Origin of the sequence: Noviherbaspirillum aerium (assembly GCF_008929045.1) — a bacterium.
GTDB lineage: Bacteria > Pseudomonadota > Gammaproteobacteria > Burkholderiales > Burkholderiaceae_D > Noviherbaspirillum > Noviherbaspirillum aerium.
Window position 1 is genome coordinate 173,015 of the sequence record NZ_VFAH01000003.1, and the last position, 114,812, is coordinate 287,826.

At 61.9% G+C, this 114,812-nt stretch carries 102 protein-coding genes, 3 tRNA genes and 3 riboswitches (2 of these 108 running past the window's edge); of the genes, 42 read left to right on the forward strand and 63 right to left on the reverse strand.

What is annotated here, in order from left to right:
* Both ppk1 and FH061_RS06625 read left to right on the forward strand, forming a co-directional pair.
* On the forward strand, positions 1–127 hold the 3' end of the coding sequence (gene ppk1 / locus FH061_RS06620; RefSeq protein ID WP_151634627.1) for a polyphosphate kinase 1. 1,967 nt of this gene lie to the left of the window's left edge; 127 of the gene's 2,094 nt are visible here — the last part of the coding sequence; its start codon lies off the left edge, out of view; its stop codon occupies positions 125–127.
* Between the two features lie 13 nt (positions 128–140).
* Positions 141–608 (forward strand): SixA phosphatase family protein, encoded by a 468-nt coding sequence (locus FH061_RS06625; RefSeq protein WP_151634250.1) that lies wholly within the window; start codon positions 141–143, stop codon positions 606–608.
* 51 nt (positions 609–659) lie between these two features.
* Here the strand turns inward: FH061_RS06625 and FH061_RS06630 are convergent, their stop codons facing one another.
* The 3 genes from FH061_RS06630 to FH061_RS06640 form a co-directional block, all read right to left on the reverse strand.
* Positions 660–1,907 carry a DUF445 domain-containing protein gene (locus FH061_RS06630; RefSeq protein ID WP_151634252.1) on the reverse strand — a complete coding sequence of 416 codons (1,248 nt, stop codon included), beginning with the start codon at positions 1,905–1,907 and terminating at the stop codon, positions 660–662.
* 223 nt (positions 1,908–2,130) lie between these two features.
* Positions 2,131–2,580 (reverse strand): hypothetical protein, encoded by a 450-nt coding sequence (locus FH061_RS06635; RefSeq protein ID WP_151634254.1) that lies wholly within the window; start codon positions 2,578–2,580, stop codon positions 2,131–2,133.
* Positions 2,581–2,775: 195 nt separating this feature from the next.
* Positions 2,776–4,230 carry a Ppx/GppA phosphatase family protein gene (locus FH061_RS06640; RefSeq protein ID WP_151634256.1) on the reverse strand — a complete coding sequence of 485 codons (1,455 nt, stop codon included), beginning with the start codon at positions 4,228–4,230 and terminating at the stop codon, positions 2,776–2,778.
* Positions 4,231–4,535: 305 nt separating this feature from the next.
* On the opposite strand from FH061_RS06640, the gene FH061_RS06645 reads away from it, so the two are divergent.
* Complete coding sequence (locus FH061_RS06645; RefSeq protein WP_151634258.1) at positions 4,536–5,048, forward strand: polyhydroxyalkanoate granule-associated phasin; 513 nt, start codon at positions 4,536–4,538, stop codon at positions 5,046–5,048.
* A gap of 109 nt (positions 5,049–5,157) precedes the next feature.
* Here FH061_RS06645 and FH061_RS06650 read toward each other — a convergent pair.
* Positions 5,158–5,248, reverse strand: a tRNA-Ser gene (locus FH061_RS06650).
* A gap of 288 nt (positions 5,249–5,536) precedes the next feature.
* Here FH061_RS06650 and FH061_RS06655 point away from each other — a divergent pair.
* Positions 5,537–7,438 carry a GGDEF domain-containing protein gene (locus FH061_RS06655; RefSeq protein WP_404822428.1) on the forward strand — a complete coding sequence of 634 codons (1,902 nt, stop codon included), beginning with the start codon at positions 5,537–5,539 and terminating at the stop codon, positions 7,436–7,438.
* A 69-nt stretch (positions 7,439–7,507) separates the two neighbouring features.
* On the opposite strand, the gene serS is transcribed toward FH061_RS06655, so the two are convergent.
* From serS to FH061_RS06675, 4 genes are all read right to left on the reverse strand, one after another.
* Positions 7,508–8,803, reverse strand: coding sequence for a serine--tRNA ligase (serS, locus tag FH061_RS06660; protein ID WP_151634260.1), 1,296 nt, complete (start codon positions 8,801–8,803; stop codon positions 7,508–7,510).
* A gap of 176 nt (positions 8,804–8,979) precedes the next feature.
* Positions 8,980–10,275 carry a replication-associated recombination protein A gene (locus FH061_RS06665; RefSeq protein WP_151634262.1) on the reverse strand — a complete coding sequence of 432 codons (1,296 nt, stop codon included), beginning with the start codon at positions 10,273–10,275 and terminating at the stop codon, positions 8,980–8,982.
* 136 nt (positions 10,276–10,411) lie between these two features.
* Positions 10,412–11,071 (reverse strand): outer membrane lipoprotein chaperone LolA, encoded by a 660-nt coding sequence (gene lolA, locus FH061_RS06670; protein ID WP_192804956.1) that lies wholly within the window; start codon positions 11,069–11,071, stop codon positions 10,412–10,414.
* A 19-nt stretch (positions 11,072–11,090) separates the two neighbouring features.
* Complete coding sequence (locus tag FH061_RS06675; RefSeq protein ID WP_151634266.1) at positions 11,091–13,433, reverse strand: DNA translocase FtsK; 2,343 nt, start codon at positions 13,431–13,433, stop codon at positions 11,091–11,093.
* A 265-nt stretch (positions 13,434–13,698) separates the two neighbouring features.
* On the opposite strand from FH061_RS06675, the gene trxB reads away from it, so the two are divergent.
* The 3 genes from trxB (at position 13,699) to FH061_RS06690 (ending at position 16,270) form a co-directional block, all read left to right on the forward strand.
* Positions 13,699–14,655 (forward strand): thioredoxin-disulfide reductase, encoded by a 957-nt coding sequence (gene trxB, locus FH061_RS06680; RefSeq protein WP_151634268.1) that lies wholly within the window; start codon positions 13,699–13,701, stop codon positions 14,653–14,655.
* A gap of 111 nt (positions 14,656–14,766) precedes the next feature.
* A complete protein-coding gene (locus FH061_RS06685; RefSeq protein ID WP_192804945.1) occupies positions 14,767–15,405 on the forward strand; it encodes a Smr/MutS family protein in 639 nt (212 codons plus the stop codon).
* 262 nt (positions 15,406–15,667) lie between these two features.
* Positions 15,668–16,270 carry a trimeric intracellular cation channel family protein gene (locus FH061_RS06690; RefSeq protein ID WP_151634270.1) on the forward strand — a complete coding sequence of 201 codons (603 nt, stop codon included), beginning with the start codon at positions 15,668–15,670 and terminating at the stop codon, positions 16,268–16,270.
* A gap of 186 nt (positions 16,271–16,456) precedes the next feature.
* On the opposite strand, the gene FH061_RS06695 is transcribed toward FH061_RS06690, so the two are convergent.
* Positions 16,457–16,795, reverse strand: coding sequence for a P-II family nitrogen regulator (locus tag FH061_RS06695; RefSeq protein ID WP_151634272.1), 339 nt, complete (start codon positions 16,793–16,795; stop codon positions 16,457–16,459).
* Entirely contained in the window at positions 16,792–16,923 is a 132-nt protein-coding gene (locus FH061_RS31460; RefSeq protein WP_264158729.1) for a hypothetical protein, read from the reverse strand. The genes FH061_RS06695 and FH061_RS31460 overlap by 4 nt, the downstream gene beginning before the upstream one ends.
* Before the next feature lie 354 nt (positions 16,924–17,277).
* Between FH061_RS31460 and FH061_RS06700 the strand changes: the two genes are divergently transcribed.
* Positions 17,278–18,414 carry a GNAT family N-acetyltransferase gene (locus tag FH061_RS06700; protein WP_151634274.1) on the forward strand — a complete coding sequence of 379 codons (1,137 nt, stop codon included), beginning with the start codon at positions 17,278–17,280 and terminating at the stop codon, positions 18,412–18,414.
* A 49-nt stretch (positions 18,415–18,463) separates the two neighbouring features.
* The gene (locus FH061_RS06705; RefSeq protein ID WP_151634276.1) at positions 18,464–19,516 is read left to right on the forward strand and encodes a serine/threonine-protein kinase; all 1,053 of its coding nucleotides are present in this window, start codon (positions 18,464–18,466) and stop codon (positions 19,514–19,516) included.
* Between the two features lie 7 nt (positions 19,517–19,523).
* Here FH061_RS06705 and FH061_RS06710 read toward each other — a convergent pair whose 3' ends face one another.
* Both FH061_RS06710 and FH061_RS06715 read right to left on the reverse strand, forming a co-directional pair.
* Positions 19,524–21,131, reverse strand: coding sequence for an HDOD domain-containing protein (locus FH061_RS06710; RefSeq protein ID WP_151634278.1), 1,608 nt, complete (start codon positions 21,129–21,131; stop codon positions 19,524–19,526).
* Positions 21,132–21,332: 201 nt separating this feature from the next.
* Positions 21,333–22,223, reverse strand: coding sequence for a LysR family transcriptional regulator (locus FH061_RS06715; protein ID WP_151634280.1), 891 nt, complete (start codon positions 22,221–22,223; stop codon positions 21,333–21,335).
* A 94-nt stretch (positions 22,224–22,317) separates the two neighbouring features.
* On the opposite strand from FH061_RS06715, the gene FH061_RS06720 reads away from it, so the two are divergent.
* The gene (locus FH061_RS06720; RefSeq protein WP_151634282.1) at positions 22,318–23,199 is read left to right on the forward strand and encodes an EamA family transporter; all 882 of its coding nucleotides are present in this window, start codon (positions 22,318–22,320) and stop codon (positions 23,197–23,199) included.
* 60 nt (positions 23,200–23,259) lie between these two features.
* Here FH061_RS06720 and ppa read toward each other — a convergent pair whose 3' ends face one another.
* From ppa to hemC, 5 genes are all read right to left on the reverse strand, one after another.
* Positions 23,260–23,802, reverse strand: a complete 543-nt coding sequence (gene ppa, locus FH061_RS06725) for an inorganic diphosphatase (RefSeq protein WP_151634284.1) — start codon at positions 23,800–23,802, stop codon at positions 23,260–23,262.
* Positions 23,803–24,003: 201 nt separating this feature from the next.
* Positions 24,004–25,197, reverse strand: a complete 1,194-nt coding sequence (locus FH061_RS06730) for a heme biosynthesis protein HemY (RefSeq protein WP_151634286.1) — start codon at positions 25,195–25,197, stop codon at positions 24,004–24,006.
* A gap of 2 nt (positions 25,198–25,199) precedes the next feature.
* On the reverse strand, positions 25,200–26,348 hold the full coding sequence (locus FH061_RS06735) for a uroporphyrinogen-III C-methyltransferase (protein ID WP_192804946.1): 1,149 nt from the start codon (positions 26,346–26,348) through the stop codon (positions 25,200–25,202).
* Positions 26,345–27,127 carry a uroporphyrinogen-III synthase gene (locus tag FH061_RS06740; protein ID WP_151634288.1) on the reverse strand — a complete coding sequence of 261 codons (783 nt, stop codon included), beginning with the start codon at positions 27,125–27,127 and terminating at the stop codon, positions 26,345–26,347. Before FH061_RS06740 ends, FH061_RS06735 begins: the two co-directional genes overlap by 4 nt.
* A gap of 81 nt (positions 27,128–27,208) precedes the next feature.
* Positions 27,209–28,159, reverse strand: a complete 951-nt coding sequence (hemC, locus tag FH061_RS06745) for a hydroxymethylbilane synthase (RefSeq protein WP_151634290.1) — start codon at positions 28,157–28,159, stop codon at positions 27,209–27,211.
* Between the two features lie 115 nt (positions 28,160–28,274).
* Between hemC and ppc the strand changes: the two genes are divergently transcribed.
* The 4 genes from ppc to FH061_RS06765 all read left to right on the forward strand — a co-directional run bounded on the left by ppc (position 28,275) and on the right by FH061_RS06765 (position 35,545).
* Positions 28,275–31,133 carry a phosphoenolpyruvate carboxylase gene (gene ppc, locus FH061_RS06750; protein WP_151634292.1) on the forward strand — a complete coding sequence of 953 codons (2,859 nt, stop codon included), beginning with the start codon at positions 28,275–28,277 and terminating at the stop codon, positions 31,131–31,133.
* A gap of 144 nt (positions 31,134–31,277) precedes the next feature.
* Positions 31,278–32,672 carry an argininosuccinate lyase gene (gene argH, locus FH061_RS06755; RefSeq protein WP_151634294.1) on the forward strand — a complete coding sequence of 465 codons (1,395 nt, stop codon included), beginning with the start codon at positions 31,278–31,280 and terminating at the stop codon, positions 32,670–32,672.
* A gap of 555 nt (positions 32,673–33,227) precedes the next feature.
* Positions 33,228–33,812 carry a TRAP transporter small permease subunit gene (locus FH061_RS06760; protein WP_151634296.1) on the forward strand — a complete coding sequence of 195 codons (585 nt, stop codon included), beginning with the start codon at positions 33,228–33,230 and terminating at the stop codon, positions 33,810–33,812.
* A 17-nt stretch (positions 33,813–33,829) separates the two neighbouring features.
* Positions 33,830–35,545: a TRAP transporter large permease gene (locus tag FH061_RS06765; protein ID WP_151634298.1), complete on the forward strand. Its 1,716-nt coding sequence runs from the start codon at positions 33,830–33,832 to the stop codon at positions 35,543–35,545.
* Between the two features lie 275 nt (positions 35,546–35,820).
* Here FH061_RS06765 and FH061_RS30330 read toward each other — a convergent pair whose 3' ends face one another.
* From FH061_RS30330 to FH061_RS06775, 3 genes are all read right to left on the reverse strand, one after another.
* Complete coding sequence (locus FH061_RS30330; RefSeq protein ID WP_192804947.1) at positions 35,821–35,979, reverse strand: hypothetical protein; 159 nt, start codon at positions 35,977–35,979, stop codon at positions 35,821–35,823.
* 48 nt (positions 35,980–36,027) lie between these two features.
* Positions 36,028–37,107 carry a TRAP transporter substrate-binding protein gene (locus FH061_RS06770; RefSeq protein ID WP_151634300.1) on the reverse strand — a complete coding sequence of 360 codons (1,080 nt, stop codon included), beginning with the start codon at positions 37,105–37,107 and terminating at the stop codon, positions 36,028–36,030.
* Positions 37,108–37,338: 231 nt separating this feature from the next.
* Positions 37,339–38,418, reverse strand: a complete 1,080-nt coding sequence (locus FH061_RS06775; RefSeq protein ID WP_151634302.1) for a TRAP transporter substrate-binding protein — start codon at positions 38,416–38,418, stop codon at positions 37,339–37,341.
* Between the two features lie 514 nt (positions 38,419–38,932).
* Here FH061_RS06775 and FH061_RS06780 point away from each other — a divergent pair.
* Positions 38,933–40,273: a dicarboxylate/amino acid:cation symporter gene (locus FH061_RS06780; protein WP_151634304.1), complete on the forward strand. Its 1,341-nt coding sequence runs from the start codon at positions 38,933–38,935 to the stop codon at positions 40,271–40,273.
* 151 nt (positions 40,274–40,424) lie between these two features.
* On the opposite strand, the gene pmbA is transcribed toward FH061_RS06780, so the two are convergent.
* Positions 40,425–41,789 (reverse strand): metalloprotease PmbA, encoded by a 1,365-nt coding sequence (gene pmbA / locus FH061_RS06785; RefSeq protein WP_151634306.1) that lies wholly within the window; start codon positions 41,787–41,789, stop codon positions 40,425–40,427.
* A 71-nt stretch (positions 41,790–41,860) separates the two neighbouring features.
* On the opposite strand from pmbA, the gene yjgA reads away from it, so the two are divergent.
* From yjgA to FH061_RS06800, 3 genes are read left to right on the forward strand one after another with little or no spacing between them, the layout of a single operon-like run.
* Positions 41,861–42,460 carry a ribosome biogenesis factor YjgA gene (yjgA, locus tag FH061_RS06790; RefSeq protein ID WP_151634308.1) on the forward strand — a complete coding sequence of 200 codons (600 nt, stop codon included), beginning with the start codon at positions 41,861–41,863 and terminating at the stop codon, positions 42,458–42,460.
* Entirely contained in the window at positions 42,438–43,055 is a 618-nt protein-coding gene (gene mog / locus FH061_RS06795; protein ID WP_151634310.1) for a molybdopterin adenylyltransferase, read from the forward strand. Before yjgA ends, mog begins: the two co-directional genes overlap by 23 nt.
* A gap of 41 nt (positions 43,056–43,096) precedes the next feature.
* Entirely contained in the window at positions 43,097–43,768 is a 672-nt protein-coding gene (locus FH061_RS06800; protein ID WP_151634312.1) for an alpha/beta hydrolase, read from the forward strand.
* Positions 43,769–43,906: 138 nt separating this feature from the next.
* On the opposite strand, the gene purU is transcribed toward FH061_RS06800, so the two are convergent.
* Together purU and FH061_RS06810 are read right to left on the reverse strand one after the other, a co-directional pair.
* Entirely contained in the window at positions 43,907–44,776 is an 870-nt protein-coding gene (gene purU / locus FH061_RS06805) for a formyltetrahydrofolate deformylase (protein WP_151634314.1), read from the reverse strand.
* 456 nt (positions 44,777–45,232) lie between these two features.
* A complete protein-coding gene (locus tag FH061_RS06810; RefSeq protein ID WP_151634316.1) occupies positions 45,233–45,778 on the reverse strand; it encodes a bactofilin family protein in 546 nt (181 codons plus the stop codon).
* A 298-nt stretch (positions 45,779–46,076) separates the two neighbouring features.
* Between FH061_RS06810 and FH061_RS06815 the strand changes: the two genes are divergently transcribed.
* Positions 46,077–47,111 carry an NADP-dependent oxidoreductase gene (locus FH061_RS06815; protein WP_151634318.1) on the forward strand — a complete coding sequence of 345 codons (1,035 nt, stop codon included), beginning with the start codon at positions 46,077–46,079 and terminating at the stop codon, positions 47,109–47,111.
* Between the two features lie 83 nt (positions 47,112–47,194).
* Here FH061_RS06815 and FH061_RS30335 read toward each other — a convergent pair whose 3' ends face one another.
* The 6 genes from FH061_RS30335 to gltX form a co-directional block, all read right to left on the reverse strand.
* A complete protein-coding gene (locus tag FH061_RS30335; protein WP_192804948.1) occupies positions 47,195–47,581 on the reverse strand; it encodes a hypothetical protein in 387 nt (128 codons plus the stop codon).
* A 154-nt stretch (positions 47,582–47,735) separates the two neighbouring features.
* Positions 47,736–48,311, reverse strand: coding sequence for an elongation factor P (locus FH061_RS06825; RefSeq protein ID WP_151634320.1), 576 nt, complete (start codon positions 48,309–48,311; stop codon positions 47,736–47,738).
* Positions 48,312–48,440: 129 nt separating this feature from the next.
* Entirely contained in the window at positions 48,441–49,637 is a 1,197-nt protein-coding gene (gene earP / locus FH061_RS06830) for an elongation factor P maturation arginine rhamnosyltransferase EarP (protein ID WP_151634322.1), read from the reverse strand.
* Positions 49,638–49,860: 223 nt separating this feature from the next.
* A tRNA-Glu gene (locus FH061_RS06835) sits at positions 49,861–49,936 on the reverse strand.
* Positions 49,937–50,007: 71 nt separating this feature from the next.
* Positions 50,008–50,083 (reverse strand) — tRNA-Ala (locus FH061_RS06840).
* Positions 50,084–50,151: 68 nt separating this feature from the next.
* Positions 50,152–51,546, reverse strand: coding sequence for a glutamate--tRNA ligase (gene gltX / locus FH061_RS06845; RefSeq protein WP_151634324.1), 1,395 nt, complete (start codon positions 51,544–51,546; stop codon positions 50,152–50,154).
* 207 nt (positions 51,547–51,753) lie between these two features.
* On the opposite strand from gltX, the gene metG reads away from it, so the two are divergent.
* The 6 genes from metG (at position 51,754) to FH061_RS06875 (ending at position 57,434) form a co-directional block, all read left to right on the forward strand.
* On the forward strand, positions 51,754–53,811 hold the full coding sequence (gene metG, locus FH061_RS06850) for a methionine--tRNA ligase (protein WP_151634326.1): 2,058 nt from the start codon (positions 51,754–51,756) through the stop codon (positions 53,809–53,811).
* A gap of 46 nt (positions 53,812–53,857) precedes the next feature.
* Positions 53,858–54,337 carry a GNAT family N-acetyltransferase gene (locus FH061_RS06855; protein WP_151634328.1) on the forward strand — a complete coding sequence of 160 codons (480 nt, stop codon included), beginning with the start codon at positions 53,858–53,860 and terminating at the stop codon, positions 54,335–54,337.
* Between the two features lie 175 nt (positions 54,338–54,512).
* The gene (locus tag FH061_RS06860; RefSeq protein ID WP_151634329.1) at positions 54,513–54,710 is read left to right on the forward strand and encodes a DUF3460 family protein; all 198 of its coding nucleotides are present in this window, start codon (positions 54,513–54,515) and stop codon (positions 54,708–54,710) included.
* Positions 54,710–55,588 (forward strand): segregation and condensation protein A, encoded by an 879-nt coding sequence (locus FH061_RS06865; protein ID WP_151634331.1) that lies wholly within the window; start codon positions 54,710–54,712, stop codon positions 55,586–55,588. The genes FH061_RS06860 and FH061_RS06865 overlap by 1 nt, the downstream gene beginning before the upstream one ends.
* A 99-nt stretch (positions 55,589–55,687) precedes the next feature.
* Complete coding sequence (gene panC, locus FH061_RS06870) at positions 55,688–56,527, forward strand: pantoate--beta-alanine ligase (protein WP_151634333.1); 840 nt, start codon at positions 55,688–55,690, stop codon at positions 56,525–56,527.
* A 19-nt stretch (positions 56,528–56,546) separates the two neighbouring features.
* Complete coding sequence (locus tag FH061_RS06875; protein WP_151634335.1) at positions 56,547–57,434, forward strand: cobalamin-binding protein; 888 nt, start codon at positions 56,547–56,549, stop codon at positions 57,432–57,434.
* A gap of 350 nt (positions 57,435–57,784) precedes the next feature.
* Here the strand turns inward: FH061_RS06875 and FH061_RS06880 are convergent, their stop codons facing one another.
* Positions 57,785–58,309: a DinB family protein gene (locus FH061_RS06880; protein ID WP_151634336.1), complete on the reverse strand. Its 525-nt coding sequence runs from the start codon at positions 58,307–58,309 to the stop codon at positions 57,785–57,787.
* A gap of 36 nt (positions 58,310–58,345) precedes the next feature.
* A complete protein-coding gene (locus FH061_RS06885; RefSeq protein ID WP_151634338.1) occupies positions 58,346–58,951 on the reverse strand; it encodes a ParA family protein in 606 nt (201 codons plus the stop codon).
* A 149-nt stretch (positions 58,952–59,100) separates the two neighbouring features.
* Between FH061_RS06885 and FH061_RS06890 the strand changes: the two genes are divergently transcribed.
* Genes FH061_RS06890 through FH061_RS06900 form a run of 3 tightly spaced genes read left to right on the forward strand, consistent with a single transcriptional unit; the run spans position 59,101 to position 64,023 of the window.
* Positions 59,101–60,456, forward strand: coding sequence for a hypothetical protein (locus FH061_RS06890; RefSeq protein WP_151634340.1), 1,356 nt, complete (start codon positions 59,101–59,103; stop codon positions 60,454–60,456).
* Positions 60,449–61,189 (forward strand): hypothetical protein, encoded by a 741-nt coding sequence (locus tag FH061_RS06895; RefSeq protein WP_225984515.1) that lies wholly within the window; start codon positions 60,449–60,451, stop codon positions 61,187–61,189. Before FH061_RS06890 ends, FH061_RS06895 begins: the two co-directional genes overlap by 8 nt.
* Before the next feature lie 14 nt (positions 61,190–61,203).
* On the forward strand, positions 61,204–64,023 hold the full coding sequence (locus FH061_RS06900; protein WP_151634342.1) for an ATP-binding protein: 2,820 nt from the start codon (positions 61,204–61,206) through the stop codon (positions 64,021–64,023).
* Between the two features lie 446 nt (positions 64,024–64,469).
* Here the strand turns inward: FH061_RS06900 and FH061_RS06905 are convergent, their stop codons facing one another.
* From FH061_RS06905 to cobT, 17 genes are all read right to left on the reverse strand, one after another.
* A complete protein-coding gene (locus tag FH061_RS06905) occupies positions 64,470–65,096 on the reverse strand; it encodes a glutathione S-transferase family protein (RefSeq protein WP_151634344.1) in 627 nt (208 codons plus the stop codon).
* Positions 65,097–65,270: 174 nt separating this feature from the next.
* Complete coding sequence (locus FH061_RS06910) at positions 65,271–65,738, reverse strand: SRPBCC family protein (protein ID WP_151634346.1); 468 nt, start codon at positions 65,736–65,738, stop codon at positions 65,271–65,273.
* The gene (locus FH061_RS06915) at positions 65,735–66,370 is read right to left on the reverse strand and encodes a TetR/AcrR family transcriptional regulator (protein WP_151634348.1); all 636 of its coding nucleotides are present in this window, start codon (positions 66,368–66,370) and stop codon (positions 65,735–65,737) included. The genes FH061_RS06910 and FH061_RS06915 overlap by 4 nt, the downstream gene beginning before the upstream one ends.
* 124 nt (positions 66,371–66,494) lie before the next feature.
* Positions 66,495–67,946 (reverse strand): cobyric acid synthase, encoded by a 1,452-nt coding sequence (locus FH061_RS06920; RefSeq protein WP_225984530.1) that lies wholly within the window; start codon positions 67,944–67,946, stop codon positions 66,495–66,497.
* A gap of 7 nt (positions 67,947–67,953) precedes the next feature.
* Positions 67,954–68,757, reverse strand: coding sequence for a cobalamin-binding protein (locus FH061_RS06925; protein WP_151634350.1), 804 nt, complete (start codon positions 68,755–68,757; stop codon positions 67,954–67,956).
* Positions 68,754–69,662, reverse strand: a complete 909-nt coding sequence (locus FH061_RS06930; RefSeq protein WP_151634352.1) for a cobalamin-binding protein — start codon at positions 69,660–69,662, stop codon at positions 68,754–68,756. The genes FH061_RS06925 and FH061_RS06930 overlap by 4 nt, the downstream gene beginning before the upstream one ends.
* Positions 69,659–70,654, reverse strand: a complete 996-nt coding sequence (gene cobD, locus FH061_RS06935) for a threonine-phosphate decarboxylase CobD (RefSeq protein WP_151634354.1) — start codon at positions 70,652–70,654, stop codon at positions 69,659–69,661. Before cobD ends, FH061_RS06930 begins: the two co-directional genes overlap by 4 nt.
* Positions 70,647–71,612 (reverse strand): adenosylcobinamide-phosphate synthase CbiB, encoded by a 966-nt coding sequence (cbiB, locus tag FH061_RS06940; RefSeq protein ID WP_151634356.1) that lies wholly within the window; start codon positions 71,610–71,612, stop codon positions 70,647–70,649. Before cbiB ends, cobD begins: the two co-directional genes overlap by 8 nt.
* Positions 71,606–72,163, reverse strand: coding sequence for a bifunctional adenosylcobinamide kinase/adenosylcobinamide-phosphate guanylyltransferase (gene cobU, locus FH061_RS06945; protein ID WP_151634358.1), 558 nt, complete (start codon positions 72,161–72,163; stop codon positions 71,606–71,608). The genes cbiB and cobU overlap by 7 nt, the downstream gene beginning before the upstream one ends.
* Positions 72,160–73,488, reverse strand: a complete 1,329-nt coding sequence (locus FH061_RS06950; protein WP_151634360.1) for a cobyrinate a,c-diamide synthase — start codon at positions 73,486–73,488, stop codon at positions 72,160–72,162. The genes cobU and FH061_RS06950 overlap by 4 nt, the downstream gene beginning before the upstream one ends.
* A 4-nt stretch (positions 73,489–73,492) precedes the next feature.
* Positions 73,493–74,122: a cob(I)yrinic acid a,c-diamide adenosyltransferase gene (gene cobO / locus FH061_RS06955; RefSeq protein WP_151634362.1), complete on the reverse strand. Its 630-nt coding sequence runs from the start codon at positions 74,120–74,122 to the stop codon at positions 73,493–73,495.
* Entirely contained in the window at positions 74,115–74,891 is a 777-nt protein-coding gene (locus FH061_RS06960) for an ABC transporter ATP-binding protein (RefSeq protein ID WP_151634364.1), read from the reverse strand. Before FH061_RS06960 ends, cobO begins: the two co-directional genes overlap by 8 nt.
* Positions 74,892–74,977: 86 nt before the next feature.
* Entirely contained in the window at positions 74,978–75,949 is a 972-nt protein-coding gene (locus FH061_RS06965; RefSeq protein ID WP_151634637.1) for a FecCD family ABC transporter permease, read from the reverse strand.
* A gap of 86 nt (positions 75,950–76,035) precedes the next feature.
* Entirely contained in the window at positions 76,036–77,910 is a 1,875-nt protein-coding gene (locus tag FH061_RS06970; protein ID WP_151634366.1) for a TonB-dependent receptor domain-containing protein, read from the reverse strand.
* Between the two features lie 86 nt (positions 77,911–77,996).
* Positions 77,997–78,221, reverse strand: a riboswitch (cobalamin riboswitch).
* Positions 78,222–78,423: 202 nt separating this feature from the next.
* Positions 78,424–79,008, reverse strand: coding sequence for a histidine phosphatase family protein (locus tag FH061_RS06975; RefSeq protein ID WP_318840960.1), 585 nt, complete (start codon positions 79,006–79,008; stop codon positions 78,424–78,426).
* On the reverse strand, positions 79,005–79,814 hold the full coding sequence (locus tag FH061_RS06980) for an adenosylcobinamide-GDP ribazoletransferase (protein ID WP_225984531.1): 810 nt from the start codon (positions 79,812–79,814) through the stop codon (positions 79,005–79,007). The genes FH061_RS06975 and FH061_RS06980 overlap by 4 nt, the downstream gene beginning before the upstream one ends.
* 2 nt (positions 79,815–79,816) lie before the next feature.
* On the reverse strand, positions 79,817–80,851 hold the full coding sequence (cobT, locus tag FH061_RS06985; RefSeq protein WP_151634643.1) for a nicotinate-nucleotide--dimethylbenzimidazole phosphoribosyltransferase: 1,035 nt from the start codon (positions 80,849–80,851) through the stop codon (positions 79,817–79,819).
* 112 nt (positions 80,852–80,963) lie between these two features.
* Positions 80,964–81,189: riboswitch (cobalamin riboswitch) on the reverse strand.
* Positions 81,190–81,288: 99 nt separating this feature from the next.
* On the opposite strand from cobT, the gene FH061_RS06990 reads away from it, so the two are divergent.
* The 3 genes from FH061_RS06990 (at position 81,289) to FH061_RS07000 (ending at position 85,090) form a co-directional block, all read left to right on the forward strand.
* Positions 81,289–82,140 carry an alpha/beta hydrolase gene (locus tag FH061_RS06990; protein WP_225984516.1) on the forward strand — a complete coding sequence of 284 codons (852 nt, stop codon included), beginning with the start codon at positions 81,289–81,291 and terminating at the stop codon, positions 82,138–82,140.
* A gap of 281 nt (positions 82,141–82,421) precedes the next feature.
* Positions 82,422–83,198 (forward strand): protein phosphatase CheZ, encoded by a 777-nt coding sequence (locus tag FH061_RS06995; protein ID WP_151634370.1) that lies wholly within the window; start codon positions 82,422–82,424, stop codon positions 83,196–83,198.
* The gene (locus FH061_RS07000) at positions 83,198–85,090 is read left to right on the forward strand and encodes a chemotaxis protein CheA (protein WP_151634372.1); all 1,893 of its coding nucleotides are present in this window, start codon (positions 83,198–83,200) and stop codon (positions 85,088–85,090) included. The genes FH061_RS06995 and FH061_RS07000 overlap by 1 nt, the downstream gene beginning before the upstream one ends.
* Positions 85,091–85,154: 64 nt before the next feature.
* Here FH061_RS07000 and FH061_RS07005 read toward each other — a convergent pair whose 3' ends face one another.
* The 5 genes from FH061_RS07005 to FH061_RS07025 all read right to left on the reverse strand — a co-directional run bounded on the left by FH061_RS07005 (position 85,155) and on the right by FH061_RS07025 (position 89,485).
* A complete protein-coding gene (locus FH061_RS07005) occupies positions 85,155–85,802 on the reverse strand; it encodes a LysE family translocator (protein ID WP_151634374.1) in 648 nt (215 codons plus the stop codon).
* Between the two features lie 81 nt (positions 85,803–85,883).
* Positions 85,884–86,885 (reverse strand): fumarylacetoacetate hydrolase family protein, encoded by a 1,002-nt coding sequence (locus FH061_RS07010; RefSeq protein ID WP_151634376.1) that lies wholly within the window; start codon positions 86,883–86,885, stop codon positions 85,884–85,886.
* Between the two features lie 51 nt (positions 86,886–86,936).
* Entirely contained in the window at positions 86,937–87,506 is a 570-nt protein-coding gene (locus FH061_RS07015; protein WP_151634378.1) for a TMEM165/GDT1 family protein, read from the reverse strand.
* Position 87,507: 1 nt separating this feature from the next.
* A riboswitch (yybP-ykoY riboswitch) is annotated at positions 87,508–87,691 on the reverse strand.
* Positions 87,692–87,755: 64 nt separating this feature from the next.
* Positions 87,756–88,547, reverse strand: a complete 792-nt coding sequence (locus FH061_RS07020; protein WP_151634380.1) for an HAD family hydrolase — start codon at positions 88,545–88,547, stop codon at positions 87,756–87,758.
* Positions 88,544–89,485 carry a CysB family HTH-type transcriptional regulator gene (locus tag FH061_RS07025; protein WP_151634382.1) on the reverse strand — a complete coding sequence of 314 codons (942 nt, stop codon included), beginning with the start codon at positions 89,483–89,485 and terminating at the stop codon, positions 88,544–88,546. The genes FH061_RS07020 and FH061_RS07025 overlap by 4 nt, the downstream gene beginning before the upstream one ends.
* A 147-nt stretch (positions 89,486–89,632) precedes the next feature.
* Here FH061_RS07025 and FH061_RS07030 point away from each other — a divergent pair, with 147 nt between their 5' ends.
* The 7 genes from FH061_RS07030 (at position 89,633) to cobA (ending at position 96,503) form a co-directional block, all read left to right on the forward strand.
* Positions 89,633–90,406, forward strand: coding sequence for a sulfite exporter TauE/SafE family protein (locus tag FH061_RS07030; RefSeq protein ID WP_151634384.1), 774 nt, complete (start codon positions 89,633–89,635; stop codon positions 90,404–90,406).
* Positions 90,407–90,421: 15 nt separating this feature from the next.
* Positions 90,422–92,116 carry a nitrite/sulfite reductase gene (locus FH061_RS07035; RefSeq protein WP_151634386.1) on the forward strand — a complete coding sequence of 565 codons (1,695 nt, stop codon included), beginning with the start codon at positions 90,422–90,424 and terminating at the stop codon, positions 92,114–92,116.
* Positions 92,109–92,639, forward strand: a complete 531-nt coding sequence (locus tag FH061_RS07040) for a DUF934 domain-containing protein (protein ID WP_151634388.1) — start codon at positions 92,109–92,111, stop codon at positions 92,637–92,639. Before FH061_RS07035 ends, FH061_RS07040 begins: the two co-directional genes overlap by 8 nt.
* Positions 92,636–93,355 (forward strand): phosphoadenylyl-sulfate reductase, encoded by a 720-nt coding sequence (locus tag FH061_RS07045; protein ID WP_151634390.1) that lies wholly within the window; start codon positions 92,636–92,638, stop codon positions 93,353–93,355. The genes FH061_RS07040 and FH061_RS07045 overlap by 4 nt, the downstream gene beginning before the upstream one ends.
* A gap of 137 nt (positions 93,356–93,492) precedes the next feature.
* On the forward strand, positions 93,493–94,428 hold the full coding sequence (cysD, locus tag FH061_RS07050; protein ID WP_151634392.1) for a sulfate adenylyltransferase subunit CysD: 936 nt from the start codon (positions 93,493–93,495) through the stop codon (positions 94,426–94,428).
* Complete coding sequence (locus tag FH061_RS07055) at positions 94,428–95,753, forward strand: sulfate adenylyltransferase subunit 1 (RefSeq protein WP_151634394.1); 1,326 nt, start codon at positions 94,428–94,430, stop codon at positions 95,751–95,753. The genes cysD and FH061_RS07055 overlap by 1 nt, the downstream gene beginning before the upstream one ends.
* Before the next feature lie 12 nt (positions 95,754–95,765).
* Positions 95,766–96,503, forward strand: coding sequence for a uroporphyrinogen-III C-methyltransferase (gene cobA / locus FH061_RS07060; protein ID WP_151634396.1), 738 nt, complete (start codon positions 95,766–95,768; stop codon positions 96,501–96,503).
* Between the two features lie 185 nt (positions 96,504–96,688).
* Here the strand turns inward: cobA and FH061_RS07065 are convergent, their stop codons facing one another.
* From FH061_RS07065 to lptF, 3 genes are all read right to left on the reverse strand, one after another.
* On the reverse strand, positions 96,689–97,066 hold the full coding sequence (locus FH061_RS07065) for a sirohydrochlorin chelatase (RefSeq protein WP_151634398.1): 378 nt from the start codon (positions 97,064–97,066) through the stop codon (positions 96,689–96,691).
* A 202-nt stretch (positions 97,067–97,268) separates the two neighbouring features.
* Positions 97,269–98,396 (reverse strand): LPS export ABC transporter permease LptG, encoded by a 1,128-nt coding sequence (lptG, locus tag FH061_RS07070; protein WP_151634400.1) that lies wholly within the window; start codon positions 98,394–98,396, stop codon positions 97,269–97,271.
* Positions 98,393–99,523, reverse strand: a complete 1,131-nt coding sequence (gene lptF / locus FH061_RS07075; protein ID WP_151634402.1) for an LPS export ABC transporter permease LptF — start codon at positions 99,521–99,523, stop codon at positions 98,393–98,395. The genes lptG and lptF overlap by 4 nt, the downstream gene beginning before the upstream one ends.
* 39 nt (positions 99,524–99,562) lie before the next feature.
* Here lptF and FH061_RS07080 point away from each other — a divergent pair, with 39 nt between their 5' ends.
* Together FH061_RS07080 and xth are read left to right on the forward strand one after the other, a co-directional pair.
* Positions 99,563–101,071 carry a leucyl aminopeptidase gene (locus FH061_RS07080; protein ID WP_151634404.1) on the forward strand — a complete coding sequence of 503 codons (1,509 nt, stop codon included), beginning with the start codon at positions 99,563–99,565 and terminating at the stop codon, positions 101,069–101,071.
* Positions 101,072–101,186: 115 nt separating this feature from the next.
* Positions 101,187–101,951, forward strand: a complete 765-nt coding sequence (xth, locus tag FH061_RS07085) for an exodeoxyribonuclease III (RefSeq protein ID WP_151634406.1) — start codon at positions 101,187–101,189, stop codon at positions 101,949–101,951.
* 142 nt (positions 101,952–102,093) lie between these two features.
* Here the strand turns inward: xth and FH061_RS07090 are convergent, their stop codons facing one another.
* The 6 genes from FH061_RS07090 to prpB form a co-directional block, all read right to left on the reverse strand.
* Positions 102,094–104,007 carry a propionate--CoA ligase gene (locus tag FH061_RS07090; RefSeq protein ID WP_264158731.1) on the reverse strand — a complete coding sequence of 638 codons (1,914 nt, stop codon included), beginning with the start codon at positions 104,005–104,007 and terminating at the stop codon, positions 102,094–102,096.
* A 286-nt stretch (positions 104,008–104,293) separates the two neighbouring features.
* Entirely contained in the window at positions 104,294–105,175 is an 882-nt protein-coding gene (locus FH061_RS07095) for a hypothetical protein (RefSeq protein ID WP_151634410.1), read from the reverse strand.
* A gap of 229 nt (positions 105,176–105,404) precedes the next feature.
* Positions 105,405–106,595 (reverse strand): 2-methylaconitate cis-trans isomerase PrpF, encoded by a 1,191-nt coding sequence (gene prpF / locus FH061_RS07100; RefSeq protein ID WP_151634412.1) that lies wholly within the window; start codon positions 106,593–106,595, stop codon positions 105,405–105,407.
* Between the two features lie 105 nt (positions 106,596–106,700).
* Positions 106,701–109,316 (reverse strand): Fe/S-dependent 2-methylisocitrate dehydratase AcnD, encoded by a 2,616-nt coding sequence (acnD, locus tag FH061_RS07105; protein ID WP_151634414.1) that lies wholly within the window; start codon positions 109,314–109,316, stop codon positions 106,701–106,703.
* Between the two features lie 77 nt (positions 109,317–109,393).
* Complete coding sequence (gene prpC / locus FH061_RS07110) at positions 109,394–110,548, reverse strand: bifunctional 2-methylcitrate synthase/citrate synthase (protein WP_151634416.1); 1,155 nt, start codon at positions 110,546–110,548, stop codon at positions 109,394–109,396.
* A gap of 41 nt (positions 110,549–110,589) precedes the next feature.
* A complete protein-coding gene (prpB, locus tag FH061_RS07115) occupies positions 110,590–111,480 on the reverse strand; it encodes a methylisocitrate lyase (protein ID WP_151634418.1) in 891 nt (296 codons plus the stop codon).
* A 205-nt stretch (positions 111,481–111,685) separates the two neighbouring features.
* On the opposite strand from prpB, the gene prpR reads away from it, so the two are divergent.
* Together prpR and FH061_RS07125 are read left to right on the forward strand one after the other, a co-directional pair.
* Positions 111,686–113,308: a propionate catabolism operon regulatory protein PrpR gene (gene prpR, locus FH061_RS07120; protein ID WP_151634420.1), complete on the forward strand. Its 1,623-nt coding sequence runs from the start codon at positions 111,686–111,688 to the stop codon at positions 113,306–113,308.
* A gap of 123 nt (positions 113,309–113,431) precedes the next feature.
* Entirely contained in the window at positions 113,432–113,617 is a 186-nt protein-coding gene (locus tag FH061_RS07125) for a DUF1289 domain-containing protein (protein ID WP_225984517.1), read from the forward strand.
* A 38-nt stretch (positions 113,618–113,655) separates the two neighbouring features.
* Here FH061_RS07125 and cls read toward each other — a convergent pair whose 3' ends face one another.
* Positions 113,656–114,812 carry the 3' portion of a cardiolipin synthase gene (gene cls, locus FH061_RS07130; RefSeq protein ID WP_151634645.1) on the reverse strand. The gene runs 106 nt beyond the window's last position, so the window shows 1,157 of its 1,263 coding nt (coding positions 107–1,263); the start codon falls outside the window, past its right edge; the stop codon is at positions 113,656–113,658.

A 114,812-nucleotide genomic window follows, 5' to 3' on the forward strand; every position in this document is an offset into this window, starting at 1 on the left:
TATGAATGCCTGGGAACTGGCCGCCGACGGCAAATATCACAGGCGCAAGCCGCGCGGAAAGCAGCATGCTTTCTGCGCCCAGCAATACCTGGCGCAGCTGCTCGGCAACCCGGAGCTTCGCCATTGACCAAGGAGCGAACATGGAACTCATTCTATGGCGGCATGCCGAAGCCGAGCCGCACGAAACGCCCAAGCCGGATGCCGAACGCGCATTGACGCCAAAGGGAAGGAAGCAGGCGACCAGAATGGGCGAATGGCTCGATCGCCACCTGCCGGATAACTGCAGGATATTGTCCAGCCCGGCGGTGCGCACGGTACAAACCGCCGAGGCGCTGGACCGCAAGTTCAAGACCCATCCCGCACTCGCGACCGACTCCACCGCCGAAGCCATCCTAGAAGCCGCCAACTGGCCGAACAGCAAGGAGCCGGTTCTCATCGTCGGGCATCAGCCGACCCTGGGACATGTCGTCACCCTGCTGCTGAACGGCGCCGCTCAGGACTGGAGCATGCGCAAGGGCAGCATCTGCTGGATCGCCCAGAAGGCGGATGACGAAATCGAAGCCACTTACATCAAGGCCATCCTCGGCGCGGATCTGGCGGGAAAATGACATAGCTGAAATGGCGGCCGGCGATTGCCGGGAAGCCGGGTGAAGCAGGGTTCACGCTCCGCTTTGCCATAGCAGCAGCGTGATCGCATGCAGCACCAGTCCGACCAGGCCGCCAACAATGGTGCCGTTGATGCGGATATATTGCAGGTCGCGGCCGACATGCAGCTCCAATTTGCGCGACATGGTTTCCGCATCCCATTTGCGGATGACCCGCGCCACGAGATCGGCAATGTCTTCGCGCCTTCCGACGATGGTTTCGGTGGCGAAGATGCGTATCCACTGATTGAGTTTCTTCTGCACGTTCTGATCGCCCAGCAGTTCTTTTCCGAAGGCTCCGACTGCCTGCTCCAGTTTCGCGGCGAGGGCGGAATCAGGTGACGCCGCATCGGCAACCAGCTTCGCCTTGATGTCGTGCCAGATCTGTACCGCATAGTCGCGTACCAGCGGATGTCCAAGGATGTCGCCCAGCACCGCATCGATTTTCTGCTCGTACTCCGGCGATGTACGCAGCTTGGTAATGAAATCATTCGCGACATGCTGAAAACGGGTCTGCCATTCGCTGTCTTCATCACGCATTTCGTCCAGCGTGCTCTGTATGGCCTCAAGCAGACGTTCATACACCTTTTCATCGACCGCCTTTGGCATCCAGCGCGGACTGCTCTCGTGAATTTTCCAGCGGATATAGGGCTTGTTGTTTTCCATCGCCGAACTGGCCATGCCAATCAGATGATGAAACAGCGTCTGATGGTGTCCGCTGGCAACCAGCGACGACAGCAATTCGGCGAGCAAGGGTGCGATCTTGGTGCTTTCGAGCGCGGATGCAAGCCGGTTCTGCATGAACTGGCGCACATCATCATCCTCGATCACGCGCAGCAATGACGGCACGCTGCGCACGACCTGCCTTGCAACAGCCTGGCTATTTTCGGGACGGGACAGCCAGCTTGCGGCGGCACCCGCGAAATCCATCGGCCGCAACTCTTCCCGGATGATTTCCTGCGTAATGAAATTATGCTCAAGGAAATTGGACAGGCTGTCGCCTATTCTGTCCTTGTTGCGCGGAATGATTGCGGTATGGGGAATCGGCAGGTTGAGCGGTGAACGGAACAAGGCCGTGACGGCAAACCAATCGGCCAGAGCGCCGACCATCGCCGCTTCGGCGAATGCGGAAACAAAGGAGAGAAAGGGATATCGCGGCTGGAACAATCGCGAGAGGACGAACAGCGCAGCCATCGCAAAAAGCAAACCGGTCGCGAACCGTCGCGTTCTGGATAACTGTTGCGCCTGTTCTTTTTCTGTCATTGATGCAATGCCTGTGCCAAACTATCCGGTTCGAGCGTCCACAGGGCGGATTGGTTCATCTTTGACAACAAGAGGGCTCGATATTCCTTGGAGGACATCGACAAACATTGACCCTGCGGAGCGCCGCACTGTCAATGAGTGTCAATGCCTTTCAATACCCGTCATTGCGCTGGCGACCGGCCATAGAGCACAGGCCGGTCGGGCTGAAATCACCCATTCGCCGTCACTTTGATTTTTTCGGACGACCTGTCTTCAGCGCCGGCAGCGTCTCCAGGACTTCCTTCAGCCTGGTCGTATCCAGCTGGCGGATCAGCGCCACGCCGACACGCAGCAATTCGCTCTTCTTGACTTCGAAACCGGCTTTCAGACAGTCTTTCTTGACCTGGCCGAGCACCGCATATTCAGCTTCGGGCATGGTGAAACTGTCCCTCACCAGTTTCGGTTTTTTCGGCTTTTCCTTTTCTTCATGCTTGGCCGCCGGCTCCTTGGCAGGCGGCTTCACGGCCGCCTTGGCTGCTTTGGCCGGCTTGGATGCGGGTGCATCGCCGGTAGTGGCCGGTACTGCCAGCAATGCTCCCGCCGGTTTCTTCGCGAGCTCCGTCTTGTTTTTTGCCGCCGCGCTTGAAAGCGGCTTGACGGTCGGTGCGGATGAGGAGGCTGCCTTTTTTGTCATTGTCTTCCCTTATTTCACTTAACGGTGTAAATAATTTATACCGTTTATACCCTTTGTGCAACTATGCACGCGAAGTTTCCGGCGGATCGGGCATGGGCGGGCCGCCGGACCGCCAGGCAAAGGGTGACTGGCAGATGACCGAGCGATGGCCGGCCAATGGCTGGGCGAAATCAGCCGCCCGGCAAAGGGCGTCCCTCAGCCACTGACCTTGACATTGAAATCCATCCCGACTTCGCCCCAGGCACCGCGCTCCTTGTCGAGCCAGTAGGAAAGCGTCCTGTGTTCCGCAAGCCATGCATTATCCAGTTCGAGTTCGATCCGGTTCTTCATTCTCACGCGCAGATGGCTTACATCGGCATCGATGCGGGAATGCATCAGCATCGCGGCCAGTCTCAGAGCCAGTACGGCTTTCGCGAAATCGCCGTCCTGCAAGGCATCGCTGACTTTTTTCAGGTTGCCCTTCTGCGCCAGGATCAGCATGCTCATGAAGTGCTGTTCGCGCGTGGTGAAACCGGGAAGATCAGCGTTTTCCACCATGTACGCGGAGTGCTTGTGGAAGCCGGTGTGCGATACCGTAAGTCCGATTTCATGCAGCAGCGAACTCCAGTACAGATAGCGCGCATACACATCCGACTCGGGTTTGAGCTGCTGGAACAGCGTGGCGGCGGTATTGGCCACCCGCACGGCGCGGCCCTCGTCGGCCTGGAAACGCCGCATGAATTCATGTGCGGACTGGTCGCGCCGGTCGCGGCGCGTCGCCCGCAGTTCGAGGTCCCACAGCACGCCCATGCGCAGTCCCGCGTCGACTGCCGTCATGGAGGGAACGCCGATTTCCTGCATGACGCCGATGAGCACCGAGAGGCCGCCCACCATCACGATGACGCGTTCCGGCTTGATTCCAAGGAGGCCGATCCTGCTGACATGGCCGTAACCGATCAGCAGGTTCTTGAGCCTCTCCAGATTGTTCAGGGACATTGTCCCGTCGCCGATGCCGTTCTTGGCGATCACGTCCGAAATGGCGCGCATGGTGCCGGAAGAGCCATAGGCGGCGCGCCAATGCTTCGGATGATACGGCGTGGCCGCATCCTCGAAATAAGTGCGCGCCGCGAGAATCGCGGCATCATAGGCGGCGGCATCAATGCGGCCTTCCGGGAAAAAGGTTTCACTCTGTCGCACCGTTCCTATGCCATAGGAATCGACATGCACGATCTCGGCGCCATGACCGAGGATGAGTTCGGTCGAGCCGCCGCCGATATCGATGACGAGACGCCGCTCCTTGCTGGCCAGCATACTGGCCACGCCCATATAGATCAGCCGCCCCTCCTCCTCGCCGGAAATGATTTCGATCGGATAGCCGATGGCTTCCTCGGCATGAGGAAGAAACTCCGCCGCATTTCTGGCGATGCGCAGGGTATTGGTTGCGACGACCCGCACGGCATCGAGCGAGAATTCCCCGAGAATAGTCCGGAAATTGCGCAGGCAGGCAAGCGCCGTCTGCATGGCTTGCGGCGTCAGGTTGCCGTCCTTGTCCAGGCCGGCGCCCAGGCGGATCGGATCGCGCGCGGTTTTCAGGATGCGAATGGATTCACCGTCGTGCTTGCCGATATGCAGCCGGAAGCTGTTGGAGCCAAGATCTACCGCAGCAAACATTTTTTATTCCTTTTCTAAACTGCGCTCTGGAACCGCATGGCGTGCAATGCAGGAAAGCCGGAAACGATATAAACCATATTCGTGGAATGTGACGCCGCCATGACATTGACGCTCCGCCGCTGATATGCCGGATATCGATCCGACAACGGAATGACATTATCTGTTCCGGGGTCCGGCTGCATGACAGAATTTTAACGAACTTCCCTTGCCTATTCTGCCTCAAAAGCAGAATTCCGCCGGACTTGGCGTCATGGCATTGCCCGTCCGGAAATCCCGTCAGACCTCTGCACTGAAAAGGTATGCTCATGTCCGTACGCCGATTGCACTACCCCGCCGCCAATCCCCTCCTGGTCTGGTCTCAGGTTGCCTTGAAAACCGGCGAGATGCTGTTTGCATCGGCGCAGGTCATCAGCCATCGGACAGGACGGATGGCCATGGCCGGACCGATGCCCAATGCGAGGGACCGAAAGGAGTTCACCTTGATGGGGCAGGAAAAACTGGAAGCGGCGCAGGAATCTGCCGCGGCGATGGCAATGCGTCTCTTTGCAATGCAATCCCGGATGGGAAGTGCGATGCTGGAACAGTGGGCTGCAAGTGCAGGCTTGTTCTGGCGGCTGGCATTGAATCCGGCGATGGCCGCGTCTCTTGGCGGCCAGGCAAAATCCTGGCAGGCGGTGGCTGCCGCTCCTTTGGCGGCATGGTCGCGCACCTTCGGGTCGGTGGCTGAACTTGCCCAGCATGGCCTCAAGCCGGTACATTCACGGGCCACGGCGAATGCCAGACGACTGGCGAAAGTTAAACTGACGCCGCCTCGCTAACCGGCCTTCGGACCGCACAGGTTCAGGACAGCAAGGAACCAGGCCTGAAAAAAATAAAGCCGCTTATCGCGGCTTTATGTACATCTAACGTTTTTTATTATTGTGAGTTTGGCGGAAAGGGAGGGATTCGAACCCTCGGTACGGGGATACCGTACGCCTGATTTCGAGTCAGGTACATTCGACCACTCTGCCACCTTTCCGTTTTGGGTCGTCTTGCTGCGGTTGGAGCCGCAGAGCACGAAATTATAGCAGACACCTTTTGCGAACGGTATAGATTTTATGTGCGGCCTGGAAATTCCTAGGCGCGATCCCACCCGCCATTCGTTTTCCCTCTTATCTTTCTCTTAATCATCGTCCTGTCATAAACAGTCACTATTATTTGCCCAGCAAGAAAATCTCTTCACGACCAAAGAAAAAGAAAGACTGTTTTGAGCATGCTTTCAAACTCCATCGCGGCATGTGACGCAATGGGACAGGGATATCCGACCATGACAGCTCTCGCATCCGGGATGATCGGTGCCGCCCCGCTCATCAATGACGCCGCACCGTTGCGCCTCCAGCGCCATGCCGTCAACGGCCGGGGTGAAGAAGCAGGCCAACAGTTGGAAAACAGGGACGCCATGCTGTTATCACGCTTGAACGAAATCCTCAGCCAGCGCCAGTTGACGGCGCTTTTCCAGCCCATCATCGATATGCGAAGAGGCATGATCGCCGGTTATGAGGGCCTGATCCGCGGCCCCTCTGACAGCCCCCTGCACTCGCCGATGAATCTGTTCAAGGTGGCGCGCGCCAATAACCTGAGCGTGGAAGTCGAACACATGTGCCGCCGCATCGTGCTGGAACGATTCGCGGAGCTGGGCCTGCCGGGAAAACTTTTCCTTAACGTCAGCCCGGAAATGCTGCTGCTGCCGCACGCGCGTCATGGCGAGACGCTGAGCTACATCGATGAACTCGGCATCAACCCGGCCAAGGTCATCATCGAGCTGACCGAGAACCAGCCGACGTATGATTACGATCTCCTGCGCGAAGCCGTGATGCACTATCGCGGCATGGGATTCGAGATTGCCATCGACGATCTGGGAGAAGGTTTCTCCAGCCTGCGGCTGTGGTCGGAATTGCGCCCGGAGTACGTGAAGATCGACATGCATTTCGTGCAGGGCATCAATCAGGATCCAGTCAAGCTCCAGTTCGTGCGCTCGATCCTGGAAATCGCGCTGGAATCCGGCAGCGTCACGATCGCCGAGGGGATCGAGACACAGGCGGAGCTGCTGCTGCTGCGCGATCTCGGCATTGCCTATGGCCAGGGATACCACATCGCCCGGCCCAATCCGCATCCCGGCGCGGAAATCCCGAATGAAGTCGCCTCGGCCCTGCAACGCAACGGCGTCGCCGTCTATCCGCACAAGGGCGCGTTCGAATACAACGTCGTTACCGCCACAAAGCTGCTGCGACCGGTGCCCACCGCGAATCCGGTGATGACCAATACCGAGGTCTACGACATGTTCATCGCCGCGCCGGATCTGCAAACGGTGCCTGTCGTGCAGGACGGCATTCCGGTCGGACTCATCATTCGCGCCAACCTGATCGACCGCTTCGCGCGCCTGTTCTCGCGCGACGTGTACGGCAAGAAGCCCTGCACCACCTTCATGGACCCCTACCCGCTGATCATCGACAAGGGCACCAGCCTGCAGGAACTGAGCCGGATGATGGTGGAGGCAGATCATCATCATCTATCCAATGGTTTCATCATTACCGATGAAGGCCGCTATATCGGCATGGGCACGGGGCAGGACCTCATGCGCGAGATTACGCAGATGCAGATCAATGCCGCGCGCTATGCCAATCCATTGACGCTATTGCCCGGCAATGTGCCGATCAACGAGCACATCGACAGATTGCTGCAGAGCGGTGCCCGCTTCTATGCCTGCTATGCGGATCTGGATCACTTCAAGCCTTTCAATGATGTCTACAGCTATCGCAAGGGCGACGACGTGATTCAGCTGACCGGAAGAACCCTGGCCGAACATTGCGATCCGAACCGGGACTTCATCGGCCACATCGGCGGTGACGATTTCATCATCCTGTTCCAGAGCGAGGATTGGGAAGACCGCTGCCGCCGCATACTCGATTCCTTCAGCATCGCCGTCAGGGAGCACTACAGCCGGACCGACAGGGAAAACGGCGGCTATGTCAGCGAGGACAGGCGCGGGCGCAGGGTCTTCCATCCGCTGATCAGCCTGTCGCTGGGACTGGTGAAAGTCGAGCCGGGGAATTTCCTGTCGCATCACCAGATTGCCGCCGCGGCAGCGGATGCAAAGAAGCAGGCGAAAAAAATCCCCGGCAACGCCTTGTTCGTGGAGCGTCGCCAGGGACTGGCATTGGAAAGCTGAGCCTTGCTGTGTTCTTACCCGTATTCCGCTGCATGAATGCAGCGGAATACGGCGTGGCCGACGGCTTGCTCAGGCGGCGGGGCTGATGCGCTTGATGCCGCCCATGTAAGCCTGCAGCGCTTCGGGAATCTCGATGCTGCCGTCGGCTTGCTGGTAGTTTTCGAGGATGGCTACCAAGGTACGGCCGACAGCAAGCCCTGAGCCGTTGAGCGTATGCACCAGTTCCGGCTTGCCCTGCGCATTGCGGAAGCGCGCCTGCATGCGCCGCGCCTGGAAGGCTTCGCAATTCGATACCGAGGAAATTTCGCGATAGGTGTTCTGCGCGGGCAGCCATACCTCGAGATCATAAGTCTTGGCCGCGCCGAAACCCATGTCGCCGGTGCACAGCGTGATCACGCGGTATGGCAGGCCGAGCTTCTTCAGAATATTCTCCGCATGCCCCACCATTTCCTCGAGCGCCTCATAGGACTTCTCGGGATGCACGACCTGCACCATCTCGACCTTGTCGAACTGATGCTGGCGGATCATGCCGCGCGTGTCGCGGCCATAGCTGCCCGCTTCGGAACGGAAGCAAGGCGTATGCGCGGTCATCTTGAGCGGCAGCGCATCGGCGGCGACGATTTCGTCGCGCACCATGTTTGTCAGCGGCACTTCGGAGGTGGGAATCAGGTAGAGCGATTCGCCCTCGCCTTCCTGGCCTCCCTTTTTCACGGCAAACAGGTCGGCCTCGAATTTCGGCAGCTGACCGGTGCCGCGCAGAGAATCGGCATTGACGATATACGGCGTGTAGCATTCGGTATAGCCATGCTCGCCGGTGTGGGTGTCAAGCATGAACTGGGCGAGCGCCCGGTGCAGGCGGGCAATGCCGCCCCGCATCACGGCGAATCGCGAGCCGGTGAGCTTGGCGGCGACATCGAAGTCCAGGCCGAGGCCTGCGCCGACATCGACATGGTCCCTGACTTCGAAGTCGAAGCTGCGCGGCGTCCCGACCTTTCGCACTTCCACATTGCCGCTTTCATCCTGGCCCACAGGAACCGACTCATGCGGCAGGTTGGGCACGGCGAGGATGAATTCGCCCATTCTTGCCTGGATGGCGTCGAGGCGCTCGGCGGACGCTTTCAATTCATCCCCGATGCCAGCCACCTCCGCCATCACCGCGGAGGCATCCTCCCCCTTTCCCTTCAACATGCCGATCTGCTTGGACAGGGTATTGCGCTTGCCCTGCAGTTCTTCGGTACGGGTCTGTATCTGCTTGCGCTCGGCTTCCATCGCGTTGAAGGCGGCCGTATCGAGCTGGAATTTGCGCGCGGCAAGACGGGCGGCGACATTGTCGATGTCTTTGCGGAGGAGTTGGATGTCGATCATGGGAAATGCCGAAGTCTGAATGCGAAAAACGCCATTGTACCAAGCGCGCAGGGTTTTCCCGCCGGATCGGCAAGCCGATGGACTTGAGCCTCGCCAATCAAAGCCGACTCTTCCATCCGGCACCCAGCGTCCCCTCGCCAGTACTCCGCCGCAATAGCGATGGCGGCTTGCCTCGCTTATTTCTTTTCGTTCTTCCTGGCTTCCCGGTCGAGGGCCCGCAAATGGTTGAGCTTTTCACCGATCTTGCCCTCCAGTCCGCGCGGCGTCGGCTGATACCAGCCAGGCTCGCGCATGCCATCCGGCAGGTAGGTTTCTCCGGCCGCGTATGCATCCGGTTCATCATGCGCATAACGGTAAAGCTTGCCATAGCCGAGTTCCTTCATCAGCTTGGTCGGCGCATTGCGCAAATGCTCGGGCACCGGGCGCGACTTGTCCTTGGCGACGAAAGCACGGGCCGCATTGTAGGCGTTGTAGACGGCGTTCGACTTGGCGGCGCAGGCCAGATACACGACGGCTTCGGCAAGCGCCAGTTCTCCTTCCGGCGAACCGAGGCGTTCATAGGTCTCAGCGGCATCGAGCGACAGGCGCAGGGCGCGCGGATCGGCAAGACCGATATCCTCCACCGCCATGCGGATGACGCGCCGCGCCAGGTAACGCGGGTCGGCGCCGCCGTCGAGCATGCGCACGAACCAGTACAGCGAGGCGTCCGGATTCGATCCGCGCACGGATTTGTGCAATGCCGAGATCTGGTCATAGAAGGCATCGCCGCCCTTGTCGAAGCGGCGCAGGTTCTCCGCCAGCGCGGTCGCCAGCAGCGCTTCATCGACCTCCTGCTGCCCGCCGGCGGCGGCGGCGCGGGACACGATTTCGAGATTGTTCAGCAGTTTGCGCCCGTCGCCGTCGGCACTGGCGATCAGCGTCGACTTGGCCTCGGGCGTGAAGTCGAGCCCATCCAGCTCCTGGATGCAGGCGCGGTCCACCAGCGCGTCGAGATCGTCGTCGCTCAGCGACTTCAGGACATACACCGCCGCACGCGACAGCAGCGCGCCGTTGACCTCGAAGGAGGGATTCTCGGTGGTTGCGCCGATGAAGGTAAAGAGGCCGCTCTCCACGTGGGGCAGGAAGGCATCCTGCTGGCTCTTGTTGAAGCGATGCACCTCGTCGACGAAGAGAATGGTGCGCCGGCCCGAGTTCGCGCGGACAACCTGGGCGCGCTCGACCGCTTCGCGAATATCCTTGACGCCGGACAGGACAGCGGACAGGGCAATGAATTCGGCATTGAAGCTGTCGGCCATCAGCCGGGCAAGCGTGGTCTTGCCCACGCCCGGCGGACCCCACAGGATCATGGAATGCGGTTCGCCGGATTCGAATGCGACGCGCAGGGGCTTGCCCGGGCCGAGCAGGTGCTGCTGGCCGATCACATCGTCAAGCGACTGGGGACGGAGCCGTTCGGCGAGAGGAATGTTGTTCATTTGTCTGGACGGGTTGAGCCCGCCTTTCTTCTTGTCAAAGGCGGCCGCTGGTATTTGCAGGTGTTCGCAGCTGTTTGCTAAAGCATTCAGGTCTTGCGATCTCTGCCACTGTCATCGGCCGCCGGCGTTGAGCAATCTACTGCTGGAAGACGTCGGCTCCCTTGGGCACGGTGAAGCGGAACTGGTCGGCGGCCATCGGCGGGTTCTTTTCAAACTTCCTGAATGAGAGCAGTGATACCTGGCCGAAGCTGTCGCGCAGTTCCATTGCCACCGGCACGCCATCCTTCAGGCCGATGCCGATGCGCTCGAAGGTGGTGTCCTTGGATTTCGGCGTGGCTTCCAGCCATTCCAGGCCGTCCTTGGTGCCGGCCTCCTTCAGGGTGAAATTCTTCTCGAGGTCATTGCTGCCGAACAGGATGGCTGCAGGAGAAGAGCCGAGCGCGTTGCCCAGCGCCCTGACCGTCACCTGGTTCAGGTCCTTGTCATAGATATAGAGTTTTTCACCGTCGGCCTGCAGCTGCTGCTCGTACGGCTTCTGATAAGTCCAGATGAAGCGGCCTGGCCGCGCAAACAGGAAGGTGCCGCTGGATTCGTTCGACACCTTTGCGCTGCCGTCCGCCATCTTGACCTGGCGCTGGGTGAATTCGCCCTTCGCCGACTTGGTCGTGCCGACAAAGGACTTGAACTGTTCGAGTGCAGCGGCATGGGCCAAGGCAGGAACCGCAAAAGCAAAAGCCGCCAGCAGGCGGGCAGCCTTTGTTACCGTTTTGAATGGCGATGTATCGGATCGGGTCAATCTGTTCAATGTCGTTGTCCTATTCCTGAGTCGTTCCCGCCGGCACAAGGATCTCGCGGTTGCCGTTGGATTGCATTGTGGAAACCAGACCGCTCTGTTCCATCTGTTCCAGCAGGCGGGCAGCGCGATTGTAGCCGATGCGCAGGTGGCGCTGGACCAGGGAGATCGATGCCCTGCGGTTCTTCAGCACGACGGCGACGGCCTGATCATAGAGATTATCGGATTCGCCGCCGCCCGCGCCGGCGCCTTCACCGCCAGGCACGGCATCTCCGCCCTCCTCGGCAATGCCTCCTTCTAGGATTCCCTCTATGTAATTCGGTTCCCCCTGGGCCTTGAGGTGTTCGACAACGCGATGCACCTCGTCATCCGAGACGAAGGCGCCGTGCACGCGCACCGGCAGGCCCGTACCCGGCGGCATGTAGAGCATGTCGCCCATGCCGAGCAGTGTTTCGGCGCCCATCTGGTCAAGGATGGTACGCGAGTCGATCTTGCTGCTGACCTGGAATGCAATGCGCGTCGGGATGTTGGCCTTGATGAGGCCGGTGATGACGTCGACCGATGGCCGCTGGGTCGCGAGGATCAGGTGAATGCCGGCCGCCCGCGCCTTCTGGGCGATACGGGCGATCAGTTCCTCCACCTTCTTGCCCACCACCATCATCAGGTCCGCCAGCTCGTCGATGATGATGACGATGGTCGGCAGCTTTTCCAGCGGTTCGGGCGCATCCGGCGTCAGGCTGAAGGGATTGGGGATCTTCTGTTCGGCCTTCTCCGCTTCAGCGATCTTGTTGTTGTAGCCGGCGAGGTTGCGCACGCCCAGCTTGGACATCAGCTTGTAGCGGCGCTCCATCTCGGCCACCGCCCAGTTCAGCGCATGGCCGGCCTGTCGCATGTCGGTGACCACCGGCGCCAGCAGGTGCGGAATGCCTTCGTACACCGACATCTCCAGCATCTTCGGATCGATCAGGATCATGCGCACATTGTTCGGATCCGACTTGTACAGCAGTGACAGGATGGTGGCATTGATACCCACCGACTTGCCGGAACCGGTCGTGCCCGCGACCAGCAGGTGCGGCATCTTCGCCAGGTCGGCAACAATGGGATGGCCGGCGATGTCCTTGCCGAGCGCCACCGTCAGGCTGGAGGCGCTGTCGTTATAGACCTTGGAACCCAGGATTTCCGTCAGGCGCACGATCTGGCGCTTGGGATTGGGCAGTTCCAGGCCCATGTAATTCTTGCCCGGAATGGTTTCGACCACGCGGATCGAAGTCAGCGACAGCGAGCGCGCCAGGTCGCGCGCCAGATTGACGATCTGACTGCCCTTGACGCCGGTCGCGGGTTCGATTTCGTAGCGGGTGATCACAGGGCCGGGATAGGCCGCGACAACCTTCGCTTCCACGCCGAAGTCCGACAGTTTCTTCTCGATCAGGCGGCTGGTGAATTCCAGCGTTTCGACGCTGACGGTCTCCTGCGCCGCAGGCGGCTCATCCAGCAAGGACAGCGGCGGCAGATTGGTGTCCGGCAGGTCGGCGAAGAGGGATACCTGCTTTTCCTTTTCCACCCGTTCCGACTTCGGCACGGCCACCACCTGCGGCTCGATGCGGATCGGCGGCGCCTCGACGATCTTGGCCCGTTCCTGCACCACCACTTCTTCCCGCTTTTCGGCGGCAACCTGGCCGGCCTTGCGGTCTTCCCTTGCCCAATACAGGGTCTGGATGCGGGTGGCGGCAATCTCGATGACCGCGCCGATACGCTCGGCGACATTCAGCCAGGACACCTGGAAGAACAGGCTGAACCCGACGCCGAACAGCAGCAGCAGGAACAGCGTCGCGCCAGTGAAACCGAAGGCCGCCTGAGCGGCGGCGCCGATCAGTTCGCCCAGCACGCCGCCGGGCGCGCGCGGCAGCTGCGCCTTCAGCGAATACATGCGCAAGTGCTCGATCGCGACACTGCCCAGCAGCATCAGGACAAAGCCGACCGCACGCACCCACACTTCATGATGATGCTCGGGCTCGGGCTCGATCTGGAGAAGAAAACGCTGCGACAGCCGGCGATAGCCCTTCCAGACCGAGCGCAGCAGGAACACGCAGCACCACCATGCCGAGATGCCGAATATGAAAAGCATCAGGTCCGCCAGCCAGGCGCCGATGCGTCCGCCCCAGTTGCTGAGGTGCGAAACGACGTTGGCTTGCGACCAACCGGGATCGGTTTTCGAATATGTCAGAAAGATAATGATCAGGTAGACGGTGACGACGGTCAGCAGGAACCAGCGCGCTTCGGACAGCAGCCGCACCAGCCGGTTGGGCATGGGATTGGTTTCCGTCGGTTTGGTGTTGCGGGTATAGGCTTGGCTTGTTCGGGTCATAACACGGGACAATTCTGGAATGCCGTCTGGGCGGGGAGGCGCGGAATCGGGCGACGCTCGGACCCGCAAGGCAGGTTCGTCTATAATCTTAACCAGTTTTTCGGGTGCAATACTGATACGCCATTGAAATTTTGCCTTTTGGCGACATATCCGTGCTGTGAGCAGCGCGGCGATGCCTTCTGGCCGGCGCCGGCCGCTCAAAACTCGCAACTCAAGACTTGAAATCTCGAAGCCTGTCTGTCAATTCCTTACTCTGCACACTGCTATGGCAACCACCAAACACGCCCATGTACTGATTATCGGCTCCGGGCCCGCCGGTTACAGCGCCGCCGTCTATGCCGCACGCGCCAACCTGAAACCGGTGCTCATCACCGGCGTTGAACAAGGCGGCCAGCTGATGACCACGACCGACGTCGAGAACTGGCCGGGCGACCCCATGGGCGTGCAGGGTCCCGAACTGATGCAGCGCCTGCTGCAGCATGCGGAGCGCTTCAATACCGAAATCATTTTCGATTATGTCCACACCGCCAAACTGAACGAGAAGCCGATGCGGCTGATCGGCGATTCCGGTGAATACACCTGCGACGCGCTGATCATTGCAACGGGCGCCTCGGCCCAGTATCTCGGCCTGCCGTCGGAAGAGCTCTTCATGGGCAAGGGTGTGTCCGCCTGCGCCACCTGCGACGGCTTTTTCTACAAGGGCCAGGAAGTGGCCGTGGTCGGCGGCGGGAACACCGCGGTCGAGGAAGCGCTCTATCTGTCTAATATTGCAACCAAGGTAACGGTCATTCATCGCCGCAACAAGTTCCGCGCGGAGCCGATCCTGATCGACCGCCTGATGGCCAAGGTTGCGGAAGGCAAGATCGAGGTCAAATGGGACCACACGCTCGAGGAAGTGCTCGGCGACGACAGCGGCGTGACAGGCATCAGCATCAAGTCGACCAAGGACGGCGGCATCAGCAAGGTCAATGTGCACGGCCTGTTCATTGCGATCGGCCACAAGCCGAACACCGGCATCTTCGAGGGCCAGCTTGATATGCATAATGGCTACATCAAGACGAAGACCGGCCTGGAAGGCATGGCAACCGCGACCAACATTCCCGGCGTGTTCGCAGCCGGCGACGTGCAGGACCATGTGTACCGGCAAGCCATCACCAGCGCCGGCACCGGTTGCATGGCGGCACTGGATGCCCAGCGTTACCTGGAAAGCCTGGAAGCGTAATTCCGTGGCACGCTCGGGCGTGCCGGACGTTGGCATCAAGCTGCAGAATCCGTGTCCGTCGGATGCCTTTTACGCTTTACACCGATGAACACGGACAAGGATATACCCATCATGGCTGGCCCCATCAAGGATTTCGCGGCGCTGAAAACGCTGCGCACACAAATCAAGGCCCAGGAAGAAGCCCGCAAGGCGGCGGAAGAAGAGCGCCTGCGCCGGGAGAAGGAAAGCCGCCGCGATGCCGATCTGTTCCGGCGCGCCATCGGTGACGTTGCTCCCCTCCCCCGCTCGGACAAAGCCGAGCTTGCCCCGCCGCGGCCCTTGCCGATCGCCAACCAGCATCTCGCCGACGAACAGGCGGCGCTGGAAGAATCCTGGTCGGATGAATTCAATGTGGATACCCTGCTCGACACCGACGAAGCCCTCAGCTACGCGCGCAGCAACATAGGGCGCGATACCTTGAGCAAGCTGCGCCGCGGCCACTGGGTGATCCAGGCACAGCTCGACCTGCACGGCATGCGCCGCGAGGAAGCCCGGGAAGCGCTGGCGGAATTCCTGCGCCAGGCCGTCAAGCGCGGCACGCGCTGCGTGCGCATCATCCATGGCAAGGGCCTCGGTTCGGTGAACCGGGAACCGGTGCTGAAGAATAAGGTACGCAACTGGCTGATCCAAAAGGAGGAAGTGATCGCCTTTTGCCAGGCGCGCGCCGCCGACGGCGGCGCCGGCGCCCTGGTGGTGCTGCTCAAGGCATGACGCCTGGCTTGCACCGATTCCATTCGGTCACATGAAACCGCGTCTTTTCCGGCTGGCTGCCTTGCGCTCGCCATTCAATATTCCGAGAGCAGTTTCCACCTGAGCTGCCCTACCTTGCCGGGCAGAAAACCATCGATCTCATTTGGGAGTGCAATGACTTGAGATCGGCATGACTGCAGCCGGCAGCGTATCCGCTTTTTCCTGTTTGCATTCCCCCGCCGCGCCATTATCATGCCGACACCTCTTATTTCGGATTGCGCGCATGTCACTGATCAAGGCACTTGAAATCATCGCCATCCTGGTAGGCGCGTTTTCCGGCTTCATTGAAGCACGCAGGAAGCGCATGGATGTGGTGGGAATCTTCACCATTGCCTTCATCACCGCGTTTGGCGGAGGCACCCTGCGCGACATCCTGCTCGACAAGCGGCCGCTGTTCTGGGTGACCCACCAGGAGTACGCGGTTCTGATTTTCGTGCTCGCCTTGATTTCGGCACCGGCGATACGGACCCTGCGCCGGGTCATCTCCGAGCGTCTTATCATCATCGCCGACGCACTTGGCCTCGGCCTGTTCTCGATAGTCGGAGTATCGGAGGCACTGGCGGCCGGCATGCCGCTCTTCATTGCATCCATGATGGGAGTCATCACGGGCATATTCGGCGGAATTCTGCGCGACATCGTCTGCAATGAAGTGCCGATGGTGCTGCGGGACGGCAGGCCTTATGCCATCTGTTCGTTTGCGGGTTGCTGGATGTACCTGCTGATGCAAAAGGTGGGCATTCCGCCGGATTTTGCACTGTGGACCAGCGCCATGTCGATTTCACTCGCGCGTATTCTTACCTGGCACAGGGGTGTGCGGCTGGACTGATCCGCCGCAGCGAGGGGAATAGCTCGACCCGGGAATTTTTTGTCAATGCCCGCCTGCTCCTGTCAAACAGCAGGAGCGGCAAGCACTGCGTAAAAAATCGACGAGGCCTATGCGGTGTTTGATAAGCTGCCGTGTGGCCCGGAATGCCGACCCGCTCGCGACGCTTATCCAACACGGCTTGATACCTTATACGGCGTCCGGACCGGTTTCACCGGTGCGGATACGGATGACCTGTTCAACGTCTCGCACGAAGATCTTGCCGTCGCCGATCTTGCCCGTACGCGCCGCCTTGATAATCGCATCCACTGCCTGATCCACTTGCTTGTCGTCGATGACAGCCTCGATTTTCACCTTCGGCAAGAAGTCAACGACATACTCGGCGCCACGATACAGCTCAGTGTGCCCTTTCTGCCTTCCGAAGCCCTTGACTTCGGTAACCGTCAGGCCCGTGACGCCAATTTCGCCCAGAGCCTCGCGCACTTCATCCAGCTTGAAAGGTTTGATGACTGCAGTAACCAGCTTCATAACAGCTCCTTCATGTATAAATCGTTCAGATTGATTTGATATTGTGCGCAATCGCCCCCTGCCTTTGCAATGCCGCGGCTGTCGGCAGCATTCCGGTACGGCAGCGGCTCGGTTGATCCTGCAATCATTGCGTTTGCTCTGATATCTGCTACCACGACATCACAACACAACTAGCCGTACCACGTTCTTCCAGCGAAGATACACGAGAGACGTTCCGGTGTCCTTGATTCCCGCAAACCTGCCGTGTCCTGTTCGAGGTCCTCCCGCAAGGCCGCGGCGAAAGCCGGCCCCCTTGAACTCGAAGGGCTCGTCAGGCTCTTAAAACTGCCTGATGTTTTTTGCGTACAATGAACCGAAGTCAATCTTGCTGTTGTCATGGAAGCAAATCTTGCAACACATCATGCGCTAGCACTACATGAGCCGACTTCCAAAGTGCTTGATGAAAAGCTGCCGCCGGTGGACGAAATATTGAAATTCTCATAGTGAATTATCGCACGCAAATTGTTTCTTCTCTCTCGGAAATAGGACGAGACGCCTGGGATGATCTGGTGAAAAGCCAGGAAGATTCCAATCCCTTTCTCTCCTTCGCTTTTCTTGACGCCTTGCATGAATCAGGCTCGGCTTCGGCAAAATCCGGATGGCAGCCGCAATTCCTTCTGCTGCAGTCTGAACACCGGCTTGAAGCGGCAATGCCGCTCTATGTGAAAGCCCATTCGTACGGGGAATATGTATTCGACTGGGCATGGGTGGATGCTTACCGCCGCAACGGCCTGGCCTATTATCCGAAACTGCTGTCGGCCATTCCGTTTACACCCGTATCCGGCAACCGGCTTCTGGCGCGCTCCGCTGAAGCCGGCGCCGCGCTGGTGCAGGCGCTGCTTGAAGTGCAGCAGACGAATGAATTCTCTTCCACCCATATCCTGTTCCCGCCCGAACAGCAGGCACATGTCCTGCAGGAGGCAGGCTTCATGCTGCGTTCCGGCGTACAGTTCCACTGGCTGAACCAGGGATACCGCGACTTTGAAGAGTTCCTGTCGACGCTGGACCGCAAGAAGCGCAAGAATATCCGCGCCGAACGCCGCAAGGTCGAGGAAGCCGGAGTGCGCTTTCGCCAGATTCGAGGCCTGGATGCAAGTGAAGCTGACTGGCGATTCTTCAAACGCTGCTACGACCATACCTATGCGGAGCATTATTCGACTCCTTATCTGAATCTCGACTTTTTCCGCCGCATCGGCGCCGACATGCCGCGCAACATCTTGCTGGTACAGGCTGAACGCGATGGCAGGCCGATCGCCTCGTCCCTGCTGATCCATGACGACAAGACGCTTTACGGCCGTTACTGGGGATGCATCGAGCATCTGCCCTGCCTGCACTTCGAAACCGCGTACTACCAGCCGCTCGAGTTCTGCATCGCCAACCGGATCGAATGCTTTGAAGGAGGCGCTCAGGGGGAGCACAAGATGGCGCGCGGATTCCTTCCTCAGAAAACCTGGTCCGCGCACTGGCTCGCGCATCCGGCCTTCGCGGATGCGATCGAGCGCTTCCTGGCCCAGGAGGCGGACGGCATCGATGCCTATATCGACGAGTTGAACGAACATAATCCGTTCAGGCGGTCATAGGCGCCTCCGCCCTTGCGCAAAACCGCACTTCACGGCATGCTTTCCCCTCATGCCGACGCCCTCTTCCTCTGCCTTCGCACCGAGCCAGCCCGCCAACAGCCGCATCGGCCGGTTCAGCGTGATTCGCGAGCTCGGCCGCGGCACCGCCGGCTGCGTCTATCTTGCGCATGATCCGGTCATCGACCGGGATGTGGCAATCAAGACCTTCAATCCACGCCTGAGCCTGTCGGAAAAGGCGCGCTTCGAGCAGCATTTCATCAACGAGGCGCGCGCTGCCGGGCGCCTGTCGCATCCGCATATCGTCACGATCTACGAAGCGTCCAGCGAAGCAGGAACGACTTACGTCGCGATGGAATACCTCGAAGGCAAGGAATTGCATCGCGTGCTTGAACAGGGGCGCCGCTTCAGCGCCGATGACACTGCCGCCATTGCATGGAAAGTCGCCGCGGCCCTTCACCATGCGCATCAGCGCAGCGTGATACACCGCGACATCAAGCCGTCCAACATCTTTCTCGCCGACGACGACCAGCCGAAGCTGATCGACTTCGGCATCGCCAGGGCGCCGAACCGGATTGCCGATCGCCTGGCATCACAGTACGAACCCTACACGATGGTGCGCGACAATGAGCTGCTGGGTACGCCGCAATACATGTCGCCGGAGCAGGCGGCGGGAAAGCCGGTGGACCATCGTACCGACATTTATTCGCTGGGCGCGGTGATGCATGAAATGCTGACCGGCCGGACGCCGTTCCATGCCGACCGCACAGACAGACTGCTGCAGCAGATCATTCACAAGGCCGCTCCATCGCCACGCGACATCAATCCGCGCGTGCCGGAGAAGCTGGCCGACATCGTCTCGAAAGCAATGCACAAGCGCCCAGAGAAACGCTATCAGGATGCCGACCAGATGGCGGTGGATATCAAGCGTTATCTTCTGAAGGAAAAGCGCGCACGCCAACGCATGCGGGAGCCTCTCGCCTCCGTCGAGGCACCATCGGCAAACCGGGTTGGCACGAATATCTCCCGCATGAGCGGCAGGAGCATCGCCGCCGCTGCAGCGTGCATGACGGCGGCCGCGGCGGCCTTCCTGCTGCTGCGTTGACCCCGCGTCATCTCTGCTGCAAGGCGGTAAGGATCTGCCCCTTGAGAGTCTTGATCAATGCCGTTTCATCGGTCGGCACGCCTTCGGGCGCGATCTGTTCGCGATCCGCATAGAACAGTCCGATCTGCTTCTTGTTCACCACCAGCGGCAGCACAATGAAACTGCGCGCATCCGGCAGCAGGCGCCGGTGCCAGTCGGGAAGCAGATTGCGGATCTTCGGCGCGCTCGCATCCGAAATCATCAGGTCTGCGTCATTTTCCATGGCGAGATGAAAAAGATCACGCGTCGATGCGCAGGGAAAAACAAAGCCGGCCTGGCGTTCCGCGTAGTTGTCGCCCATGGAGATCCGTGCCCGGAATTGGCCTGCCTGGGTATCCCGCAGGCAGATCGTCGCGAAACGGAAGCCCATGCTGCCGTACAGTGTCTCCAGTACGAGCAGCATCAGGTCATTGACCTTGCACCTGCCTGAAGCCATCATCTGCGTCACATCCTGGACGCCGGCCAGCAAGAGATCTCGCGCATTGAAAGGCTTGCCGCTGGCATGGCGCTGAACGGCCCGCAAGGAGGCAGCGTCGCCCGGCGCCGCCATCAACAGCTCGTCCGGCAGGCCGCCATCATCATCTTCTGCAGCGCCATCCATTTCCACCCCCACCGTGCCGGACTCTTCCTCGGACTGCATGGGCAGCTCCGCATTGCTGGCAAGCAGTCGTGTGTGTTCCGCGACGCTGGCGAACAACTGGATCAGCTTGGCATGATCGAGACCGAGGGCCTGACCGAATCGCGTGAGCACGGCCTTGCCGGCGGCCTCCTGCCCCGGATCATTCATTGCGGGAATCAGACGGGCCGAGGCGGAGCTGAACGCGGCCACCTGCTGCAGCCATTCCTGCCTGGCCTTGGCCGGCTTCAGCACGCCCGCCGGAGGAGATGCCAGCGCATGCACGATGGATTCAGGGATATTCCATTCACGCAGCACGGATTCGCCAAGCAGATCGAAGCTGCAGCCGAGCACCTGCATCGATGCCTGTGCCGGCGTGAATTTGCCGCTTTCCACCAGTTTCGCGATATCGCCGTAGAGCCGGTGATCGTGGGCAGCGACCAGCAGGCGGCCAATGTTCTTGAACAGCGATGCGATCGCCGCTTCCTCCGGATCCTTGTATTGACTGCGCTTGGCCATCTCGCGGCCGACAATGCTGGCGCACAAGGCATGATTGAGTTCGGTGCGGACATCCTTCGCATGCTTCGACGACATGCGGTCCACCAGCACCATGGCAAGCGCACTGGTCTTGACGACATCGAACCCGAGCAGGAAGATGGCCTTGGAGACCGTGGTGACGGTGGCGCCGGACGCTGTCCGGTAGGACACCGTGTTGGCGATCCTTAAGATCTTTTGGGTGAGAGCCGCGTCGGAAAGAATGAAGTGGGCAAGGTTCCGCACCGCCTCGTCATCCGACGATGTCATCTGCACAACCTTTGACACGGAGCTGCCTAGTGCCGGCAGATCCGCCTCGTCGCTGATTTTCTTCAGCAGACGGTCACGTGCCAGCAGCGCTGTGTCTTCCTGATTGCCGCCTGCGGCAAGGTCGGACCGGCCCTGGACCGTATTTTGGAAAACCACTTGAGGCTCCTGAGTATGCGTACGCCGATAAACCTATGATGACCCATAGCCTTGGAAATGTCGATGCCGGGTTGCATGGCGGCACGATGGTTCTGCAATCGTTATCGGCGCAGTCGGGGCGAAGTTGAGAGTTGGCGCACAGGCTTCCGCGCATTGATCCGCGCAGTCATCCATCCTGTGCCGAGTCCGGCAAGCGCATGCTCACGCAGCCTGCTGCAAGCCGTGTTCGACCGCATCGAGAAACAGCCTTACCTTGGAGGCGAGATAGCGGTTGGGGAGATAGATGCCGTACAGCCATTTTTGCGGCATGGCTTGATAATCGGGAAGCACCCTGACCAGCCGCTTCGTCGAGAGATCGTCTTCGATCATGAAGTCCGGAAGGAGCGCCACGCCCATCCGACGCAACGCGCATTGCCGTAGCCATTCGCTATTGCCGCAGCGCACCCGTGGACTGACCTGGATTTCCCGCACCTGCCCGTTGCGCCTGAAGATCCACATGTCGCGCGGCGACATTGCGGTATCGAAAAGACAATCCAGATTCGACAGGTCGCCGATATCCCGCAGCTTGCGCCGCTTCAGATAGTCCGGGCTGCCGACGAGACTCCAGCCGACGCGGCACAAGCGTCTTGCATAGACGTTCATCGGGATATCGTCGACAACTCGCAACGCGATATCGATCGACTCTTCGGCAAGGTCGAAAAACCGGTTGGACAGGATGAGGTCAAGCTCGATGTCGGGATATTTAGACATGAAGGACTCGACGATGTCGCCCAGACGCGCATTGGCGAGATTGGGAGGCGCGGTCACGCGCAGCATGCCCTGCGGCGATTCGTGACGCCGCAGCACCTCCTGTTCGGCGGCAGCAATATCCGAGAGGATCGCCTTGCAGCGCTGGTGGAAAATGTGCCCTGCCTCGGTCAGGCTGATGCTGCGGGTGGTTCGATGCAGCAGGCGCGAATGAAGCTCTTCCTCGAGCGCGCTGATCTGCTTACTAACATGGGAGGTCGACACATCAAGCCGCGCCGCAGCGAGCGAAAAGCTCATGGTGTCGGCTACCGCTGCGAATACGGCAAGGCGCTGGAGGTCGAACATTTTTTCCCAGTAAAAATAATCTGTTTCCAGATCCTACTTTAATCAATATCTGGAAACAATAGAATGCAAGACCGCCTCTCTCAAATGCGCTTCCATGAAGACTTTCGACATCTTCCTTGCTCTGCTGGTCGTTGTGATCTGGGGTTTCAATTTCGTCGTCATAAAGCTGGGCCTGCAAGGATTGCCGCCAATCCTGTTCACGGCGCTGCGCTTTCTCTTCGCGGCGCTGCCCCTGGTGCTCTTCATCAGACGGCCCGCCGTATCCTGGCGGCTGCTCGCCAGCTATGCCGCCTTCCAGTTCGCCATCCAGTTCAGTCTGCTGTTCTGCGGCATGAAACTCGGTTTCCCGCCGGGTCTGGCTTCGCTGGTGATCCAGTTGCAGGCCTTCTTCACGATCGGCCTGGCGGTCACGGTGCTAGGTGAGCGTCCATTGAAAATGCAGCTGGCGGGCGCGGCGGTCGCCTTTTCCGGCATGGCGCTGGTGGCATCGCAACTGGATGCGCGCGCCACCGTGCTCGGCTTTTTTCTGGTGATCGCGGCCGCCTTTTCCTGGGGCATCGGCAACATCTTCACCAAGCGCATGGGCAAGGTCGATGCGCTTGCCCTGGTCGCCTGGGGATCCTTGCTGGCCGCGCCGCCGCTGCTGGGCGTATCGCTGCTGGTCGAGGGGCCGGCGGCCATGGCGGCGGCCGTCGCTCAGCTGAACTGGCTGTCAGCCGGAGCGGTCTTGTACCAGGCCTATCCGACCACGGTTCTGGGTTTCGGCATCTGGTCGGTATTGATGCGCAGGTATCCAACTGCCACCATCGCGCCCTTCACCCTGCTGGTGCCCGTGATCGGCATGTTCAGTGCGGCGCTGGTGCTGGGTGAAGCACTGCAGTGGTGGAAAATTCTTGCCGGCGCATTGGTGATCTGCGGGCTCGCGCTGAACCAGTTCGGTCATCGTTTCGCGGCGAGGCTGGGCTTCGCAAAATAAAAAAGCGCACCTGCGGGTGCGCTTTTGCCAGAACGAATCTGATTTGCCAGACCGGGGCGATTACTCGTCTTTCTGGAGCTTTTCGTAAGCCGCGGCGGAACTCAGGATTTCCTTCCTGGCTTCTTCCGGACCATACCAGCCGTCGACCTTGACCCACTTGCCCTTTTCCAGATCCTTGTAGTGCTCGAAGAAATGCTGGATCTGCTGCAGGCGCAGGTCATTGATGTCTTCCGGCTTCTGCCAGTGCGTATAGATGGGAAGCACCTTGTCGACCGGAACGGCGAGAACCTTGGCATCGCCGCCGCCTTCGTCTTCCATCTTCAGCACGCCGACCGGACGGCAGCGTACGACAACGCCGGGAATCAGCGGGAAAGGCGTGACGACCAGAACATCGACCGGATCGCCGTCATCGGAAATGGTCTGCGGAATGTAACCGTAGTTGCAGGGATAATGCATCGCCGTGCCCATGAAACGGTCGACGAAAATGGCGCCGGTTTCCTTGTCCACTTCGTACTTGATCGGATCGGCGTTCATGGGGATTTCGATGACGACATTGAAGTCGTCCGGCAGACTGCGGCCGGCAGGCACTTGCTTCAGGCTCATGTTGCACTCTCAAAAGGTAAAAAAATCCGGAATCCGCGAATTATAGCGATATTCATCGCCTGCCTGCGGATGGCGACAGGGAGTTCCTGTGCAGCATCAAATGGCGGCAAGCATACCTGCCCTGGCTTACACCGGGCTGAACAGGGAATCGGAGCTTTGGTGTTCGTTATCTGGGGCCATCCCATGAGACGGCCAGCGAATTTAGAGAATTGTTGCGAGCGCGCATTGCCGGTAATGCGATGCGGCCTGATCCGTCTGATTCAATGCCTCATGCAGCTGCGCCAGCTTGAGATGTGCCTGGCGCACGGTATCCATATCGATGGCTTGTGAAAGCGACTGCTCCAGGTGCCGCTGTGCCTTGCCCCAGAGCTTCTGGCGCAGGCAAAGCGTGCCGAGCGTCAGTGCGAGTTCGGGATCGGTCGGATGCGCCTTCGACCATTGCTCGCAATGTTCAATCTGCGCCAGCAATGCTGCCGACCCTTCCGCCGCGGCCGAGTCGCCGTAGACGCGCACCAGCCGTTCGTCCCAGTCGATGGCGAGCGCCTTCTCCACCACGCTGCGCGCTTCATCATGCAAGCCCTTGGCATTGAATGCCTTGGCGGCTCGGACAGCGACATATGGCTGCAAGCGATCCTCCGCCGGTATTGCCGACCATACGCGGCGAATCGATTCCGCATCATGCGCCTGGGTCGACAGCAGATCCTCGTAGGCCAGTTCGCGCAAGCGACGCGACAGCGCAGGATGCAAGGCATTGCGCTTGTCGAGCAGGCGTACGAGACGGAGCACTTCCGGCCAGTCCTTGGCACGCTGGTTGGCTTTCAAGGCCAGTCGCAGCGCATGAATATGGCGCGTGCCGCTCGAGTTGAGCTCGCGCACCGCTTCCAGCGCGGAAGCAGGATCGTGCTCATCGGTCGACAATTCGATCGCGGTCATGAGGCGAGCGGTTTTCAGCGCCGGATCCTGAACCCGTGACAGCCAGGCATCGCGCCGTTCGGTCTGGTTCATGCGATGGGTGGCGCGCGCTGCGATCAATGCCGACAGACCGGCGTTTTCCTCGGACTCGGAAGCGCGAGAGGCAGCTTTCTCCGCATGCCCGAAGCGGCCCTCAAACAGCGCCTTGAGAGAGTCGCGCAGCGCACGGTTTCCCTCGCGTTCCCGCTTCTCCCGCCGATAGGCGGCAACCCGCTGCGGCATCTGCTGGGTGCTGCGTATCGCGTTCATGATCGTATACAGCACCATGAACAATGCCAGCGCCAGCGCCAGGAACAGGTTGAGCGACATGTCAATCCGGTATGGCGGGTAAAAGAACACCACGTTACCGGGGTTGAAACGCGCGCCCACCGCCAGCCCGATGGCGACCGCGAACAGGATGACGATCGTGATGAAGACGCGCATTGTTATGGTTTGGCCTTGTAGTTGCGCACCGCGTTCAGGCTATCCGCCAGCGTCGGCATTTCGATTGAGAGGTTGCTTGCCTGGACCTGGCGCAGCAGCGCCTGGGTGGTCTGGGTCTGCTTCGCGCGGGTATCGAAGAATCTGGCAATGGAATCCTGCGCGCCGATCAGGTCGCTGCGGAATGCGGCCTCATTGCGCGTCAGCAGGGCGAGACGGGCATTGAGCAGGCGCAGCTTCAGGTTTTCGCGAGCGTAGTAAGACTGGCTCGGCGACAGCAGCAGCGCGTCGGGGCTGTCGACGTGGCGCACCTGAATCAGCTGGCGGACTTCGCTCCACATTTCGCTGGTCCAGCTGTTCCAGACGTTTTCCAGGGAGGCGATCCAGTCCGTGCCGCCATTCCCGCCCGCGGATGTACCGGAGGCCTGCTGCGTGCGGCGCGAAGTCCTCGGCTGGCTTGCGCTGACCACCGGCTTCTCGTCGGACAGGAGCGGCATCGAGTCGATCTGTCCGATGATGCTGTCGAGGCGCAAAGCGATGCCCGTCAGGTCGACGGCCGGCAGGGCCTTGAGTCGCTCCAGGTCCTTCGCGATGGCGCGCCGTATCACGATGAACTGCGGCTTGTCGGAACGCGACAGGCGATTATCCGCATTCTGCAAGGCGATCACGGCGCCCTGCACGTTCCCCGCCAGCTGCAATTGCTGGCTGGCGGTCGACAATACCTGTTCGATCTCGGCCAGCGCCCAGTCGTCGCGGTTGCGGTTCAGTTCCTGGTAGAGCTGTTCGAGCGCAAGCTGCTGGCTCTGCGATTCGGTCTGCCTGCTTTCCAGGACATTGACCTTGGCCTGCAGCTCCCTGATCGTATCCTGCGAGGATTTGGCCATCACGCGGGTTTCGGTGGCGAGGCTGTCGCCGGTCTTCAGGCGCAGCGCCAATTCTTCGCGCAGGCCGCTGATCTCGCGCTGGCTGGCCCACCACTGGGCAAGCAGCAGCAAGGCCAAACCGCCGAGACCGGCGAAGACCAGCTTGCGGACCTGCTCCACCCTGGCAGCACTGTCGCCGCGCACGGGCGCAGGCTGCATGACCACGTCGGGTCTGGCAGTTGAATTCGTCGATGCGGAGGCCCCGCTGTCGGAGGATGGCAATTCGTTCATGCTCGGAATTGTAACGCGGCTATAAGCTGATCGTCGCCGGAACCTGTCTCGACGACATGGAGAAAACCGAGCGCATGCGCGGTTTCGGCGATGCGGACATGCGGCACGTAGATATTTTGCTGTTGCATTTTAACCACTCCTTCTTCGCCCATTGATTCGCCGACAAGCTTCAGAAGAATGCGCAGGGCTTCGGAGCTGGTGATCAGCCAGTCGGCCGCATGCATCACGAGAGACCGCAGCTGCTGCCTTGCCGCCTCGTCAAGGCGCGGCGCGGTGCGCCGGTAGGCGGCAAGCTGTTCGACCTCGACTCCTTGCGCGCGCAGGGCATCGGCAAGCAGTTCGCGGCCGCTCTCGCCGCGTACGATCAGCACGCGCCTGCCGCGCAAGGCCTCGATATCAAGGACTTCCAGCAGGGTCTGCGAATCGGTGCGGCGAGCGTCTCTTGGACTGAGGATGCTGCGGTTGGCGGATGTAATGCCATGTTCGGCAAGCGCGGCCTTGCTGCCTTCGCCCATCACGGCGATGGGCACCTGCGGCGGCCATTCTGCGATATGCCGCATGGCCGCGTTGATGGCGTTCGGGCTGACGAAGGCCACCATCGCATAGCTGTCGAGCGCGCACAGCGTTTTCTTCAGCGCGGTCTCGTCGTCAAGCAGATGGATTTCCAGCAAGGGGAAAATGACCGCATTGCGTCCGGCCCCGGCAACGCGGTGCGCGAGCGGCCCTGCCTGTTCCAGAGGCCGCGTGATAACGACGGGATGGAGCCGCGGGTCGATCATGGCTGGTTCCTGGTGGGATTAACGCCGAAGTTGCGGAGCGCGGTCGGGCCGCAGGCAAGCCGCCGCTCCGGCAATCTTCGTTCAGCCGGCGTCCATGGCCCTGCAGGCGGCAAGAATGTCTTCCGCGCCCTTCGCGCCGAGCGCCGCGGCCACCTGCTGCCCGACGCTTTCCGGCAGCTTGCTGTCGCCGTTCACCTCGGCAGTCGCAATACGCTTGCCGTCCGGCGTGCCCACCATTGCGCGCAGATGCATCGCGCCCTGGCCGTCGACCGTGGCGAACGCGGCCAGCGGAATCTGGCAGCTGCCGCCGAAAACCCGGGATACCATGCGCTCGGCGCGCACCGCTTGTGCCGTCGCCTCATGGTTGAGCGGCGCCAGCAGTTCCATCAGGTCGTCGCGCCCTGCAAGCACTTCGATGGCCATGGCGCCCTGTCCGGGCGCCGGCAGGCTTTGCTCGGGCTCGATCAGGGCGCGGATGCGCTGCGGCAGTCCAAGGCGCTTCAGGCCGGCGGCGGCAAGGATGATTGCGGCATACTCGCCCCGGTCGAGCTTGCCGAGACGGGTATCGAGATTGCCGCGCAGCGGCCGGATGACCAGCCCTGGATAACGGGCCGCGATCAGTGCCTGGCGACGCAGGCTGCTGGTGCCGACCACGGCGCCGTCCGGCAGTTCGTCGAGGGAGGCATAATCGTTCGACACGAAGGCGTCGCGCGGGTCCTCGCGCTCAAGAATGGCGGCCAGGGAAAAGCCGTCGGGCAGTTCCATCGGCACGTCCTTGAGCGAGTGCACTGCCAGGTCCGCGCGGCGCTCCTCCATCGCCACTTCCAGTTCCTTGACGAACAAGCCTTTGCCGCCGACCTTGGACAGGGTGCGGTCCAGTATCTGGTCCCCCTTGGTGGTCATGCCCAGAATTTCGATGCTGCACTGCGGATATAATGCCGACAGCTTTGCTCTGACATATTCGGCCTGCCACATGGCGAGACGGCTCTCGCGGGAGGCGATCACTAACTTGGACGGAGGGGAAACTTTCACGACGGGCTCTTTCAATTCATAGGCGCTGGCCTGACCAGCGCGCAGATTTTAGCATGCACATGCAGGCAAACCCGCGGCGAACAGCCGGTATCCTTCTCTCAGACAAGTATTCAACATGGCAAGACAAGCGAATATCCCGGCGAGTCCGGCAAAGCAGGCAATCGACAAGGACGCGCCGTTGAAGGAAGACATCCGCCTGCTCGGACGTCTCCTCGGCAACGTGCTGCGCGAACAGGAAGGCGACGCCGTCTTCCAGGTCGTCGAGACGGTGCGGCAGACCGCGGTGCGCTTCCGGCGCGAATCGGATGCCCAATCCGGCACCGAACTCAACCGCATGCTGAAAAAGCTCACCCGCGACCAGACGGTATCGGTCGTGCGCGCCTTCTCCTATTTCTCCCATCTGGCCAACATTGCCGAGGACCAGCACCATAACCGCCGCCGCCGTGCCCATCTGCTGGCCGGCTCAGCCCCGCAGCGCGGCAGCATTGCCTGGGCCCTGGCCCGTCTCGACGATGCCGGCATTCCCGGATCTGCCGTGCGCGGCTTCTTCAAGGAAGCCCTGATTTCACCGGTCCTGACTGCCCATCCCACCGAAGTGCAGCGCAAGAGCATCCTGGATGCAGAACGTGAAATCGCCCGGCTGCTGGCCGAACGCGACCTGCCGCTGACCGCGCGGGAACTGGCGCGCAACACGCAGCTGCTGCATGCCTGCGTGGCAACGCTGTGGCAGACAAGGATGCTGCGCTATACCAAGCTCACCGTTGCGGACGAGATCGATAACGCGCTGTCTTATTACCGGATCACTTTCCTGCGCGAACTGCCCGGCCTGTACGACGATATCGAAGCCGAGATCGCGGCCCAGTTCCCGCAGCGGCATGTCGCGGAGCGCGAACTGCCGGCCTTCGTCCAGATGGGCAGCTGGATCGGCGGCGACCGCGACGGCAATCCGAACGTCAACGCCGGCACGATGAAGCATGCCCTGGTCCGCCAGTCGACGGCGATCTTCGATTTCTACCTCGATGAAGTGCATGCGCTTGGCGCCGAGCTGTCGGTGTCGACGCTCCTGGTCGGCGTCAGCGAGGAATTGCAGGCGCTGGCCGGCAAGTCGCCCGATCAGTCTTCGCACCGGATGGATGAACCCTACCGCCGCGCCCTGATCGGCCTGTATTCCCGCCTCGCAGCAACCGCGCGCTCGCTCGGCGCGGCGCATGTGCTGCGCCAGGAAGTCGGCGGCGCCGCGCCCTACTCGATGCCGGCCGAATTCACCGCGGACCTGCAGGTGATTGCGGATTCGCTCCGCAGCCATCACGGCGGCGCGCTCATCAAGCCCCGGCTGGCGGCGCTCAAGCGCGCCTCGGAGATTTTCGGTTTTCATCTTGCCACGCTCGACTTGCGGCAGAGTTCGGACGTGCATGAACGAGTGCTCGCGGAATTGTTCTCGCGCGCGCAAATGGCGCCGGACTATGCCGGCCTTTCGGAAGACGCCAAGGTCGAGCTGCTGCTGGAAGAACTGGGCAAGCCGCGCCTGCTCTATTCGCCCTATCTCGACTATACGGAAGAAACCGTCTCGGAACTCGCCGTCTTCCGCACCGCGCGCGAAGTGCGCGAACGTTACGGCCAGCGTGCCATCCGCAACTACATCATTTCCCATACCGAAACGGTGTCGGATCTGCTGGAAGTCCTGCTGCTGCAGAAGGAGACCGGCCTGCTGCACGGTGCCTGGCAAGGCGCATCGAAGGCGCCCGCGACTCCCTGGATGGAATTGATGGTGATTCCGCTGTTCGAGACCATCCCCGACCTGCGCTGCGCGGCCGACATCATGCAGCGCTTCATGGCGATTCCCCAGGTGCGCAGCCTGATTACGCAGCAGGGCGAACTGCAGGAAGTCATGCTGGGCTATTCCGACTCCAACAAGGATGGCGGCTTCCTCACCTCGAACTGGGAGCTTTACAAGGCGGAGACCCGCCTGATCGAGCTGTTCGACAATGCCGGCGTCAAGCTGCGCCTCTTCCATGGCCGCGGCGGCACCGTGGGCCGCGGCGGCGGACCAAGCTATGAAGCGATCCTGGCGCAGCCGGCCGGCACGGTCAACGGCCAGATCCGCCTGACCGAACAGGGCGAAATCATTGCCTCCAAGTTTTCCAATGCCGAGATCGGCAGGCGCAACCTGGAGCTGCTGGTCGCGGCGACGCTAGAGGCCAGCCTGATGCCGAGCGAATCCGCCGGCAGGCAGGCACGCAAGCAGGCGGTGTTCGAAGAGGTGATGGAGGAATTGTCGGACCGCGCCTATCGCGCCTACCGCAACCTCGTCTACGACACGCCCGGCTTCACCGACTACTTCTTCGCCGCCACGCCGATCGCCGAAATCGCCGAACTCAACATCGGATCGCGCCCGGCTTCGCGCAAGGCCAGCCGGCGCATCGAAGACCTGCGCGCCATTCCCTGGGGCTTCTCCTGGGGACAGTGCCGGCTGCTGCTGCCGGGCTGGTACGGCTTCGGCAGCGCGGTGGACGCCTGGCTCAACGACAGCGAAGACGGCAAGGAGCAGAAACGCCGCATCAACCTGCTGCGCACCATGGTCAAGGAATGGCCCTTCTTCGCCACCCTGCTGTCGAACATGGACATGGTGCTGGCGAAGACCGATCTCGCGGTCGCATCGCGCTATGCCGAACTGGTTGGCGACAAGCGCCTGCGCAACAGCATCTTCAAGCGCATCGTCGGCGAGCACGAGAGAACCGTTGCCAGCCTCGGCGCGATCACCGGCGCGAAGGATCGCCTGGCAGGCAACCCGCTGCTGGCGCGCTCGATCAAGAACCGCTTTGCCTATCTTGATCCGCTGAATCATTTGCAGGTGGAACTGATCAAGCGGCACCGTTCCGCCGCGGCGGACGGCCGTACTACCGATGAACGCGTGCGGCGCGGCATTCATCTGTCGATCAACGGGATCGCGGCCGGCCTGCGCAACACCGGCTGATCCCGACGCCTGCGTGGACGGCGGGTCTTGATGCGGCCCGCACGCCCCGCGCTCGGAGTCGCATCGGCGTCGCATCGGCGTCGCATTGAGCGGCATGGGCGCCGGCGCTTGTTTTATAATCACGGATTCTCCGGGACTCACATCATGACAGCACAACTTTCCAAAAAGGGCGAGGCCTGGTCGGCACGCTTTTCAGAACCGGTCTCCGACCTGGTCAAACGTTACACCGCATCGGTATTCTTCGACAAGCGCATGGCCGACGCCGACATCCAGGGCTCTCTCGCCCATGCGGAAATGCTGTCGCACCAGGGCATCATCAGCGCCGACGACTACGCCGCCATCCAGCGCGGCATGGCGCAGATCCAGTCCGAGATCGCTTCCGGCCAGTTCGAATGGCTGCTCGACCTGGAAGATGTCCACCTGAACATCGAGAAACGCCTGACCGAACTGGTCGGCGATGCCGGCAAGCGACTGCATACCGGCCGCTCGCGCAACGACCAGGTGGCGACCGACATCCGCCTCTACCTGCGTTCCGCGATCGACGACATCGCCGGACTGCTGCGCGACCTGCGCCTGGCGCTGCTCGATCTGGCCGAACAGCATGCCGACACCATCCTGCCGGGTTTCACCCACATGCAGGTGGCCCAGCCGATCACCTTCGGCCATCACATGCTGGCCTATGTGGAAATGTTCAATCGCGATGCCGAACGCATGGCGGACTGCCGCAAGAGGGTCAACCGCCTGCCGCTGGGCGCCGCCGCGCTGGCGGGAACCACCTTCCCGATCGACCGCGAACGCGTGGCCAGGACGCTGGGCTTCGATGACGTCTGCCGCAATTCGCTGGATGCGGTGTCGGACCGCGACTTCGCCATCGAATTCTGTGCCGCCGCCGCACTCGTGATGACGCATATCTCCCGCATGTCGGAAGAACTGGTGATCTGGATGAGCCCGCGCGTCGGCTTCATCGACATCGCCGACCGCTTCTGCACCGGCTCGTCGATCATGCCCCAGAAGAAGAATCCGGACGTGCCCGAACTCGCCCGCGGCAAGACCGGCCGCGTCAACGGCCATCTGATCGGCCTGCTGACGCTGATGAAGGGCCAGCCGCTGGCCTACAACAAGGACAACCAAGAAGACAAGGAGCCCTTGTTCGACACGGTCGACACCCTGACCGATACGCTGCGCATCTTCGCCGACATGGCGCGCGGCATCACCGTCAAGCCGGATGCCATGCGCGCCGCCGCACTGCAGGGTTATGCCACGGCAACCGATCTGGCGGACTATCTGGTGAAGAAGGGATTGCCTTTCCGCGATGCGCACGAAGCGGTCGCCCATGCGGTGCGGGCCTGCGAGCAGCGCGGCTGCGACCTGACCGACCTCAGCCTGGATGAGCTGCGCGCATTCTCCGGCCTGATCGATGCCGACGTATTCGGCGTGCTGACTCTCGAAGGTTCAGTCGCGGCCCGCAATCATATCGGCGGTACCGCGCCCGCGCAGGTCCGCGCTGCAATTGCGCATGTCCGCAATCTGCTCGGCTGACCGGACGCCGACGTCGTAAGCTGCCGGCCGTATCGGCGGTGCTTCGCAGTGGCTGCGACGCACCGCCCCTGCCACTACTGATGCCACCGTTGTCAACCAGCCGCAGTCGCAATGCTTGATGACGGCTTGGCATGTACCCTCATCGTAAAATCAATATAAGCTGGCAGTTGCGTTAGCAAAGTGCCAGGAAAGCGCTCCGAAACTGCTTTCACATGCCGTCAAGAGCGGCTCGCCGCAAATCAGGATCGAGTCCGCGCAAACGCTCCATCCCGTATTCCATGCCTTTCTCCCGCCTTGCCCTCCTCGGCTCAGTAATACCACGTAGGCACTTCTACTCGAAAAGTGAAAAAAACCTGCGGCTTTTGCCTGGCTGCATGAAAAGTATTGTGCAGGCCAGCGTGAGGTGTTCGTTTGCAAGTTGAAATGACATATACTGCCCGAGCCTAAAAAGCAGCCTTACTTTTCGCTACAAATTGCACATTCGCGCGACGCGGACCGTACCAATAAAAACTATGCGGCCGGCAGCAATGATTTTTCATTCACGGAGACAAAATCATGTCTTTTTTACTCTCGTTATCGAGATTCATTGATACCCTCAATGAAAAAATAGGGAGCGGCATCAGCTGGGCCCTTCTCGTTTCGGTACTGATCTGCACCGGCAATGCTCTTGTCCGTTACGCCTTCAATACCAGTTCGAACGCCTGGCTGGAAATCCAGTGGTATCTGTTTGCAGCGATCTTCCTGCTTGCCACCTCGTACACGCTGCGCCGTAACGAGCACGTCCGCATCGACGTGATCTCCGGCCTTTTTTCCAAGAGAACCCAGGTCTGGCTAGATGTCTTCGGCTTCCTGGTATTCCTGCTGCCGATGACGCTGATCATCTTGTACTATGCGATTCCCTACGCATGGCTCTCGATCCAGAACCAGGAAGTGTCGAGCAATGCCGGCGGCCTTATCATCTGGCCGGCCAAGCTCCTCATCCCTGTCGGATTCCTGCTGCTGACTCTTCAAGGCATCTCCGAACTGATCAAGCGCATCGGCTTCCTGCGCGGCGTGGTTGACGCTAGCGCCTTCGAGAAGCATGGAAGCACGCCCCAGGAAGAAATCGAGGCGATCAAAGCCGCAAACAAACTCAACTGATCGTCGGAGACACATAAATGGAGCAGTTTCTTATCGCAAACATGGCGCCGATCATGTTCGGCGCCTTGGTGGTATTTCTCCTATCGGGCTTCCCGGTAGCTTTCGCGCTGGCGGCCAACGGCCTCTTCTTCGGCTTGCTCGGGATCGAACTCGGCTTGCTGAAACCTGAACTGATGCAGGCTCTGCCTAACCGAATCTTCGGCATCATGGCCAACGACACATTGCTGGCGATCCCTTTCTTCACCTTCATGGGCCTCATTCTAGAACGTTCCGGGATGGCCGAAGATCTGCTCGACACCATAGGCCAGCTGTTCGGCCCGATTCGCGGCGGTGTCGCCTATGCGGTCATCTTTGTCGGTGCGCTGCTCGCGGCAACAACCGGCGTGGTCGCGGCTTCGGTAATTTCGATGGGCCTGATCTCATTGCCCGTGATGCTCCGCTACGGCTATGACAAGCGGATCGCCACAGGCGTCATTGCGGCCTCGGGCACCCTGGCACAGATTATTCCGCCTTCGCTGGTGCTGATCGTGATGGCCGACCAGCTCGGCCGCTCCGTCGGCGACATGTACAAAGCGGCTTTTGTCCCCGGCCTCTTGCTCACCGCAATGTATGCCGGCTATGTGGCAGCGGTATCGATCTTCAAGCCGCACTTCGTTCCCGCACTGCCGCCTGAAGCCCGCAACCTGCGCGAGCCGAACGGCAACAGCGGCGTGGTCTCCCTGCTGGCGCTTCTTGTCCTTGCCGTAGGCGCGTCGTTCGCGTTCGCCTCTTACTATGGCGCCAGGCATCCGAATGCGGCTGGCGACGAGGTCGGCATCTATTCGGCAGCTGTTGGCATCGCTATCGCCTTTGCTCTCGCACTGATCAATCGCACCCTCAAACTCGGCATGCTCTCGCGCATGGCCGAAAAAGTCGTGTTCGTGCTGATTCCTCCGCTGGCCCTCATCTTCCTGGTGCTGGGTACCATCTTCGTCGGTATCGCAACACCAACCGAAGGCGGCGGCATGGGCGCATTCGGCGCACTGGTTCTCGCCATGCTGAACCGTCGCCTGTCCTGGTCGCTGATGAAGCAAGCGATGGACTCCACTACACGACTGTCCTGCTTCGTGCTGTTCATCCTGATTGGATCCAGCGTGTTCGGCCTGACTTTCCGCGCAGTCAATGGTGACTTGTGGGTCGAGCACCTGCTGACATCGCTGCCAGGCGGAACAATGGGCTTCCTGATCGTAGTCAACCTGCTTTTCTTTGGCCTCGCGTTCTTCCTCGATTTCTTCGAACTGGCCTTCATCCTGGTACCGCTGGTCGGTCCGGTTGCGGAAAAGCTTGGCATTGACTTGATCTGGTTCGGCGTCCTGCTTGGCGTGAACATGCAGACATCGTTCATGCATCCCCCGTTTGGTTTTGCCCTCTTCTATCTGCGGTCGGTCGCGCCGAAAGAGGTCAAGACGTCCGATATTTATTGGGGCTCCGTGCCTTTCGTGCTAATTCAGATCATCATGGTGACCTTGATCATCGCCTTCCCGGACATCGTTTCGATTGCGGAAAAGACCGATATGAAAGAACAGATCGAACTGAGGATCGATATTCCTACGCAGGAATCGCCTGATAGCGGAACTGAAAGCAACGCCCCCAACCTGAACTTCTCGACCGAAGAAAACAAGGAAGGCGGCAGCGGCAGCAATAGCAGCGAAGAACCGCAACTGAACTTCTCGACCGATACGGAAAAGAAGTAAATATTCCGTACACAATCACTGCCCCGCATGGTTAGCCCAGCGGGGCTTTTTATTGAACTGCTCAAACCTCTGGCTTAAAGAACATTCTGCTCAAGTCATGCGCCGCCGCGAACCGTCAGGGCGTTTCAGGCTTGCCTCTATTACTGAGGCCGGAACATTTGCCCATGGTAGGGCGTTGTGCTGGCACGCAGAGTGTTCCTTGCCATGACCGGGGGTGCCGAGCCCGCCATGTCCCGTTACCACGCCTTGTCCTGGGGACAAATCTTTTGGGATCATCAGTCTGGTCGGGACGAATGCGCTCCAAGGTAAGGGATGACGCCCCCTTGCAGTTGCAATTCAATTTTTGAGCGGCTGGAGCAAGCCCGAACAAGGCAACGGAAGAAGAAGAAGAAGAAGAAGAAGAAGAAAGAAAAGCCGCTTTCACGCAGGGGCATGAAAGCGGCTGAAGATGAAGCTTGCGGTGCTGCAAGCTGAATACGGTTTTACTTGCGGCTGGTCATGAAATTCTGCAGCGGCACTTCCGCCACCGAGAACCACTGGTTCTGATCACGCTGGAAGCGCTTGTATGGCTCCCAGATCTTATTGAACTTGGCATTCTTCGATGCTTCTTCTTCCATCGTGGTCATAGCGGCCTTGTAGGAGGCTTCCATGATTTCCTTGGAGAAGAAACGCAGCTTGGCGCCGTTCTTGATCAAGCGGGCCAGTGCGGCCGGGTTCTTCGCATCGTATTCGGCCTGCATGGTGACATGCGCCTCGTAGGAAGCGGCCTCGATCGCATACTGGTATTCCTTCGGCAGCTTCTCCCACTCCTTGATGCCGATGTAGAAGGACAGCTGCGCGCCGGCTTCCCACCAGCCCGGAGCATAGTAGTAGGGTGCGACCTTGTAGAAGCCGAGCTTTTCATCGTCATAAGGCGTGGTCCATTCGACCGCGTCCAGCGTACCCTTTTCCAGTGCCGGATAGATGTCGGCACCGGCCAGCTGCTGCGGTACGAGACCCAGAGGCGCCATGACTTTGCCGGCGAAGGCGCTGATGCGCATCTTCAGGCCCTTGATGTCATTGAGGGTCTTGATCTCCTTGCGGAACCAGCCGCCCATCTGGGCACCGGTGTTACCGCCGAGGAAATTGATGACACCGTAGTCCTTGTAGAACTCGCGCAGCAGGTCGCGGCCGCCGCCCTGGTCGAACCATGCGGTCTGCTGGCGGGAGTTCATGCCGAACGGAACCGCGCAGTCGAAGGCGAATGTCGGGTCCTTGCCGAAATAGTAATACGGAGCAGTATGACCCATTTCCACGGTGCCGTTCTGTACCGCATCGACGACTTGCAGCGCCGGAACGATTTCGCCGCCGGCAAACACGCGGATATTCATCTTGCCGCCTGTCAGCTGCGCTACGCGCTTGCTGAAGACTTCGGCGGTGCCGAACAAAGTATCGAGAGATTTGGGAAAGCTGGAGGCCAGACGCCAGTTAATGGTCGGCTGAGTCTGGGCAAGTGCCGGGGCTGCCATCGCGCCGACGGTGGCGCCTACCGCTGCTTTTTTTAGAAAGGAACGACGTTCCATGTTGTCTCCTGTTGGATGATGCATCAAACATGACGTGGCCAAACAATGCACACTGTCGCTACGGAATTTCACGCTGGTACTGACCGTACCAAGCCACCCCGAAGCATGCCATAAAAACCTTGTTTAGGCTCCGGGCGCACTTACCGAAATGCAAGAATTTTAAATAAAAAAACCCGCAGCATGCCGGCTGCGGGTTTGCCATGGCATTTTTGCCACGACGAAAATGCCATGTTACTTCCGGGTGATCATGAAGTTCTGCAGCGGGACCTCGGCAACCGAGAACCACTGGTTCTGATCCTGGCGGAAACGCTTCCAGGGTTCATAGACCTTCTTGAACTTGGCGTTCTTGGCGGCTTCTTCTTCCATGACTTCATTGGTCGCCTTGTAGCAGGCTTCCATGATCTCCTTGGAGAACTGACGCAGCTTGACGCCGTTCTTCAGCAGGCGGGCGAGCGCGGCCGGATTGCGCGCGTCGTATTCGGCCTGCATGGTGACGTGTGACTCGTAGGACGCCGCCTCGACAGCCGCCTGGTATTCCTTCGGCAGCTTTTCCCATTCCTTGATGCCGACATAGAAGGAAACCTGCAGACCGGCTTCCCACCAGCCCGGAGTGTAGTAGAACGGAGCCACCTTGTTGAAGCCCAGCTTTTCATCATCGTACGGACCGATCCATTCGGCGGCGTCAATGGTGCCTTTTTCGAGAGCGGGATAGATGTCGCCGCCGGCGATCTGCTGCGGCACGAGGCCAAGCTTTTGCATCACGCGGCCGGCAAAGCCGCCGATACGCATTTTCAGGCCGTTCAGATCCTGCACCGTCTTGACTTCCTTGCGGAACCAGCCGCCCATCTGTGCGCCGGTGTTGCCGCCCATGAAGTTGATGATGCCGTAGTCCTTGAAGAACTCGCGAGTCAGGTCGCGACCGCCGCCCTGGTCCCACCATGCGGTCTGCTGGCGGGAGTTGAGGCCGAAAGGCACCACGCCGTCAAAGGCGAATGTCGGATCCTTGCCGAAGTAGTAGTAGGAAGCGCTATGGCCGATTTCCACTGTGCCAGCCTGCACCGCGTCCATGACTTGCAGCGCGGGGACGATCTCGCCGCCGGCAAATACGCGGATGTTGAACTTGCCGCCCGTGAGCTGCGATACGCGCTTGGAAAATGTCTCGGCTGCGCCGTAAATTGTGTCCAGCGACTTGGGGAAGCTGGATGCGAGACGCCAGTTGATGGTCGGCTGGGATTGTGCCAGCGCTGGCGCGGCTACCGCTCCGACGGATGCGCCGACAGCGGCTTTTTTTATAAACGAACGACGTTCCATTTAGTCTCCTGGTGGATGGAATATTCGGTTGATTCCTGATTGGGTTCCTTGCCTGGCGGATAGCCTGGCTGCGAGCCTAGCGATTCTAGGTGATCAAATACGCCGGGTGCAATACTAAACCGACATGGAAGTGTGTGCGCTTAAGTACTAATACTGAGAAGGACTTGCGGCTGTTGCAAAACCGGCGGGAAGCCGCATGCCGACATGAAAATCACCCATGCATTCCTGCTTTGGCATGCGATGAATAATTTCGAACAGCAGCCGCATTAATTTTCACGTCTGCAGGCGAGCGCCGAGGGCAGGCATGATGCCTGATGCCCATGCCGCACGAAGCGCCGCAGCGCTCGTCCTGTCCAGCATGCCGTGCGGGATATCCACAATTGTAAGACCCCTGTAAGAAACAGCACAATCGCGGCCTAGCTTTCGGCTCGCCTCATCTCCTCATGCCACAACGGACAACACTACCGTGTCATCTGCGAGCCGCTTCCGCACTCACCCTCCCGCGTGAATTCAAATGCAAAAAAAACCTTTCTATCATTCGCTGTATGTTCAAGTGCTGACCGCCATCGTTATCGGCGTCCTGCTCGGTCATTTCTATCCCGCGCTGGGCGCCGACATGAAGCCGCTCGGCGATGGCTTCATCAAGCTCATCAAGATGATCATTGCACCGATCATTTTCTGTACGGTGGTCGTCGGCATTGCGGGCATGGAGGACATGAAACAGGTCGGCAAGACCGGCGGCCTGGCACTGCTCTACTTCGAGATCGTCAGCACCATCGCCCTGGTGGTCGGCCTTGTCATCGTCAATCTCGTTCAACCGGGAAGCGGCATGCATGTCGATCCCAATTCGCTCGACACCAAGGGCATTGCTGCCTATACCGGTCCGGGCAAGATGCAGTCGACCACCGACTTCCTGCTCAACGTCATTCCCAACAGCGTAGTCGATGCCTTCGCCAAGGGCGACATTCTGCAGGTGCTGCTGTTCTCGGTATTGTTCGGCTTCGCATTGCACAAGTTCGGCGGCCGCGGGACGTTCGTGTTCGACTTCATCGAAAAGCTTTCCCATGTCTTGTTCGGCATTGTCGGCATCGTGATGAAGTTTGCGCCGATCGGCGCCTTCGGCGCGATGGCATTCACCATCGGCAAGTACGGTGTCGGATCCCTGCTGTCCCTCGGCAAGCTGATGGCGACCTTCTATCTGACTTGCGTGATCTTCGTCTTCCTGGTGCTCGGCCTGATTGCAAGGCTCCACGGCTTCTCGATCTGGAAATTCATCAAGTACATCAAGGAAGAACTGTTCATCGTTCTCGGCACATCCTCATCCGAATCCGTCCTGCCGCGCATGATGGCCAAGCTTGAAAACCTTGGCGTGCGCAAGTCGGTGGTTGGCCTCGTGATTCCGACCGGTTACTCGTTCAATCTCGACGGCACGTCTATCTATTTGACAATGGCCGCGGTCTTCATTGCGCAGGCCACCGACACGCCAATGACGCTGACGCAGCAGCTGACCCTGCTCGCCGTACTGCTGCTGACCTCGAAAGGAGCCGCGGGCATTACCGGAAGCGGATTCATCGTTCTCGCGGCGACCTTGTCGGCCGTGGGCGGCGTGCCTGTCGCGGGCTTGGCCCTGATTCTCGGCATCGATCGTTTCATGTCCGAAGCGCGTGCGCTGACCAACCTGATCGGCAATGGCGTGGCAACCGTCGTGGTGGGCAAGTGGACCGGCGACGTCGACATGGCCCAACTGCACAAGCATCTCAATCAGGAAACCGACGAGGAAGCCAACGCACCCGAACAGGTTCTTGATCAGCAGCCGGCCATGCAGTTGAATACCGCACACAAGCCGACTGCATGAGGTGACGCATGCGCCCCCGGAGGCATGATGCGCCGGGCGCCCGCGGACACCGCTAAAACGATTGAAACGACTCAAAAGAAGAGGCCATGGGCAGCGATCACTGCCCATGGCCTCTTTCATTTCTTTAATGTCGCGCGTTTCTTGAAACGTCTCAGCTTCCCGCCACAGTCATGTTGGCGATCAGGATGGAACCGGTCTCCCTGGTTCCGCGCACCAGGGTATCGGCACCCACCGCCACGATCTGCTGGAACATTTCCTTGAGGTTGCCCGCGATCGTGATCTCCTCGACCGGATACTGGATCACGCCGTTCTCTACCCAATAACCGGACGCGCCGCGAGAATAATCGCCTGTCACGTAATTCACTCCCTGCCCCATCAATTCCGTGACCAGCAGGCCGGTATCGAGCTTGCGCAGCATGGCATTGAAATCGTCGCCTGGCGTCGTGAGCGAGGAAGTGAAGTAGAGATTATGCGAACCGCCGGAATTGCCGGTGGTCTGCATTCCCAGCTTGCGCGCCGAATACGTGGACAGGAAGTATCCCTGCACGACGCCGTCCCTGACGACATCGCGCCGGACGGTCTTCACCCCTTCCTCATCGAACGGCGACGATCCGACGGCGCCGAGGACGTGCGGATCCTCCAGCACCTGGATATGCGGAGCGAAGACCCGCTGGCCCATCGAATCGATCAGGAAGCTGGACTTGCGGTACAGCGCGCCGCCGGAAATCGCCTGGACGAATGCGCCGACCAGTCCGGCCGCGAGCGGCGCCTCGAACAGGACCGGGCATTTGCGCGTATCAAGCTTGCGGGCATTCAGGCGCGCCAGCGCGCGTTCTGCCGCATACCGTCCGATATCCTCGGGACGGGCCAGTTTTGCAGGGTCGCGGGACGAGGTGTACCAGTCGTCGCGCTGCATGTTGGCGCCCTTGCCTGCAATCGGCGCCACCGAGATCGTATGGCGGGAATAAGGATAGCCGCCGATGAATCCGCGTGAATTGGCCGAGATGAAATGCGACTGCTGCGCATAGACGCTGGCGCCCTCGCTGTTGGTGATGCGCTTGTCGACCGCAAAGGCAGCGGCCTCGCAGCGCTTGGCCAGTTCGACCGCCTCCTCTGTGCCGATATTCCAGGGATAGAACAGTTGCAGGTCGCGCGGCTGCATCTCCAGCATGTCTTCATCCGGCAGGCCGGCGCAGTCATCCTCCGCGGTGAAGCGGGCGATGTTGTAAGCCGCGTCGACCGTATCCTTGAGCGATTGCGGCGAGAAGTCGGAAGTGCTGGCATTGCCGCGGCGGACATGTCCGGCCTCGCCCAAATAAACCGTGACGCCGATTCCCTTGTCCTTGTTCTGCTCGATGGTTTCGATATTGCCCTTGCGCACCGAGACCGACAGACCGCTACCTTCGCTGATCTCCACCACCGCGTCAGAAGCACCTTTTTCCCTGGCGAAACGCAGGACGTCTTCGGCAAGCTGCTTCAGTTGATCGTGGCTATGGGTAAAGTCGGAGGTGCTCATGGGCGTTTTTTTTGGAGTTCGTTTTAAAACAGTTATCATATCAGTCGTTTACAGAATGGCTCTGATTCATCATGGTTAATCCCAATAGAGGTGCGGTCGGCTTCAAGTCGAGCGAATTTGAACAACAGTACGATCGCCCTTCCAAATCCCAGCTCAAGCGCGAGTCGACAGCGCTCCAGGTTCTGGGCGAAGAACTGGTTTCCCAACCCAAGGAACGCGTCATGCGCGTACCGATGCCGGAAGACGTGCGGGAAGCGATTCTCGAATGCCAGAAGATCAAGGATCACGAAGGCCGCCGGCGGCAGATGCAGTTTGTCGGCAAGAAAATGCGCTTGCTCGAAGAGGATGAAATCGCAGCGATACAGAAGGTGATCGATAGCTGGAAAGGCGCTTCCAAGGCAGAGACAGCCGCCATGCACGCACTGGAGAAGCGCCGCGACAAGCTGCTGGCCGACGATAACGCGCTGACGGAATTGAAAGAGCGACATCCTGAGGTGGACGTACAGCAACTCCGTACGTTGATCCGCAATGCCCGCAAGGAGCAGGCGGAAAGCAAACCGCCCAAGGCCTATCGCGAAATCTTCCAGATCCTCAAGCAATTGCAAGCCTCCGGCGCTGCAGCGGCGCCTTCGGCTGAAGAGAATGACGATGACGGCACGGACCAGGAATAATCCCGATGAGTTGCTGATCGGTCTGGTGTCGGTCTCCGACCGGGCCTCCACCGGCGTCTACGAAGATCAGGGCATCCCGGCACTGCGTGACTGGTTCGCTTCCGCCCTGACAAGTCCATGGAAAATGGAAACCCGCCTCATACCAGATGAGCGGGCACAGATCGAGAAGGCGCTCATCGAGCTGGTGGATGAAACCGGCTGCGATCTCGTGCTGACGACCGGAGGCACGGGTCCGGCACGGCGCGATGTCACGCCGGAAGCCACGTTGGCAGTAGCCACGAAGGAAATGCCGGGATTCGGCGAACAGATGCGCCAGATCAGCCTGCGCTTCGTGCCGACAGCCATCCTTTCCAGGCAAGTGGCGGTGATTCGTGAAACCGCGGATCACGCGGCGCTCATCATGAACCTCCCCGGCCAGCCGAAGTCCATCAGGGAGACGCTGGAAGGCTTGAAGGATGCCGATGGCAAGCAGATCGTGCCCGGCATCTTCGCTGCCGTTCCTTATTGCATCGACCTGATCGGCGGACCGTACATCGAAACGGACGAACAGGTCTGCAAGGCGTTTCGGCCAAAATCCGCCATTCGACAGAAATGAGCATCGCTTCCCTTGGAAGCGGCGACACTTGAGGCAAGCGCATGAGCGACTCCCTATTGGAAACCATTGAAATTGAAACCGCGCCGAATCCTTCCGTTTCCGTGATCTGGCTGCATGGACTGGGTGCCGACGGCAATGATTTCGTGCCCATCGTGCGTGAGCTTGATCTCAATGGATGCCCTCCAATCCGGTTTATCTTCCCCCACGCGCCCACCATGCCGGTGACCGTCAATAACGGTTATGTGATGCGTGCCTGGTACGACATACTCGGACTCGATCTCGGCCAGCGGGAAGACATGGCCGGCCTGCGCAAATCGCAGGCGCGGGTGGAAACCCTGATCGCCAGGGAAAAGGAGCGTGGCATTCCTGCGCATCGCATCATCCTGGCCGGTTTCTCGCAAGGCTGCGCGATGACTTTGCAAACCGGGCTGCGTCATCCTGAAAAGCTTGCCGGGCTGCTCTGCCTGTCGGGGTATCTTCCCCTGAACCAGTCGGTGCCGGCTGAGCGCAACAGCGCCAACCACGACACGCCCATCTTCCTGGTCCACGGCCGCAACGATCCCGTGATTCCGATCGCCCTGGCTGAAAAGTCGCGCGACATCCTGAAGTCGCTTGGCTACAACGTGGAATGGCATGAATACATGATGCCTCACTCGATATGCCAGGAGGAAGTCGATGATATCGGTGCCTGGCTCAGACGCATTCTTGGCTGATCTGACCAGCCGAATCAATCAAGCCGACAAGCTCTTTCAAGGCGACCGGCATCGCATGTGAAAACGGCGGCTCCGCAGGATGCGGAACCGCCGTTATTCATTGCCGGCTATGCGGCGGAAACGCGTTGTGTTGTCAGGTTATTTGAAAACGACCGTCTTGTGCCCGTTGAGCAGGATGCGGTGCTCGACGAACCACTTCACCGCGCGCGCCAGTACGACGCACTCCACATCGCGCCCGATCGCTGTCAGCGTATCCGGCTCCATCGAGTGATCAACCCGCTCCACATCCTGTTCAATGATCGGGCCTTCGTCCAGATCGCTGGTCACGAAGTGCGCTGTCGCACCGATCAGTTTCACGCCGCGCTCATGCGCCTGGTAATAGGGCTTGGCACCTTTGAAACTTGGCAGGAATGAATGGTGAATGTTAATCGCCTTGCCCCGCAATGCGTCGCACAGCTGCGGGGAAAGAATCTGCATGTAGCGCGCAAGCACGACGAGGTCGATGTCGTTGGCTCTAACGATCTCGAGAATCTTTTCTTCCTGCGCACGCTTGGCTTCAGGAGAAGCGCCGGTCGCCAGGGGCAGGTGATGGAATGGAATGTTGTAGCTCGCGGAAAGCTGATAGAAGTCCGTATGATTGGAAACAATGGCCGGAATCTCCACCGGCAGCAGACCGCTCTTGTATCGGAACAGCAGATCGTTCAGGCAATGTCCGATCTTCGATACCATCAGCATCATGCGCGGCTTCTTGTGGGCGTCATTCAACTGCGCGTTCATGTTCAGTTCTTCCGCCACTGCGGCAAAGTCCGCTCGCAGCTTGGCATCGCTGACCGAGTTATCTTCCGCGGCGAAATGGACACGCATGAAAAACAGCTGCGACTGCGCATCGCCGAACTGCGCGGAGTCAATGATGTTGCAGCCATGCTCGGCCAAAAATCCTGACACGCGATGCACAATGCCGCGGTGGTCGGGACAGGACAAGGTAAGAATGTATTCCGGGTGCGTCATGATGGAGTTTTGATAAAGCCTGCAAACCTAGGTCCGTTATTGTCGCACGGCTTTGCTAAACGCAACGCAGCGGATTGCCTGAAACGCGAGGATTTGACCTCGACTATTTTTCAAAATTGCTCACTGAGTGAAATGAAAGCTGCCCGCTCGCCGGGGCCGCACCCTGCAAGACCAATCTCGGAGGTTCACCGAAGTGCCCCGGTGGCCACCAGCAAAGCATCGATTGCCGCCTGCATTGGAAATCGAACGCAGCAAAACAAAAACCCGGAACGCAGCGCGTATCCGGGTCATGTCTCGTTTACATTTAGAGCCTGTCGGCTTCGCTCGTCAACCGGACGCGCATCGCATGCCGGTCCGTCATACTGGGTGGGCAAACTGTTTCGTCAGCGCGGGTACTCCAAGCAGTGACGGCTTGCCCTTGAACTGCAGTCCGCTTCCTCTTGCGAGAATTTGCGCTTAGCCTACCTTGGCGACGGTCAGGTTCTTCGCGGCGCTGTTGGTGCCCACTTGAATATCGCCCGACAACTGGCCGCCTTCTTCAATGACAACCTTGCCATAACGGACGGTGCCGGTAACCTTGCCGGTCGAGTAGATCACCAGTTTCTGGCGCACGGTCAGGTCGCCGTCGAATTCGCCATGGATTTCAGCGATATCGATCTCGGCGGAACCCTTGAACGCACCGCGCTCGGCGATCTGGATCACGCGGGAATCGATAGTGGCTTCAACGCGGCCTTCAACGACGAGCGTGTCGCAATCGGTGATTTCGACGCCCTTGAGCTTGATATTCGGGCCGACGATCAACTTGCTGCCGCCTTCATTGTTGGTGCTGCTGGTAACGTTGTTCTCGACATTGGATGTCGTGGAACCCGATGTGCCGCTAACGGTGGAAACGGTCTTGCTAAGGCCCGACGTGCCGGTCGGGACGATGCCACTGGCCGTGTTCAGGGGAGAGTTTCCAGTGTTGGCATCGCGTTTGCCAAAGAGCGTTTCGGAACGAAGCATGTGAACTCCTAAAAAATCTGTATGGTTAGAACGTGAGGGTTGCGATGTTATGGGAGCGCCATGGCATTCCCAGCGCGTCGTGAACGAGGCAACACAAAATTTGCGTAGGCGCTAAGGGAAAAAGAGCCCTTGACTCCACCTCCCCACCTCTTGAACCGCAGCAATGTTGCGGCTCCTCACTTGGTCAGCATGCTAGCGGGAAAGTTCAAAAGGAATTCTGTCTGTTACACTTTATAAAAAAGAACGACCGTTCATTTCGAGTTATAGTACTGCCACCCTGTTAAACAAAGGAGACATCATGACTGCCACCGCTCTCGTCAACCAGCAAATTCGCCTCGCAGCACGCCCTGTCGGCCTGCCAAAACCGACGGACTGGAAGTCCGTGTCAGAACCGGTCCGCGAACTTGCAGAAGGCGAAATCCTGATCAAGACGATCTACCTGTCGCTCGATCCGGCAATGCGCGGATGGATGAATGAAGGCAAATCCTATATCCGCCCGGTGGCAATCGACGAGGTCATGCGCGCCGGCGGCGTCGGCAAGGTCATCGCATCGAGGTCACCGAAGTTTGCGGTGGGCGATTATGTTTCCGGCACGGTCGGCGTCCAGCAATACTGGATCGGTGCTGCCGACGACAAGGCCGGCGCCTTCCACAAGGTCGACCCGGCCATGGCGCCGCTGCCCAAATACCTGAATGCCCTTGGCATGCCGGGCATGACGGCCTACTTCGGCCTGCTCGATGTCGGACAGCCCCAGCCTGGCCAGACGGTCGTGGTATCGGGTGCCGCCGGCGCCGTGGGCCAGACGGTAGGACAGGTCGCAAAGCACAAGGGATGCCGTGTCGTCGGTATTGCGGGCGGACAGGACAAATGTGATTTTGTCGTCAAGGAATTGGGATTCGATGCGTGCATCGATTACAAGAACGGCTCGGTGCGCGATGGCTTGAAAGCGCATTGCCCGAATGGCGTCGATGTTTATTTCGATAATGTCGGCGGCGAGATTCTCGATCACGTCCTGGCCAAGCTGGCGATGCGGGCCCGCATCGTCATCTGCGGCGCGATTTCACAATACAACAATACAACGCCCGTCAAAGGTCCTGCCAACTACATGTCGCTGCTGGTGAATCGCGCCCGCATGGAAGGCATGGTGGTGTTCGATTATGCGGACCGCTACCATCTCGCCGTCGCGGAAATGGGCAAATGGATGAAGGAAGGCACCTTCAAGACGCGCGAAGACATCGTGTCAGGACTCGACAAATTCCCCGAGGCCCTGCTGATGCTGTTCGAAGGTAAGAATTTCGGCAAACTGATTCTGCAAGTCGCCGACGAGGAATAAGCCGGGTTCGCTTACCTGATTCATTCCCCGATGCACAATTCCATGCCGCCCTTTCCACATCTGGAAAGGGCGTTTTCAATTGTTCAACGCATCGGGCGGCACTGGCGCAGTTCGCACCTGGCGAGGAAGGGTTTGCCATTCTCGCATTGCATGCGATAGACCTCTACCGGCCCCTTCTCGGTCATCAAGCCTGCACCCCCGCTGCCGATGCAGCCATGTTCCTTCGCAAGCCGCTCGACCGTTGCGGAAGAAACGCCCGACTTGAATTCGACCTTCTGCACGGTGACAGGACCGGCTTCATCCTGGACCTGCACCCGGCTTCCATTCGCGTCGAGTCTTGCGTCCCGCTTGGCAGGTGTTGAAGAGGCCGCCGGTGCAGAGGTGTCCTTGCCGGAAGAAGTGGGGAAAGAGGAACAGCCGGCCAATGCGATGGCGGCAACCAGGGACAGGATGGAGATGGAGTGTGTCATGGATGCTTCTCGTTGATCGGAACGCCTGTTTATACCTTGAAGCGCAATGCGGGTAAAGCGCTGACGGGGCAAAAAAAAACGCCGCACGTATCGTGCGGCGTTTTGTCTTTTTGGCGTCGGGTCAGCCTCGCCGAACCCGATCGGCCGCAACAACTTAGTTGCGGACCACGCGCTTGTACTCGTTGGTACGGGTATCGATTTCAATCACGTCGCCCTGGCTGACGAACAGCGGCACCTGGACGGTGAAGCGCTTGGACTCGATGGCGTTTTCGATCTGGGCATCCTTCAGCACGTTGCCGGAGGTGTTGCCCTTGACTGCCGGCTCCGAGTACACGATTTCGCGTGCGATCGTGATGGGCAGTTCAACGGAGATCGCCTTGCCGTCATAGAAAACGGCTTCGCACTCCATGCCGTCCTTCAAATAATTCAGCGCATCGCCCAGGTTCTCTTCTTCGATTTCGTACTGGTTGTACTCTTCATCCATGAAGACATACAGGGGATCGGCGAAATACGAATAGGTGACGGGCTTCTTGTCGAGGACGACAACGTCGAACTTGTCGTCGCCGCGGAAGACGTTTTCCAGCGGAGCATTCGTCAGGAGATTCTTCATCTTCCACTTGTAGGTGAAGCCTGTACGGCTCGAACCATTGACGTCGGAACGCAGTACGATGAAAGGCTTGCCGTCCACCATGATGATATTGCCAACACGAACTTCTTTTGCAGGTTTCATAGAGAATATACGTAAAAAATAAATTGCATAAAAACCATCTGCGGCCTCATGGGACCAACGGCGCCTTCAGCATATGTCAAACGCGTACTTGGAAATAAGCGTTCCGACAGGCTATAAATTAACCGCGCATTATACCTTCTTTTGCTCGGCTGCCGACTTAATGGAACAGACGAAATTCAGCAGGTTTGAGGCGAGGTCGCCGTGCGCGCGGATGCCGCGCGTCCACTCCTCTCCTGCACGACCGATGTCGGGCATGTCGCTCCTGAACGCCTGCCAAAGCCGGGCCCAGTCTTCCTTGCTGCCGGCGTCCGCCGCCCATGCGCCGTTCCAGCGCAAGGAGAATTCCGTGACACTGCCGCCGGCGGGCTGATAACGCTGCAGGAAGGCGCGCAGCTTCTTGTGATGCAGATTCTTATCCTGAGGATAGATATGCCAGACAAAGGGCTTGCCCGCCCACTGCGCGCGGACAAAGGAGTCTTCCCCTCTCACGAAATTGAGATCGCACGCCCATAGCAATTTGTCATAGTCCTCTTGAGGAATGAAGGGAAGTACCCGCAAGGTGAGCGCATTGCGAGTGCATGCGGCGCCGGGTACGGACCTCTCCCCGAGGAATTCCTCCACGGCCTCGATGGCGACGCCTTCGGGCACCAGGCATGTGACCGGCACGTCGCCGCTGCGCCATGTCTCGAACAGCGCGGACACCGGCGCGTGCGGGTAGCAAAACAGGCTCGTCTTCAGCGAGCCGATTTCCGGTTGCGTCAGTCCAAGCTTTGCAAGGAAATCCGACATGGCAGCCGGATCGGCGTGAAAGCGCTGACGTTGCTCTTCCAGCGAAGCTTCATGAATCAGGCCGCCCGTCTTGTTGGTAAACCCGGGAAAGAAGAAGTATTTCGTCAATGGCAGGCGCGGATGGGGCGACGGCAAGGTATGGCAGCCCTCGACCCACTCTTCCGCGCTTAGCCCTTCCAGATTGAGCCAGACCGGAGGCGGATCGCATTCGGCCATCGCAGTGATGTAGCCGGGAGGGATGTCGCAAGCAAAGAATTCGACAACGATATCGGCGACGTCGCCCGGCATGAACATACTTTCCTGGGTATGCCAATGACGGACTGTCACGCCCTCGATCATCTGCTGCTCGACATCGAGCGCCACACCAGGACAGATCCGTTGAAAGCTGCGCAGATCGTCCACCCATAAGGTGACCGCGATAGCGTGCTCCCGCCGCAACTGCCGCGCAAGACGCCAGCATATGCCGATATCACCGAAGTTATCGACAACCTTGCAAAACAGGGCAAGCGAAGTGGCGGCTCTTTTATCGGGGAACATGGTAATAGGGTGATTTCCGCTCCAGCCGTGCGAGGCGCGGCCTCATGCATCTGAAGAGAGAAAGCAAAGCGGTTGAACGGTTGAACATGAATCGACGATCCGGCATGGCGACGTCACTTGCAGAAAGTCACGCCCTGTTTATTGCATCAAGGACGGATCATACGCAGAAACAGCGGATACACGCGGAAAAGCAAAACGCCACGCAATTGCGTGGCGTTTTATCTGGCGTCTCCACGGGGATTCGAACCCCGGTACTCACCGTGAAAGGGTGATGTCCTAGGCCTCTAGACGATGGAGACAGAAACCTGTCGAACTGCAGCCTATTGTACTTCTTTTCGCATTTCGTCTTACTACCGACTACCTTGTCGCGTGGTGGAGGTAAGCGGGATCGAACCGCTGACCTCTTGCATGCCATGCAAGCGCTCTCCCAGCTGAGCTATACCCCCGTTGCGAAGAAACGAGAGTATAGCAAAGTTTTTTCTCAGCCGTAAGTCCTTTCGCGAATTTTGTAAAATCAGCCAATAAATTTCTGCAGACGCGAAAGCACAGTCTCGCGGCCGAACAATTCAAGTACGGCATCGATGGCCGGCGTCTGCAACTGACCGGTAATGATCAGACGCAAAGGCATTGCCAGCTGCGGCATCTTCAGCTTGTGAGCCGCAAGCACTTCCTTCATTGCGGCCGCAATTGCCGCCTTGTTCCAGTCAATGGTCTTGCACTGCTCGGCGAACTGGGCCAGCACGGGTTTCACCGCGTCGGTGACATGCTGCTCCACCAGCGCCGCATCCGGCTGCGGCTCCCGATAAAAGAGCATGGCGGCATCGGCGATTTCATTGATCGTATTGGCGCGTTCCTTCATCAATGCGATGACGGACTGCAAGGGCGGGCTGCCTTCGAAACGGGCGCCTTCCCTCTCGAGCACGGGGCGCACCAGCCCTTCGAGGCGGGCATTGTCCGCCTGCTTGATATAGTGGTTGTTCAGCCATGCCAGCTTTTCCGGATTGAATTGGGCGGGAGACTTGGACAGATGGTCGAGGTCGAACCATTCCCGGAATTGCTCCATTGAAAAGATTTCATCGTCGCCGTGACTCCAGCCGAGGCGGGCAAGATAGTTCAGCATCGCCTCGGGCAGATAACCTTGCGCCGGATACTCCATTACGCTCACTGCGCCGTGACGCTTGGAAAGCTTTTCGCCGTCGGCGCCGAGAATCATCGGCACATGTCCGTATTCAGGCAGGGGAGCACCCAGCGCGCGCAGGATATTGATCTGGCGCGGCGTGTTGTTGACATGGTCGTCGCCGCGGATGACGTGGGTGATCTTCATGTCCCAGTCGTCGATGGCGACGCAGAAGTTGTAGGTCGGCGTGCCGTCGGGACGGGCGATCACGAGATCATCGAGTTCGCGATTGGAAATGGTGATCTGTCCCTTGACGACATCATTCCAGGTGACGTCGCCGTCCAGCGGATTCTTGAAGCGCACCACCGGCTTGCGGCCTTCCGGAATGGCGGGCAGGGTCTTGCCGGGCTCCGGGCGCCAGGTGCCGTCATAGCGCGGCTTTTCACCGATCGCCCGCTGGCGTTCGCGCATCGCCTCCACCTCCTCCGGCGTGCAGTAGCAATGGTAGGCGGTTCCGGCCTCCAGCATCTGCGCCACCACCTCGCGATAGCGGTCCATGCGCTTCATCTGATAGAACGGACCTTCATCATGATGCAGGCCGAGCCAGTTCATGCCGTCCAGGATGGCCTGCACGGCCTCCGGCGTAGAACGCTCGAGATCGGTATCCTCGATGCGCAGGATGAAGGTGCCGCCGAAGTGGCGGGCATAGGCCCAGGAAAACAGCGCGGTGCGCGCGCCGCCGAGGTGAAGATAGCCGGTCGGGCTGGGGGCAAAACGGGTGCGGACGGTCATGGCAAATAAAAACGGCCTTGGGTCGCCAAAGCCGTGATGGATGAAAGATGCGCTATTTTACCTTGTCGACAACGGGCTTCCAAACCGGCGCCTTTGCCGGCCGGTCGACGGCCGAACGACGGCGCGGGACACGCCATCGGTCATCGGACTGCGGCAAGCGCCTCCGCACTGCTAGAATGGCAGTTTTACTTAGATAAGCATTGCCAAATGAGCACCACACCGTCCCGCAAGCTGTTTGTCACCACTGCCCTGCCGTATGCCAATGGCGCGTTTCACATCGGCCACATCATGGAATATATCCAGGCCGACATCTGGGTAAGGTTTCAGCGCATGCAAGGCAACGAGGTGCATTTCGTCGGCGCCGACGACGCGCATGGCGCGCCGATCATGATCGCCGCGGAGAAGGCCGGCATCACTGCGCAGGAGTTTGTTGCCAACATCGCGGCCGGCCGCAAGCAATACCTCGACGGTTTCCACATCGGCTTTGACAACTGGCATTCCACCGACGCCAAGGAAAACCACGAGCTGTCGCAGGACATCTACCGCCGCCTGCGCGATGATGCCAGGCTGATCACCACCAAGACCATCGAGCAGTTCTTCGATCCGGTCAAGAACATGTTCCTGCCGGACCGCTACATCAAGGGCGAATGCCCGAAGTGCGGCGCCAAGGACCAGTACGGCGACTCCTGCGAGGTATGCAGCGCCGTCTACGCGCCGACCGACCTGAAGAATCCCTATTCCACGCTGTCCGGCGCCACGCCGGTCTTGAAGTCGTCCGAGCATTATTTCTTCCAGCTGTCGGATCCGAAATGCGTGAATTTCCTGCGCGAATGGACCCAGGAACCAAACCGCCTGCAGCCCGAGGTCATCAACAAGGCCAAGGAATGGCTGGAAGGCGAGGAAGGACTGGGCGACTGGGACATCAGCCGAGACGCCCCCTACTTCGGCATCGAAATCCCGGATGCGCCGGGCAAGTATTTCTATGTCTGGCTGGATGCGCCGGTCGGTTATCTTGCGTCGCTGAAAAACTATTTCGACAAGACCGGCCGCGATTATGCTGCCTTCATGAATGATCCGACGACCGAGCAATATCACTTCATCGGCAAGGACATCATCTACTTCCACACCCTGTTCTGGCCGGCAATGCTGAAGTTTTCCGGATTGAAGGTGCCGACCAATGTGTTCGTGCACGGATTCATTACCGTCAGCGGCGAGAAGATGTCGAAGTCGCGCGGCACCGGCATTTCTCCGCTGCGCTATCTCGACATCGGCATGAATCCCGAGTGGCTGCGCTATTACATTGCGGCCAAGCTCAATGCCAAGGTGGAAGACGTCGATTTCAATCCGGATGACTTCGTTGCCCGCGTCAACTCCGACCTGATCGGCAAGTACGTCAACATCGCCAGCCGTGCCGCCGGCTTCATCACCAAGCGTTTCGGCGGCGAACTCAGTCCGCAAATCACCTGGGGTCCGCGCTTCGCGGTTGAGGAACCGGCGATTCGCGAAGCCTTCGAGGCCCGCGAATACGGCAAGGCGATCCGCCTCGTCATGGCACTGGCGGACGAGGTGAACCAGTACGTCGACACCAAGAAACCGTGGGAGCTGGCGAAGGATCCCGCCAACAACCAGGAACTGCAGGAAGTCTGCAGCAACCTGCTGCGGGCTTTCTTCAACCTGTCCATCTATCTGGCGCCGATCCTGCCGGCGCTGGCCCGCAAGGTCGCCACGCTGTTCGGCATCGAGCGCGAACTGACCTGGGCCGACCTGCAGAACAGCCCGTCCGCGATCGGCACATTTGAACATTTGATGCAGCGTGTCGATCCAAAGATGCTGGATGCCCTGTTCGACATGCCGGCACCGGCCGCCGCCGCTCCCGCCGATGCGAAGGCCGCCGATGATGGCGCCGGAATCGAAGACATTGCGCCGGAGATCAAGATCGACGACTTTGCCAAGATCGACCTGCGCATTGCCAAAATCGTCAATTGCGAGCATGTGGACGGGTCGGACAAGCTGCTGCGCCTGACCCTGGATGTCGGCGAAGGGCGCATGCGCAATGTGTTTTCGGGTATCAAGTCCTCTTACAAACCGGAAGATCTGGTAGGAAAACTGACTGTCATGGTGGCCAATCTTGCACCGAGAAAAATGAAATTCGGCATATCGGAAGGCATGGTGCTCGCCGCTTCCTCGGCGGATGAGAAGGCCAACCCGGGCATTTATGTCCTGAATCCGTGGCCTGGCGCCGAGCCTGGCATGCGGGTACGCTGAGTCGAGCCGGCCAGATGGAGCCCCACTTCCTTTAATCACTACTGCTATGAACGTTGTTGTTCGTGAAGCAACGCTGGATGATGCGCAACTGATCGCCGAACTGACACGCGCGGCGTGGGCAGGCAAGGTCGCCGTCACCTCCAGCGGACACCGGGAAACCGCCGTGCGCGTACGTCAGGATCTGCAGCATGGCGGCGCCTTCATTCTCCTCAGGGAAGACCAGCCGATCGGGTCGGTGCGCTGGCTTCCTCTGGAAGGCGAGCCGGATGTCTGGGAAATCCGCCGCATGGGCGTGCTGCCGCAGTTCCGCGGCGAACACCTGTCGCAGCATTTGCTGGAAGCGGTCATCCATGAGGCGCAGGCCGCCGACGTGACGGAACTCAGGCTGGGCGTGCGGGCCGACCAGGAGCGGCTGCTGGACCTGTACGCGGCATTCGGCTTCGAGCTCGCACCCGAGCTCGAATACAGCAATGCCAATCCGCTCGAACCGGCGCCGACCGTCATGCGCTGCCTGCTCGGGCATTGAATCCTGTTCTCCGTCTTCCTTGCGGAATGCGGCGGCATTGCCAGATTGATATTGAATCGATACCGGCGCGCGCGTTTCATTCCGGTTTCATTCTGCACAAACCCTTGTTGAAACAAAGGTTTTGCATGGAAGACAGGTTAGAATAGCGCCAGCTTTTATCTTGCTATCAAAGACCATGAAATTCTCGCAATACGAATCCGAATTCACCAAATTCCTCAAAGAGCTGAAACAGAAGGATCCTGAGCTGGAACAGAAGCAGCGCGCCGGCCGCGCCATCTTCTGGGACGAATCGCCCATCGATCTCGATGCCCGCAAGCGCGCCGAGGAATCCCGCGTCAAGCAGCAGCCTTACGTCTATCAATCCAAGTCCTGATGTCGACGCAGCAGGACGCGCTGCTGGCGCATTTGCCGACCGACGCCCCGGAGCGCGCGCTCGCCGGGCAGCCGGACTCGACACCCGATGTCATCGACGGCATGGCATACGCGAAACTGTACGGCGAACCGCTGTTCAAGCTGCCGTCGGATCTGTACATCCCGCCCGATGCGCTGGAGGTGTTCCTGGAGGCATTCCAGGGCCCTCTCGACCTGCTGCTCTACCTCATCCGCAAGCAGAACTTCAATATCCTCGACATTCCCATGGCGCAAGTCACGCGCCAGTATCTGGAATATGTCGACCAGATCCGTGCCCGCAATCTTGAGCTTGCCGCGGAATACCTGCTGATGGCGGCCATGCTCATCGAGATCAAGTCGCGCATGCTGCTGCCGGTCAGAAAGGCTGACACCGGCGAGGAAGCCGAAGATCCGCGCGCCGAACTGGTACGGCGCCTGCTTGAATACGAGCAGATCAAGCTGGCCGCCCAGCAGCTCGATGCCCTCCCCCAGCTCGGCCGGGATTATGTGCGGGCGCAGATCCATATCGAACAGAGCGTCGTCACCCGCTGGCCGGAAGTGAACATGCCCGAGCTGCAGGCGGTTTGGGCCGACATCCTCAAGCGAGCCAAGCTGACGGCGCACCATACCATCAGCCGCGAAGAGTTGTCCGTCCGGGAGCACATGACAAGCATCCTGCGACGCCTGCAATCGGCCAGATTCGTGGAATTTGCGGATCTCTTCGATCCTTCGCGGGGGGTGCCGGTGGTGGTGGTCAACTTTATCGCGCTGCTCGAACTGGCCAAGGAAACCCTGATTGAAATCACCCAAGCCGAAGCCTTTGCGCCAATCTATGTTCGACTGGCCTATTCGCCGAGCTGATTCCTTTCAAGCGAACCGAACCGCCGATGCCAGCCTGCCGGACGCATGTGGCCGGCTGCGCGATTCGATGCAATCCATTTCTAGTTCATCCGGAAAATCATGAAAATCATTTCCTCCATCGACGAACTGCGTGATCAGATGCGCGGGCAATTGCGGACCGCGTTCGTGCCGACCATGGGCAATCTGCATGAAGGACACCTGTCCCTGATGCGCCTGGCGCGCAAGCACGGCGATCCGGTCGTCGCTTCCATCTTCGTCAACCGCTTGCAGTTCGGTCCGAACGAGGATTTCGACAAGTATCCGCGCACCTTCCAGGCCGACGTCGAGAAGCTGGAAAAGGAAGGCGTGTATGTGCTGTTTGCGCCGACCGAGAAGGACTTGTATCCCGAGCCGCAGGAATATCGCGTGCGCCCGCCCGATGATCTCGGCAATATCCTGGAAGGCGAATTCCGCCCCGGATTCTTCACCGGCGTGACCACGGTCGTCCTCAAGCTGTTCTCCTGCGTCCAGCCGCGCGTGGCCGTATTCGGCAAGAAGGATTACCAGCAGCTGATGATCGTTCGCAACATGGCAAAGCAGTTCGCGCTGCCGACGGAAATCATCGCCGCCGAGACCTACCGTGCCGAAGACGGCCTTGCCCTGTCGTCGCGCAACGGCTACCTGTCGCCGGAAGAACGCGCCGAGGCGCCGAAGCTGTATCAGCTGCTCAATGATGTGGCCAACGAAGTGCGCTCCGGACACCTGGATATTTTCGAGCTCGAGCGCAATGCGATGGCCAGGCTTGCCGAGCGTGGCTGGAAACCGGATTACATTTCCATCCGCAAGCGCGCCGACTTGCAGCCGCCCTCCGCCGGCGACCTCGCCAAGGGCGAGCAGCTGGTCGTGGTCGCCGCGGCGAAACTCGGCACCACTCGACTGATCGACAACCTCGAGATCTGAGATACGGCGGCAGGCACCCATGCGCGCGGTCGTCCTGCTGCACTTCCTGCTGACTGCCTGCCTGCTGCCGGCATCGTGCCTGGCATCGGTGTCGGTGCGCGACGATACTGGCCATGCCGTGACGCTCGCCGCCCCGGCGCGCCGCATCGTCAGCCTCGCCCCGCACACCACCGAGATGCTGTTTGCCGCCGGGGCGGGACCGTACGTCGTCGGCGTCACGGAATTCAGCGACCATCCGGCCCAGGCAAAGGCCATTCCCTCGGTCGGCAGCGGCGTATCCCTTGATCTGGAACGCATCCTGCAGAGGAAGCCGGACCTGATCGTCGGCTGGAACAACGGCCATGCGGCGGCGCAGCTCGCCAAACTGCGGTCGCTCGGCATCCCGGTATTCAGGAGCGAGCCCTACGAGTTCGAGACCATCGCATCCTCTCTCGAACGGCTGGCGCTGCTTGCCGCCACCGAACCGACCGGCCGCAAGGCGGCAGCCCAATTTCGCGAGCGCCTTGAACAGTTGAAGGAAACATACCGGCAGCGCCGCAGGCTGAACGTGTTCTACCAGATATGGCGCACGCCGCTCATGACCCTGGGCGGACCGCATCTCGTGTCAGCCGCGCTGCGCGTCTGCGGCGCCGAAAACGTGTTCGGCGAACTGCGGCAGCTGGCGCCGACCGTGACGGTTGAAGCGGTGCTCAAGGCAAATCCCGACGTGATCATTGCCAGCGGCGGCGAACAGGAAGATGTGCTCGCCGGCTGGAAGCGGTTTGCGGGCTTGAAAGCGGTGAGGGACAATCACCTGCTGCTGATTGACGGCGAATTGCTGAACCGCTCGGGACCGCGCATTCTCGATGGCGTCGACATGCTATGCCGGGAGCTCGACGTGATAAGAACGCGGTTCCGCACGCGCTGACGGCCGCTTCATGCCCAAGTCCAATCAGCCCGGCCGGGACAAGGGCGGCTAGAGCGCTTACGTCCTGACCAGACCGACAATTCGAAAGATTTGCCAGCGGCACAGCGTTGTGCGGGGACGCCGAGCATGCCATGTCGCGTCACCACGCCTTTTCCATGGTCCGGCTACAGCGGTGCCAACCAAGCGTTGGCAAAACCTTGCCTCCGTCCATGGACAAATCTTCTCGGCCTCGTCCAGTCGCAAGGCCGGCGATGTTCGATGTTATTAGAAATCCAATTCCTTACCGTTTTTTAACTTGGCTTCATGGCGCACACGCTGTTTGTCAGCAGCCTTCCTGATGACGCGGGCGCTCAGGAACCGGGACCGCTTGCCGGCATGAATGCCAGATCGGTCGAACCGGGGTCGATGCCGAATTGCGCCAGGAGGGTCGTGGCCTGCCCGCGGTGATGGGTCTGATGATTGAAGAAATGGGCCACCAGCAGCCAGGCAGGTTTGGTTCGGGTGGTCTGGGTAAGGCCGCTGTACCAGCTGAAATCCGCAGCCAGCCATTCCATGGCCAAGCTATCGGCCCACCTGGCGATATCCTCGTCGAGCGACGCCCGGGCTGTCTTCAGGCGATCCCAGTCCTCGTGCAGCAATGTGCCGACCGGGACTTTCGGATACGGTTTTTCGAGCGGCGTGCCGTGGACGAAACGTCCGAGCCACATGAAATCCGCCCACAGCAGATGGTTCAGCGTACCGTGCAGGGACTTGAAAAACGCGCCGCGGTCCGACTTGCGCTGTTCATCGCTCAGGCGGTCGCCGCTGGCATACAGCTTGCCGTTCATCCAGCGGTTGTAACCCGCCATGGTGCGGGCATAATCCGGCGTGATCATGTTTTCCTGCTCCCTTATGCGCGTTAAGCGTTCACATCATGATGCCCATTTCACCAATGCCTGCCATTGCTCCATATCGCGTTCCACCCGCGACGGAGTGACATCCCAAAGACTTGCGCCGTGCGCGGCCAGTTGCACGTAATTCTGCGTATCGCGCAGATAGCCCAGCACTGGCAGGCCGAGCTGCCCGGCGTAATGCATCAGCTGATCGAATGCCCGGGTACGGACGTTGACGCGCATGCCGACCACGCCGACCCGGGCCTTGCCGCGATGCCCCGCCAGCCACTGCAGGAAAGTCTGGGTTGCCAGAATGTCAAACATGGAAGCTTGCAGCGGAATCACGACCCGGTCGGCGATGCGCATGACTTCGTGTAGCCGGTCGCCGGCCAGACCCGCCGGCGTATCGAGCACCACATGGGTGGTGCCCTTCGGCGGCCGCGCCGCATGGCCATCGATCTCCCAGGGCAGGATAGGCGGCAGGCCGCCCGGCCGCAAGGACAGCCAGGCGCGCGAGCTCTGCTGGGCATCGATATCGCCCAGCATGACCTTGTGCCCCTGCTTGGCGAAATAACCGGCGAGATTGGTGGCAATCGTGCTCTTTCCCACGCCGCCCTTGGGATTGACGATGGCGATGACTGGCATATTTCCCCCTGTTCCTGTGCATGCCAACGGCCTGACGTTCCTGGCCGACAATATTGTTGCAAGGATAGCATGCGGCTTTTTCACACTGTTACAGTCGGGAACTCCTTTCCGTTTCTGCCCGGCACCGCGGCTGCCTTAAAATACCGCCCATGCAGATTTCTTCATCAATTGCGGCCGCGCAGCCGGACGAAGGGGCGCAGCCCTCCCTTCAAGCGTATTTCAAGCCAGACATTTCTCCGGACGACATCGAGCAGGTTCACCGCCTGAGGGGGGCGCAGCCGCTGCTGCAGGGTTTCACCGCCCTGTTCTACGGCGGCGCGGACGGCATCCTGATTCGCCTGCTGGTCCTGCATGAACTGGCTTCCGATCCGAATGCCTCCACCCTGACCCGCGCCGACATCAATGCCAAGCTGGGCTATCTTGAAGCGGAAAGCCTGGAAACGGTGCTCTATCGCCTGCGCTCCCACCAGCTGCTGAACTGGGATGCCGGGCAAGGCGTCTACCGCGTCACGCCGCTGGCGCGCAATATACTGTCCGCCATCGACAGCCTGATCACGCTGGCGCAGGACGACGATGACGCCGAAATGGGTTTCCTGCTGTCGCAGGTCGCCGGATCGCAGGCGGTGGGCGGCGTTACGGTGGAACAGCTGCAGCATCTGCTCGGCCGCATGGTGGATCTGACCGAGGAATTCCGCGACGCCATCGCATCGGGCTCGGAATTCCGGCTGCGGGCCGCCCAGGAAAAATGGCATACCGCCTGCGACTGGGTGGAAAAGGGATCGCAGATCCTGCATGCGATCACCAACGATCCGGATGCCGACGCCGCCACCCATCGCGCGGCGCAGGCGATCGGCCGGGCTCAGAGCGCATTGCTCAACATGCAGGGCATGTTTTCCCGGGCGCTGAACCAGATCGAGCGCCAGCGCGTCCATCTCGGCCAGTCGGGCCTGTCGACCACCGACATCAAGACCTGGCTGATGAACCACGAGGATCTTGCCGGGCTGGCCAGCAATGCGGTTGCCATGCCGGTGACGCCGATGTTCATCACGCCGTCGGAAATGATCGACGTGGCCGAAGCCGAACTGTTCGCCGACAAGAACACCGCCCTGCCGGCCGCACTGCCGGCAGGCGAAAACGCCTCCATCGTCAGCAATGAAATACCGGCCATGCCGGTGGAACTCGATGCCTGGCTCAACCGCCTGAGCGCCTTTGCGGCTTCGGCCGCAAAGACCGCATCGGACGGCGGCTCTGCCGGCAGCAAGGTGCAGGACACCCTGCTGCCCGCCAGCTTCGCGGTCGCCTCCTATCGCGCTTCGCTGCTTCCGCTCCTGGGCGATGAAAGCGAAGCCTCGCTGCAGGGCGGCACCGCCACCATGGCCCGCCTGCCGCTGGAATTCGCGCCGCAGGACGGCATGGTGACACTGAAGGACCCGCATGTGGCGGCGATGTCGAACGCGACGCTCGCTCCGATATCGGACAACAAACCGGAAACACAGCATGACTGATGACGCACAAATCCTGATCGCGCAGCTGATGACGCACCAGACCCTGTCGCGCGAAAACAAGCTGGTCAAGCGCGCGCTGACCGATGAAGCCTTTCGCCTGGATATCGACAACCGGCTGGCCGCCTGCGGCCTGAAGTTTCTCGACAATGTCTATGCCGACAATGTCACGCTGGCGCTGGCGCGCGAGATCGAGCCGAAGATCTTCGGCTCGCGCGAAGTCTGGCAGAACAACAACATGGGCCTGGCGCGCGACGGCGTCGCCCTGCTGGTGGTGCTGTGGGCGATGATCATCCTGCCCAAGCGCGAGCGCCAGGAAGCGCATCAGCATGCGCTCGAAGACCAGGACGACATGTTCGGCAAGGACAAGCCGCTGCCGCGCGCGGAAGAGGCGTCGATGGGCATTTCTTACAAGGCCCTGCTCGCCGACTTCGGCGACAAGCTCGGCAGGAAAACCCGCATGGACATCAACCTCGGCCAGCTCAACAAGCTCGGCTTCATCGAGCGGCGCGGCGACATGATCCTGGAAGGGCCGCTGCTCGACCTGATGATGGATACCGATACGCTGCGCGACCGCATCATCAACGGCGCCCTTGCCGACATCTTCCATCGTCCCGCGCCGAAGGAAGCCGCGATCATTCCCTTTCCGCAGGCCGATGCGCATATCGACGCTCAGGCCGACGCTCAGGCTTCCGCCCACACCGACACGCAGGGCGAGACGCTCCCGGAACACTAAGCCACAGGATTCGCATGTTTCATATCAAATCGCTGGAGATGGTCCATTGGGACTACTGGCAACGCGTCAAGAACATTCCGCTGGATGCGAAGATCATCACCATCGCCGGCCAGAACGGTTCCGGCAAGACCACCCTGCTCGACGCCCTGCGCACCCTGTTCGGCCTCGACTGCTCGATGGGCCGCTCGTACAAGCACTATGCCCGCCATGCCGGCCAGCAGACGTCATGGCTGCGCGCCGTGGTGGACAACCGCGCCACCGGCCGCCAGCTGTCGAACCGGCCCTTCCGCGCCTCCGGATTTTTCAGCGAGGACGAGGTCACGCTGTTCTGCCAGATCCAGAAGAATGGCGGCGACTGGAAGCGCCAGTACCTGATGCGCGCCGGCGTGGTCGAGATCGAGGAAGTGCAGGAGGCGAACGACTGGCTCGGGCTGGAAAACTACCGCAAGCGCCTCGCCAATGCCGGCCTGTCGCCGGCGATGGCCAAGGTGCTGGCACTGGAACAGGGCGAGACCGACAAGCTGTGCGAATACGCGCCGCGCCAACTGCTCGACCTGGTGTTCCAGGTGTTCGGCGACAAGGAAGTGCTCGACGCCTATGACGAGGCCAAGCGCCATCAGCGCGATACCGAGACCGAACTGCAGCGCTTCGAGACCGAACTCGAATCGGCCCAGACCAACCAGGAGAGGCTGCGCCTGCGCGCCGCCAATTATCACCAGTGGGAAGGCTTGAACAAGGAGCAGCGCGACCTCCAGGAGGAAGTGCTGCCGACGCTGCAGTATCACGAGATCCGCGAAAAAGCCGGCGCCGCGAGCAACGCCTTGCGCGAAGCGCGCCGGTCGCTGGCCGCGCAGGACGGGCAGCTTGCCGACAGGCGCAATGAGCTCGCCGACCGTGCTTCGGCATTGAGCGCGGCGCACCAGCACGAAGCCGCGCTGGACGAGGAAAAATCCTTGCTGGAAAAGCGCCTGGGCGACATCAACGGCAAGCTCAAGCCGCTGGAAAGCCTGCTGGAACAGAAGGCACGTCTGCAGAAGCTGGCCGCCGACGCCGGCGCCGACATCGCCGATGTGGCCGCCGAACTCGAACAGAAGGAAAGCGAGTACATGCGCCAGCGGCAGGCGCGCGACGCGCTGGCGGCCCGCATTGCCGCCGACCGCTCGGCGATCGCCGCGCTGGAAAGCAAGACCGGCCTGCCCGACCCGGAGAACGTGCGCTCCATGCGCCGCGCATTGAACGAGGCCGGCATCGCGCACAGCATGCTGCCCGATATCGTCGAAGTCACCGACCCGCGCTGGCAGGGCGCGGTGGAAGGCATGCTGCGCGGCTATACCTCGGTAATCCTGCTGGAGCACGCACGCGATGCATCGGCCGCCTATCGCATCGGCGAGAAGGAGCGTTTCGGCCACTTCATCGTGCCGGACCGCGTCACTGCGCCGGAAGTCAAGGACAAGAGCCTGCTCGCGGTGGTGCGCTTCACCTCCAAGGCGCCGGCCTGGCTGATCGAACAGCTCGGCCGCGTGACGCGGGTCGATTCCGCCGAAGCCGGCATGAAACTGTCGGGCAGCGAGGAATGGATCACGCCCGAGGCCTATCACCGCGAACGACGCGGCGGACGCTCGGTATTCGTCGAAGCGTCGCGCTACCGCTTCGGCCAGGCCGGCCGCGCGCAGCGCATCGCGGCCCTGCAGCAGTCGCTGCCGAAGCTGGAAGCCCAGGAAGACCAGCTTACCCTCGCGATCAACAAGCTGGCCGGCGAAGTCAGCGCGCTGAAGGCACGCATCGCCGGCGTCGATGCGGCCAAGGAACTGGTGGCGCGGCAGGCGGAATTCGATGAAGCCGGTCACGGCGCGGCGCCGCTGAAGGCGGCGCGCACCGAGGTCGGCACTCGGCTGGGAGAACTCTTCCCGCTGACGAAGAAGGCCACCGAGGACCGCACGCTGGCCGACAATGCCTGGCAGAACGCCAGGCGGGCGCTGGCCGACGGCGAATCCCATCTGCGGCTGGCGCAAAAGCGCCACCAGGAAGAGCGTGCCGCGCAGGCGAAGGCGCTTACCGAGATCCGCAGGAACTGGCGCCACCTGCCTCATGCGTGGCGGCGTCCGGCGCGCCGTGCCGAACTCGTGGCGATCCATCAGAACGCCCACCAGGTACATCTGCGCATCAGCCATCTCGCCAGCGATCTTGCGCGGGAGGACTGGGAAACCGATTCCACCGTGGTCGACCAGCATGTGCGCCTGACCGCGCTGCTGCAAGGGCGGCAGGCGGAAACCGAGGAGCGCCGCTACCAGAACAACCGCGCGATCGAAGCGACCACCAATGCGCGCGGGGCCTACATCGACCGGCTGCGCTATACGATCAAGACCTACAGCCGCAACATCAAGGAGCTGGGCGAGCTGGCCAACATCGAGGTGCATACCGATCCGGTGCGGCTGGAGAATGACGACGTACAGCTGGCTCAGGCTGGTCTGCAGGTGCGCTTCAAGTTCGACGGCAAGGGACCGATCGGCCTGAACGACGGCGAGGCTTCGGGCGGCCAGCAGGTGATGAAGTCGCTGATCCTGCTGATCGGACTGCTGAAGTCGGATGACGGGTCGGGCGGCTTCGTGTTCATCGACGAGCCCTTTGCTCACCTCGATATCCGCAACATCCAGCTGGTCGGCGAATTCTTGAAGAATACCGATGCGCAGTATCTGATGACGACGCCGTTGACCCACAATACGGATGTGTATGATCCGTCGGAGCTGACGCTGATTACCAGCAAGAAGAAGAAGGAGTCGCACTGGGCGCAGCCGATTTTCGTGCTGCAGCGGCGGGCTTCGAGAGCGGCTTAGCCGGATCTCTGGTAGTGCAGGCCTCCGTGCCTGCACAAGGGCTCTTGTTCGGAGAAGATTCTTATTGCTTGCTCTCTCCGTGGATGCTTGTTTTGCCGGGTCTGGCCCCGGCGGGCCACCTCCTTTTTTGCTTCGCCAAAAAAGGAGGCAAAAAAGGCGACACCCCTACCGTCGCCCCTGCGGGGTTCCCAAAAGAGCGGACGGCATAGCGGGAAGCGCAGAAACCCGCCTGCGACTCGGACATCTGCGCTTCTTTATCCGCTATGCTGTCCGCTCTTTTAGCGTCGGTAGAGGGGAAAATTCAACAGCCTCTGTGCGCTGACGACGTTAAGCCATATGCTTTCCATCGCCGGAACAAGCTCTCCACATCCAGGTAGTGCAGGCCTCCGCGCCTGCACCGACACCGGCGGTCCGAAGAATGTGCAGCGAGAAGCCCTTCCCTGCCTTCACGCGCTGTCGGCCTTCATATGCTCTTCATTGATCCGGTGCACGCTCTGAAACGACGGGCGTGCCGACAGCCGATGGAAATACGCTTCGAGCGCCGGACGCTTTTCTATGCTGCCGAACATCATGCCCCAGCCGACCGATGAACCGAAATAGACATCGGCCGCAGTGAACTGGTCGCCGCAAATGTAGGGCCCCGCTTCAACCGCCTTTTCCAGCGCGTTCATGGTGTCGGCATAGCATCCGAAGCCGACGGTGCTGCTGCGGCCTTCCGGCACTTGCCAGTTGAATGCCCGGCAGGTGGATGCCATTTCCAGCGGACCGGCGGCGAAGAACATCCAGCGGTAATAGGACGCACGCGCCGGACTGGCTGGCGCCGGTGCAAGATTTTTCTCGGGAAAGACGTCCGCAAGGTAGGCGCAGATGGCGGGCGTCTCCGTCACGATTACTTCGCCATGTTTTATCGCCGGCACCTTGCCCATGGGATTGATGGCAAGGTAGTCGCCGCTCTTCATTCGCGGCCCGTATTCCAGCCACACGGTTTCGTAAGGAATACCGAGCTCTTCCAGCATCCAGTGCGCGATGCGGCCTCGGGATTGGGGGTTCGTGTACAGCACCAGGTCAGTCATGAACTTGCCTCCATGCAGGGTTGCGGGACGCGGCTCGCTATGCGCACTATGCGGCAAGCGTTGTCTGCCGCATTCGATCCTGATGGTCGATGCCCGTTCCATGGAACATGACGCAACGTGCCGGCACGCGCTGCCGCGCCGCAAATTCATGAAGCTTGCCGCGTTCCAGAATTTTCAGATTTTTGCGACCAGTTCGGCCAGCTGGTCGGCGCACTTGCCCCAGCCTTCATGAAAGCCCATTTTTTCATGCGCCTCGCGGTCGGCCTCGTTCCAGTGCCGCACGCGGGCGGTGTAGCGGGTGCCGCCGGCCTCGTCTTCGAAGGTGATGATGCCGGTCATGAACGGCTTGCCGGAAGGCTGCCATGCCTCGGTATAGGCATCGGTGAAGACCAGGCGCTCGTTGGGCACCACTTCAAGGTATATCCCCTGGTTGGGAAACTCGTTGCCGTCGGGGTCGCGCATGACGATGCGGTTGCTGCCGCCGGGGCGTACATCCAGTTCCGCCGCAGCGACCGACCACGGCTGCGGCACGAACCATTGCTTGAGCAGTTCGGGCTCGGTCCAGGCGCGGAACAGTTTTTCCTTGGGTGCCGGGATCAGGCGCGTCAGTACCAGTTCATGGGATGCATTGGATTGGCTCATGCGGTTTTCTCCTCCAGGTTGGCGTCGGCTTTCATGCCGAACAGGGTTTGCAGATAACGCTTCAGATGGGCAAGGGATTCGAGCGCGACTTCGGGGCCTTGCTTGGCTTTGACGAAGATGAATGCGCCCTGCAGCACCGACTGGATGAAATAGCCGACGCTCTTCGATGTCCACTCGGCTTCGGGTGCATACAGGCGCCTGGCTTCCTCGATATCCCGCTCCAGCTCGGCCACATGCGCCGACATGCCGGCGTCGCAGGCGGCGCGGATCTCGGGATGCGTCGCATATACCTCCTGCACCGAAGTACCCATCAGGCAGGTGTACTGGGCAATCTCGCCGTTGAGCAAGGCGGCGCGGAAGTCGACATAGCCGAGAACGCGGTCACGCGGATCGGGCAGCGCCTTGAAGGGCGCATTCGCGAAAAACGCTTCCGCCATGCTGCCGAAGTGCTCGATCGCGGCCACGCCGAGCTGCTCCTTGTTGGCGAAATGATGGAAGAAGCTGCCCTTGGTGACGCCGGCGGCGCTGCAGATGTCATCGACCGTGGTGGCGGCATAACCCTTGCCGCGGATCAGGTCGCGGGCGGCGTCCAGCAGCTTGGTTCGGGTTGCCGCGCTGTCTCTGGTTCTCATGGCCTGGTTCTCGATAATTTACATACCAACTGGTTGGTATGTAAGATAGGCCGATGTGATGCTTCTGTCAAGCTCGAAAATCTCCCGTGCCGTTGACGGCCGCCGGCCTGCGCCGGCAGGCAGGTCAAGTCTTGCCGGTGCCCTGCATCAATGCTCGGTACAAACCCTCCGCCGCATCCGCCATCCTGTCAATGCTCTGCTCCCGCAGGCGCCGCAGGTCCACCGGTTCGGCATTCTTCAAGCCGGCCCAGCGCAGCAGCGCGCCCATGGCTTCGGGCGTGTCGAAGACGCCGTGCAGATAGGTGCCGAGTACGCAGTCGTCTTCCGAGCGGGCGCCTTCGGGGCGCTCGTCGATAAGGAATGCCGGCCGCTCCATCGCCGGACCATGCGAAGTGCCCATGTGGATTTCATAGCCGCTGACCGTCGCCTCGGCGAATGCGCAATGTCCGCTGACCTGCTGCAGCCGCTTGGCCTGCGTCATTTCGGTATCGATGTCGAGCAGCCCGAGCCCCTGCGACACGCCGGGCCTGCCCTCGACGCCGTGCGGATCGGCGACGCTGCGGCCGAGCATCTGGTAGCCGCCGCAGATGCCGATCACCTTGCCGCCGTAGCGCACATGGCGCCGCACCGCCTCGTGCCAGCCGTTCTGCCGCAGCCACGCGAGGTCGTTGCGGGTGTTCTTGCTGCCGGGGAGAATGATGAGGTCCGCCGGCGGAATCGGCTGGCCGGGACCGATGAAGCGCAGGTCGACTTCCGGCTGCGCCCTGAGCGCATCGAAATCGGTATGGTTGCTGATGCGCGGAATCACCGGCACGACCACGCGAAAGCCGCCCTTCTCGCTCTGCTCTGGCTTGACCGCATCCTCGGCATCGAGAAACAGCCCGTGCAGGTAAGGCAGCACCGCCAGCACCGGCTTGCCGGTCTGCCGCTCCAGCCAGTCAAGTCCGGGCTTGAGCAGCGCGATATCGCCGCGGAAGCGGTTGATGACGAAGCCGGCGATGCGCCGGCGCTCGCTCTCGGACAGGCACGCCAGCGTGCCGACGATGTGCGCGAACACGCCGCCGCGGTCGATATCGGCCACCAGGATCACCGGGCAGTCGACCGCTTCGGCAAAGCCCATGTTGGCAATGTCACGGTCGCGCAGGTTGATTTCCGCCGGGCTGCCCGCGCCTTCGACAATCACCGCCTGGTATTGTGAAGCCAGCCGGCGATAGGAATCGAGCACCGCCTCCATCGCCACCGTCTTGTACCGGTGATAGTCGCGCGCATTCATGTCGGCGCGCACATGGCCCTGGATGATGACCTGCGCGCCGGTATCGCTCGAAGGCTTCAGCAGCACCGGGTTCATGTCGGTGTGCGGCGGCACGCCGGCGGCCTGCGCCTGCAGGGCCTGGGCCCGGCCGATCTCGCCGCCGTCGACGGTGACCGCGCTGTTCAGCGCCATGTTCTGCGGCTTGAACGGCGCCACGCGGATGCCGTCGCGCGCCAGCAGCCGGCACAGCGCGGCAACCACCGTGCTCTTGCCGGCGTCGGAGGTGGTGCCCTGCACCATCAGGGTCGGATAGGGAAAGTTCATGGACGTGTCATGCATGTTGTTCCTGCCAGCGCGCCACCAGGGCGGCAAGCCGGGTCAGGCCTTCCGTGATGGCCGCGGGCCCGGGTGAAAGGATGTCGGCCGACTTGATTTCATGCACCATGCCGTCGCGGACCGCCGGAATCGCATCCCAGCCGGTTCGTCCGCAGACTGTCTCGGGCCGGAATTTCTTGCCGCACCAGGAACCGATGATGATGTCCGGCGCGCGGCGCACCACTTCCTCCGGGTCGGCGATGATGCGTTCCCTGGCGCCCGGATGCTGCGCCAGATCGGCGAAAGCATCGTCGCCGCCGGCGATGCCTATCATGTCGGACACCCAGCCGATGCCGCTGATCAGCGGCTCGTTCCATTCCTCGAAATAGATGCGCGGCCTGACGGTGTATCCGGCGCTGCGCTGCCGGATGGCATCGATATGCGCCTGCAGGTGATTCACCAGCCGCTCGCCCTGGTCCCGCCGCTCGACCAGCAAGGCCAGCGTGCGGACCATGCGCAGGATGCCGGCCAGATCGCGCTGGTTGAACAGATGCACCTCGATTCCCGCCGCGGCGAGATCGCGGCAGATGTCGGCCTGCATGTTGGAAAAGCCGATCACCAGGTCGGGCCGCACGGCGAGGATGCGCTCGATCTTCGAAGAAGAAAAGCCGCTGATCTTCGGCTTTTCGCTGCGCGCCCGCGCCGGCCTGGTGGTAAATCCCGAGATGCCGGCAATCAGGTCTTCGGCGCCGAGCGCATACAGGGTCTCGACCGCCTCGGTGCTGAGGCAGGCGATGCGCCGGTAGCCGCTCGCCGTCACTGCCGTATCTCCTTGCCGTCCCGCCGTCCGCGCGCTTCGTCCAGGCGTGCGCAGAGTTCGGCGGCGCCGGCGAGGATGCGCGGGCCGGCGCGGTTGATGAGGTCGCCGTCGATGGCGAACAGGTTGCCGCGCTTGACCGCCGTCATCGACGGATACTGTTTCCAGATCTCGATGCCGCTGACCTTCTGGTCGCGCCGGTCGCCGCTGACGATGGCGTCCGGATTTTCCTTCAGCACCGCTTCCTGGGTAATGCTGGGCGCCGCCATCGGCAGCTTGGCGAAGATGTTTTCGCCGCCGCAGACGCGGATCGCGTCGCTGATGATATGGCGCTCGTTCAGGGTGTACAGCGGCCGGTCCCAGACCTGGTAGAACACCCGCACCGGCGGACGGTTGCGGTAGCGCGAGGTCAGCCCGTCGAGCTGGCGCTGCAGGTCGCCCGCGGCCTGCCTGGCCTGGGCCTCGGTGCCCATCAGCTGGCCCATGCGCAGCACCGCTTCGGGAATATCCGCCAGCTTGTGCGGCTCGCTGTAGAACAGCGGAATGCCCAGCTTGCGAAGCTGCTCCATCTGCCGCGACGAGGCATTGTGCCGCCACACCACCAGCAGGTCGGGCTTGAGGGCGATCAGCCGTTCGAGGTCGACCGAGCGGTTGTCGCCGATGCGGGGTATGTTCTTCGCCGCCGGCGGATACTCGCTATACGTGACGGTGCCGACGATGCGGTCGCCGCCGCCGGCGGCGAACAGCATTTCCGTCACATGCGGCGACAGGGAGACCACCCGCCGCGCCGGCTGTTCCAGCGTTACCGTATCGCCGGCATCATCCTGCACCGTGATCGCGGCCTGCGCGCTGAGGACGCAGCCGCCCATCAGCGCCGCGCCGAGCATCATCCATCGAAAGCGCTTCATGATTTCTCCCTGATCGTCCATGCGTGCAGCGCATCCTGCAGGCGCTGCCATCCTGTCTCGTCGCCCGGCAGGCCGAGGCGTATGCCGCGCGCCTTGGCGGCGAACAGCCTGACCCAGATGCCGTGTGCCGCCATGTGCGCGGCAAAGTCTTCGGGCCGCCGTTCCGGCCACCACTGGAACAGCGCGGTGCCGCCGGCGTCGATATCGAACTGCGCGAGCAGGCGATGCAGGCGCTCGCCCGACTGCAGCAGGCGCGAGCGCGTCGCCTCCTGCCAGGCCCGGTCGTTGAGCGCGGCAAAGCCGATCTCCTGCGCCGGACCGCTGACCGACCACGGCCCCAGCCATTCCGCGAGGCGTTCCAGCAGGCTCCGCTCCGCCGCCACGAAACCGAGGCGCAGTCCCGCCAGCCCGAAAAACTTGCCCACCGAGCGCAGCACGACAAGGCCGGGCCGATCGGTGAAGCGGGCGACGCTGGAATACGGCACGGTATCGCCGAAGGCTTCATCGACCACCAGCCAGCCGCCGCGCGCGGCGAGCCGGCCGGCCCAGTCGAGCAGCCGTTCCGGCGCGACCATGGCGCCGGTCGGATTGTTGGGATTGCACACCACCATCACGTCGGCTTGGTCCGCGTGCCGGTCGAGCGATTCATACGTGATTTCCTGCACCTGGTGACCGGCCTGCCGCCAGCAATGCGCATGCTCCGCATACGACGGCGCCGACACCGCCACCCGCCCGGCCGGGCGCAGGCGCGGCAAGCCCTGAATGGCTGCCTGCGTGCCGGCCACCGGCAGCATGCGCGGCGCGCCGTAATAGGCTTGCGCCGCCTCGATGAAGCCGGGATGCGGTTCCGGCAGGCGATGCCATGCATTGGCCGGCAGCGCAGGCACCGGATAAGCCTGCGGATTGATGCCGGTCGAGAGGTCGAGCCATTCATTCAGCGGACGGCCATGGCGCAGCGCGGCCTCGCGCAGGTTGCCCCCGTGTTCAAGCATGGAGGATCCTTTCCAGTACAAAGGTGATGCATGCCAGCGCCGCAAGCCACAGCGCGGTGGTGCGGGCGACCAGCCGCCATGCGCGGGCGATGTCGCCCGCTTCGGCCGGCCTGCCGCTGCCGAGCGGAGGGCGCGTTTCGACCACGCCGTCGTATTCCGCCGTGCCGCCGAGGGCAAGCCCGAGCGCGCCGGCGCCGGTCGACATCACCGGCCCCGCATTCGGGCTGGGCCATGCAGCGGCCTGCGAACGCCAGCAAGCGCGGGCGCGCCGGCCGTCGCCGAGCAGCATGTAGGACAAGGCGGTGAGGCGGGCCGGTATCCAGTTGAGCGCGTCGTCGGTGCGCGCCGCCATCCAGCCGTATTGCAGGAAGCGCGCATTGCGGTAGCCCCACATCGCGTCCAGCGTATTGGCCAGGCGGAACAGCAAGGCGCCCGGCCCGCCGGCCACCGCAAACCAGAACAGCGTGCCGAAGACGGCATCGTTGCCGTTTTCCAGCGTCGATTCGACGGCAGCCTTGGCCAGGTCGCTTTCGCCGGCGCGCGCGGTATCGCGGCTGACGATGCGCGCGGTCAGGTCCCGCGCCAGTCCGAGTTCTCCCGCGGCGAGCGCGGAGGCGATCGGCAGCACGTGATCCCGCAGGCTGCGCAGCCCGATGCAGAAATACAGCAGCAGCGCATGCAGCGCCATGCCGGCCAGCACGTGGTCCTGCATCGCCGCATGCAACAGGGCCGCCGACACCGCCACCGGCGGCAGCACCGCCAGCCCCCAGCCGATGACACCGCGCAGGTAGCGCGGCGCGCCGGCCCAGCCCTGATTGCATTGCGCTTCGATCAGGCCGGCAAGGCGGCCGAAACCGACCAGCGGATGAAAGCGGCGCGGCTCGCCGAGTAGCCAGTCGAGCGCGATGCCCGCCAGCATCAGCAGCGTCACGGCGGAGAGCGACAGTCCGCTCAGCATGGCTTGCCTTTCAGCAGCATCGGCAAGCCGGCGGCAATGAACACGGCGCGGTCGCTGATGGCGGCCACGGCCTGGTTCAGGCGGCCGGCTTCGTCGACGAACCAGCGCGAAATGGCGCCCTGCGGCACGATGCCGAGGCCGACTTCATTGGATACCAGGATCACCTCGCCGGCCGCGTCCCGCAGGGCATCGAGCAGGGATTGCCGCTCGCGGTGGAAACTGTCCGGCGGGATGATCCTGCCGACTTCCGGATAGTCGCGCTGCTCGGAAAACAGCAGGTTCGACAGCCAGACCGTCAGGCAGTCGACCAGTACGATGCGCTCGGGCGAGCTCCAGCGGCGGATCGCATCGCCCAGGGCCAGAGCCTCCTCCACCGTGGTCCAGCTTGCATCGCGGCGCTGCCGGTGGACGCCGATGCGCTCGGCCATTTCGATGTCATGGGCCTGCGCGGTGGCGATATAGGCCACCTGCTTCGCGCTTGCCGCCGCAAGCCGCTCGGCATGGGCGCTCTTGCCCGAACGCGCGCCGCCGAGTATCAGGCTGATCGTCATGCGGCAGCCTCCGGCAGGAACAGGCTGGCCGCGGCTTGCGGACAGGACGGAAAGTAGGCATGGAAGTAGGAAGCGGTCAGCGATCCTTTTCTGTAGATCGCCTCGCCTGCCTGGCCGGTGGGATGCTTGACGGTGCGGGCAAGCGGTTCCAGTTCGGTTTCCATGCGCGAGTAATGGAAGGCATGGCCTCGCAATTCGCCCTCTTGCCGCTGCCAGGCATGGGCGCCTAGGGCGGCGAGGCGCTTCTGCATCGTCACGTGGCCCGGCAGCAGGCCGCACATCGCATGCGCCGCGCCGCTCATGTCGGTCAGGCTGTCGGCCAGCGCCATCATGCCGCCGCATTCCGCGTAGATCGGCAGGCCGTCCGAATGCGCTTGCCGCATCGATCGTTTCCACCGCGCCGCGCCGGCAAGCGAAGACGCATGCAGTTCCGGGTAGCCTCCCGGCAGGTAGACGGCATCGGCTTGTTCCGGCACCGCTTCGTCGGCCAGCGGGGAGAAATACACTAACTTCGCGCCGAGAGAGTGCAGGCAATCCAGGTTGGCCGGATAGAGGAAGGCGAACGCCGCATCGCGGGCAATCGCGATGGTTCTGCCCTGCAGCAACGCGGGCGCGGCAGGTTCCGGCTCTGCTGCGCCTAGGGTGGCTAGGGTGGCTAGGGTAGCAACGGGCAACGCCTCCCAGGCATCGGCATCGAAGACCAGCTGATCGGCCAGCGCATCGAGCACGCCGTCAAGCCCGTCGACCTCGTCCGGCTGCACCAGCCCGAGATGCCGTTCGGGAAGCGACTGCTCCTGCCGCGGCAGGGTGCCGAGCAGCGGAATGTCCCGCATCGCCTCGGCGACCATCTGCGCATGGCGCTCGCTGCCGACGCGGTTGGCGACCACGCCCGCCAGCTGCACCGGACCATAGTCGCGCAGGCCGCGCACCACCGCGCCGGCGGTCTGCGCCATCGCCGACGCATCCAGCACCGCCAGTACCGGCACGCCGAATTCCCGGGCCAGGTCGGCGGAGGACGGCGTACCGTCGTACAGTCCCATCACGCCTTCGATGAGGATGGCGTCGGCTTGCGCCGCCGCTTCGGCGAGCAGCCGGCGGCTGCGTTCCAGTCCCACCATCCACAGATCCAGCGACTGCACCGGAGCGCCGCAGGCGCGCTGCAGCAGCATCGGATCGAGGAAGTCGGGGCCGGTCTTGAACACGCGCACCCGCCTGCCCTGCCGGGCCAGCTTGCGGGCCAGCGCCGCCGTGACGGTGGTCTTTCCCTGTCCGGAAGCCATCGCCGAAACAAGCAGGATCCGCGCGCCGTGCCTGGAGCCGCTCATCGTCCTACCACTCCACGCCCGGCTGGGCCGCGATGCCCGCCTTGAACGCATGCTTGACCAGCTGCATCTCGGTCACGGTGTCGGCCACCTCGATCAGTTCCGGCGGCGCGGCGCGGCCGGTCACCACCACATGCTGCATGGCCGGCCGCGCCTGCAGGTCGGCAATGACCTGGTTGACGTCGAGATACTTGTATTTCAGCGCGATGTTGAGCTCGTCCAGCACGACGAAGCCGATCGCCGGATCGGCAAGAAAGCTCTTGGCCTTTTCCCAGGCGCGTTCGGCGGCGGCAATGTCGCGCTCGCGGTTCTGGGTTTCCCAGGTATAGCCCTCGCCCATCGCATGAAAGCTCACTTCGTCGGGAAAGCGCTGCAGGAACAATTCCTCGCCGGTCGATTTCGCGCCCTTGATGAACTGCACCACGCCCACCTTCATGCCATGCCCGAGCGCGCGGATCGCCATGCCGAAGGCGCTGGAGCTCTTGCCCTTGCCGTTGCCGGTGTTGACCAGCAGCACGCCGGCGTCGCGCTTGGCGGCCTCGATCTTCTGGTCCACCACTTCCTTCTTGCGCTGCATGCGCGCGCGGTGGCGTTCGTTGAGTCCGTCGTCGCCGGATTCCTTGATGTCTTCATTCATGTTGCATGTCCTCTGCGGGTATGTAGATGCGGCGCCTGCCGTGCTGCACGAGTTCGATCGGGTAGCCGAGGCAGTCGCTCAGCAGTGCGGCGGTCATCACCTCGTCGACCGGTCCGGCACGCCATTTTCCATCACCCATCAGCAGCAGCGCATGGGTCGCGACGCCGTGGGCGAGATTGAGATCGTGGCTGACCAGCACCACGGATTTCTGCTGGGTGCGGCAAAGCCTGGCCAGCAATTCCATCACGCCGACCTGGTGCGCGAGATCGAGTGCGCTGGCGGGTTCGTCAAGCAGCAGCAGCGGCGCTTCCTGCGCCAGTGTCGCCGCAATCGCCACGCGCTGGCGTTCGCCCCCGGAAAGCGTGCGCACGTCGCGTTCGGCGAGCGTTTCCACGTCGAGCGCGCGCAGCGAGGCGCGCGCCACCTGGTAATCGGATTCCGCATCCCAGTAGCGGTCGTCCTGGTAGGGATGGCGCGCCGCCAGCACGGTTTCGATGGCGCGGTAGCCGAAGGCATCGTTGCGGCCCTGCGGCAGGTAGGCGCGTTCCCGCGCAAGCGCGGTCAGCGGCCAGTCGGCCAAGGCTTTCCCCTGCAGGCGGATCTCGCCGCCGTCGGGGCTGCGCAAGCCGACCAGCGCGCGCAGCAAGGTGCTCTTGCCGGCGCCGTTGCGGCCGATCACGCACCAGCACTGCCCCGGGTCGACCTGCCAGTCGAGGCCGGCAACCAGCTTGCGCGCGCCGATGTCGAGAGAAAGGTCGATCGTCTGCATGGCTATCGCTTGTTAACCAATCCTTCCCCTTGGCGGGAAGGGTTTATCCGTACGTTCTTGTTGCCAGGGAAACAGGCAGGCATCGTCTATCTCCTTTGCAGCTGATGCAGCTGCACCAGGAACACCGGCACGCCGATCAATGCCGTGATCACGCCCACCGGCAGCTGCTGCGGCGCTATCACGGTGCGCGCCAGCGTATCGGCCAGCACCAGGAAACTGCCGCCGGCCAGGGTGGCCGCCGGCAGCAGCAGGCGATGGTCGGGACCCCATGCGAAGCGGCAGGCATGCGGCACGATCAGGCCGACGAAACCGATGCTGCCGGCGCTGCTGACGGCGCTTGCGGTGAGCAGCGCCGAACACAGGAACAGCCCCTGGCGCAGGCGCGCGACCGAGATGCCGAGCGTTGCCGCCGCTTCCGCGTGCAGGGCCATCACATTGATCGCGCGTGCCACGCGGATGGCAAAGACGAGTACAGCGCCCCAGATGCACCAGGGCAGCCAGCGCAGCTGCGTGGCCGACAGATCGCCGATCAGCCAGAACACCATGCCGCGCAGCCGGTTGTCGGGCGCGATCGAGAGCATCAGGGTGATCAGCGCGCCGCAGCCGGAAGCGACGATGACGCCGGTCAGCAGCAGCATCGGCGCATTGCCGTCGCCGCCGCTGCCGCGCAGGTCGCGGCGGGCCAGCAGCAGCAGGAGAAAGGCCACCGCGATGGCGCCGCCGAACGCGGCAACATCGACCACCCAGGCCGCCGCCATGAACAGGATGGCGGCCAGCGCGCCGACCGCCGCGCCGCCGGATACGCCGAGCACATAGGGATCGGCCAGCGGATTGCGCAGCAGCGCCTGCATCATCACGCCGGCCAGCGCCAGCGTGGCGCCGGTGACGAAGGCCGACAGCGCGCGGCCGAGACGCAGCTCCAGGAGCGTCGCCGCCAGCGATTCCGGTTTTCCCCTCAGCAGCTCGCCGAGCGCGCCGAACAGCTCGCCCGCCGACAGCGGCACCGAACCGATGGCGCAGGCGAACAGGATGGCGGCGCAGCCGGCGCCCCCCAGCATCGCCAGGATGGTGAGCGCGCGGCGGCGCTCGCGGAAGGATGGCAGTGTGAGGACGCTGCTATGCACGTTGCTTGGCTTTCGAGGAATCAGCGGATGCCGTAACGGACGCCGACGAAGAGATTGGAACCGGCGTTATTGTAGTTCCTCGCCAGTTCATAGTCCTTGTCCAGCACATTGTTCCAGCGGGCGAAGAGCGACCAGTTGGGCGCGACATCATAGTTCGCATAGAGGTTGAAGATGCCGTAGCCTCCCAGCCGGTTGCGGTTGTTGGTGTCGTCGAAGCGATCGCCGGAAAAGATGACTTCGCCGCCGCCGGTCAGCTTGCCGGCGGTGCGGTCGAGCGACAGCGTGCCATGCCTCTTCGCGCGCCGCGCCAGCTGCCGGCCGGTGGTTTCATCCTTCGGATCCTGCAGGTCGAGCGTTGCGCGCAGCCGGTAGTCGCCGAGCGCGGTGCTGGCGCCGAGCGTGAGGCCGGAAATCAGCGCCTCGTTGACGTTGTAGGCGCAGCCGAACGGATGGGTTGCCTGTTCCACCGGGCAGACCGGCGCATTGACCAGGAGATCGGTCAGGCGGTTGCGGTAATACACCGCGCTGTAGGTCGACTTGCCGTCTTCATAGTACAGCCCTGCCTCGGCATTGCGGCCCTTCTCCGGACGGTTGTTGGCAAAGCCGAACCCGGGGAAATACAGGTCGTTGAAGGTCGGCGCGCGATAACTGGTGCCGACGCTGGCGCTGGCGCGCAAGGCGCTGCTCAGGCGATAGCCATAGGACAGGCTGCCGGTGGTGCGCGAACCGAACTGCGAATTGTCGTCGTTGCGCAGGCTGGCTGCCGCCAGGTGATCGCCGCGCTTGAGCTGGTAGGCGGCGGCAAGCGAGTTGGTGGTGCGCGAGCGGTTCAGCGCGCTGGTGGTTGAATCGACTTCCTCGCGGCGATGCTCGGCGATCAGCTGCAGCACGTCGGTGGCGGCGACGGTGAAGCTGTTCTGCCAGCTGATCTGCTGCTGCGTGGTGTCGAACAGCGTGCGGCCGGTGCGCGTGTCGGTGACGGCCTTGTCCTGCGACTGCGATACCAGGACCTGGCTGTTCCAGTTCGGCAGTATCTGGTTCTTCGTGTACGCCCCGATGGTGGAGACCTTCTGCTTGATGCGGTCATCGAAGGTGGCGCTGTTGTCGAACTGCGACTTCAGGTCGCTGTGCAGGAAATTGACGCCGATCTCATGGCCCTTCGCCAGTTCCAGGCTGAACTGTCCGCTGGCGCTGTCGTTGTCGTAGCCGTCGCGGTCGGCATTGAAGCCGGTGGCGCCGCGCCGGGTGGCGGAGAAGCCTTCGGACTCGTCATGCGCGGCCCGCAGCGCATAGCGGAAGCCGTTGCTGGATCCGGAGACGCCGGCCTCCAGGTTGTAGGTCTGGTAGGTGCCGATGCCGGCCGATACCGTCGGCGCCAGCGGCCCGTCGCCCTTCTTGGTGAAGATCTGGATCACGCCGCCCACCGCGTCGGCGCCATACATGGTGCTGAGCGGGCCATAGACGATTTCCACGCGGTCGATCTGCGACAGCGGAATGCCGGCCCAGTTGGCGCCGCCGCTGGTGGCCGAACCGACGCGCACGCCGTCGACCAGCACCACGTTCTGCTTGTTGTCCGTTCCGCGCAGGAACACCGAGGAGTTGGTGCCGGGGCCGCCGGTGCGGGTGATTTCGATGCCGCGCTGGCGCTGCAGCAGTTCGACCAGCGAAGTGCGGCCGGACTTGGCAATCTCTTCGGAAGTGATGACGACGTTATCGTTCAGCACTTCGGTGGCGATCTGCGGCGTGCGGTTGGCGGTCACGACCACCGACTCCAGTTTTTTTTCTTGTGCGAACGCGACAGACATGACGGAAGCGGAGAACGCGGCGCCGATGGCCAGCGCCATGGCGAGCGGCTTGCCTGCGGCCGGACGGCCCAGGGATGCGGATAAGATCATGTGAATTTCCAGTGATTGACAACCGGCCTGCTTCCCCGCAAGCCGGATTGAACGAAAGCGACGGACGGACGACTCTCCCTGTCCGGCGGCTTCCACCTGTCCTGGCCGGTATCCGGGCTGGCAAGGTCGAACGGCCAGCCTTCCCATGCAGATGATGCACAGTGGCTTGAGTGGCCGTCTGTCAGCGACTTGTGTCGTGACGCTTGCTTACCGTTGCGGGGGCAGCACACGTTGTGCCTGAAAGGCTTCGTGTTTCCCGTTTAACTGCGGACGCGAATGCATCCGCGGGCACCAGAACCCGCGTATTGTAATACCAATCCCCCGGGTATCCCACGACAAATGCAATCGACGGATTTTTTCGGCTGGCAAGGCTGCGGCGGAAGCTTAGGAGTCCGAGGCAGGACCATGGTCGGTGAGTCCAACCCGGCCAGACGGAATAGAGGCGATCTCCCCTCAGAAATATCTCCGGATTCAAATGGAGCCTTGGAGTAATCCGCAATAACGGAAAGACGCTCACTGCCCGGAATTGCCTTGCGCAAATTCCAGGACAAGCAACCCTCCATAAGCAATCCCGTGACGGCTTCGGGCGGCCCGCAGCGCGATGTCGCGGACCGGACCGCCGTGAGCGCATTCCTTCAGCAGGCGCATCGTGCCGGCATGGGCGACAACGATGGCTCCCTCCGTTTTGCCGGCGAGCAGGTCGGCATGAAATCCGGCCACCCGCTTCGCCACATCCATCACCCTCTCGCCGTTGCCTGGCCGATATTCGGCCATGTCCGCCGCCCAGGCATCGATTTCCTCGCGGGGTATCCTGTCCCACGGCTGCATCTCCCAGGCGCCGAAGTGCATCTCGGCAAGCCGCGTATCAAGCACCGGAGCCTGGACGCCGAGCCGTTGCGCCAGCATGCCGGCGAGTTCGCGGCAGCGCCGGAGCGGGCTTGCATACAGCGGCAAACCCCGCGGCAGCAAGGGCAGGTTCGCATTGATGACGCGCAGATGCTCATCCATGGGCACATCGAGGTCGGTGCCGCCGTAGCAGCGCCCGGGCTCGACATCCGGCCTGCCGTGGCGGAGCAGATAGAGACGCATGCCGCTCATGCGGCAGCCGCCAGCAATGCAAGATAGCAGCCCGCCTCGCAGACCTGCTGCACCGCGCCGAGGCAGTCGCCGGTATAGCCGCCGATGCGGCGCACGAACTTGCGCGCCAGCCAGGCGGCGCAGACCGCCATGGCCAGCAGTGCGGCGAGCAGCGCGGGCCATGCCAGCCAGCCCAGCCACAGCAGGACAATCGCCGGCAGCAGCGCGAGCACCGACGCGATCAGGAACTCCGCATGCGACATGCGCTGCGCCAGCGGCTTGGCCTTGCCCTCGCCCTTCACATAGTCCAGCCGCCAGATCAGCGCCGTTGCCATCAGGCGCGACATCGGATGCGCCAGCAGCAGCGCCGCGACCACCGCCTGCGAAGACAGGTAAGCCAGCGTCGCGCATTTCAGCGCCAGCAGCAGGCCGATGCCGATCGCGCCATAGGCGCCGATGCGGGAATCGGTCATGATTTCCAGCACCCTCGCGGGCGTCATGCCGCCGCCCAGGCCGTCGCAGGTATCGGCAAAGCCGTCTTCATGAAACGCGCCGGTCAGGTAGATGCCGGCGATGGTCGACAGCAGCACCGCCACCGGCTGCGGCAGCACCCATGCCGCCAGCGCGTAGACGCCGGCGGCCACCGCGCCGACCACGATGCCGACCGCCGGAAAATACCGGCTGGCCTTGTTCAGCCACGCCGGTTCGAAGCCGACCCAGCGTGGTATCGGCAGGCGCGTGAAGAATTGCAGCGCAATGAAGAACAGCCGCAGCTGATGAACGCCGCGCATGACAAGCGAATCGGGCCGGATGCCGGATGGCTGCATCGTCACGCGTCCTTGCCGCTGACCTGCGCCGAGTCGAAGGTGGCCATGTCATTGAGGAAGTTGACGGCCGCATGCAGCAGAGGCAGGGCCAGCGCGCAGCCGCTGCCTTCGCCCAGGCGCAGGCCGAGCTGCAGCAGCGGACGCGCATCGAGATGCGCGAGCATGCTCCTGTGGCCGCGCTCGTCAGAACAGTGTGAGAACACGCAGTAGCCGAGAATGGCCGGCTGCAGTTTGGCCGCCACCAGCAGCGCGCTGGTGACGATGAAGCCGTCGATCAGCAGCACCATGCGCCGGCTTGCCGCCGCCAGCATGGCCCCGGTCATCATGGCGATTTCGAATCCGCCCAGCGCAGCGAGGATGTCCAGCGGCTCGCTCGCCTGCGCATGCAGTTCGGCCGACCGCTGCAGCACCTTCAGCTTGTGGGCGATGCCCTCCTCCGACAAGCCCGCCCCGGCGCCCACGCATTGCTTCAGCGGCGCGCCGGTCAGCCTATGCATCAGTGCCGCGGCGGCGCTGGTATTGCCGATACCCATCTCGCCAAACCCGAGCACATTGCCCTCCAGTCCTTCGACCAGTTCGATCCCGTGACGGATCGCCAGCATGCATTGCTCCCGCGTCATGGCCGCTTCGCGCATGAAGTTGCCGGTGCCATGCGCCACCTTGCGGTCCAGCAGGCCGGGGCGAGGACCGAAATCATGGTTGACGCCGGCATCGATCACCTGCAGCGCGCACTGGTTCTGGCGCGCGAAGACATTGATCGCCGCACCGCCGCCAAGGAAGTTTTCCACCATCTGCCAGGTCACGTCCTGCGGATAGGGAGACACCTTTTCCGCGACCACGCCATGGTCGCCGGCGAACACCAGAATGGCCGGCGCGGCAATGCGCGGGCGGACGGTGCGCTGGATGAGTCCGACCTGGCGGGCCAGCGTTTCCAGCATGCCCAGGCTGCCGAGCGGCTTGGTCTTGTTATTGATGGCGGCGTCGAGCTGCGCGGACAGCGCGGCGTCGCCGGGGGATTCGACGAAGGGGATGGGCATGTGATCCTGCATGTGGCTGTTGAGTGGCTGCGGCATTGGCGGCATTCCGGAACGAACTGGCGGAGAGGCATGCGAAGAACCCCGTCCGCATGGCGTGACGCATCGGCGCATGCGCCGACACGGCGTTCCGGCCGGTATCCGGGCTGGCAAGATGGAGCGGCCGGCCTTCCCATGCAGATGATGCACAGTGGCTTGAGTGGCCGTCTGTCAGCGACTTGTGTCGCTGACGCTTGCCTACCGTTGCGGGGGCAGCACACGTCAGGCTGGTGAAGCTTCGTGTTTCCCGTTTAACTGCGGACGCGAGCGCATCCGCGGGCACCAGAACGCAGCGAGTGTACGGCGGCCGACCCGGCCCGTCAAATCGGCAAGCGATTTGCGGACAAGCCCGGTAAACTGTCGCCCCAGCCATGATTACCTCAACCCGCCGGACACCATCCATGACCAGCCAAGCCGATTACTACAGCCAGCAATACAATGCCCGCGCCTCCATTCCCGATCATCCTTACATCTTCACCCGCTGGCTGAAGGATTCGATGCAGGTGCGGCGTTCGCAGGCGGCGCTGTTCGACCTCGCCTACGGCGAAGCCGCCGCCGAACGCCTGGACTTCTTCCCGGCCAGCCGCGGCGACGCGCCGCTGCTGGTCTTCATCCACGGCGGCTGGTGGCGCTCGCTGGACAAGTCGGATTTTTCCTTCGTCGCGCCCGCCTATACCCGTGCCGGCTTCAATGTGGCGCTGACCAATTACACCCTGGCGCCGCATGCCACCATCGCCGAAATCGTGATGCAGCAGGTGCATGCGCTGGCCTGGCTGTATCGCAATGCCGAAAGATACGACTTCGATCCGAACCGCATCGTCGTCGCCGGCCACTCCGCCGGCGCCCACCTGGCGGCGATGATGATGGCCGCGCACTGGCCGGTATTCGGCGCCGACCTGCCGGAAGACCTGGTCAAGGGCGGCGTCCTGCTGTCGGGCCTCTACGACCTGGAACCGGTGAGGCATGCCGAGTTCGTCAACGTCGACCTGAAATTGACCGAGGCCGACATTGCCCCGTTGTCGCCGGCGCTCATGCCGCAGGTCCATCCGGCTCCTTTCATTACCGCATACGGCGCGCTGGAATCCGATGAATTCCGGCGCCAGACCGAACTCATCGCAGGCGCCTGGAGCGGCAGCCATCGCGGCGACATTCCCCTGCCCGGCCTGAACCACCTGACCATCTGCGACGCCTTTGCCGACCCCGAGCACGCCCTCTGCCAGGCGGCGATCGACCTGATCAAGGAAATTCGGTAGTCGAAGTGGCAACATTGCGCAGGGAGAGGCAACACTTTACGGCACTCCCGCGTAGCGCTTTCATGTTCATGTTGCGCAGAAGAAATTCGTGGCTGATAATCCAAGTGAATGGGAAGGGCCGGGCTCACGGATCGATGGCATCCGGGATTTCCGCCCGCGCTCCTGCCCGGCAATTGCCGGCGGCAAGTCGCGCCCGGTCATGCGGAACATGGCCGGGCCGCGCCATGACCGCCTGTCGAACGACGATGGACAAGCTGACAACGAAAGAAGGATGCACCGACATGACCGATGCCGCAGATGATCTCGAAGCCCTGTTTGAAGAAGTAGCCGCGCAGCGGACAGAAGCGGTCGCCACGCCTGCCGCCGTGCAGGAAACCGTCAGCCTGGACAGCGAGCCCCTTGCTGCAGGCGCCGAGCCTGCCTTCGAAGCCGCGGCCTCGGAGCAAGGCGAGCATGAAGATCAGTCCATGTACGAACGCCTCGGCGGCATCGTGCGCATGCTGCACGACTCGCTGCGCCAGCTCGGCTATGACCGTTCGCTGTCGGACGTGGCCAGCCAGATCACCGATGCACAGGGCCGCCTTGAGCATGTCGCCTCGCTGACCGAGCAGGCCGCCAACAAGGTCCTCAATACCGTGGACACCTGCATTCCGGAACAGGAAACCCTGCAGAAACAGGCCAAGGACATGGAGGGCCGCTGGACGCAGCTGTTCGAAGGCAAGCTCGGCATCGAGGAGTTCAAGGCGCTGGCCGGCGATTCGAAACAGTTCGCCGCGGTCGTGCAGGAAGCCACCGAATCGGAAAAGGCGCGACTGCTCGACATCATGATGGCCCAGGACTTCCAGGACATCACCGGCCAGCTGATCAAGAAGATCGTGCTGATCACCAGCACCGCCGAAAAGGAACTGGCGCAGCTCCTGCGCGACAACGCTCCGCCGGAAGTGAAGGCCGCGATGGCCGAAGCCAAGCCGGTGGAACTGATGCAGGGCCCTGCCGCGCCTGGCGTGGCCATGGCACAGGACGATGTTGACAGCTTGCTTGCCGATCTGGGGTTCTAATGGACGATATGCTCAAGGAATTCGTCGTCGAGGCACTTGACCTCGCGACGAACGTCGAGGAGCACCTGCTCTCGCTGGAGCGGCGGCCCGACGATACCGATACGCTCAATGCCCTGTTCCGCTCCTTCCATACCATCAAGGGCGGCGCGGGCTTCATGAATCTGCCGGCCATCGTGTCGGCCTGCCACCTGACCGAAAACCTGTTCGACGGCCTGCGCACCGGCCAGGTGCCGGTGACGCCGACGGCGATCGAAGCCGGCCTGCAGGCCAGCGGTTTTGTCGGCGACCAGCTCAAGCAGCTGGCCAACGGCGCGTCCCCGGATACCCTGCCTGCCATGCCGGCGGCTCTGGAAGATATCCTGACCGCGGCGATCGAAGGCAAGTCCGCGGCACCCGAGGTGGCAGCGGCTTCGGCAGCGCCTGCGGCGGCTGAAGCCGCGTTTGAAGACGCCGCCGCCATCAATGGCGCGCCGGCCGCGCTGACCACGACAGCCGTTTCCGCGATGACCGAAGACGGCCTCGACTGGGAAGCGCTGTACCGTGCGGTGGTGCCGCCGGGCACCCTGCCCGACGCGCCGACGGCTGCGGTGCTGGCCGCCAGCGCGCCGGCCAATGTCACGCCCCTGGCCAAGCCCGCTGCCGACGACAAGCCGGCGGCCAGGCCTGCCGCCGATGAAAATCTGCGGCCGATCACCGCCCAAGTCAAGGAAGACACCATCCGCATCGACGCGGTCAAGCTCGACGCCCTGCTGGAAGTCGCCGGCGAGTCGGTGCAGGCCGCCAACCAGGCCAGCGTGCTGCTGGAGAAGCTGGCGCAGTTCAAGTTCGACGGCCAGGCCGCCGCGCTGATGTCCACGCTGCAGGAAACCCTGAGCCGGGCCTCGCGCTATTCGACCGAACTGCAGCGCGCCACGCTGTCGACCCGCATGCAGCCGGTCGGACGCCTGTTCCAGAAATTCCCGCGCCTGGTGCGCGAACTGGCCAAGGATCTCGGCAAGGATGTCGACCTCGTCATCGAGGGCGCCGAAACCGAAGTCGACCGCGTCGTGGTCGACAGCCTGTACGACCCGCTGGTGCACATGCTGCGCAATGCGCTCGACCACGGCATTGAAGTCGCCGAGGAGCGCGCCGCCACCACCAAGCCGGCAAAGGCCACCATCCTGCTGAAAGCCTGGCAGGAAGGCAGCAGCGTCATGATCGAGATTTCCGACGACGGCAAGGGCATGGACCCGGCAAGGCTGCGCGCCAAGGCCATGGCCAAGGGCCTGATCGGCGAGAACGCGGCGCAGACGTCGGAAGAAGCCCTGCAGCTCATTTTCCTGCCCGGTTTTTCGACCAAGGAAGTCGCCTCCAGCGTGTCCGGCCGCGGCGTCGGCATGGATGTGGTGAAGACGGCGGTGGAAAAGCACCGCGGCGCGATCCGCATCGATTCCGTGCTGGGCGAAGGCACCCGCTTCACCATCCGCCTGCCGATCGAACTGTCGATCGTTCCCACCATGCTAGTACGCACCTCCGGCGCGGCGCTGGCGATGCCGATGGCCGTGGTGCAGCGGGTGGTCGAACTGCCCGAGACCTTCGATGAAGTCGGCGGCGCGCCGGTGCTGCGCGACCAGGGCCGTCCGCTGGCGGTGCGTTCGCTGGCCGCCATTCTCGGCTATGAACAGGGCCGGGAGAAAGTCGGCATCGTCATCGCCGCGCCGCAGCCTTACATCCTGGCGGTGGATGCGGTCGACGGCACCGCCGACCTGGTGATCAAGCCGCTGACCGCGCTGGCGGTTCCGGGCGTGAACGGCACGGCCCGCTCCGCCGAAGGCGAACTGGTGCTGGTCATCAGCCTGGCCTTCCTGCTGGACGGCTGCAAGATGTCGATGGCGAGCCGACTGGCCGCCTGAGAGAAATCGGCAAGGTCGTCCAACGCGATGACTCAAAAAAAACCGGACCCGAGGGTCCGGTTTTTTATTTGGCGCCGCGTCCTCCCGACAATGCGGTGAAGATGCCCAGGCCGATGAAGGCGCTGGCGGTGACATACCGGCCGGCCGCGCCCGCCCCTTTCATTCTCGTCAGGGCGGGAGCAATCGCACTTGCCGTGAATACGTAGATCAGGTCGGTCGTCCCGGCGATCAGCACGAACACGACGCCAAGCAGCAGGCTTTGCGCCATCGCGGGCGCTGCCGGGTCCATGAATTGCGGCAGGAAGGCGGCAAAGAATATCGCCGTCTTGGGATTGAGCAGCGCAACGATGAAACCGTCGCGAAAAATTTTCCCCGCCTGCGCCGTGCCGAACGAAGGCTGCGCCGCAGTTGCCTGCGGCGCACGCAGCGCCCTGATGCCGAGGTAGACCAGATAGGCCGCGCCGGCATACTTGACGATGCTGAACGCCAGCGAGGAAATCGCAAAGAGAGCCGCCAGCCCGATGGCCGCGCCAACCGCGTTGCCGAGGTTGCCGAGAGCGACGCCCGCCACCGATGCCAGTCCCGCCTGTCGTCCCTGTGCCAGCGTGCGGGTCAGCACGTAAATCACGGCCGGTCCCGGCGTGACGGCGAGCGCCAGGCTGGCGAACAGGAAGGCGGCCAACAGCGGCAGCGAAGGGAACAGGTTCGACATGGCGTTCTCCTTGAAACGGGAAAGACGAGGGATGACGCAGTATAGCTCCGCACCGTGCCGGCATCGGTCTTTTCGGCGCCATCACTTTATTGAGCGTGGCGCCATCGCCTGCACCACCTGCTGCTGGATCGCGCCGAAGATCGACTTGCCGCCGGCGTCGAGCATCTCGATCTTGATCGTGTCGCCGAACTTCATGAACGGCGTCCTGGCCTGGCCGTCGGCGATCATTTCGAGGCAGCGCTTTTCGGCGATGCAGGTATAGCCCTTGCCCGTATCCTTGTTCGACACCGTGCCCGAGCCGATGATGGAGCCGGCGCGCGCATTGCGCGTCTTGGTCAGATGCGCGATCAGCTGCGGAAAGCTGAAAACCATGTCGACGCCGGCATTGGGCTGTCCGACCAGCGCGCCGTTCCAGATGGCGCGCAGCGGCAGCATGACCTTGCCATCCTGCCAGGCATCGCCGAGTTCGTCCGGCGTCACCGCGACGGGAGAAAAGCTCGATGCCGGCTTCGACTGGAAGAAGCCGAATCCCTTGGCCAGTTCGGCGGGAATCAGGTTGCGCAGCGATACGTCGTTGACCAGCATCAGCAGCCTGATGTGCGAAAGCGCCTGCGCCGGCCTGGTGCCCATCGGCACATCGTCGGTGATGACGGCCACTTCGCCCTCGAAGTCGATGCCCCACTCTTCCGATGCCAGCGCGATGTCATCCGCCGGCCCGATGAAATCGTCGGAGCCGCCCTGGTACATCAAGGGATCGTGCCAGAAGGATTCCGGCATCTCGGCGTTGCGCGCCTTGCGCACCAGTTCCACATGGTTCACGTACGACGAACCGTCGGCCCATTGGTAGGCGCGCGGCAGCGGCGCCATGCAGCGCTTCGGATCGAAGTCGAAGCTGCGCTGCGCCTTGCCGGCATTGAGCTGCTCATACAGCTGCTCCAGCTGCGGCGCGATGAAGGACCAGTCGTCGAGTGCCCGCTGCAGGGTCAGCGCGATGCCGTCGGCGATATGGGCGGTCTTCAGGTCGCGCGACACCACGGCCAGCTGGCCGTCGCGCGTACCATCCTTGAGGGTGGCTAGTTTCATTCAGGTCTCCTGGTTTTCAGCATGTCTTGACGCAAGCATGATACGCGGCATTCAGACCGGGCTGCCGATGGCGAACAGGGTGGCCAATCCAAGCACGGCGAAAATCGCGGCGGCAATCGCGCGCACCAGTTTCAGCGACACCGCCTTGATGATGCGGTTGCCGAGCAGCACCGCCGGCACATTGGCCAGCATCATGCCCAGCGTGGTGCCGGCGACGACCGCGCCAAAGGCGGAATACTTGGCTGCCAGCGCCACCGTCGCGATCTGGGTCTTGTCCCCCATTTCAGCCAGGAAGAAAGCGACCAGCGTCGCTGCGAACACGCCGAAACGCGCCGGCCGGGCATCCAGTTCGCCGGCCTTGTCGGGAATGAGCGTCCACGCCGCCATCGCGAGAAAGGACCAGCCCAGCAGCTGGCGCAGCATGTCGCCGCCGAGCAGGGACGTCAGCCAGCTGCCGAGCGTGCCGGCGCCGGCATGATTGAGCAGCGTGGCCACGAGAATGCCGAGGATGATGGGAAGGTGGCGGCGGAACCGGGCCGCCAGCAGCAGCGACAGCAGCTGCGTCTTGTCGCCCATTTCCGCCAGCGCGACGATGCCGGTCGAGACAAGGAAAGCTTCCATGAATGCTCCGGGGCCGGCACATACCAATGACCATGCGCCCACCGGCCCGAAGCTGGAGCACATGGTCAAAGGTCTCGCCAAACCTCGGCCGCCTGCGCCATAACCCGGCCTTGCGGCGCGGATCAAGTCTGTTGACGCAAGCCCCTCTCGCATTCGGAGGGCGGCTACTCCCCAATGACGGAAAAATTCTAACGCCGGAACCGCATTCCCGGACGGAAAGCTTGTTGATCCAGGCCACACGGCGCCCGATTAACGGGCCGCCAATATCGCCCGCGCCACTTCCTCGAATCCGGCGCCATATTCGTTGACCGTCACATAGGCCGGCGCGGCTTCCAGCCGTGCGAGATGACGGCGCACATTGGCAACGCCGATGGCTTGCGGGTAATGCGCAAACATGCGCGCATCGTTGCCGGAGTCGCCGGCGAATGCATAGTGCAGGCATGCCGCCTCGTCGCTCACGCCGAACACATCGCGCAACAACCGTTCGCTGGCCGCCTGCTTGCAGAACGGCATCGGCGCGGCATGCGCATGGATGCTGCTCGCGGTCGCATGAAAACCGTGTTCGCGGATGCAGGCGAGAACCTCCTCGACTGTTTCCTGCGGCAAAGGGGGAACATTTTCACCGATGTCGAAAGCCAGATCCCCGACCCGCAGCGGCGCATCGTCAGCCACCGGCAGTTGCGGAAAACGGGCGCGCAGCACCGGGACCAGCCCTTCCAGCGCCCGCCGGTGCCGTTTCCTGGCCGCCTCGTCGGCGTAGAACCAGGACTGCATGCGCCCGCCGGCATCATTCCAGAAGGCGCTGGCGCCGTTTTCGGCGATCACGGCGTCGAAGCGGCACAGCCTGAGCAGGGGCATGGCCCAGTAGGTCGGCCGCCCGGTCACGGCGATGACCTGCAGGCCTGCATCGCGCAGATCGCCGAGCGCCTGCAGTACCGGCGGCGTCAGTGCGCCGCCAGTGGTCAGGGTGTCGTCGATGTCGGTCAGGATGCCGCGCAGGGCCCGGCGCTGTTCCCGCGGCCATTCCGCCAGCGGCTTCATAATTCGTAGCTGTCCTTTTCGCCGCTCATCAATTGCTCTATCAGCTTGCGGTTAAGCGTCGGCGTCAGCATTTCGATAAAACTGTATACATAGCTGCGCAGGTAGGCGCCCTGCTTGAGTGCGACCCGCGACACGTTCGATCCGAACAGGTGTCCGACGGAAATCGCCTCCAGCCCCTTGTCGCGCTCCGGATCGAATGCCATGCCGGCAATGATGCCCACGCCCATCCCGAGTTCGACGTAAGTCTTGATGACGTCGGCATCGATGGCTTCCAGCAGTACGTCCGGCTTGAGGTCGCGGATCGCAAACGCATGGTCGATCTTGGCGCGGCCCGTGAAGGCGCTGTCATAAGTAATCAGCGGATAGCCGGCGATCTCCTCCAGCGTGATCGGCTTGGCGTTCAGCAGCGCATGGCCATGCGGCACCACGACCACATGCTCCCACTGGTAGCAGGGCATGGTGATCAGGCCGTCGATATTGGCGATCGCCTCGGTGGCGATCGCCATGTCGGCCTGATCCTTCAACACCATTTCCGCGATCTGGCGCGGATTGCCTTGCAACAAGGACAGGCGCACCTTGGGATATTTCTGGGTGAACATCTGCACCACCTTCGGCAGCGCATACCGGGCCTGGGTGTGGGTTGTCGCGATGGTGAAGCTGCCGGTATCCTGCGCGGCGAATTCCTTGCCGATGCGCTTCAGGCCGTCGATCTCCTGCATGATCAGCTCGACCGAGCGCAGCACCGCCCTGCCCGGCTCGGTCAGGCCGCGGATGCGCTTGCCGTGACGCGTGAATATGTCCACGCCGAGTTCTTCCTCAAGCTCGATGATGGCCTTGGAGACGCCGGGCTGCGAGGTGTACAGCGCCTTGGCGGCTTCGGTGAGGTTGAAATTTTGCCGCACGGCTTCGCGCACGAAGCGCAGTTGGTGGAGATTCATTGTTTCCCTTATTGCAAGGCCGCATGCCGGGCCGGTAGCATTTTTTGTTCTTGTATATGCCAAATGAGCATATAAGCAAATAAATACTAAGTCGTTTGGAATAAGGACTAAGTTTATTACGATTCACACTCCTTTGCGTGAGGTTCCATGACTGTTACCTATGTGATATCCGGTTTTGCCGTCGGCCTGCTGGTCGGCCTCACGGGCGTGGGCGGCGGTTCCCTGATGACACCCCTGCTCACCCTGTTCTTCGGCGTTTCCCCCACCGTTGCGGTCGGCACCGACCTGGCATTCGCCTCGGCCACCAAGACCGCCGGCACCCTGGCTCACCGGGTGCGCGGCACCGTGCGCTGGGAAGTGGTGCGCCATCTCTGCTACGGCGCCCTGCCCGCCGCCCTGCTGACCACGCTGGCCCTGAAATACTTCGGCGCCATGGACAAGCAGATCGGCCAGATCATCCGCTATTCCATCGCCGGCTCGGTGCTGCTGACCGTGGTTGCCCTGCTTTTCCGCAGCCGCATGCAGGCCTGGGTCATTGCCCATCCGGAAAAACAGTTGCAGGGCCGCAACCTTGCCATTGTCACCATCGTCGTCGGCGCGCTGCTCGGCACCCTGGTCACGATTTCCTCGATCGGCGCCGGGGCGGTTGGTGCGACCATATTGGTATTACTGTATCCTCGCCTGTCTCCGGCGGAAATCGCCGGAACCGATATCGCCTATGCCGTGCCCCTGACCGCGATCGCCGCGGCCGGACACTGGTATCTGGGTTCGATCAACTGGGAATTGCTGCTGACGCTGCTGCTGGGTTCGGTCCCGGGCATCACACTCGGCTCCCTGGCCGCCAAGGCAGTCCCGGAAAAAATTCTGCGCGGCTTGCTGGCCACGACGCTGACAGCCGTTGCCGCCAAAATGGTTTTTTGAGATTGGAACAAGAAGATGTATCGATACGACCAGTATGACCATCAGATCGTCAAGGAACGCGTCACCCAATACGCGGACCAGGTACGCCGCCGCCTCTCCAACGAACTGAGCGAGGACGAGTTCCGTCCGCTGCGCCTGCAGAACGGCCTGTATTACCAGCGCCACGCCTACATGCTGCGCATCGCCGTTCCCTACGGTCTGCTGTCGTCGAAACAGATGCGCATGTTCGCCCATATCGCGCGCGAGCATGACCGCGGCTACGGCCACTTCACCACCCGCCAGAACATCCAGTTCAACTGGATCAAGATCGAGGAAACGCCGGAAATCCTGTCCAAGCTGGCATCGGTCGAGATGCATGCGATCCAGACTTCCGGCAACTGCGTGCGCAACATCACTTCCGACGAATTCGCCGGCATCGCGCCGGACGAGATCATCGATCCGCGTCCCTATGCCGAGATCCTGCGCCAGTGGAGCACCTTCCATCCGGAATTCGCCTTCCTGCCGCGCAAGTTCAAGATCGCCATCAACGGCGCGCTCGAAGACCGCGCCGCGATCCAGGTACATGACATCGGCCTGTCGGTCGTGAAGAACGAGCAGGGCGAAACCGGTTTCCGCGTGCTGGTCGGCGGCGGCATGGGCCGCACCCCGATCCTCGGCAGCGAAATCCGCTCCTTCCTGCCGTGGCAGCACGTGATGAGCTACATCGAAGCCATCCTGCGCGTCTACAACCAGTACGGCCGCCGCGACAACATGTACAAGGCCCGCATCAAGATCCTGGTCAAGGCGCTCGGCGTCGAGGAATTCGCGCGCCAGGTCGAGGCGGAATGGGCCGACATCAAGGATGGCCCGAGCACGCTGACCGAAGAGGAACTGGCACGCGTGGCCTCCTTCTTCCCCGCGCCCGCTTACGAAAAACTGCCGGCGACCGATGCCGCGGTCGAACAGTTCAGGAACGACAGCAAGGCCTTCTCCAACTGGATCAAGCGCAACGTCAAGCCGCACAAGGTGCCGGGCTATGCCGCCGTCGTGCTGTCTCTGAAGAAGACCGGCGTGCCGCCGGGCGACGCCACCGCCGAGCAGATGGATTTCGCCGCCGAGCTCGCCGACCGCTACAGCTTCGGCGAACTGCGCGTGACCCACGAGCAGAACCTGGTGCTGTCGGACGTGAAGCAATCCGACCTGATCCGCCTGTGGGAAGAAGCCAAGGCGCACGGCATGGCAACGCCCAACATCGGCCTGCTGACCGACATGATCTGCTGCCCGGGCGGCGACTTCTGCGCGCTGGCCAATGCCAAGTCGATCCCGATCGCCTCGGACATCGCCGAACGTTTCGACAATCTCGACTTCCAGCATGACATCGGCGAGATCGAGCTGAACATTTCCGGCTGCATCAACTCCTGCGGCCACCACCATGTCGGCCACATCGGCATTCTCGGCGTCGACAAGGACGGCAGCGAGTGGTACCAGGTGTCCGTCGGCGGCGCCCAGGGCAACGAGTCGAGCATCGGCAAGATCATCGGCCCGTCGTTCTCCGCGCACCAGATGCCGGAAGTGATCGACCGCATCCTGCAGGTCTACCTGCGCGAGCGCAACGAAGACGAACGCTTCATCGACACGGCGCGCCGCATCGGCGTGGCGCCGTTCAAGGAATTCGTCTACGCCACACCCATCAAGATCGAACACAAAGCCGGAGAGGACGCCTATGCGTAACATCATCAAGAACAGGGCCGTCGTCTCGGATGACTGGACCGTACTGCGCCTGGGCGAGGAAGACACGCCGGAAACGGTTGCCATCCCCGAAGGCAAGGTCATCGTGCCGCTGAAGGTGTGGCAGGCGCAGCGCGCAGCGCTGCAAGGCCGCGCCGCAGCGCAGTTGCTGGGCGTCTGGATCGCCAGCAGCGAGCGCCCCGAAGAGCTGAAAGGCGAACTGGCGAACTTCAAGGTGGTTGCCGTCGACTTCCCGAAATTCGCCGACGGCCGCGGCTATTCGATTGCCTACAACCTGCGCGCCCGCCTCGGCCATACCGGCGAACTGCGCGCCATCGGCGACGTGCTGCGCGATCAGCTGTTCTACATGCAGCGCGTGGGTTTCGACGCCTTCGCGGTGCGCGAAGACAAGGACATTCACGAAGCACTCAAGGGACTGACCGATTTCTCCGAGGTCTACCAGAATTCCTGGGACCAGAAATCGCCGCTGTTCCGCCGTGTGCAGCGCAGCGGAGCGCCGGCATGAGCGATTTGCATTCCCTGGTCGAGAACACGCAGGCGACGCTCAGGCGCATTGCCGACGAGTTTTCGCCGGCGGTGTTCGCTTCCAGCCTGGCTGCCGAAGACATGGTGCTGGCGGACCTGATCCTGAAGGCGAAGCTGCCGATCGGCATCTTCACGCTGGAAACCGGCCGCCTGCACAAGGAAACCCTGGCCATGGTCGACCGCATCCGCGAGACCTACGGCCATGAAGTCAAGCTGTACAAGCCGGAACCCGCCGCCATCGACGCCTATGTCCGGCAGAACGGCCTGAATGCCTTCTACGACAGCGTCGACATGCGCAAGGAATGCTGCCGCATCCGCAAGGTCGAGCCGCTCAACCGCGCGCTCGCCGGCAACAAGGCTTGGATCACCGGCCAGCGCCGCTCGCAGTCGACCACCCGCGCCGAACTCGCGGTGCAGGAAGACGACGCCGCGCACGGCATGACCAAGTTCAATCCGCTGGCCGACTGGTCCGAGGAAGACGTCTGGAACTACATCCGCGCCAATAACGTGCCGTACAACGCGCTGCACGACAAGGGCTATCCGTCGATCGGCTGCGAACCCTGCACCCGCGCGATCCAGCCGGGCGAGGATGTGCGCGCCGGACGCTGGTGGTGGGAAAACCCGGAGTCCAAGGAATGCGGCCTGCACGTGGTTGACGGCAAGCTGGTCCGGATCAAGGCAGTCGCCGCAACCTGAATCCTGGAACCGGCGCCCGAATGAAGGCAGTTCCCGCCCGGCAGCCGGCGCAGCATCGCAAGGCTGCGACATTGCGGCACCGCAGTACCGGGGAACCGAACGACGAATCAGACGTTTCACATGGCAAGCACAACACTATGAACACAGCAGTCGAAAAACTCTTTCTGGACGCCGCCAGCAACCGTCATCTGGACTGGCTGGAATCGGAAGCCATCCACATCATGCGCGAGGTCGCGGCCGAGTGCACCAATCCCGCCCTGCTCTTCTCCGGCGGCAAGGATTCGGTCGTGCTGCTGCGCATCGCCGAAAAGGCGTTCCGTCCCGGCAAGTTCCCGTTCCCGCTGGTGCACATCGACACCGGCCACAACTTCCCGGAAGTGATCGAGTTTCGCGACAAGCGCGTGGCCGAACTGGGTGAACGCCTGATCGTCGGCTCGGTGGAAGACTCCATCAAGCGCGGCACCGTGCGCCTGCGCAATCCGCAGACCGATTCCCGCAATGCGGCCCAGGCCGTCACCCTGCTGGAAACCATCGCCGAGCACAAGTTCGACGCCTGCATCGGCGGCGCCCGCCGCGACGAGGAAAAGGCGCGCGCCAAGGAGCGCATCTTCTCCTTCCGCGATGAATTCGGCCAGTGGAATCCGAAGGCCCAGCGCCCCGAGCTGTGGGACCTGTATAACACCCGCGTCCATCCGGGCGAGAACATGCGCGTGTTCCCGATTTCCAACTGGACCGAGCTCGACGTCTGGCAGTACATCGCCCGCGAAAAGCTGGAACTGCCGCCGATCTACTTTGCCCACGAGCGCGAAGTCATCCCGCGCAACGGCCTGCTGGTGCCGCTGACCGACCTCACTCCGCCGCGCGAAGGCGAAGCGGTGGAGAAGCGCATCGTGCGCTTCCGCACCGTCGGCGACATTTCCTGCACCTGCCCGGTCGCCTCCGACGCTGCCGACGTCGATGCGATCATCGCCGAGACCGCCGTCACCCAGATTACCGAGCGCGGCGCGACCCGCATGGATGACCAGACATCCGAAGCCTCGATGGAAAAACGCAAGAAGGAAGGATATTTCTGATGAACGCCGTAGTTGCAGATCAAGTATTGTCGACCAGTGCAGGCACCGAGCGCGGCCTGCTGCGCTTCATCACCGCGGGTTCCGTCGATGACGGCAAGAGCACGCTGATCGGCCGCCTGCTGTTCGACAGCAAGGGCATTTTCGCCGACCAGCTCGATGCGATCTCGCGCGCCAAGCACAAGCGCACCGTGGGCGACACCGTCGACCTGTCGCTGCTGACCGATGGCCTGGAAGCCGAGCGCGAACAAGGCATCACCATCGACGTCGCCTACCGCTATTTCGCCACGCCCAAGCGCAAGTTCATCATCGCCGACACGCCCGGCCATGAGCAGTACACCCGCAACATGGTGACCGGCGCATCGACCGCCGACGCGGTCATCATCCTGATCGACGTATCCAAGGTAAAGCTGGGCGACGACGGCAGCGTCGAGCTGCTGACCCAGACCAAGCGCCATTCGACCATCGCCCACCTGCTGCGCATCGAGCACGTGATCGTCGCCGTCAACAAGATGGACCTCGTCAATTACGACAAGACCGTGTATGACCGCATCGTCGGCGCGTACCAGGCATTCGCCGACCAGCTCGGCCTGAAGGATGTGCGTCCGATCCCGCTGTCGGCGCTGGCCGGCGACAACGTGGTCGAAGCCGGCGACAAGATGCCCTGGTACCAGGGTCCGACGCTGATCAGCCTGCTGGAATCGCTGTCGGTCTACGACGACGCCCATGTCGAGCCGCTGCGTTTCCCGGTGCAGCTGGTGGCGCGCCACAACGGCCATGAGGCCAACGACTTCCGCGGCTACATGGGCCGTATTGAAGCCGGCAAGGTCAGCAAGGGCGACAAGCTGGTGGTGCAGCCCAGCGGCCAGACCGCGACCGTGAAGGACATCCTCACGCTCGACGGCTCGCTGCAGTCCGCGTCCGCCGGCCAGTCGATCACGCTGCTGCTGGAAGAGTACCTCGACATCTCGCGCGGCGACATGCTGGCCGCCGCCGATGCGCCCGCCACCCTGCAGAAAACCGTGACCGCCGATGTCTGCTGGCTGTCGGAAGAACCGCTCGACATGCGCCGCAAGTACTGGCTCAAGCACACCACCAAACAGGTGGCCGCGCGCGTGACGAAGATCGACACCCTGCTCGACATCAATACGCAGGAGCGCCGCACTGCCGACGCGCTCAAGCTCAACGATATCGCGACGGTTTCCATCAATGTGCAGCAGCCGCTGGCGTCCGATGCCTATGAAGCGATCCGCTCGACCGGTTCCTTCATCCTGATCGATGAAGTGACCCACCAGACGGTCGCCGCAGGCATGATCCGCCTCGCCTGATCAGGGAGCCGCATGCAGTCCACTCCCGCCGCGCAGGCGACCGGCAAGGTCTATCTGCTCGGCGCCGGTCCGGGCGCCGCCGACCTGATCACGGTTCGCGGTGCCCGCATTCTTTCGCAAGCCGATGTCGTGCTCTACGACGCCCTCGTCACCGAGGAGATGCTGGCGCTTTGCCCGCAGGCCGACAAGATCTCCGTCGGCAAGCGCTCCGGCCAGCGCTCGACCGCCCAGACCGTGATCAACGAGCAGCTGGTTGATTGCGCAAGGAAATACAAATTGGTGGTGCGCCTGAAAGGCGGCGACCCGATGATGTTCGGCCGCGCCGACGAGGAATTGCGCGCGCTCGAAGCGGCGGGCATCGAGGTGGAAGTCATCCCCGGCATCACCACCGCGCTGGCCGCGGCCGCCTCGACGCGCCAGCCCCTGACCAAGCGCGGTATTGCCCGCAGCGTCGCCTTTTTCACCTCCAGCACCGCGCCCAATCACCCGGACCAAACCACCCTGCCCGACTGCGACACGCTGATCCAGTACATGGGCGGCAAGGAAGCTGTGACCACCGCACGCAAGCTGCTGGAACAGGGACGTTCGCCTGCGCTGCCAGTGGTCGCGGTCGAGAATTGCAGCCGGCCCAATGAACGGGTGATGCGGCTGACGCTGGCGGAACTGGAACGGGGTCTTCCCCAATGCGAGGGGCCGGTGCTGGTGATGATTGGCGAGGCATTTGCGCCACGCGAGGCTCCGAAAGGCTGACAGCCGCCGGTATTACCTCGCCGCTTGCAAGCGGCTCCGACATGCGCGGCATATGCATGACTTCCGCTTCACTCTTCCTCAAAGTCGCCCGCTTTGGAGCGGTTTCGCCGCCCTGCTGCCGTCTACCGGCACAGGGCGGGAGAGCCTGTATGGATCATTACCGCGGATACGCTGCGGACGACGATTCACTCCGCCCGCATCTGTCCAAGGCAATACCGTGCAATCGCATTGAGCACATCCTCGCTCTCGCCCACCGCCGGGCTGGCCTTGATGGCGAGCTGCGGATGACTTTGCCGGATCTGCTCGAGGGCGAGCGGCAAGTCGCGCAGCACATGCCCGCCCTGCCCGAAGAACACCGGCACCACGGTCGCCTCGGTGCAGCCTTCGGCCACAAGCTGCGCCACCCTGTCCGGCAGGCGCGGCGACATCAGTTCGAGAAAGGCCAGCGACACATCCGTGTCCGGCGACTGCGCCTGCAGGATCTTCTGCAGGCGCTGGAAAGGCTCAGCCCAGCGCGGATCGCGCGCGCCGTGCGCAAACAGGATGAGGGACGGTTTCGCCATGACGGTATTCTCCGGAGTGTTGGGTGAAAATTACGCTAGAGCGTTTCGCCCTGACCAGCCTAGTGGCTTAGTCAGGGCCGAGGCAGATTGCTGCTGGAGCAAGGCGTGGCGACGCGACATCGCCACGCCATGGCAAGGAGCAACGACGCCGTGCCGGCGGCAACCTGTCCGGGATCGGCAGGCAGGTCAGGGCGAAAACGCGCTAATGTTTCTGCACCCACCACAAGGCCGACACCGCGATCAGAAGGAAGATCATGCTCGGAATCACCGCGGTTGCCAGCGGCGGCCAGGTATTGAGCAGCCCGACATGGGAAAACAGGCTGTTGAGCAGCTGGAAACTCACACCGATCATGATGCCGATGAAAATCTTCAGGCTCACCCCGCCGGCCCGGAAATGCAGGTAGGCGAACGGCAGCGCCAGCGCCATCATCACCAGTACGGCAAAGGGATAGATCAGCTTCTTCCAGAATGCGATCTCATAGCGCTCGGTGGTCTGGTTGTTCTCGGCCAGGTGCCGGGTATAGGTGGCCAGGCCAAGCGCCGACATGCGGTCGGGATCGGCGAACAGCACCGACAGGATATTGGGCGTGATTTCGGATACCAGATCCCGCGTGCCCGCCTTTTTCGTGGAGACGGCCGCCGAGATATCGGTCACGTTCACCGAGAATGCGGTTTCGGTGACGTCGGACAGGCGCCAGATATTGTCGCCCTGGTAATCGGCATGCACCGCCGTGACCATCGACGTCATGCGGAATTCACGGTCGAACTCGAACAGCCGCACGCCGCGCAGCTGGCCTTGCGGGCTGACGTCCTTGACATTGAGGAAACGGGTGCCGATGGAGTCGCCGGTCAAGCCGTTTTCACGGATCACGTCCTTGGTCCAGAGGCCGGTGCGGAATTCCTGGGAAATCGAGGCGCCTTCCGCCTGCAGTTTCCAGCGCTCGGCCATTTCACTGGTCCTGGGCGCAATGAACTCGCCGAACAGGAAAGTGATGACGACCATGACAATGCCCACGCGCGCCAGCATCCAGCCCGCCATGCCGGTCGACAGTCCGGAAGCGCGCATGATGGTGAATTCCGAACGGGCGGCAAACTGCGCCAGCGCATAGATGGTGCCGATCAGCGCGGCGATCGGCATCAGGTCGTAGACATAGCCGGGCAGCGCCATCAAGACGTACACGAAGGCATGCTGCAGCTGATAGTTGCCGTTCCCGACATCCGGCAGTTCGCCGATCAGGTCGAAGAAGGCGAACAGGGCGAGAAAGGCGATCAGCGTAAACACCACCGCGACCATTATTTCCCGGGCGACATAACGGTTGAGCACTCTCATTTGGCCGCCTTGCCCGACCGCCAGGATCGCTTGAGGGCGCCCCACACGGTCGCCGGATGATAGGGATGATTGACGAACAGCCGCCAGCAGAACAGAAAGGCAATCAGCAGCGCCGCGCTCAGGTGCAGCGGCCACCATGCCATGTCCAGCGACATCCGCTTCTGCACCACCGATGCCTGGAACACGCTGACCATGTTGCTGTAGATGATGTAGAGCAGCAGCGCGATCAGCAGGTTGGCCGAGCGCCCGCCGCGCGGGTTGGCGAAACCGAGGGGAATCGCCAGCAGCATCAGCAGCAGGCCCATGATGGGCAGCGACAGCCGCCACAGCAGTTCGCCGCTGTTGAAATGGTTCAGGTTGGCGATCAGGGCCAGCGTCGGCAGCGAGCGGGCCGACAGGTCGCCGACCAGCGCCTGCGACTGCCGCGCCACCAGCACGCCGTAGCGCTCGAATTCGATGACCCGGAAATCATCCTGGCTGGCCACGCCGTCATAGCGGCGTCCCTTGTCCATCAGCAGGAACTTGTCGCCGCGCTCGTCGATGGCGACCGTACCTTCCTTGGCCACCACGACGCTGGTGCGGCCGTTCTGGATGGTGTTGACAAATACGTTTCTGACCTTGGTGGAATCGCCGCTGATGCCTTCGACGAAAAAGATGCGGTCGGCGGAGGACGACTCCTGGAACTTGCCGGGCGAAACGCGGGAAATGTCTTCCCGCTTCTCGAAGCGTTCGCGGAATTCCGCGCTTTGCCGGTTGGCCCAGGGCGTGACGAAGAAGCTGAGCAGGCCTATCAGGACGACAAGCGGCAGGCCGAAACTCATGACGGGACGAATCCATCTCGACAGGCTTAGTCCGGAGGCGAACCAGACCACCATTTCCGAATCCTGGTAACTGCGCGTGACCACCACCAGCACCGAAATGAAACCGGTGAGGATGAGGATGATCGACAGGTATTTGAGTGCCGCGAAACCGATGAGTGCAATGACGTCCTGCGAAGCGACCCGACCGCCGGCCGCCTGGCCGAGGATCTTGATGAGCATCACAGTGATCGTGATTGTGAACAGCGTGGTGAAGACAGCGCCGGCGGTACTTACCAGTTCGCGTCGAAGTGCGCGCTGAAAGATCATTGAATAGAAGACTATAATTGCGTCTCAAAAGGAGTGACCATGGACTTTAGCATAAAACCTATCGACGCAAAAACCGGGCTCGCCGGGGCCAAAACCGGCTGTATCGCAGTAGGCGTATTTGAAGACAAGAAACTCTCCCAGGCCGCCCAGTCGCTGGACCGCAAGGGCCAGATCGCCGCGGCGCTGAAGTCGGGCGACATCAGCGGCAAGGCCGGTACCACCCTCCTCCTGCGCGGGCTGGACGGCGTGGCCGCCGAGCGCGTCCTCCTGGTCGGCCTTGGCAAGGAGCAGGAGCTCTCCGAAAAGAATTTTGTATCCGCGGTCCAGGCGACCGCCCGCGTCTTCGCCACGCTGGGATCGGCGGACGGCGCGATCGCCCTGCCGCTGGAACAGGTCAGGAACCGCGACGCGGCCTGGGCGGTGCGCAGCGCCGTGCTGGCGGTGCGCGATGCCGGCTACCGCTATGACACCACAAAGAGCACCAAGGAAGCCCCGCAGGGCGGCGTCAGGAAGATCGCCTTCCTCGCCGGCGCCGCCGACGGCGTCGTCAAGACCGCGGTCGCGCAGGGAATCGCGCTGGCCAACGGCGTCGACCTGACCAAGGACCTGGGAAACCTCCCTCCCAACATCTGCACCCCGACCTACCTCGCCGACACCGCCAAGCAATTGGCCAGGGAGTTCGGCTTCGGCGTCGAAGTGCTGGACCGCAAGCAGCTTGAAGCGCTCAAGATGGGCAGCTTCCTGTCGGTGACCAAGGGCAGCGACGAGCCGCCGAAGTTCATCGTTCTCAAGCATCTGAACGGCAAGGCCAAGGACGCGCCGGTGGTCCTGGTCGGCAAGGGAATCACCTTCGATACCGGCGGCATTTCGCTCAAGCCGGGCGCCAACATGGATGAAATGAAGTACGACATGTGCGGCGCGGCATCCGTGCTCGGCACCTTCCGCGCCCTCGGCGAGATGAACCTGAAGCTCAACGTGATCGGCGTCATCCCCGCCTGCGAAAACATGCCGTCGGGCCGCGCCTCCAAGCCGGGCGACATCGTCACCTCCATGTCCGGCCAGACCATCGAGATTCTCAACACCGATGCCGAGGGCCGCCTGATCCTGTGCGACGCCCTGACTTACGTCGAGCGCTTCAAGCCGGCGGCCGTAGTCGACATCGCCACGCTGACCGGCGCCTGCGTCACCGCGCTCGGCCACCACAATTCCGGCCTGTTCACCCGCCATGACGATGTGCATGACGACCTTGCCAATGAATTGCTCGCAGCCGGCAAGGCCAGCGGCGACACCGCCTGGCGCATGCCGATCGAAGATGCCTATCAGGAACAGCTGAAGTCCAACTTCGCCGACATGGCCAATATCGGCGGTCCGCCGGGCGGCAGCATCACCGCGGCCTGCTTCCTCGAGCGCTATACCCGCAAGTACACCTGGGCGCACCTCGACATCGCCGGCACCGCATGGAAGAGCGGCGCGGCCAAGGGCGCCTCCGGCCGTCCCGTGCCGCTGCTGACCACCTTCCTGATCAACCGCGCCAACGGCAAGGCCTGACGGAACTTGTTCCGGCACCGGACCGGGGCGGCATGTGCCGCTCCGGTCTCCTTCAACATCCCGATGGCCGCCGCTCCCGCACGGCGGCACGCGGATATTCCACTCCCTGCATCCCATGAAACTAGTCACCTGGAACGTCAATTCCCTCAAGGTCCGCCTGCCGCAGGTCCTGCAATGGCTGGCCGAGAATCCGGTCGACGTGCTCTGCCTTCAGGAAACCAAGCTGACCGATGACAAGTTTCCCGTGGCGGAGATTGAAGCGGCCGGCTATCAGGTGATCTTCACCGGGCAAAAGACCTATAACGGCGTCGCCATCCTGTCCAGGCATCCGATGAGCGAAGTGGTGAAGAACAATCCCCGCTTCGAGGATGAGCAGCAGCGCATCATCGCCGCGACCATCGAAGGCGTGCGCGTGGTATGCGCCTATATTCCGAACGGCCAGGCGGTCGGCTCCGACAAGTACCAGTACAAGCTGCGCTGGCTCGACGCCCTGCACGACTGGCTGGCCGATGAACTGAAAACGCACGAGAGCCTGGCATTGCTTGGCGATTACAACATTGCTCCCGACGATCGCGACGTGCACGACCCCATCGGATGGCAGGGACAGGTGCTGGTGTCGGATCTGGAGCGCGCCGCCTTCCAGCGCCTGCTGGGTCTCGGCCTGAAGGACTCGTTCCGGCTGTTCGAACAGCCGGAAAAGCTGTTCAGCTGGTGGGACTATCGAATGATGGCTTTCCGCCGCAACATGGGCCTGCGCATCGACCACATCCTGCTGTCGCCGCCGCTGGCGGCGCGCTGCACCGCCTGTATCATCGACAAGGCGCCGCGCAAATGGGAGCAGCCGTCCGACCATACGCCGGTGGTGGCGACCATCGATTGATCGCCGCGCCACGCGGCAGTCCGGGCCCGGCCGGAACAACGCGGTTGACGGGTCGGGTAGTGCAGGCCTCCGTGCCTGCACATTCTCCGGACGCATAGCTTTGTGCTGGCACGGAGGCCTGCACTACCTGACCGGCTGAGATTCATTCAGCCAGCACCGCCCGGATCTGCTGCAGGCTGGCCGGATCTTCAATCGTGGTCAGGTCGCCCGGATCGCGTCCTTCGCAAATCGCCTGTATCGAGCGCCGCAGCAGCTTGCCCGAGCGCGTCTTCGGCAGCAGCGAGACGAAATGCACCCGCGCCGGCCGTCCGACCGCGCCGAGCTGCTTGTCGACCACCGCCATCACGTCGGCTTCCAGTGCCTTGCGCCCTTCCGGCGTGGCCACGGCATCGGCATTCTTCAGGATTGCGAAGGCGACCGCCACCTGTCCCTTGATCTTGTCCTCGACGCCGACCACGGCAACCTCGGACACGTTCGGATGGCTGGAAATGCTTTCCTCGATTTCGCGCGTGCCGAGGCGATGGCCGGCGACATTGATCACGTCGTCGGTGCGGCCAAGGATGAAGTAATAACCGTCGGCATCGCGGATGCCCCAGTCGAAGGTGGAATACACCTGCTCGCGGAAGTTGGACCAGTAGGTCTTCACGAAGCGCTCGTCGTCGCCGTACACGGTCTGCATGCAGCCGGGCGGCAGCGGTCCTTCGATGACCACCACGCCCTTTTCATTGGGCCCGCATTCGGCGCCGGTCGATTCGTTGAGCAGCTTGACCTTGTAGCCGTACATCGGCACGCCGGGGCTGCCGAGGCGGGTCGGCTTGTCCTCGACGCCCTTGGCCACTGACAGGATCGGCCAGCCGGTTTCGGTCTGCCAGTAGTTGTCGATGATCGGCACGCCGAGTTCGCCCGAGATCCACGACGAGGTGGGCTCATCCAGCGGTTCGCCGGCAAGGTACAGCGCCTTCAAAGAGGAAAGGTCATGCCTGCGCATGAATTCGGTCGGCTGCTTCTTCAGCACCCGCACCGCGGTCGGCGCGGAGAACATGCGGGTGACCTTGTATTTCTCGACGATGCTCCACCAGATGCCGGCGTCGGGGCGGATCGGCAAGCCCTCGTACATCACCGTCGCCATGCCGGCGATCAGCGGGCCGTAGACGATATAGGAGTGGCCGACCACCCAGCCTATATCGGAGGTGGAAAAATAGGTTTCGCCGGGATTGCCGCAGAAGATGTGCTTCATCGATGCGGCAAGCGCCACCGCATAACCGCCCACGTCGCGCTGCACGCCCTTGGGCTTTCCGGTGGTGCCGGAGGTGTAGAGGATATAGGACGTCTCGTTCGACTCCAGCCAGGTCACCGGCACCTGCGCCTGCATGTGCCGCTCGCGCAGCGCCGCATAGTCGACGTCGCGTCCTTCGGTCATCTGCATCGGCGCCAGCGCGCGATTGACGAGCAGTACATGCGCGGGCTTGTGCTGGGCGAGGCGGATCGCGTCGTCGAGCAGCGGCTTGTATTCCACTACCTTGCCGCCGCGCGAGCCGGCATCGGCGGACACGATCAGCGCCGGCTTGGCATCATCGATGCGGGTTGCCAGGCTGTTGGCGGCAAAGCCGCCGAATACCACGGAATGGATGGCACCGATGCGCGCGCAGGCCAGCATCGCGAACGCCGCCTCGGCAATCATTGGCATATAGATCAGCACCCGGTCGCCCTTGCCGACGCCGAGCGCCTGCATCATCGCCGCGGCACGCATGACTTCGCCTTGCAGTTCGCTGAAGCTGTAGACCTTTTCGCTGTTGGTCTCGGTGGAAATGGCGATCAGCGCGGGCTTGTCCGCCTGGGTTTCCACCCAGCGGTCGACCGCGTTGTGGCACAGGTTGGTCATGCCGCCAATGAACCATCTGGCAAACGGCGGCCGCGAATCATCGAGCACTTGGGAAAATGGCTGCTGCCAGTCGATCCGTTTCGCCTCCTGGGCCCAGAATGACTCGGGGTGGTCGACCGATTGCCGGTAGAAATCCGCAAAGTTCATGGCATCTCCATCATCGTTATACTGAATCGAGTTTGGATGAACTGGCTTACTGCCGACTTACGTCGACAGGGGGAGCAAACCACATCATGCTCCCCCGCGCGGACTTTTCCTGCTTTGCAGCAAATAGCACGGATGCGCGGCTGTCTTTACGACCTCCTCCCTCCCTGCCCCTGATTGGCCATGGATGACCGCGCGACCATGATACGCAACAGGAAAGTCTTTTCCGTATCACCACCATGTCGTCGCAACATATGGGCTCAGTCGACGCAAGAAAACCTTCCCGCGCAGACGCTCCTTACGGCGCGTTGCGGCTCTACACCTTATTCCAGTTGTCAAATTCGCTCCTGGAGATCCGTCCGAGCCCGTTCATTCCTTCTGTTTCGACTTCGCCGCTATTCCTGTGAAGCCAGGCGGCTGCCCTGGTCACTTCAGGATCATCGACCTCGACCCAGTTCTTCTTCTCCTGGTCGTAATAGCGCCCATTGTTGGCCATCTGCTCGACGGTTTTGAGGGAAACGTCTTTCCAGTCCTCTCCGAACTGCTCATTGAAATACTTCGACAATGCTTTCTGGGAATCGGGACCGGTCGTGGAACCAATAGGATCTTTCCAGTGACCTTCGTCCGACTCATTAGAACCATGGAGTTTGCTCGAATCCCTCATATTTTTCCGGAACCTTTCGGGATCCAGCGCACCCTCGGGATCATCTGGATCCTTGTTCTTGAGTCGGCCGTAAAGAGCAAAATCATTGTCCGCAAACTTCTTGAAAGCGGCATGCTGCTTTTCCGTCAGATCGATCACTTTCCCGTTCCCGCCGACGGTACCGGAATCCGCCCCTTCCCAGATGTTCTGATAACTTAGCCGGCCGTTTTGAAGATCCTCCCGATTCTTCTTCATGAAGCTGTCGACTTCGCGCGCTGCGTCATAGTCCGTCAGGCGGTACTTCCGGGCATTATTATTGTTATCCGGGTCCTTGGTGCCCTTGCTATCGGGGTCCTTGATGGGCTCGTCGTCCGGGTCCTTCTTGGCCTTGGTATCGGGATCCTTGATGCTCCCGTTATCCGGGTCCTTCTTGGCCTTTTTATCCGGGTCGTTGTTGGCTTCGTTATCCGAACCCTTCTTGGTCTTTTTCGGTTCATCATCCTGAACCTGATGCGACCGGGCATTCGATGTGCTATTTAATGGGGTTAATGCCATGCTTTTCTCCTATGTATGGCTATATAAACGAACAATCATTCAGCACTCCGGCCAGACAGGAGCCTGGCCCCGGTCGATTTTCGGAAAAGACAGTCCCGAAACCGCATGCTTGATGATGTGTTTTGAGCAAAAAGATTACTCATACATAAGTGGCAGCTGCGCCGGTTCAGTTCGCATTGCAGTAAAGCAATTCGAACCGCCGGCGCTGAAACGGTTTGCCAGGCCCGTTTTAGAATGCATCTCCCGGCACACGCACCCAGCCTTCCATCAGCACTCTCGCGCTGCGGCTCATGATGGCCTTGGTCACGCTCCATTCCCCGCCCGCCCGGGTGGCTTCCGCCCCGACTCTCAGGGTGCCGGAAGGATGGCCGAACCGCACGGCATTGCGCTCGCCGCCGCCGGCCGCGAGATTGACCAGCGTGCCCGGAATCGCCGCCGCAGTACCGATGGCAACCGCGGCGGTGCCCATCATTGCATGATGCAGCTTACCCATCGACAGCGCCCGCACCAGCAGGTCCACGTCTTCCGCCTTGACCTGCTTGCCGCTGGACGACACATACTCCGCAGGCTTGGCGACGAATGCCACTTTCGGCGTGTGCTGGCGCTTGGCCGCCTCGTCGACGTTCTTGATCAGGCCCATGCGTAGCGCGCCGTAGGCACGGATGGTCTCGAACATCGCCAGCGCCCTGGCGTCGCCGTTGATGGCGTCCTGCAGTTCGGTACCGGTATAGCCGATGGCTTCCGCATTGACGAAGATGGTCGGGATGCCGGCATTGATCATGGTTGCCTTCAGCGTGCCGATGCCCGGCACTTCGAGGTCGTCAACCAGATTGCCGGTCGGGAACATCGAGCCGCCCGCTCCCTCTTCCTCGGCTGCGGGGTCCATGAATTCCAGCTGCACTTCCGCTGCCGGGAAGGTGACGCCGTCGAGTTCGAAGTCGCCGGTTTCCTGCACTTCGCCGTTGGTGATCGGCACATGGGAAATGATGGTCTTGCCGATGTTGGCCTGCCAGATGCGCACGGTGGCGATGCCGTTCTGGGGAATACGCTCGGCATCGATCAGGCCGTTGCTGATGGCAAAGGGACCGATTGCCGACGACAGGTTGCCGCAGTTGCCGCTCCAGTCGACGAAGGCATTGTCGATGGAGACCTGGCCGAACAGGTAATCGACGTCATGACCGGGCCGGGTGCTCCTGGCAACGATTACCGTCTTGCTGGTGCTGGAAGTCGCGGCGCCCATGCCGTCGATCTGCTTGCCGTAGGGATCGGGGCTACCGATGACGCGCATCAGCAATGCGTCGCGCGCCGCGCCGGGAACCTGCGCCGCTTCCGGCAGGTCCTGCAGGCGGAAGAACACGCCCTTGCTGGTGCCGCCGCGCATGTAGGTGGCGGGAATTTTGATTTGGGGTACGTGGGGCATCTTGAATGTTTCCTGTTCCAAGGGATATCCCTCCCTATTGCAAGGGAGGGAATACCGTTCTCCAATACGCCGGGAAAGCAGGCTAAAAGAAGGCTAAAAAAGACCTTAAGCCGCCTTCGCCGTCGATTCCAGAAAGTCTTGCGCAAACCGCTGCAGCACGCCGCCGGCTTCATAGATCGACACTTCCTCCGCCGTATCCAGCCGGCAGGTCACGGCAACTTCCACCCGTTCGCCGTTCTTGCGCTGGATGACCAGCGTCAGGTCGGCGCGCGGCTTGCGCTCGCCGATCACGTCGAAGGTCTCGGTGCCGTCGATGTTCAGGGTCAGGCGGTTGGTGCCCGGCTTGAACTCCAGCGGCAGCACGCCCATGCCGATCAGGTTGGTGCGGTGGATGCGCTCGAAGCCTTCGGCGACGATCGCTTCCACACCGGCAAGGCGCACGCCCTTCGCCGCCCAGTCGCGGGAAGAACCCTGGCCGTAGTCGGCGCCGGCAATCACGATCAGCGGCTGCTTGCGTTCCATGTAGGTTTCGATCGCTTCCCACATGCGCGTGACCTGGCCTTCCGGCTCGATGCGGGTCAGCGAGCCGGGCTTCACCGTGCCGTCCGCATTGCGCACCATCTCGTTCTTCAGGGTCGGATTGGCGAAGGTGGCGCGCTGCGTGGTGAGGTGGTCGCCGCGGTGGGTCGCATAGGAATTGAAGTCTTCCTCCGGCAGGCCCATCTTCGCCAGGTATTCGCCCGCCGCACTGCTCGGCAGGATCGCATTCGACGGCGACAGGTGATCGGTGGTGATGTTGTCGCCCAGCACCGCCAGCGGACGCATGCCTTTCAGGGTACGGGGATTGGCCGCGAGCGCGCCCTGCCCTTCCTTGTCCCAGTACGGCGGACGGCGGATGTAGGTGCTCATCGGACGCCAGTCGTACAGCGGCTTGATGCCTTCGGTAACCGCCGCCTTCTTCTCGAACATCGGGATGTAGACGTTGCGGAACTGCTCCGGCTTGACGCTGGATTTCACGATCGCATCGATCTCGTCATCCGACGGCCACAGATCCTTCAGCATGATCGGCTTGCCATTGGCATCGGTGCCGAAGGCATCGCGCTCGATGTCGAAGCGGATGGTGCCGGCCAGCGCATAGGCCACCACCAGCGGCGGCGAAGCGAGGAAGGCCTGTTTCGCATACGGATGGATGCGGCCGTCGAAGTTGCGGTTGCCGGACAGCACGGCGGTCGCATACAGGTCGCGGTCGATGATTTCCTGCTGAATCTTCGGATCGAGCGCGCCGGACATGCCGTTGCAGGTGGTGCAGGCGAAAGCCACGATGCCGAAGCCAAGCTTTTCCAGTTCGCCCTTCAGGCCGGCGTCGTCCAGGTACAGCTCCACCGCTTTCGATCCCGGCGCCAGCGAACTCTTCACCCAAGGCTTGCGCGTCAGGCCGAGGCGGTTGGCGTTGCGCGCCAGGAGACCGGCGGCAATCACGTTGCGCGGATTGCTGGTGTTGGTGCAGCTGGTGATCGCGGCAATGATCACCGCGCCGTCGGGCATCTGCCCCGGCACCTCTTCCCACTTGCCGGCAATGCCCTTGACCGCGAGGTCGGTGGTCGCCACCCGCGCATGCGGATTGGACGGGCCGGCCATGTTGCGCACCACCGAGGACAGGTCGAACTTCAGCAGGCGTTCGTACTGCGCATTCTTCAGCGTGTCCGACCACAGGCCGGCTTCCTTCGCATAGAGTTCGACCAGCTTCACATCCTCGTCGGGGCGGCCGGTAAGCTTCAGGTATTCGATGGTCTGCTCGTCGATGGAGAACATCGCCGCCGTCGCGCCGTACTCCGGCGCCATGTTGGAGATGGTGGCGCGGTCGCCCAGCGTCAGCGATCTGGCGCCGTCGCCGTAGAACTCGAGATACGCGCCGACCACCTTGGACTTGCGCAGGAATTCGGTGAGCGCCAGCACGATGTCGGTGGCGGTGATGCCCGGCTGGCGCTTGCCGCTCAGCTCCACGCCGATGATTTCCGGCAGGCGCATCCAGGAGGCGCGGCCGAGCATGACGTTCTCGGCTTCCAGGCCGCCGACGCCGACGGCGATCACGCCCAGCGCATCGACGTGCGGCGTGTGGCTGTCGGTGCCGACCAGCGTATCGGGAAAGGCCACGCCATCCTTGGCATGCACCACCGGCGACATCTTTTCCAGGTTGATCTGGTGCATGATGCCGTTGCCGGCCGGGATCACATCGACGTTCTTGAAAGCCAGCTTGGTCCATTCGATGAAATGGAAGCGGTCTTCGTTGCGGCGGTCCTCGATGGCGCGGTTCTTTTCAAACGCCTGCGGATCGTAGCCGCCGCACTCCACCGACAGCGAATGGTCGACGATGAGCTGGACCGGCACGACGGGATTGACCTTGGCCGGATCGCCGCCCTGCTGGGCGATGGCGTCGCGCAGGCCGGCAAGATCGACCAGTGCCGTCTGGCCCAAGATGTCGTGGCAGACCACGCGCGCGGGGAACCAGGGGAAGTCGCGCTCGCGCTTGACCTCGACGATCTGCTTCAGGCAGTCGACAAGAATGACGGGATCGCAGCGGCGCACGAGATTCTCGGCATGCACGCGCGAGGTATAGGGCAGCTTTTCCCAGGCGCCCGGCTGGATGGCTTCGACCGCGGCGCGCGCATCGAAATAGTCCAGTGATGTGCCCGGCAAGGGCTTGCGGTAGGCGGTATTCATGAATGATCCGAGTGAGTGGCTCTTGAAGGGAGTGCCTGCAATGAAGGCATCGCAGGCGTTTTCATTGATCTGATGCTTTACTTGCGCTCGCCGATGGGAACGAACTTCAGGTCTTCCGGACCGACGTAATTCGCGCTCGGACGGATGATCTTGTTGTCAATGCGCTGCTCGATGATGTGCGCGGCCCAGCCCGATGTGCGCGAGATGACGAACAGCGGGGTGAACATCGCCGTCGGCACGCCCATCATGTGATACGACACGGCCGAGAACCAGTCGAGGTTGGGGAACATCTTCTTGATGTCCCACATCACTGTTTCCAGGCGCTCGGCGATGTCGAACATCTTGGTCGAGCCGGCTTCGTTCGACAGATTGCGCGCCACTTCCTTGATCACCTTGTTGCGCGGATCGGAGATGGTATAGACCGGATGGCCGAAGCCGATCACGACTTCCTTGTTTTCCACGCGGCGGCGGATGTCGGCTTCCGCTTCGTCCGGATTGTCGTAGCGCTTCTGGATCTCGAATGCGACTTCATTGGCGCCGCCGTGCTTGGGACCGCGCAGCGCGCCGATGGCGCCGGTGATCGCGGAATACATGTCCGAGCCGGTGCCGGCGATGACGCGGCCGGTAAAGGTGGAGGCATTGAACTCGTGCTCCGCATACAGGATCAGCGAAGTGTGCATCGCCCTCTCCCATGACGCCGACGGTTTATGGCCATGCAGCAGGTGCAGGAAGTGGCCGCCGATGGAATCGTCGTCGGTTTCGGTCTCGATGCGCTTGCCGTTATGGCTGAAGTGATACCAGTACAGCAGCATCGAACCCAGCGATGCCATCAGGCGATCGGCGATATCGCGCGCGCCGGGCGTGTTGTGATCATCCTTCTCCGGCAGCACACAGCCGAGCACCGAGACGCCGGTGCGCATCACGTCCATCGGATGCGAGGACGCCGGCAGGGTTTCCAGCGCGGCCTTCACATTGGCGGGCAGGCCGCGCAGCGACTTGAGCTTGGCCTTGTAGCCTCTCAGCTCGGCGGCATTGGGCAGCTTGCCATGCACCAGCAGGTGAGCAATCTCTTCGAATTCGCAGGCATTGGCGACATCGAGAATGTCATAGCCGCGATAGTGCAAGTCGTTGCCGGTCTTGCCGACGGTGCAGAGCGCGGTGTTGCCCGCAGTGACGCCGGACAGCGCGACGGATTTCTTCGGCTTGAAGCCTGTGGCTTGCTGATCGCTCATACGAAAGTCTCCAGGGAAAAGTTCTACGGTGTTGCGTTCGGTTATTTGGCTTTTTGCTGCGCGAACAGCGCATCGAGTTTCTGTTCGAAATCGTGGTAATTGATGCGGTCATAGAGCTCCATGCGGGTCTGCATGGTATCGACCACGTTCTTTTGCGTGCCGTCGCGGCGGATCGCGGTGTAGACGTTTTCAGCCGCCTTGTTCATCGCGCGGAAGGCCGACAGCGGATAGAGCACCAGGCCCACATCCGCGCTCTTGAGTTCCTCGACGGTATACAGCGGCGTCGCACCGAACTCGGTGATGTTGGCCAGGACCGGCACCTTCACCGCATCGGCGAAAGTCTTGTACATCTCCAGCTTGGTGATGGCTTCCGGGAAGATCATGTCGGCCCCGGCTTCGACGCAGGCCTGGGCGCGGTCGAGCGCGGCCTCCAGGCCTTCGACGGCGAGCGCGTCGGTGCGGGCCATGATGACGAAGTTGTCATCGGTGCGGGCGTCGACCGCCGCCTTGATGCGGTCCACCATTTCCTGTTTGGAAACGATTTCCTTGTTCGGACGATGGCCGCAGCGCTTGGCGCCGACCTGGTCTTCGATATGGATGGCCGCCGCGCCGAACTTGATCATCGACTTCACGGTGCGGGCGACGTTGAAGGCGGACGAACCGAAGCCGGTATCGACATCAACCAGCAGCGGCAGGTCGCACACGTCGGTGATGCGGCGCACGTCCGTCAGCACGTCGTCGAGATTGGAAATGCCAAGGTCGGGCAAGCCGAGCGAGCCGGCCGCCACGCCGCCGCCGGACAGGTAAATGGCACGATAACCGGCGCGCTTGGCCAGCAGGGCATGGTTGGCATTGATGGCGCCGACCACTTGCAACGGGGATTCTTCTTGGACCGCCTTGCGGAAGGCGGCGCCTGCGGAATAAACACTCATGGATTCACCTAGTTGATGTTTCACGGAACTGCGTTTGCCTCATGGATTGCAAGGGGTGTGCCAATTGGTAATGCGGCCGATATAAGAGAGAAATTCCCCTATTGCTCAAATACTTGCGGATGCCTGCTCTGATTTGCACGCATCCCGGCGCACTGAAACGTTTCATTCTGCGTTACACTTGAAACGTTCCCATGAAACGAGAAACATGCGTCCACGCAGCCATTCCCTGTCGGACTCCTCCGAGAAACCGGTCATCTGGACCGTCGCGATCTCCCGCCTGTCGGACTTGTTCCGCGACATCACGCTGGAATTCGATGACCGGGCCAGCATCGAACCTATCCAGTTCGGCTTCGAGGAAGCCGTGCGCCATATCCGCGAGCGCATGGAAAACGAGCGCTGCGACGCCGTCATCGCCGCGGGCTCGAACGCCGCCTACCTGAAGAGCCGGCTGTCGCTGCCTGTGGTGATTGCCAAGGCCAGCGGCTTTGACGTGATGCAGGCGCTGGCGCGCGCCCGCAAGATCACGGCCGATATCGGCATGATCAGCTACCAGGAAACCATGCCGGAGCTGAGCGAGTTCCAGGAAACCTTCGGCCTGAAGATCATGCAGCGCACCTATGCCACCGAGGAAGATGCGCGGGCGCAGATCAATGAAATGAAAGCCGCCGGCATCAAGGCCATCGTCGGTGCCGGACTCATCACCGACCTGGCCGAGGAGGCTGGCCTGGCCGGCGTGTTCGTTTATTCCGCGGCATCAATACGGCAGGCATTCGAGGATGCGCTGGAAATTGCGCGCTTCACCCACCTGGAAAGCGGGCGCTCCCGCACCAACCCGCTGGCCGATGCCCTGCGCGCCAAGCATGGCCTGAACGATCTTCGCGGCGAATCCGCCGCCATGCAGCGGGTGCGGCAGTCGATCGTGCTGTTCGCCAAGTCGCCGGCCACCGTGCTGATCCAGGGCGAGACTGGCACCGGAAAGGAACTGGTCGCCCAGGCGATCCACCGCGAGAGCCAGCGGGCACGGCAGCCTTTCGTCGCCATCAATTGCGGCGCGGTGGCGGAATCGCTGCTGGAGTCGGAGCTGTTCGGCTATGAGGAAGGCGCATTCACGGGTTCGCGCCGCGGCGGGCATGCCGGCCTGTTCGAGGCAGCCAATCGCGGCACGCTGTTCCTCGACGAGATCGGCGAGATGCCGCTGCCATTGCAGACGCGCCTGCTGCGGGTGCTCGAGGAACGCGAGGTGGTGCGCGTCGGCGGCACCCGGCCGATTCCGGTGAATGTGCGCATCATCAGCGCCACGCATTGCGATCTTGACCAGCGGGTACGGGATGGCCGCTTCCGGGCCGACCTCTTCTACCGGCTCGCGGTGCTGCGCCTGACCCTGCCGCCGCTGCGCGAGCGCAAGGAAGACCTTGTGGCGCTGGCGGAATGGGGCTTGAAGAACGCGCTGGCCGCCCTCGGAACGCGCCCGCATGCGAACCTGCATGCGGAACTGCTGGCCTGCGCTCCGCTGCTGGAAGGCTATGCATGGCCGGGGAACGTGCGGGAACTGCGAAACCTGATGGAGCGGCTGGCGCTGTTCCTTGCCGCCGAGCCATTGCAGGCGCTGTCGCCGGGGTTCGTCGCCGCCACGGCTCCCGAACTCGGTATGGCGGCCGTGCCCGGCCGGGCGAGCCTGGAAACGTCGAAGGAGCCGAAGGAGCAAAAGGAGCCGACGGACTCCCTGGCGCAGGTGCTGGCGCGCTTCAACGGCAATCGCGAAGCGGCGGCACGGCATCTGGGCATCAGCCGCACGACCTTGTGGCGAAAGCTCAACCGCGGCGAATAAGTCGTCGGCGAAGTGCAACCGTGCAACCGTGCAATCGTGCAACACGGATAACGGCACGTTGAACGGGCGGAAATACCCGCTCCGGGATATCATTGCCGCTGAATGTCTTCCGCCCTTTCTTTCATGCAAAACAAGTCCCGCCCCGACACCCCTTGTGTTGCCGTTTGTTCAACCACCTTCGATGATGTCTGCCGCGGCTGCGGCCGCACTGTGGCGGAGGTCGCCAACTGGGTGTTCATGACGGAAGAGGAAAAGGAAAAGGTCTGGATGCGCATCACCGCGGAGGGCTATCCGCGCCGCCAGTCGTGAATTCGTGATGCATCAACGGCTTGATCGATAATTGCCACCTATAGCTGCTTCCCCAGCAGCGACATCGCATGTTCGAACAGCTTTTCCTGCAGCGGCCGTGATTTCCATTCTTCCAGCGTGACGCGGCGGGAACGGGCCAGATCCTGCTCGAACTCCCTGCTCATCTCTTCCGCAAACTTCTTGTCGTAGATGTTGAGATTGGCCTCGTCATTGAGCCTGAAAGAACGGTTGTCGAAATTGGTCGAGCCGGTGGAGACGAGGTAACCGTCGACGATCATGATCTTGCAGTGAAACATCGTCGGCTGGTATTCATAGATCTCGATCCCCGCTTCCAGCAGTTCTCCCCAGCGTGCCCGCGACGCCCGGCGCACCACTTCGGTATCGATGTGTTCTCCCGGCGTGATGATGCGTATCTTCACGCCGCGCCTGGCGGCCGCGACGAGAGCCTGGATAGCCAGTTCATCAGGCACGAAATAGGAATTCGCCAGCAGGATGGTTTCGCGGGACGATGCGATCGAGAGCAGGTACATCAGGTGCATGCTTTCGCTGCCGCCGGTTGGTGAACTGCTGAACATCTGGGCCGGGATCGTCCCTGTAGGCTCGATATGCGGAAAGTATTCCGATGCATGCAGGACGCGGCCGTTGGCCTTGATCCAGTTATCGAGAAACACCGCCTGAAATTCCGACACGGCAGGCCCTTCGACGCGGAAATGCGAGTCGCGCCAGTGGTCCTTGTCCTCCGCGTTGCCGTCCCAATGATCGGCGATGCCGACGCCGCCGGTGAAGGCAACCTGTCCATCGACGATCAGCAGCTTGCGATGCGTGCGGTTGTTCATGCGCGTAAGGTTCGCCCAGTGCGGCTGATGATAGCGTTCGACTTCTACGCCGCTATCGCGCAGCAGGGCAAGCATGTCTTCATCCATCTTGGCGCTTCCGATCCAGTCAAGCAGCACATGCACTTTCACTCCCGAACGCGCGCGTTCGCTCAAGGCTTCGACGAAAGCCTTGCCGATATGGCCGGACCAGTAGATGTAGGTTTCGAAGGTGATGGTTTTCTTCGCGGAACGGATCGCCGCCAGCATCGAAGGAAAGATCTCGCGGCCGTTCTCCAGATGTTCAACCCGGTTGCCTTCCATGATGGTCGGGCCAAGCAGCACGCCCATCGAGCGCAGAAACTGCGGATCCGTAACCGCGT

Coding starts and splice junctions, on each gene's coding strand:
- cbiB (WP_151634356.1), bottom strand. CDS start 71,612: ATGCTGAGCGGACTGTCGCTCTCCGCCGTGACGCTGCTGATGCTGGCG.
- FH061_RS06635 (WP_151634254.1), bottom strand. CDS start 2,580: ATGACAAAAAAGGCAGCCTCCTCATCCGCACCGACCGTCAAGCCGCTT.
- FH061_RS06880 (WP_151634336.1), bottom strand. CDS start 58,309: ATGATCACGCCGGATTATGCCCGCACCATGGCGGGTTACAACCGCTGG.
- FH061_RS06625 (WP_151634250.1), top strand. CDS start 141: ATGGAACTCATTCTATGGCGGCATGCCGAAGCCGAGCCGCACGAAACG.
- FH061_RS06800 (WP_151634312.1), top strand. CDS start 43,097: ATGAGCGACTCCCTATTGGAAACCATTGAAATTGAAACCGCGCCGAAT.
- lptG (WP_151634400.1), bottom strand. CDS start 98,396: ATGAGAGTGCTCAACCGTTATGTCGCCCGGGAAATAATGGTCGCGGTG.
- FH061_RS06980 (WP_225984531.1), bottom strand. CDS start 79,814: ATGCAGCCATCCGGCATCCGGCCCGATTCGCTTGTCATGCGCGGCGTT.
- cobU (WP_151634358.1), bottom strand. CDS start 72,163: ATGACGATCAGCCTGATACTCGGCGGCGCGCGTTCGGGCAAGAGCGCC.
- FH061_RS06975 (WP_318840960.1), bottom strand. CDS start 79,008: ATGAGCGGCATGCGTCTCTATCTGCTCCGCCACGGCAGGCCGGATGTC.
- yjgA (WP_151634308.1), top strand. CDS start 41,861: ATGGTTAATCCCAATAGAGGTGCGGTCGGCTTCAAGTCGAGCGAATTT.
- cobT (WP_151634643.1), bottom strand. CDS start 80,851: ATGCCCATCCCCTTCGTCGAATCCCCCGGCGACGCCGCGCTGTCCGCG.
- gltX (WP_151634324.1), bottom strand. CDS start 51,546: ATGACCGTCCGCACCCGTTTTGCCCCCAGCCCGACCGGCTATCTTCAC.
- FH061_RS06690 (WP_151634270.1), top strand. CDS start 15,668: ATGTCACTGATCAAGGCACTTGAAATCATCGCCATCCTGGTAGGCGCG.
- FH061_RS06675 (WP_151634266.1), bottom strand. CDS start 13,433: ATGACCCGAACAAGCCAAGCCTATACCCGCAACACCAAACCGACGGAA.
- cobD (WP_151634354.1), bottom strand. CDS start 70,654: ATGCTTGAACACGGGGGCAACCTGCGCGAGGCCGCGCTGCGCCATGGC.
- FH061_RS06900 (WP_151634342.1), top strand. CDS start 61,204: ATGTTTCATATCAAATCGCTGGAGATGGTCCATTGGGACTACTGGCAA.
- prpR (WP_151634420.1), top strand. CDS start 111,686: ATGCGTCCACGCAGCCATTCCCTGTCGGACTCCTCCGAGAAACCGGTC.
- FH061_RS06810 (WP_151634316.1), bottom strand. CDS start 45,778: ATGCTTCGTTCCGAAACGCTCTTTGGCAAACGCGATGCCAACACTGGA.
- FH061_RS06655 (WP_404822428.1), top strand. CDS start 5,537: ATGACAGCTCTCGCATCCGGGATGATCGGTGCCGCCCCGCTCATCAAT.
- FH061_RS06685 (WP_192804945.1), top strand. CDS start 14,767: ATGGCTGGCCCCATCAAGGATTTCGCGGCGCTGAAAACGCTGCGCACA.
- FH061_RS07040 (WP_151634388.1), top strand. CDS start 92,109: ATGCGTAACATCATCAAGAACAGGGCCGTCGTCTCGGATGACTGGACC.
- FH061_RS06765 (WP_151634298.1), top strand. CDS start 33,830: ATGGAGCAGTTTCTTATCGCAAACATGGCGCCGATCATGTTCGGCGCC.
- ppc (WP_151634292.1), top strand. CDS start 28,275: ATGGCAAGACAAGCGAATATCCCGGCGAGTCCGGCAAAGCAGGCAATC.
- FH061_RS06865 (WP_151634331.1), top strand. CDS start 54,710: ATGTCGACGCAGCAGGACGCGCTGCTGGCGCATTTGCCGACCGACGCC.
- FH061_RS07025 (WP_151634382.1), bottom strand. CDS start 89,485: ATGAATCTCCACCAACTGCGCTTCGTGCGCGAAGCCGTGCGGCAAAAT.
- FH061_RS07045 (WP_151634390.1), top strand. CDS start 92,636: ATGAGCGATTTGCATTCCCTGGTCGAGAACACGCAGGCGACGCTCAGG.
- FH061_RS07015 (WP_151634378.1), bottom strand. CDS start 87,506: ATGGAAGCTTTCCTTGTCTCGACCGGCATCGTCGCGCTGGCGGAAATG.
- purU (WP_151634314.1), bottom strand. CDS start 44,776: ATGACGCACCCGGAATACATTCTTACCTTGTCCTGTCCCGACCACCGC.
- FH061_RS06825 (WP_151634320.1), bottom strand. CDS start 48,311: ATGAAACCTGCAAAAGAAGTTCGTGTTGGCAATATCATCATGGTGGAC.
- ppa (WP_151634284.1), bottom strand. CDS start 23,802: ATGAGCCTGAAGCAAGTGCCTGCCGGCCGCAGTCTGCCGGACGACTTC.
- FH061_RS06720 (WP_151634282.1), top strand. CDS start 22,318: ATGAAGACTTTCGACATCTTCCTTGCTCTGCTGGTCGTTGTGATCTGG.
- earP (WP_151634322.1), bottom strand. CDS start 49,637: ATGTTCCCCGATAAAAGAGCCGCCACTTCGCTTGCCCTGTTTTGCAAG.
- acnD (WP_151634414.1), bottom strand. CDS start 109,316: ATGAATACCGCCTACCGCAAGCCCTTGCCGGGCACATCACTGGACTAT.
- FH061_RS06915 (WP_151634348.1), bottom strand. CDS start 66,370: ATGAGAACCAGAGACAGCGCGGCAACCCGAACCAAGCTGCTGGACGCC.
- FH061_RS06770 (WP_151634300.1), bottom strand. CDS start 37,107: ATGGAACGTCGTTCCTTTCTAAAAAAAGCAGCGGTAGGCGCCACCGTC.
- FH061_RS06780 (WP_151634304.1), top strand. CDS start 38,933: ATGCAAAAAAAACCTTTCTATCATTCGCTGTATGTTCAAGTGCTGACC.
- lptF (WP_151634402.1), bottom strand. CDS start 99,523: ATGATCTTTCAGCGCGCACTTCGACGCGAACTGGTAAGTACCGCCGGC.
- cysD (WP_151634392.1), top strand. CDS start 93,493: ATGAACACAGCAGTCGAAAAACTCTTTCTGGACGCCGCCAGCAACCGT.
- FH061_RS06895 (WP_225984515.1), top strand. CDS start 60,449: ATGACTGATGACGCACAAATCCTGATCGCGCAGCTGATGACGCACCAG.
- FH061_RS06910 (WP_151634346.1), bottom strand. CDS start 65,738: ATGAGCCAATCCAATGCATCCCATGAACTGGTACTGACGCGCCTGATC.
- prpF (WP_151634412.1), bottom strand. CDS start 106,595: ATGCCCCACGTACCCCAAATCAAAATTCCCGCCACCTACATGCGCGGC.
- FH061_RS07055 (WP_151634394.1), top strand. CDS start 94,428: ATGAACGCCGTAGTTGCAGATCAAGTATTGTCGACCAGTGCAGGCACC.
- FH061_RS06965 (WP_151634637.1), bottom strand. CDS start 75,949: ATGCTGGGGGGCGCCGGCTGCGCCGCCATCCTGTTCGCCTGCGCCATC.
- prpB (WP_151634418.1), bottom strand. CDS start 111,480: ATGAGTGTTTATTCCGCAGGCGCCGCCTTCCGCAAGGCGGTCCAAGAA.
- prpC (WP_151634416.1), bottom strand. CDS start 110,548: ATGAGCGATCAGCAAGCCACAGGCTTCAAGCCGAAGAAATCCGTCGCG.
- FH061_RS06740 (WP_151634288.1), bottom strand. CDS start 27,127: ATGATCGACCCGCGGCTCCATCCCGTCGTTATCACGCGGCCTCTGGAA.
- FH061_RS07080 (WP_151634404.1), top strand. CDS start 99,563: ATGGACTTTAGCATAAAACCTATCGACGCAAAAACCGGGCTCGCCGGG.
- FH061_RS06960 (WP_151634364.1), bottom strand. CDS start 74,891: ATGCAGACGATCGACCTTTCTCTCGACATCGGCGCGCGCAAGCTGGTT.
- FH061_RS07020 (WP_151634380.1), bottom strand. CDS start 88,547: ATGAAGCCGCTGGCGGAATGGCCGCGGGAACAGCGCCGGGCCCTGCGC.
- FH061_RS07005 (WP_151634374.1), bottom strand. CDS start 85,802: ATGTCGAACCTGTTCCCTTCGCTGCCGCTGTTGGCCGCCTTCCTGTTC.
- FH061_RS06775 (WP_151634302.1), bottom strand. CDS start 38,418: ATGGAACGTCGTTCGTTTATAAAAAAAGCCGCTGTCGGCGCATCCGTC.
- cobA (WP_151634396.1), top strand. CDS start 95,766: ATGCAGTCCACTCCCGCCGCGCAGGCGACCGGCAAGGTCTATCTGCTC.
- FH061_RS06715 (WP_151634280.1), bottom strand. CDS start 22,223: ATGTTCGACCTCCAGCGCCTTGCCGTATTCGCAGCGGTAGCCGACACC.
- FH061_RS06855 (WP_151634328.1), top strand. CDS start 53,858: ATGAACGTTGTTGTTCGTGAAGCAACGCTGGATGATGCGCAACTGATC.
- FH061_RS06640 (WP_151634256.1), bottom strand. CDS start 4,230: ATGTTTGCTGCGGTAGATCTTGGCTCCAACAGCTTCCGGCTGCATATC.
- FH061_RS06815 (WP_151634318.1), top strand. CDS start 46,077: ATGACTGCCACCGCTCTCGTCAACCAGCAAATTCGCCTCGCAGCACGC.
- FH061_RS07000 (WP_151634372.1), top strand. CDS start 83,198: ATGGACGATATGCTCAAGGAATTCGTCGTCGAGGCACTTGACCTCGCG.
- FH061_RS06990 (WP_225984516.1), top strand. CDS start 81,289: ATGACCAGCCAAGCCGATTACTACAGCCAGCAATACAATGCCCGCGCC.
- FH061_RS07095 (WP_151634410.1), bottom strand. CDS start 105,175: ATGGCATTAACCCCATTAAATAGCACATCGAATGCCCGGTCGCATCAG.
- FH061_RS06645 (WP_151634258.1), top strand. CDS start 4,536: ATGTCCGTACGCCGATTGCACTACCCCGCCGCCAATCCCCTCCTGGTC.
- FH061_RS07065 (WP_151634398.1), bottom strand. CDS start 97,066: ATGGCGAAACCGTCCCTCATCCTGTTTGCGCACGGCGCGCGCGATCCG.
- pmbA (WP_151634306.1), bottom strand. CDS start 41,789: ATGAGCACCTCCGACTTTACCCATAGCCACGATCAACTGAAGCAGCTT.
- FH061_RS06875 (WP_151634335.1), top strand. CDS start 56,547: ATGCGCGCGGTCGTCCTGCTGCACTTCCTGCTGACTGCCTGCCTGCTG.
- xth (WP_151634406.1), top strand. CDS start 101,187: ATGAAACTAGTCACCTGGAACGTCAATTCCCTCAAGGTCCGCCTGCCG.
- FH061_RS07125 (WP_225984517.1), top strand. CDS start 113,432: ATGCAAAACAAGTCCCGCCCCGACACCCCTTGTGTTGCCGTTTGTTCA.
- metG (WP_151634326.1), top strand. CDS start 51,754: ATGAGCACCACACCGTCCCGCAAGCTGTTTGTCACCACTGCCCTGCCG.
- FH061_RS06665 (WP_151634262.1), bottom strand. CDS start 10,275: ATGAACAACATTCCTCTCGCCGAACGGCTCCGTCCCCAGTCGCTTGAC.
- mog (WP_151634310.1), top strand. CDS start 42,438: ATGACGGCACGGACCAGGAATAATCCCGATGAGTTGCTGATCGGTCTG.
- panC (WP_151634333.1), top strand. CDS start 55,688: ATGAAAATCATTTCCTCCATCGACGAACTGCGTGATCAGATGCGCGGG.
- FH061_RS06885 (WP_151634338.1), bottom strand. CDS start 58,951: ATGCCAGTCATCGCCATCGTCAATCCCAAGGGCGGCGTGGGAAAGAGC.
- FH061_RS06890 (WP_151634340.1), top strand. CDS start 59,101: ATGCAGATTTCTTCATCAATTGCGGCCGCGCAGCCGGACGAAGGGGCG.
- FH061_RS06760 (WP_151634296.1), top strand. CDS start 33,228: ATGTCTTTTTTACTCTCGTTATCGAGATTCATTGATACCCTCAATGAA.
- FH061_RS06970 (WP_151634366.1), bottom strand. CDS start 77,910: ATGATCTTATCCGCATCCCTGGGCCGTCCGGCCGCAGGCAAGCCGCTC.
- FH061_RS07030 (WP_151634384.1), top strand. CDS start 89,633: ATGACTGTTACCTATGTGATATCCGGTTTTGCCGTCGGCCTGCTGGTC.
- FH061_RS06730 (WP_151634286.1), bottom strand. CDS start 25,197: ATGCGCGTCTTCATCACGATCGTCATCCTGTTCGCGGTCGCCATCGGG.
- FH061_RS06905 (WP_151634344.1), bottom strand. CDS start 65,096: ATGACTGACCTGGTGCTGTACACGAACCCCCAATCCCGAGGCCGCATC.
- FH061_RS30330 (WP_192804947.1), bottom strand. CDS start 35,979: ATGCCCCTGCGTGAAAGCGGCTTTTCTTTCTTCTTCTTCTTCTTCTTC.
- FH061_RS06860 (WP_151634329.1), top strand. CDS start 54,513: ATGAAATTCTCGCAATACGAATCCGAATTCACCAAATTCCTCAAAGAG.
- FH061_RS31460 (WP_264158729.1), bottom strand. CDS start 16,923: ATGATTGCAGGATCAACCGAGCCGCTGCCGTACCGGAATGCTGCCGAC.
- FH061_RS30335 (WP_192804948.1), bottom strand. CDS start 47,581: ATGACACACTCCATCTCCATCCTGTCCCTGGTTGCCGCCATCGCATTG.
- FH061_RS07035 (WP_151634386.1), top strand. CDS start 90,422: ATGTATCGATACGACCAGTATGACCATCAGATCGTCAAGGAACGCGTC.
- FH061_RS06705 (WP_151634276.1), top strand. CDS start 18,464: ATGCCGACGCCCTCTTCCTCTGCCTTCGCACCGAGCCAGCCCGCCAAC.
- trxB (WP_151634268.1), top strand. CDS start 13,699: ATGGCAACCACCAAACACGCCCATGTACTGATTATCGGCTCCGGGCCC.
- FH061_RS06735 (WP_192804946.1), bottom strand. CDS start 26,348: ATGAACGAATTGCCATCCTCCGACAGCGGGGCCTCCGCATCGACGAAT.
- argH (WP_151634294.1), top strand. CDS start 31,278: ATGACAGCACAACTTTCCAAAAAGGGCGAGGCCTGGTCGGCACGCTTT.
- FH061_RS06630 (WP_151634252.1), bottom strand. CDS start 1,907: ATGACAGAAAAAGAACAGGCGCAACAGTTATCCAGAACGCGACGGTTC.
- FH061_RS06930 (WP_151634352.1), bottom strand. CDS start 69,662: ATGAAGCGCTTTCGATGGATGATGCTCGGCGCGGCGCTGATGGGCGGC.
- FH061_RS07010 (WP_151634376.1), bottom strand. CDS start 86,885: ATGAAACTAGCCACCCTCAAGGATGGTACGCGCGACGGCCAGCTGGCC.
- serS (WP_151634260.1), bottom strand. CDS start 8,803: ATGATCGACATCCAACTCCTCCGCAAAGACATCGACAATGTCGCCGCC.
- cobO (WP_151634362.1), bottom strand. CDS start 74,122: ATGAATGAAGACATCAAGGAATCCGGCGACGACGGACTCAACGAACGC.
- FH061_RS06695 (WP_151634272.1), bottom strand. CDS start 16,795: ATGAAGCTGGTTACTGCAGTCATCAAACCTTTCAAGCTGGATGAAGTG.
- FH061_RS06950 (WP_151634360.1), bottom strand. CDS start 73,488: ATGAGCGGCTCCAGGCACGGCGCGCGGATCCTGCTTGTTTCGGCGATG.
- FH061_RS06920 (WP_225984530.1), bottom strand. CDS start 67,946: ATGAACTTTCCCTATCCGACCCTGATGGTGCAGGGCACCACCTCCGAC.
- FH061_RS06995 (WP_151634370.1), top strand. CDS start 82,422: ATGACCGATGCCGCAGATGATCTCGAAGCCCTGTTTGAAGAAGTAGCC.